The sequence below is a fragment of the Mesorhizobium sp. M2A.F.Ca.ET.046.03.2.1 genome (assembly GCF_003952425.1).
In the GTDB taxonomy this organism is placed as follows: domain Bacteria; phylum Pseudomonadota; class Alphaproteobacteria; order Rhizobiales; family Rhizobiaceae; genus Mesorhizobium.
The window spans coordinates 4,900,130-5,015,472 of record NZ_CP034449.1 but is presented as its reverse complement, the minus strand read 5'-3'; the positions used below and the strand labels follow the sequence as shown (position 1 = coordinate 5,015,472).

The window sequence follows — 115,343 nt, the reverse complement described above, 5'->3', positions numbered from 1 at the left end:
CGATCGGCGGCGACCATGCCGACCAGTCGCTGGCAGTCCTGCGTGACGGCGGCGTTCTGGTTTCGCTGCTCAACGTTCACGATGCCACCAGGGCGAAGGCCAGCGCGCGCGGTATCCACGTCGAGCGCATGTCCGTGGTGCCCGACCGCGATGGTCTGGTCGAGCTTGCCAAGCTGGTGGATGCAGGCAAGCTCTCGCCACATGTGGCGAAGACCTTCCCGCTCGACCAGGCGGGAGCAGCCCATGCATTTTTGACCACCCGACCAATTGGCAAGGTCGTGCTGACGGTCTGAGGTTTTACAAAAGCGAAAAGGGCGCGGAACGTCGCGCCCTTTTCGTTAATGTCTGTCCAGCCTAGTGCCGGTATTGCTGGATCCGCGTGGTGCGCAGCCCGGCAAGGCCGTATTCGTCGATCGATGCCTGCCAGGATAGAAATTCTTCGGTGGTGAGCTTGTAGCGCTGGCAGGCTTCCTCAAGGCTGAGCAGGCCGCCGCGCACCGCTGCGACAACTTCCGCCTTGCGCCGGATAACCCAGCGCCGCGTGTTCGTCGGCGGCAGATCGGCGATGGTAAGAGGGCTGCCGTCGGGCCCAATAACATACTTGACTCTAGGTCTAACCAGATCGGTCATCGTACTCTCTACTAAAAACTCAAAGACCCAATCCCCGCCACAGTACCGCCACAGCTTTAAAAATTGCCTAAGCGAACCCTAATCACTAGGTAAGGATCGTGAACGCCCGGTTAGGATATCGTTTAGAATTTGAAACACCGGCCTCCAGGCCCTGAAATTGCCGGTAATTTCGTCCTGGGCCGCAAGCTGGCGCAGGCGGGGCGCTTGACCTATATTCCGGCCATTGGCATTGAGCGCCGCACAGTGAAAGCACCATGAACAGCCTCAACCTCCCTCGCCGCCCAGAAGAAACCCGCGTCGTCGTCGCGATGTCGGGCGGTGTCGATTCGTCCGTGGTCGCGGGCATCCTGAAGCGTGAAGGCTATGACGTCGTCGGCGTGACGCTGCAGCTCTACGATCACGGCGCCGCCACCCATCGCGCCGGTTCGTGCTGCGCCGGCCAGGACATAGACGACGCCCGCCGCGTTTCCGAAACGCTCGGCATTCCGCATTATGTGCTCGACTATGAGGAGCGTTTCCGCAAGGCGGTCATCGATCCCTTTGCCGAGAGCTACGTCGCCGGCGAGACGCCGATCCCTTGCGTATCGTGCAATCAGACGGTGAAGTTCGCCGACCTTCTGGCCACCGCGCAGGATCTCGGCGCCGACGCCTTGGCCACCGGCCACTACATCCGCTCGCGCGCCAACGGCGCGCATCGCGCCCTCTACCGGCCGGTCGACGCCGACCGCGACCAGAGCTATTTCCTGTTCGCCACCACGCAGGCGCAGATCGATTATCTGCGATTTCCCCTCGGCGGCCTGTCCAAGCCGCAGGTCCGCGCCATTGCCGAGGAGATGGGGCTGACCGTCGCCGCCAAGCAGGACAGCCAGGACATCTGCTTCGTCCCGCAGGGCAGATATTCCGACATCATCGCCAAGCTGAAGCCCGCGGCCGCCAACCCAGGCGACATCGTCCATATCGATGGCCGCGTGCTCGGCCGCCACGAAGGCATCCTGCGCTACACCATCGGCCAGCGCCGCGGCATCGGCATCGCCTCCGGCGAGCCGCTCTATGTCGTCCATCTCGACGCCGACCGGGCGCGCGTCATCGTCGGCCCACGCGAGGCGCTGGAGACGCACAAGATCTATCTGCGCGCCATGAACTGGCTTGGCGACGGGCCGCTGTCGGACGTTCCGGCCGGCGGCATCGAGCTCTTCGCAAAAGTCCGCTCGACCAGGCCGCCGCGCCCGGCCGTGCTGCATCACCGCAACGGCGTGACGTCGGTCGAGCTGGCCGACGGCGAGTCCGGCATCGCGCCCGGACAGGCCTGCGTGCTCTATTCCGACGACGGCAACGAGGCGCGGGTGTTCGGCGGCGGTTTCATCGAGCGTTCCGAGCGTGGCGCCGAGGCCGAGGCCATGCTGTCCAGGCTTGCGGCGAGGCCGGCGCAGATTCCCGCCGAGTGAGTTCTTAGTCTTATCGTCGCTGCTTCAGGACGGCTCAGACCGACGAGCCGGTGTGTATGACCGTGCCGGCGGTCAGGATGCGCAGCACCCGGATCGCTTCCTCGCCATCGGTGCGCGGCTCGGCGCGCGTCTCGATGCATTGCATGAAATGGGCAAGCTCGCGCGTCAGCGGCATGCCCTCGCCGACCGGCACGTAGGAGGGCTCGTTGGCCGTGAACGCCCATTGGCCGCTGTCCTGCCAGACCGCGTGGCGGTAGACAGCAAGCTTGCGCTCCCAGGGCTCGACGTCGTCGAACACGGCCATCGCCTTGGTGCCGACGACCGTCAGCCGCCGCTCCCGATAGGGATTGAGGCGCGAGGCGAAGAGATGGCTGCGCAGGCCGTTCGGGAAGCGCATATGCAGATGCGCGAAGTCGCTGAGATTGTCGAGCAGCGCCGCGCCCTCGCCCCTCACCTCGATCGGCTCGGTGCCGGTGATGGCCAGGATCATCGACAAGTCGTGCGGCGCAAGGTCCCAGAGCGCGTCGTTCTCGGTGTGAAACTTGCCGAGACCGAGCCGGTGCGAATGGATGTAGCGAACCTCGCCGAGCTCGCCATTGTCGATCAGCCCTTTCAGCGTCTCGAAGGCCGGATGGAAGCGCAGCACATGGCCGACCATGAAGACACGGCCATTGTCCTTGGCCGCCTTCACCGCGCGCTCGGCGTCCGCGACGGTCAGCGCGATCGGCTTCTCCACCAGCACGTCCTTGCCGCTTTCGACGGCCCGCACGGCGGTGTCGGCATGGAATTGCGGCGGCAGCGCCATGACGATGGCGTCGATATCGTTTCTCTCGAACAGCCTGTCCGGCTCGATCGCCAGGCAGTCCTGCTCGCTGGCGAAACCTTCGGCGCGGGCGCGGTTGACGTCGGAAACGGCATAGAGCGCGCCAAGCGCCTTGAGGGTGCGGATATGGTTGCTGCCCCAGTATCCGCAACCGAGGACGGCGATGCGCGGCTTCATTCGTTCAAACTCTAGAATTTCATGGCCGAGACATAGCGACGTGCCCCGCCGAACTCAACCCCGGGAGATGTCCTGAGTGTCTGTCCGGCAAAGCTTTTCTGGGATGAGATTGGGCCGGCCGGATTATGCCCACATGTCGGCCTCATCCAAGCTTGACAGGCTCACCCTCCCAACCTTATATCCGCGCGACCTTGGCGAACGCCTCGCGACGCCCGTTCCTTCTGGACGGTTTTCCGGGCCATTTGCCACCCTGGCGGGGTAGCTCAGTTGGTTAGAGCACGGGAATCATAATCCTGGGGTCGGGGGTTCAAGTCCCTCTCCCGCTACCATCTTCCCCCTACTCCTTGGACGCTGTGGGGAAGGCGTTGTTGCCAAGAGTGCCGTCATCCGACCAGCGATTTCGACTTCAACGCGCCGGTTTTCGAGGATCTCGAAACACCGTAACGGTTTCGATCAGGCCACGCATTGCCCCTGCACATCCGGAATCGCCAGGAAGCAATGCCCTTGGCACGCCCCGTCCGAAGTTGGTTCAGTTGCCCCTCGTAGCGGGCGAGCACCGCAGGGTGCAGCACGATCGGTCGCAGCGGGTACCCGATGCAACCCTGCCAAAATGCTCTTGGGCTCTTCGTTCAGCGTTGTTGATTGCGGTCCCAGCACGGTTGGGTCGCCATGGCCCTTCGCAATGGCGTTGACCAGCCGCTCCCATCTCCTGAGACAACTCCCCCTCTACGGCTCGTCCCTCTCATCGCGCAAATTAGACACAACGCGGCGGTTCTGCGACCTGCAGGCGGCGTCAGGGCAGTCGCGGACGAGCCTGTCCTTGCCGTAACCCTTGGCCCACATGCGACTACGGTCTATGCCGCCGGCGGCGAGGTAGTCCATCACTGCATCGGCGCGCTGCTGCGACAGCGCCGTTTCGTTTGCGCCGGGATCGTCGGCGAAACCCTGCAGCTTGAGCAGCCAGCGCGGATACTTTGCTAACCAGGCGATCTGGGTGTCGAGGGTGGTCTTGGCGACAGAATCGAGCGCGGCCGAACCTTTCGTGAAATAGGTGCGGCGGCCGACATTAAGGATAAAATCCTCCTCACTGCCCGGCTGCACGTTCTGGAAGGCGGCAATCTCGGCGTTGGTGACGTCGGGCGTGGAAGGGGCCAGCGTGTTGCTGGTCGAGCAGGATGCGGTCAGCACCAGTAGGCTGGCGGCGAGCAGCCGGCGGGTGTTTTCAATCATGCGGTCCATGAGGCGCCATCATTCGACAGAGGTGGAAGCGGGCGCCTGGTCGGCGATGTGCGGCAGGACTTCCACCGCGGTGCCGATCGGGCACCGCTGGTAAAGGTCGATTATGTCTTCCGGGAACATGCGGATGCAGCCGCTGGAAGCGTCGGTGCCGATGCTCCATGGCTCCAGCGTACCGTGCAGGCGGTAGCCGATGTCGGCGCCGTCGCGGTACAGATAGAGCGCGCGTGGCCCGAGCGGATTGTTGGACGCGCCGCCTGCGATCATGTCCGGCAGTTCCGGCCTGCGCTTACGCATTTCGGGCGGCGGGACCCATTGCGGCCATAGCGCGCGGCGCTCGATCGTCGCGCGACCGTACCATTTGAAGCCTTCCTTGCCGACGCCGACGCCGTAGCGGATGGCGGTCTTGTTTTCCATGATGAGGTAGAGGAAGTGGTGGCGGGTATCGACCACGACGGTGCCGACCGGCTCGCTGCTGAAATACTTGACGATCTGGCGATGCCATCTCTTGTCTATCTTGGCGAAGTTGGTCTTTCGATAGACGAAATTGTTGTCGATGGCGGTGCCGGCGAAAAAGGATTTCGCGGTCGCGGCTTGAACAATATTGCCGGTTGCACCGACCGCGACCAGCGCCAGGCCGCCGATCACGACACCCCTGCGTGATAGAACCATCGGCAATCCCCCATGCCTTAAGCCTAGCAAGACCATAGTTGAGAACTATTTCGCCTCAAAGTGGAAAATGCTGCAGTTTGCCGTGGAGCACGACTGCCTCCAGTGGTGGCAGGCACCAGCTTCTCCAATGCCCGTGGTAATTGGCCTGGTTGTGCTGATGGGCGTGGTAACCAAGACCTCCATTCTCTTGGTGGAATTACGCGCTCCTGCTGCGGCGCCCGGCCTTTCGGGTTTTGAGGCCCTGCTCGACGCAACCCATAAGCGGGCGCGCTCCATCGTCCCAATGCATTTCCGGAGCCCAAGATCGAGCTTAATTGAATTCGCCTTGGCGGCGGCCTATACGTCGGCCGATGGAAACCATAGCCAGCGCCCAGAGAGAAATCACTCCCCTGTCGGTCCGCGGCTCTCCCGCCCGGGAGGCTGCGCCGTTCCTGCCGATGAGCCGCGCCGAGATGGCGGCGCTCGGCTGGGATGAATGCGACATCGTGCTGGTCACGGGCGATGCCTATGTCGATCATCCGAGCTTCGGCATGGCGATCATCGGCCGTCTGCTCGAATCCCAGGGGTTTCGGGTCGGCATCATCTCGCAGCCCGACTGGCAGTCGGCCGAGCCGTTCAAGGCGCTGGGCAGGCCAAGGCTGTTCTTCGGCGTCACCGGCGGCAACCTCGATTCCATGGTCAACCGCTATACGTCGGATCGCAAGCTGCGCCATGATGACGCCTATACGGCGGGCGGCGAGGGCGGCAAGCGGCCGGACCGCTGCACGATCGTCTATACGCAGCGCTGCCGCGAGGCCTTCAAGGACGTGCCTATCGTGCTGGGCGGCATCGAAGCCTCGCTGCGCCGCATCGCCCACTACGACTACTGGTCCGACAAGGTGCGCCGCTCGATCCTGGCCGATGCCAAGGCCGACCTCTTGATCTACGGTAATGCCGAGCGCGCCGTCGTCGAGGTGGCGAACCGGCTCGCCGCCGGCGACACGCCACGCCAGCTCGACGCCATCAGGGGCGTCGCCCTGTTTCGCCGCGTGCCCGAGCATTTTACGGAACTCCATGCCGACGATCTCGATTCCGCCGACGAAGGCGCCAGCCGCAAGCCCGGCGATATCGCGATCCGGCTGCCATCGTTCGAGCAGGTCGAGGGCGATCGCGATGCCTATGCCCGCGCCTCGCGCGTGCTGCACCGCGAGGCCAATCCCGGCAATGCCCGCCCGCTCGTCCAGCGCCATGGCGACCGCGACCTGTGGCTCAATCCGCCGCCCATCCCGCTGACCTCCGAGGAGATGGACGCCGTCTACGACCTGCCCTATGCACGCGCGCCGCACCCGTCCTATGGCGACGCCAAGATCCCCGCCTGGGACATGATCAAGTTCTCGGTGACGGTGATGCGCGGCTGCTTCGGTGGCTGCACGTTCTGCTCGATCACCGAGCATGAAGGCCGCATCATCCAGAACCGCTCCGAGGGCTCGATCCTGCGCGAGATCGAGAAGATCCGCGACAAGACCCCGGGCTTCACCGGCGTGATCTCCGATATCGGCGGGCCGACCGCCAACATGTACCGGATGGCCTGCAAGGACCCCAAGATCGAGGCGGCCTGCCGCCTGCCGTCCTGCGTGTTTCCCGATATCTGCCCCAACCTCAACACCTCGCATGACGACCTGATCCGGCTCTACCGCAAGGTCCGCGAGGTCAAGGGCGTCAAGAAGGTGATGGTCGCCTCCGGCGTGCGTTATGACCTGGCCGTCAAGAGCCCGGAATATGTCAAGGAACTGGTGACCCACCACGTCGGCGGCTACCTCAAGATCGCGCCCGAGCACACCGAGCGCGGGCCGCTCGACAAGATGATGAAGCCGGGCATCGGCACCTATGACCGCTTCAAGGAGATGTTCGACGCAGCCGCCAAGGAAGCCGGCAAGAAATACTACCTCATTCCATATTTCATCGCCGCCCATCCCGGCACGACCGACGAGGACATGCTGCAGCTGGCGCTCTGGCTGAAGAAGAACCGCTACCGCGCCGACCAGGTGCAGACCTTCCTGCCTTCGCCCATGGCGACCGCGACGGCCATGTACCACACCGGCGTCAACACGCTGAAGGGCGTGCGGCGCGGCGCGACCGACAAGGTCGAGACCGTTCGCGGCGGGCGGCAGCGCCGGCTGCACAAAGCATTCCTGCGTTACCACGACCCCGACAATTGGCCACTGCTGCGCGATGCCCTGAAGGAGATGGGCCGCGCCGACCTGATCGGTCCCCGCCCCGACCAGCTCGTGCCTGCCCACCAGCCCCCCGGAACCGGCAAGGCCGCTGCCACCAAGCGCCCCGTGCGCCCGATCGGCAGAGGACAGAGATTCACCACCAAGGGCGTGCCGTTTCCAAAGAGGTGAGCCGTGACGCTCCGTCAGCATAGCTGATCTGCCGGGCGGCGATCCGAGCACAAGCAGATCCGATTTCGCCGGCAGCTTGGCGCCTTATGTCGGACGTTTAAGCTACGTTGAGCAGCTTTCAAAAGCGGACTTCGCCAGCGCCCGCACCGGTACTTCGCAGCTGAGGACCCACTGGACAGTCTCTGCGAGCTTCGGCCACCGCTTAACGGCGGTTGAAGCGGAAGTCATTGGCAGACGACCGGGAAGGCGTGATCGGGTCCATTCTTTTGGGCCGACAAATCACACCCGCTAACACCAGAATGAGATCGGCTCTTGCGAGGCTGGACTATCAAACACGAATACCTGAAAGACATTAAGCCCAAACCCGCCTCTTGAAGGAGGAGAAAAAATGAAACGCATCGAGATGGAGATGAGCGGCGGCTGCCAGTGCGGTGCCGTGCGCTACCACGCAAGCGCTATGCTCGACAACTCGCATCTCTGCCATTGCCGCATGTGCCAGAAAGCCTCGGGCAACATCTTTGCCGCGCTCGTCGCCGCGCCCGATGAGGCGCTCACCTGGACACGCGGCAAGCCGAGCGTCTGGAAGAGCTCGGAGCTTGTCGAGCGCGGCTTCTGCGCCAATTGCGGCACGCCATTGTTCTTCCACCACCTCGAAAACGGTCGCACCAACCTGATGATTGGTTCGCTTGACGATCCGCACGCCTTCCCGCCGCTTGCCAGTACCTGCACCGAGAACATGGTGGCGTGGTTCGATACGATCACGGGCATAGAAAACACCGGTGCTACCGAAAATAACGGAGCCGACTGGGCCGCGGCGATCAAGGAGAGCAACAACCAGCACCCTGATCACGATACCACCTCGTGGGTGGTGAGGAGGCGTGATGGCTGAGTACTATTCCGGCGGTTGCCAGCGCGGCGCTGTCCATTGCCGCTAATTCGTGCCTCGAAGCAGCCGTCAGCTTCCGGCCCATTCGGGTCATTCAAAAAAGTGGTTCGCGAATGGCTATGGTGGCCCGGCCCGTGAGCGCGCCTTCTCGCTGCATGACGGCGGCAAAGAAGCCGTATCGTTGCGCGCGGGCGTCAGCGACAGATAGTCCGGATGAGATGAGTTCGCCAGCTGCGGCGCGGCCTCATTAAGCGGCACAACACGAAAGACTGGACACGCCGCCAGGAAAGCGGCCACCTGGTCCTCATTTTCCTCGGGCAGCATGGAGCATGTAGCGTAGACCACCCGTCCACCGGGCTTCACCAGGCGTGCCGCGCTCGCCAGGATCCGGGCCTGCAACGACACAAGCTTGTCCAGACCCTGTTCCTCCCGTGCGCGCCAGCGCGCGTCGGGATTGCGTCGCCAGGTGACGGTGCCGCTGCATGGCGCGTCGACCAGCACGCGATCGAAACCACCCTTGTGGCGCTTGATTCAGCCGTCTCGCCGGCCAGGAGCCTCGTCTCGATATTGTGCAATCCGGCCTGGGCCGCGCCGACCTGATCGGTCCCCGCCCCGATCAGCTCGTGCCCGCTCACCAGCCGCCCGGCACCGGCAAGGCCGCCGCCACGAAGCGCCCGGTGCGCCCGATCGGCAGAGGACAGAGATTCACCACCAAGGGCGTGCCCTTTCCAAAGAAGTGTCCCAGAACGCTCCATCTGCATAGCTGATCTGCCGAGTGGCGATCCGACCCACAAGCAGATCCGATTTCGCCGGCAGCGTGGCGCCCGCATGTCGGCCATAGAGACGGCTGTTTCTGCTTCCTGAAAGCGGACGACGCGGTGAGGAATGGACAAATCGAAGTTGCGCCATTTGTGGAAATTCGAGGCGAGGTCGGCCAACGTCTGCAATCGAAGGCAGGGCCGGACATCCCCCTCATTCGGGAGGCCCGTCCTGAGCAAGCGTTGGCGAAATGCTCTGCATCGGCCGTGCCCCTAGGCCTCATCCGCGATCCATGCGAGCGAAGCTCCATGCGGGTCGGTCCAGGCGACAGGAGTGCGGTTCACAGAGAGGAGGAAGCGCCCGGGTGGCCAGCTTGTTCCTGCGCGCGTGGCGATGGACGGGAATGCGCGGGGGAACTCGTTCGATACCCAATATGGAGCGTGACGCATCGCCTGCCCGGCGAAAGCCTCCCTGTCTGCGGGCTCGGAGATGTAGTCGAGGACGGCCGTGTGAAAGACGACAAGGGTGGCGTCCTTTGGGGCTTCGCTGCAGAGCCGAGCGAACTCGCTCCCGCGCAAGTCGCCCTTCACGATCCGTGGCTTGACCGTGGCAGCGATCTTCACTGCCGCCTGCAGAATGGCAAGCCGCTCCGTCTGCTCCGGCCAGACCAGTGTCTCAAGCTATGCGACTTGCGCAGGATCTGAAGCATCGATTGGACTGAGGTCCAGCCCCGCTCGCCAGACGACGTGCGGCGCGGCCGTCGGCAATGGGGTCGTCTCGCTGACGGAGCAACGCAAGATAGGCGGCTCCGAGGCCATCGAGGGTGGGCGGATCGCCTTGCGGCCGTAGTCGTAGCCATAGAGGTCGGGCATGAGGCAGAGCCCGGCGGAGGTTCCGACCTCGAGGAGCGCCAGCGGCTGCGGCAATCGCGCTAGGACGGGGAGCAGCGAGGCGCACCTTCCTGGTTCGTTGGTTTGTGTCGAACGCTCGAGCATCAGCGAACGGACAGCGTCGGGGTGGGCCAGGAGCACCTGACGAAACTCGGTCCAGCCCTTCGGTGTGCCGAACAGGTGACGCACCGCCGCAAGCAGAAGGTTCGGTTGCCTTTTCGTGTCCGGGAGGGTCGATAGGAAGCCGAGTGTCTCCCGGTCTCCATCAACCGCAGGAGCCAACGCCTCGTAGAGCGGCGAACGGCCGTGGGCTTCCGTATCGGCGAAGTGAACATACCGGGCTGAGATCTCAGCCAAGCCCTCCTCATCCATGTCCGGTGATCCCTCGACTACGACTTCTGGTCACAGTACACGATCTTCGGGTGTGATGGCAGTCAAACAAGCGATGCCTCGGAGCACCGGCCGACGGAGGGCCAGTGTGATTCCAGGGGCTGCCGCTATGTCGTGTTTTCCTGAGAAGTGTTAATAAGCTTCCGCTGGATTGCCCGGCGTGACGGCGATACGCGCGACCTGAATGGCCATGTTAATGTCCATTCTTGATCAAGGGAGGATGGCGCCATGGAAACCGCAGAACTACGATATAATTGGGCCGATCCCGACGTCTACGAGACATTCATAGGGCGCTGGAGCGAACATCTGGCAAGCCCATTTCTTACCCGTGCCAATGTTGCTCCGGGCAGTCGCGTGCTCGATGTAGCATGTGGGACGGGTGTGTTGTCGAAAGCACTGGCCGAGGCGGGAGCGCATGTGATCGGTGTTGACGCATCGGAGGGATACCTGGACGGAGCCCGCCGTCGACGATCCCACCCCAATATCGCATATGAACACGGCGATGTCCGGCAACTGCGGTTCGACGCCAATTCTTTCGATGCGGCAGTTTCCACCCTGGCCCTGGACGTTATCCCGGAAATTGAACAGGTAGTTGCCGAGATGAAGCGCGTGACCCGTCCAGGCGGCGTGGTCGCGTCCGCCGTTACTCAGTTCTTTGGTGGCATGCCCGCATTCGATCTCGTCATTAACACCGGCGCCGTGCTTGAGGCCGACTTCGCAAGGCTGAGATCCATGCGGGCGGGGCGTCAGCTCTTCTGGCCTGATGGTCAGGCAACGCTGTGGCGGAAGATCGGCCTCGTCGACGTGACCGAGATTCCCATTGTCGTGGATTGCGAGTATGCGTCCTTCGCCGATTATTGGGCCACGTTCACCGACGGCCCAGGCAGCACCACACCCACATTGATGGCTCTTTCTGGCGACGCCCGCGGTTCGATCGAACAGCATGTTCGTGCTGGGTATCTGGTTGGCTTGCCCGATGGACCCCGGTCATTTCCTATGATGTTCCGTATGGTGCGTGGCTTGGTCCCAGCGTAACACTGGAGAGCATGCATTGGGGCCTCCGCCGGCCGCGTGTACGCAGTTCTAAGACCTACCCGAGGGTTGATCATCAGCTATCGTTCCTCGGCAGCCAAAAGTGCCAGGCCGCTTCCGGCCCCATTCAGGTCATTCAAAAAAATGGATCGCGAATGGCTATGGGCCCACCTGGGAGCGCACCTTCTCGCTGCATGACGGCGGCGAAGAAGCCATCGGTATCGTTGCGCGCGGGCGTCAGCGACAGGTAGTCCGGATGAGATGAGTTCGCCAGTTGCGGCGCGGCCTCGTTCAGCGGCACCACACGAAAAGCGGGATGTGCCGCAAGGAACGCTGCCACCTGGTCCTCATTCTCCTCGGACAGCATAGAGCATGTCGCGTAGGCCAGCCGTCCACCGGGTTTCACCAGGCGCGCCGCGCTCGCCAGGATCCGGGCCTGCAACGACACGAGCTTGTCCAGACCCTGTTCCTCCGGCGCGCGCCAGCGCGCATCGGGATTGCGTCGCCATGTGCCGGTGCCGCTGCATGGCGCGTCCACCAGCACGCGATCGAAACCACCTTTGTGGCGCTTGATCCACCGATCCGTTTCGCCGGCCAGGAGCCGCGTCTCGATATTGTGCAATCCGGCCTGGGCCGCGCCGACCTGATCGGTCCCCGCCCCGACCAGCTCGTGCCTGCCCACCAGCCGCCCGGCACCGGCAAGGCCGCCGCCACGAAGCGCCCCGTGCGCTCGATCGGCAGAGGACAGCGATTCACCACCAAGGGCGTGCCCTTTCCAAAGAAGTGAGCCGTAACGCTCATCAGCATAGCTGATTTGCCGGGTGGCGATCCGAGCCACAAGCAGATCCGATTTCGCAGGCAGCTTGGCGCCCCAACGCAGTCGTTTGAGAACGACTCGGCGAATGACCGTTATGGGGGTTCAAGCGTCTAGTCGTAACGGCAGCGACACCAGCCGTCGAGGTTGGGCCGACATTAGTTCGGACAATCGCCAACCTCGCCTTCGACAGGAAGGAAGAAACGTCGCCGTTCGCGCGGTCGCGGCGAATTCGTAACCCTACTCGGCGGGCGTCTCCGATGGCGTCTCTGCCGGCCCCGAAGGCTCGGCTTCGGCACGGGGCTTGCGCCCTGAAAACAGCGACCTGAGCGTGACGTAGAACACCGGCGTCAGGAACAGGCCGACGAAGGTGACGCCGAGCATGCCGGAGAACACCGCGGTGCCGAGCGATTGGCGCATTTCTGCGCCCGGGCCCGTTGCGATCATCAGCGGCACGACGCCGAGGATGAACGCGAAGGCGGTCATCAGGATCGGCCGCAGCCTGAGCCGGCAGGCTTCGACGGCAGCCTCTGCGACCGACAGGCCCCGTTCCTGCGCCTGCCGCGCGAATTCGACGATCAGGATCGCGTTCTTGGCGGCAAGCCCGATCAACACGATGAGGCCGATCTGCACGAGGATGTTGTTGTCCAGCCCTCGGAAAGTCCCGCCGAGCAACGCCGCGAGCACGCCGAGCGGCACCACCAGCACTATGGCAAACGGCAGCACCCAGCTTTCATATTGCGCCGCCAGCGCCAGGAAGACGAACAGCACCGACAGTCCGAAGATATAGACTGCGGCATTGCCGGTGTTGCGTTCCTGATAGGCGAGCTCGGTCCATTCGTAGGAGGTACCGGCCGGCAACGTCTTTGCCGTGATCCCTTCCATCAATGCCAGCGCGTCGCCCGTGGAAACGCCGGGCGCGGCGTTGCCCTGCAGCGGCACCGAGACGTACATGTTGTAGCGCTGGACCAGCGCCGGGCCGGTGACGTCGCGGATCTCGAGCAACGTGCCGAGCGGAACCAGCGCGCCGGACGCCGAGCGAACCTTCAGTTTCAAGATGTCGGCGCGATCGAGGCGGAAGGCCTGGTCGGCCTGCGCCCGCACCTGGTAGACGCGCCCGAAAGCGTTGAAGTCGTTGACATAAGCAGTGCCCAGATTGATCGACAGAGTCTCGAAGATGTTGGGGATCGGCACGTTCAGGATGCGCGCCTTGTCGCGATCGATCGCAAGGAAGAATTGCGGGCTCGACGCGGAGAAGGTGGTGAACACGCCCATCAGCCCCGGCGTCTTGTTGGCCTTGCCGGCGATTTCGTAGGCAAGCGCCAGGATCTGCCGCATGTCGGCGCTGTTGCGCTCCTGGATCTGCAGCTTGAAGCCGCCGGCATTGCCGACGCCGCGAATAGGCGGCGGCGGCAGTGCTATTATGAAGGCTTCCTTGATGCTTTGCAGGCTGCCGAACAGATTGCCGATGACCCTGGTCGCCGACTGGCCGGCTTTCAGCCTCTCATCAAACGGCTTGAACCTGGCGAAGATGACGCCCTGGTTGCTGGCGTTGGTGAAGGTCGCGCCGGAGAAGCCGGCGAACGCGACTGCGTAGTCGACGCCTGGGGTTTTCTGGATGATTTGCGACGCCTGCTGGATGACCGCATCGGTCCTCGACAGCGAGGCGCCGTCGGGCAACTGGACGACGACGATCGCATAGCCCTGGTCGAGCGACGGAATGAAACCGCGCGGCACCGTCTGCACCATGTAGACCGTGGCGTAGATCAGGGCCGCGAAAACGGCCAGCATGGCGGTGATCGCTATCCGCGAGCCGACCAGCACGCGAATGATGCTGGAATACCAATGGGCGACCCTGTCGAAGCCGCGATTGAAGCCGTCGGCGAGCGCCCGTCCGAACCGCGCCAGGAAAAAGCGCGGCGCCGCCGCCGCGGCATGGTGCGGCTTGAACAGCAGTGCGGCCAGAGCTGGCGAAAGCGTCAGCGAATTGAATGCCGATATCGCCGTCGAGACCGCGATGGTAATCGCAAACTGCAGGTAGAACTGCCCGGAAATGCCGGGGATGAAGGCTGTCGGCACGAACACGGCTATCAGCACCAGCGAGATCGCGATGATGGCCGTTCCGACTTCGTTCATTGTCAGGTGCGACGCCGGATTGGGCGCCAGCCCACTGGCAATATTGCGCTCGACGTTCTCGACCACGACGATCGCATCATCGACGACGATGCCGATCGCCAGAACGAGGCCGAACAGCGTCAGCATGTTGAGCGAGAAGCCGGCGGCGTAAAGCACCGCCAGGGTGCCGATCAGCGACACGGGGATCGCCACGATCGGCACGATCGCCATGCGCCACGACTGCAGGAAGACGATGATGACGATGATGACGAGCAGCATCGCCTCGAGGATCGTCTTGTAGACCTCCTGGATCGACTCGGCGACGAACTCGGTCGGATTGTAGACGATGTCGTAGTTCAACCCCTTCGGAAAGTCGCGGGAAAGCTCCTTCATCTTGTCCTGGATCTCCGCGGCCGCGGCGAGCGCATTGGTGCCCGGCCGCTGGAAGATGGCGAGCGCGACCGCCGGTTTGCCGTTGAGATAGGAGTTGGTGACGTAATCCTTGGCTCCGAGTTCGATGCGCGCCACGTCCTGCAGCGCGATCAGGCGCCCGTCGTCGGTCGATTTGACGATCACGTATCGGAAGTCGCGGGCGTCGTTGAAGCGGCCTTGCGTGGTGACCGTGTACTGGAACGCCGTGCCGGTGCCCGTCGGCGGCGCGCCGATCGAGCCACCCGACACTTGGACGTTCTGATCGCGCAGCGCCTGCACCACATCGCCCGAGGTCATTCCCAGGGCGGACAGTTTTTCCGGATCAAGCCAGATGCGCAGCGAATATTCGCGTTCGCCGAAGATGATAAGGTCGCCGACGCCGTCTAACCTGAGCAGTATGTCGCGCACCCGCGAGCGGGCGTAGTTCGAGACGTAGAGCTGGTCGTAGGTATTGTCGGGCGACAGCATGTGCACGACCATCATCAGGTCGGGCGAGCTCTTGGTGGTGGTGATGCCGAGGCGGCGGACCTCTTCGGGCAGGCGCGGCTCGGCGACCGACACGCGGTTCTGCACAAGCACCTGCGCCTTGTCGAGATCGGTGCCCAGCTTGAAGGTGATGGTCAGCGCCATCGACCCGTCGCCCGACGAATAGGATGACATGTAGAGCATGCCCTCGACGCCATTGATCTCCTGCTCGATCGGCGTTGCCACCGTCGCTGCGACCGTCTGGGCGTCGGCGCCCGGATACTGCGCGCGAACGACGATGGTCGGCGGCGCGATCTCGGGATATTGCGCGACCGGCAGCTGGGTATAAGCAATCCCGCCGAGGATCAGCAGGACGATCGAAACGACCGATGCGAAGATTGGACGGTCGACGAAGAAATGCGCGAACCTCATTGCTGCAACCCGGCGGTTTCGACCTTGGGCGGCAACGTCACCATCTCGACCTTCACCTTGGTGCCGGGCCTTGCGTGCATCAGCCCGTTGACGATGATCGTCTCGGCGCCGGTCAGGCCCGAGCGGATCACCCGGTAGCCGTCGAGAAGCGGTCCGGTGCGCACGGGCTTCGCCGACACCATTCCGGCCTCGTCCACCAGCAACACGATGCGACGATCCTGATCGGCGCCGATCGCCTCGTCAGGCACCAGCACGCCGCTATGCGGCAGCGACCCCGGCACGTTGATGCGCCCGAACATGCCTGGCTGGAGAACGCCGTCGGGGTTGGGAAACGTCGCACGAACCCGCATTGTGCCGGTCGCGTTGTCGATCCGGTTCTCGGCAAAATCGAGCTTGCCCTTGACCACCGCCTCCGCGCGGTCGGCGACCTGAACCTGCACATCGAGCCCGCCGGCGCCTTCCTGCATGCTGCCGCCACGCGCCATCGCGTCGCGGGCGTAGCTGAAATACAGACGCTCATCGACGTCGAAATAGAAGTCGATCGGGTCGCGCGTGACGATGGTCGTCAGCAAGGTGGAATCCGGCTGCACGAGGTTGCCGACCGATACCAGCCGGCGGTCGATGCGGCCGGACAACGGCGCCTTGATCTCAGTGAATTCCATGTTCAGGCTGGCCGTCGTCAGCGCAGCCGTCGCGCCCTGCATCTGCGCCTGCGCCGCAAGGTATTCCCGCCGGCGGTCGTCGACCGTGGCGGGCGAGATGTTGCCGGTCTTGGCAAGTTCGTTGGCGCGATCCAGTTGCATCTTGGTGAATTCGAGCAGGCTCTTGGCGACATCCACTTGCGATTTGGCGGCATCATAAGCGGCCTGGTACGGACGCTGGTCGATGGTGAAGAGCAGGTCGCCCTTGTTGACCAGTGCGCCGTCCTGGAAGCTGACCTTGTCCAGATAGCCGCTGACGCGCGAACGGATGGCAACCTGGTCGACGGCTTCGAAACGCCCGACGAACTCGTCGTCCTCGATGATGTCACGCACCACCGGCTTGGCCGCCGTCACCACGGGCAGCTGCTGGTCCTGCGCAAACGCAGTGCTGCTGAAAGCCATGCCGAGCAGGAATGCCGCCGACGCGGTGGCGCAGGCAAGCCAGCCGGCCGATCGACGGGGTCGCTCGCCCACGTCGCAACGCCATTGCCCATTGCCTGTGGTATCCATTTGCGTCCCCCTCGCTGGACCCGGAGGTCGGTTGATCCGCTTCTACGCTCAGGCTTTTTCGTCGAGACCCGAGCACTGCAATATTGTGCACGGCACATGATCATTTTCCATATGGGCTGAAATGTCCATCCTGTGGCTGCCTCCCCACCGGGTAGGCCTAGTCGCAATCTAAAGGAATCAGGATTCCTTTGACACACACCGTCAAGCCAAATTCGCCACGCTCGTCACCCGCCTTCAGCCACACACCCCTGATGACCGATTGGTAGGAGCGTATCACGGCTGAAAGCGTCAAGAGGCAGGTGCTGGCGCAAGGCGGCCGACGCGGCGCCGCGGTTGTTTTTCCGGCAACGGCAAGCGACGTCGTTGCGGCCAAGATGGGGGCACCAGCGGAATGGCATCTTTCTCGCTAGGTCGTCCCAGAACCGGACCGTCCGCTTCCGGCCCCAAAGACGCCATGGCAGCTTTGCGCTCATCTCGGCCGCTGGAGGGAATTTTGCCGCCGCCTGGAAGCAGACATGGAAGCCGAGCCGCGGAGCTTGTCCCAAGGCCACGCCTCGCCGGTCTGTCAATCGGGCGCCTGTCGTGCAACACTACTTACTAATATACGGGTGGGAAGCATTCCGCTGAAGCCGGCGGAAGGCCCTTTGGGGAGAAGCCAATATGCAGGGCTCGGTGGGAAGCGATCTTGCAAGTCGCCTGGCATCCGCAGATCGCCGTATTGCCGAACTGGAAAATAATTATGCTGACGCGGCAATCGAGCTTGATCGACTTTCCGCCGAAAACAAGCGCCTGATTCAACTCGCCGAGGAGCGCGCGAAGGAATTGGCCATCCTCAACAGCGTCGGTGAAGCGATGGCAAAGACGCTGAATGTCAAGACGGTGACCCGCATCGTGGGCGATCAGGTACGTGAAATATTTGGGGCGGATATAACCGAAATTTTGTTGCACGACGAGGCCTCTGATCTCATCACCGTCCCGTATTCATTTTACCGCGAGTACCAGGACGTCGAGCCTTTCACTTTGGGCGCGGGGCTGACCTCCAAGGTCATCCTCTCTGGAAAACCACTGGTTCTCGGGACGTCTGAACAGTCCATTGAGTTCGGTGCGATCTTCCTCAGCGAAGCGGAGCGGTCAGAATCGTATATCGGCGTACCAATCATCGCCGGTGGCAGAACCCTGGGCGTTGTCAGTGTTCAAAGCTACGAAAAGAATGCCTTTGGCGAAGATCATTTGCGCCTGCTGCAAGGCTTGTCATCAAGCATGGGCGTTGCGATTGCCAATGCACGCCTTTTCGACGAAACGCAGCGGCTGCTGAAAGTATCTGAGGACCGCGCAAAGGAACTGGCCATTCTCAACAGCGTCGGCGAAGCAATGGCGAAGACGCTGAACGTCAAGACCGTCACACGCATCGTCGGTGATAAGGTGCGCGAAATATTCGGAACGGACGTCACCGAAATCCTCCTGCGTGATGAGAAGTCTGACCTAATCACCGTACCCTATGCATTTTACAAGGGCTATCAGGACCCCGAACCATTTGCGATGGGCGAAGGGCTGACCTCAAAGGTCATACTGTCAGGCAAACCATTGGTATTGGGTACGACTGAGCAACACGTTGCTCCGGGTGCACTTATACCTACAGAGGAAGACAGGACCGAATCCTACCTAGGTGTGCCAATCATCGCTGGCGACAGGACTTTGGGTGTCGTCAGCGTCCAGAGCTACGAGAAGAATGTCTTCAATGAAGATCATGTGCGTCTGTTGCAGGGGCTTTCATCCAGCATGGGCGTCGCTATCTCTAACGCCCACCTGTTCGACGAGACCCAGCGCCTATTGAAAATGATGGAGGCTCGTAATGCTGAACTGGCCTTCGTGAATGGCGTTCAGGAAGTGCTCGTCTCCAATTTGGAAATGCAGGAGATATATGACCAGATCGGCGACCAGATTCATGAGATTTTCGATGCCCAGGTGGTGGATATCGGACTGTTCGATCCCGACGACAACCTTCTGCATTTTCCTTATACGATTGAGCGGAACGTTCGCTTCCCCGATTTACCGATGCCGCTCATTGGTTTTCGGAAACATGTCATGGATACGGGGCAGCCATTGCTGCTCAATGATGCTATCACTGCGTCCGAGAAATACGGCAACCCCGTGCTGCAGGGTGAGGCAGCTAAGTCGGGGCTGTTCGTACCGTTGATCATCGGAGGACAGGCAAAGGGCGTCATTTCCCTGCAAAACCTCGATCACGAGCACGCCTTCAATGAATCGGACGTGAATCTGCTCACCACGATTGGTAATGCGACGTCTATTGCAGTTGAAAAGGCGAGGCTGTTCACCGAGACCAGGCGCTTGCTGAAGGTAACCGAGGACCGCGCGGCAGAACTCGCTATTCTCAATAGCGTTGGCGAGGCTATGACACAGTCACTAGACCTGGATACAGTAATTCGTCTTGTAGGCGATAAGGTGCGGGAGGCCTTCGGGACCGAGGTCAGTGAAATTCTGCTGCATGACAGGGAATCCGGTCTGATCCATGTGCCTTATGCATACTTCAGGCAATATAGAGTTATTGATCCATTTCCGTTTGGCGTGGGTGTAGCGTCCAAAATCATAGATACAGGGCGCCCGTTAGTCTTCACGACTCTCGAGGGAGGAAAAGAGCTTGGTGCATTCTTTCCAGACGAAAAGGACAGGACCGCATCTTACATAGGTGTTCCCATCAAGTCTGGTGAAAGAACGCTGGGGGTTATCAGTGTACAAAGCTACCGGGAGAATGCGTTTGACGAAAATCACGTACGCCTCCTGCAGACGGTTGCCTCCAACATGGTCGTCGCCATAGCCAATGCCCGCCTGTTTAACGAAACGCAGCGTCTGCTGAGAGTGACAGAAGCTCGCGCTGCCGAGCTCGGCGCCATCAGTATGGTCAGCCAGGCGCTGATAGCGGAATCCGAACTCGAAAGCACGATCCAGCTGATCGGCAATCAGATGCAGGAAATCTTCGATGCCGATATCGTCTACGTCGCTCTGCTCGATCCGGAAACTAAGCTAATCCATTTCCCCTATCAGTTTGGCGAGGCCTTCACCACGCTCACGCTCGGCGAGGGACTGACGAGCAAGATCATACAGACCGGCGAGCCGCTGCTCATCAATCAGGATGTGGCGAAAAGGGGGGCTCAGATCGGGGCCACCCCCGTCGGCAAGAATGCCTTGTCCTACCTCGGCGTTCCGATCAAAACGGCCCAAGGAACGCTTGGCGTTATCAGTGTTCAGAGCACTACGCGGGAGGGCATTTTTACCGATGACTCGCTCCGCTTGCTTTCCACCATTGCCGCCAATGCGGGCTCTGCCCTGCACAACGCGCAACTATTCACTGAGCTCAAACAGTTGTCCCTGGCTCTCCAGCAGGCAAAGGAGGCGGCCGAGGCGGCAAATGAGGCGAAGAGTTCGTTTCTGGCGACGATGAGCCACGAGATTCGTACGCCAATGAACGGCGTGATCGGAATGAGCAACTTGCTCCTGGCGACAAAACTAGATGACGAGCAGCGGGAAATTGGAGAGACAATTAACAACAGCGCCGAGGCCCTGCTCACCATCATCAATGACATACTCGATTTCTCCAAGGTCGAGGCGGGCAAGATCGATCTCGATCCCCGGCAGTTCGAATTGCGCGATTGCCTGGAAAGTGCGATCGATCTAATAGCTCCGAGAACGGCCGAAAAAGGGCTCGATCTGAGCTATTTGATCGAGCCCGGTACGCCGGAGGCGGTAATTGCCGACAGTAGTCGGCTTCGCCAAGTGCTGATCAACCTCCTTAATAACGCGGTCAAATTCACTGAGCGGGGAGAGATCGTCCTTTCGGTGATGACGATCGCGCCCGCAGCCACAAGCCATGGTTCAAACGAGGACGGCGAGGGGAAGATTTGCACGCTCCAATTTTCGGTTCGCGACACCGGCATCGGTATCCCCGGCGACCGGATGGACCGGCTCTTCAAATCCTTCAGCCAGGTCGACGCTTCTACGACCAGGCGCTATGGCGGAACCGGACTTGGCTTGGCCATCAGCAGGCGTCTGGTAGAGTTGATGGGCGGCGAGATCTGGGTCGACAGCGCGGAAGGAAAAGGCACCACTTTCTTCTTCACGATTCGCGCGCCCGTGGCATCGCGCCAATTAGCAAACGCCCCGACGGCTACCGTCGGACTGGCAGGCAAGCGGTTGCTGGTCGTGGACGACAACGCAACCAACCGCCGCATCATGGCCCTGCAGGCGCAGTCATGGAATATGGTCGCGTCGGCGAGCGAACACCCGCGCGACGCACTGCGAAGGCTTGAAGCAGGGGAAGTCTTCGATGTCATCGTTCTCGACATGAACATGCCTGACATGGATGGCATCGAACTCGCTAGAAAAATCCGCGCGCTCGAAAGCATGGAAGGCGTTCCGCTGGTGCTACTTAGTTCCATGGTGCCAATGTCGGAGGACAGGAAAAAGGAAATTGAAAGTCTGCGGTTTGCGGCCGCGCTATCCAAGCCGATCAAGCCTTCTCCATTGCTCAATACGTTGCTGTCGATCTTCGTTGGAACGCCGGCTCGCTCCACCCGAGCCGATCAACCGAAGGCTCCCGCTTTTGACGGTTCGATGGCGAACACGTTTCCACTGCAGATTCTTTTGGTCGACGACAATGCCACCAACCGCAAGCTTGGCTCTAAGGTGCTCGAGCGCTTGGGATATAAGCCGGACCTGGCAATCGACGGCCAGTCGGCGATCGCTGCCTACAGCCAGGGCAGCCATGACGTTATCCTAATGGATATCGAAATGCCTGACATGGATGGGCTCGAAGCGACAAGATTGATCCGCCGTATCAATGCCGAACCCGTGCATCGACCATTCATCATTGCCCTGACCGCCAACGCGATGGCGGGTGATCGCGAGAGATACCTGAATGCTGGAATGGACGATTATCTGAGCAAACCGTTGCGTGTCGAAGATCTTATAGCCTCCCTGAACAAGGCCGTCGTGAATTTGGGTGAAGGTTCGCGGGGTGCAGCGGGTGAATTTGAAGATGCCAGCGCGCCCGGTCGTCCCTAGGTGGAACAGCGGCGTCGGAGTAATCGAGATTAGCGTCGCGGCAGCATCGCCGGGAATAGGGATCTCGCTAATTTAGCATTGGTGCGATAATCTGTCTTTTCAACGCGATGGAACTCTGAAAGAAGGGGAGCAGAGAGTTCGACTTCGCTCGTTTTTGCCAGCGCCGGCAGATGTTTTGTCGCTGGTTTTGGTTCGAAGAAGCATACATCGGGGGATGTTGTGGCGATCGACAGAGGGGCGCTGGACAAGCTGCGTGAGCTTGTCGGTGGCGAGGAAGCCGACCTTCTGGAGCTTGTGGAGTCCTTCTTGGAGGAAGGGCCATCCATCATGCAGGGCATGTGGTCGTCATGTCAGGCCTCCGACCACGCTGCCGTCCGACGGGCTGCCCACTCCCTGAAATCGAATGCGCGGGATATGGGTGCGACTGATCTCAGCCAGATCTGCGCCGGGGTGGAGGCGCGGTGCGCAAGCGGCGAACCCGCAAGTCTTGCCGAGATCGGCGATGCACAGCGTGCCTTCGACGTCGCCAGCAGCGAGCTTCGAGCAATCTTCAACCTGGGGAATTAGCGTGAGCAACCCTGGCCGAATTCTCATCGTCGACGACTCTCGGACCATAAGGATCAAGCTCAAAAAATCGGTGGAGGCTCTCGGCCATGAAGCCGAGGCTGTAGAGAACGGGCGAGCGGCTCTCGATCTGCTCGCAGTTGAAAATTTCGATCTTGTTCTTCTCGATATCATGATGCCGGTGATGGACGGCTTCGAGGTGCTGACGAGCCTCAAGAGCTCGCCCCGGACCCGGGATGTGCCGGTGATTGTGATTTCCGGGCTCGACGATGAGATGAGCAGCGTCGTGAAGGCGATTGAATTGGGCGCCGAGGATTTCTTGCCCAAGGATTTCGAGCTGGCGCTTCTCAAGGCGCGGATTTCCACGTGCATCGAGAAAAAGCGACTGCGCGACGTAGAGAAGGAATATCTGCGTCAGGTAGCCAAGTTGACGAAAGCGGCCGCGACCCTGGAAAGTGGGAGGTTCAACCCTTCGAAGCTGGGCATCCGCGATGTGGCAGCCCGAACCGATGGTCTGGGCAAGCTCGCCAGTGTGTTCGCAACGATGGCCCAAAAGGTTTACGAGCGCGAACGCAAAATGCGGCAAAATATCCGCACATTCCGCGGAGCCTTGCTGCTGTTGGCCTGCGGAGGACTGTGGGGCCTTGTCGTCCCGCTGTCGAAAATGGCTTCGCTCGTTGAAGCTCACCCGATTGGACTAGCGATCCTTATTGACCTCATCGGAGCTGCGTTCTGCCTCGGGATTAGCCTCAAGCGCAGGACCATGCCGAGGCTGTCTGCTCTCACGCGCTCGGATTGGCGGTTCGTTATCATCCTCGCGTTCATCAGCTCGGTGGTCAATCAGGTGCTGGTCTATTGGCTGGCAAGCAAGCTTCCGGCCTTTATCGTCTCCATCGTCATCGTACTTGAAGGGTTCGCCGTATTCCTGTTCGCGGCCTTGATGCGGACCGAAGCGCCGAGCATGAAACGGTTCTTGGGGCTTGGACTGGGTCTCGTCGGCATCGTCATCATCCTTTTCTTTGGCGAGCCGGGGGAAATGAACACGAATTGGTTGTGGCTTGCCATCGCGCTTGTGATCCCGGTCACTTATGCCACTGAGGATATCTATCTTTCGGAGTTCAAACCCGCTGCCGTCGACAGCGTCGCCATGTTCGGCATGGTCCTGGTTGCTTCGCTTTTGATGCTGATTCCGCTCGCGGCCTTTTATGGGGATTTCATACCGGTTGGTTTGTTGACCGGAAGGCTTGGCATCATTGTCATTTTGATGGCAGTTGCCGGCAATCTGGCCATGCTGCTCTTCATTGCGCTGATCTCCAGCACAGGTGCTGTGTTCGCAAGCCAGAACGCCTACGCCGTAACCGCGGCCGGTATAGGGTGGAGCATGTTGCTGCTGGGCGAAGCGATACCGGCGCTCACCTGGGTTTCGTTAGCGCTGATCGTGGTAGGCCTGCTGATGGTCGAACCGAAGCAGGAAGCTGAAGAAGAACCGCCACCGCTTGACGATGCGACAGAGGAAATCGTGCCGAAGCTCGACCTTGTGCCACTGCCAACGGAGTGAACAGAGCCCGAGGCAGGTCTGCCTACCTTAAGCCAAGCAGAGCATGGCTCCGATGCTGACGGCGTGGTGCGCCGAATGGAACGTCGGTTTCCCGGCTCGCCAGTCCGAACGCTGCCGGACTGCTCTCGGCCCCATTCGGGTCATTCAAAAAAATGGATCGCGCGAATGGCTATGGGCGCCCACCTGGGAGCGCACCTTCTCGCTGCATGACTGCGGCAAAGAAGCCGTCGGTATCGTTGCGCGCGGGCGTCAGCGACAGATAGTCCGGATGAGATGAGTTCGTCAGTTGCGGCGCGGCCTCGTGAAGCGGCACCACACGAAAACCGGGATGTGCCGCCAGGAACGCTACCACCTGTTCCTCATTCTCCTCGGACAGCATGGAGCATGTCGCGTAGACCAGCCGTCCACCGGGCTTCACCAGACGCGCCGCGCTCGCCAGAATCCGGGCCTGCAGCGACACGAGATTGTCCAGACCCTGTTCCTCCTGCGCGCGCCAGCGTGCATCGGGGTTGCGTCGCCAGGTACCGGTGCCGCTGCATGGCGCGTCCACCAGCACGCGATCGAAACCGCCCTTGTGGCGCTTGATCCACCGATCCGTTTCGCCGGCCAGGAGCCGTGTCTCGATATTGTGCAATCCTGCCTGCCGGAAGCGCTCGGCGCCGCGCTTCAAACGGCCTTCCAGGACGTCGCAGGCGACAACATGGCCCTTGTTGTTCATCTGCACGGCGACCGCCAGCGTCTTGCCGCCGGCTCCGGCGCAGAAATCGACCACGCGCTCGCCCGGCCGGGCATCGACCAGCATGGCGACAAGCTGCGAGCCCTCATCCTGGATCTCGACCTCACCGGTCCTGAGCATCAGCAGGCTCGCCAGCGAGGGGCGTTCATGCACACGAATGCCGTAAGGAGCGATGGCAGATGGCTGCGCCCGCAAGCCGAGATCCTTCAGCGCGTTGAGCATGGCCTCGCGCGTCGACTTGATCGGGTTGACGCGCAGATCAAGGGGCGGCGGCGCCAGAAGCGCGGACATCTCCTGGCCGAACGCTTCCCCGAAACGGCGCCGCAGGGGATCGGCCGCCCAGGACGGGCATTCAAGGCGCACCTCTTCCGGCATGCCGGGATGGTCGATCGTGCCTCCCCGCAATTTGACCAGCAGCGCGTGCTCGTGATCCGTCAGGATGGCAGGCGCGAATTTCGCCCCGTTGAACAGGCGCTTGATCTGATCGGCCGTCTCGCCTTCCTTCAGCGTGAGCCACGCGAGCAGGCGGTTGCGGGGCCTATCCTCGCGCCCATGCCTGGCCAGCCACCAACCAAGCCGTGCATGGTGTCGCAGAAGCGCATAAAGCAACTCCAAAATCTGGCCACGGTCCCTGTCGCCGATATAGCGCCGAGCCCGAAACCACGCCGAGACGACAGCATCCGCGGGACGCGCGACGCTATCGACTTCATCCATAAGTTCGATTGTGGCTTGCAGGCGGGCGGCAGGGGTCACGGAACGGCGATCAGGCTGAAAAAAGCGCCTATATAGGCGACAGTGCCGCTCCTGACCATCGTTCGCGCATCCCAGCGCTCATCCCTTGCGTTCCTGCAGGATGTTGCCGCCGTCGACGACGAGAACGGCGCCGTTGACATAGCTGGCTCCGTCCGACGCCAGGAACAGCACGGCGGCGGCGACTTCCTCGGGACTGCCCGCGCGCCCGAGCGGCGTGTTGCGGGCAGCGGCGAGTTCCTCCGGCGTCGATGCGCCGGTCGTGATCCAGCCCGGCGCCACGGCGTTGACCGTGACACCGCTGCGGCCAACCTCCAGGGCGAGCGCGTGCGTCAGCCCGACCATGCCGGCCTTCGCCGCCGAATAGGCGGCCTCGCCTTCATTGGAGACGTAAGGTCCGGTCACCGAAGCCATGTTGACCACGCGCCCATGGCAGCGCTGCACCATGCCGGCCAGGAATCCGCGCGTGCTCAGGAACGCGGTTTTGAGGCTGACGTCGATGCCGCGGTCCCAATCGCTTTCGCTGAGGTCGAGAAACCGCCGCTGCAACGCCGGCTGCGCGACCGTGCCCATCCCGGCATTGTTGACGAGGACGTCGATTTCGCCGGCCTGCGAGCACAAGCGCTCGACATCGCCCGAAACCGTCAGGTCGGCCACAACGGCGCTTATATCGAGCCCCTCCGCCCGCAGTTCCCCGGCCCGCTGTTCGACGCGCGCGGACGAAGCGGTGATGACGACCGAAAGGCCGGCCTCGCCCAGCGCACGCGCGACCGCTACGCCGATGCCGTCGGCGGCGCCCGCGCCGGTCACCAGCGCCCTGCGGGATTTGCGGAACACGATCATTTCCTCTCCACGATTGGAATGCCGGCATGTCGACGCGGGCAATCATGCCCGCGATGAAACTGCCCAGGCTTTTTCAATAGCCGGCGCTGACGCCGAAATCGATCGACAGCGCGGCCCCGGTGATCGGCGCCGAGCCCGGCTGGCAGAGGTAGTGGATGAAGGATGCGATCTCTTCCACCTGAATGAACCTTGCTTTGCCCCCTTGCGGATAGTGCCCGAGAAGCCGGCGCTTGTAGCCGTCGGGATCGTCCCCGCCATAGGTCCTGGCCTGATATTCGATCATCGGCGTTGCCGTATCGCCGGGGCAAACGGCGTTGACCCTGATGCCTTGCGGGGCGAGTTCCAGCGCGAGTGCCTTGGTCAGCAGAACCAGCCCGCCCTTCGAGGCGCAATAGACGGCCGCCCCATTGTTGCCGACGAGCCCGGCGTCGGACGCAATGTTGACGATCACGCCTTGCGCCGCCGCCAGATGCGGGACAGCCGCCGAGATCAGGAAGAACGCTCCCTTGAGATTGACGTCCAGCACAAGGTCCCACTGATCTTCCTCGACCCCGCTCGCCGGCCCCTCGAGCCAGACGCCGGCGGCGTTGACCAGGATGTCCATGCCGCCGCCCCAGTTCCTGGCCTTGGCCACCACGTCGCGGCAGGCAGCGACGGAGCGGATGTCGAGCGGCAAACCCACCGCATCCGCCCCGGTCGCGACAATCTTGGCCACGGCTGCGTCGAGCTTGGGACCGGGAAGGTCGGCGAGCGCGATCCGCTCACCGTCGGCCGCGAGGCGCAGTCCGGTCGCAAGCCCCATGCCCCCGGCGCCACCGGCGATCAGAACCGTCCTGCCAGCCATTTGACAACCTCCACGCCACGCAGCGCCCGGCAAGGCACACAATGTCCCTAGATCATGTCATGGGGCCCTGTCGCATGGACAGCGAGGCAAAACAATGACCTCAGCGGCTTCGCCGGCCCCCGATCATCCCAGCTCGAGCGTCGTGATGCCGAAAACTGTAGAGGGGGCGTTACCGGGTTTGCCGCCCTTGTACATGCGTGTCGTCGCAAAGCCCGGGACCAAGCCGGCGGCCTGAAGCATGGCGGTGAATTGAACCTGGCTGGCCGGCACGTCAATATGCAATGTATCGTTGCCGATCCTGCCCACAAGGTCCGCCAGCAATGCCAGGGCAAGGTCCGTCCTGTCGGCAAACAGGGGTCCGACCTTGAAGCCTTCCCGGCATCGGCGGGCCACGCCGTAGCCGGCAATGCCGGCCGATCCGCCACAGAGCAGCGCAATCCGGGGCTGCCGCAGCCACTCCCGGAGGAAGGCTTCCCGCGGCGCCGGGAAACGCTTGCGATCATAGGCGAGTATCCCGGCCATGTCGCCGGCCATCACTGGCCGTATGTCGCTTCCCCCCGGCAATCCGGCGGGGCGACCGCTGTAGCGCACGGTCTCGTAGACGGGCACGAAGCCCATGCGCTGGTAGTTGGCCCGTTGCTCGGCCACCCCGTCGAGACCGATGATGCGGTCGCCGAGGCGTGCCATGCCGGCATCCCAGACCGCCTTGCCATGGCCTTCGCCGCGCCGGTCGGGCCGGCAGATATAGAGGCCGATGAAGCCGAAGCCCGTGCCGTATGCGACGGCCGAAATGCCGGCCACCATCTCTCCATCGACGAAAGCGCCGATGAAACAGTCGGGATCGGCTGTCCGGAACGCCGCGGCGTCGCCGATGCCCGGGTTCCAGCCCTCTCCAGCCGCCCAGTCGACGAGCGTTTCCACTTCGCTGGCGGTCAGTGTCCGGATTGTTCTCGGCATCATTTCACCCGGGCGGCCTCGGCAAATGGCGTCAAGGCATCACGATAGGTAGCCGCTTCCTCGCTGCAAAGTCCACACGAGAACTTCAGTTGCCACCGCGCATCGGGCGCCAGACCCTGTCCTTGTTCATTTTTTCCCGGGAAAGCGCTCCCCGCAGCCCCGATGGCGCGGAACCTATGCCTGCTTGACCGGACTCGCCTATTCAACGCAGGGATGCGGGCCGGACTATTATTGGGACGGGTTTCCCGAACCGATGCAACGAGTTAGCAACAAACGCGCCGCTTGATCGTTCGTTGTTCCAATAGGCAACTGGACACAACCGGTGAACACTGGGAATCTTCATTTGCCGTTCTTCGAAAATCGCCTGGAGTGCCGCAGGAAATGCCGCTGAGTGCCGCAGAGATAGCCCGTCATCCGGCAGCGCTTCGCTGCATCCAGGAGCAGGCGCGCGCGCTCATCCACATATACGAAACAAGCCCGCGGCTGGCTGCCGTGTTCGCCACCCAGCAGCGCTGGCTGCTCGGTCACGCCGGTCTGGCCTTGCATTTCCGGCGCGATCCCAATGACCGCCGCTCCGACATGACGATGGCGCGGTTCATCGAGGTCGTACGCCGCTATTCCCTTGCCAGCCGCAACACGGCCGAGGCCTTCGTCAAGGAGATGCTTCGCTACAACATCGTCGAGTATATTTCGGCCAGCGGTGACGGCCGCGCCCACCCCATGCGGGTCACCGAAGGCACCATCGAAACCTTCACCGGCTGGATCCACGCACATCTGAGGACGCTCGACCGCATAGATGGCGGAAACCGGCTGACAACTTTCCTCGATCGACCCGGGATGCTGTCCAGGCTGCAGCCGCTCATCGCCGATGGATTGCTGGCCAGCCAGGGCGTGCGGGAGCCTGGGCGGACTTTCTCGTTGTTTATCTGGCTAAACAATGGCGGCATCGTCATGGACTGGCTGATGTCCGGTATCGATCCGGAGGACGTTCATCTCGACAGGATACCGACCAGCGTCATCTCGGTCAGCGAATTCGCGCACTGGCTGAAGCTGTCACGCACCCACCTGGCGCGGAAACTCAATGATGCCGAGGCGCTTGGCAGCATCGGCTGGGTCGGCCAGCGCGGTCATTCCGTCATGTGGGTTTCACGCCAGTTCTTCGACGAATACATGGTCATGCAGACGTCCAAGCTCGCCCTAGTCGACCTGGCTTTCGACGACAGTTTGTCCCAGGCGGACGAGAGCTGACTGGCGCAACGGTCGCTTCTCGGACCCAGCCGACAAATACCGCTGGTTGCGCTGGCAGGCGCCGGCCAAAACTGCTATCCGCATCCGCACACTGCGATATTTGGCGGAGTCTGGGGGGATGGCGCTGAACTGCGAAGACATTGTCGGTCATCCGGCGCTGAATGCCGCCGTCCAGGCACAGGCCCGGGCGATGCAGCAGGCCTATGAAGGAAACCCGCGCGCGTCCTCGGTCTTTGCCACCCAGCAGCGCTGGCTGATGGCGCATATCGGTCTTGCCCTGCATTTCCGCAGGGATCCCAGCGACTACCGGAAGGAACTGACGGCGGCGCGTTTTGTCGACGTCACCGTTCAGCATGCAGTTGCAAGCCGAAACACTGCCCATGCCTTCATCAAGGAAATGCAGCACTATAATTTCATCGAAGTCGGTCCAATGGCCGACGACGGCCGCATTCGCCCCTTGCACCTGCCCGCCATAACCCTGGAGCCGTTGATCGGCTGGATTCATATGCATCTGAGCACGCTTGATGCTCTTGACGGCGGGAGCCGGCTGCAAATGTTCCAGGCACGGCCGCAAATGTTGGTGCGGTTGCAGCCGCTGATCGCGGATGGGCTGATCTCCTCGGTGCCGGTGCGGGAGCCGCAACAGACTTTTTCGCTGTTCACATGGCTCAACAATGGCGGCGTCGTCATGGATTGGCTGATCGCCGGCGTCGACCCACAGGATGCCGGCCAGGAGCGCATTCCGACTGGCGTGCTGTCGATCGGCGACTTCTCCAGGTGGCTGAAGCTGTCGCGTACCCACCTTGCGCGCAAGCTGCGCGACGCCGAGGCGCTCGGCAGCGTCGGCTGGCTTGGGCGGCGCGGCCATTCCGTCATGTGGATTTCGAACGAATTCTACAGCGAGTACCTCACCGCGCAGGCGGTCAAGCTCGCCATCATCGACGCGGCTTTCGCCGCCAGCGTGACGACCAGCTGAGCCGCCTTCCGCTTTCTATCCGGCCTTCAGGATGGCGGAAAAGCGCGGATCGAAGGCCCGGCTGATCGGTTCGGCCGCGGCGCCCACCGCGATCGCCCAGGGATCGGTGGTGCCCAGTTGCAGCCGCGGCAGGCGGCGGGCGGGCTGATCCGCGATCGACGGCAGAAGCGGATGCATGGCCTGGTGCAGAAGCCGGGCCAGCGCCTCGGGCGCGGTGCTGGTGAGGATGACGGTTTGCGGATCGAAGATCGTTTCGATCAGATGCACGCTCCAGCGCAGGTCGGACGCGGCTCTTTCGACCCAGCTCATGACCCTTGCGTCCTGCGCGAGCGCCAGCGCGCCGAGCTTCTCGTAAAGCCCCCTTTCGGCGGGATCGAGGCCGAGATGCTGGTAGAGCGAGGCGAGCGAGGCGCGGTGCTCCAACGGCGTCGAGCCTGGACCGGCCGGCGACAGCAGCGCCCTGCCGATCTCGCCGGCATTGCCGCTGCCGCCATTGTAGAGCTCGCCATTGAGGATCAGCCCGGCGGCTATGCCGTAGCCGACATACAGGCAGACCGCGTGATCGACGCCATGCGCGGCGCCGACGATGCGCTCCGCCGTTGCACAGGCCGCCGCATCGTTCTGCAGCCCGACATTCAGTCCGGTGCCGGCGGCAAGCGTCTCGAGCAGCGGGAATTGCTGCCAGGCAGGCATCATCCATGTGTCGTCGGATTCCCTTACGCCGAACGGCCCCGGCATGGCGACGCCAAGGCCGACCAGCCGCCGCTCGGGCTGGGCGAACAAGGAAGCCAGCTCGCGCCTGACGCGGTCGACCAGGCCGAGGATGGTCTTGACGCCGGCTGATGGCTCGTCGAGCGGCAGACCTGCCTCGGCGCGCGCGATGACCTTGCCGACGAGGTCGACCACCACCACGCGCGTCAAATGTCGGTCGATCTGCAGCCCGATGGCGAAGGCGCCCTCGGGCACCAGCCGGTATGGTGTGAAGGGCTGCCCCCTGCCCTTGCGCACCGCTTCCAGCGCGACAACCAGCCCATCGCGCTCGAGATCCTCGATGATGTTGGAAACCGCCTGCTTGGTAAGCTGCGTCGCCCGCGCCAGGTCGGCACGCGACAGCGCGCCGTTGAGCCGCAGCGCCTCGATCATGACACGGCGGTTGTGCGCGCTGGTGCCTTCCTGGTTGGTGCCGCTCTTGGCGCGGATCGGGCTGATATCGTGCACCGTCTTTTCCCCTCTTGACTCGATTAAAGGATTGATCGACTAATTAAGTCAAGCGAATTGACTTAATAGGTGAAACCCGGGCGGCTCCACAAGAAGACGGCAAAGCCTCAAGCTCCCGCCGCGCGCCGTTCAGGACAGATCCGGTCACACGCGATGCAATTCGAGAAAGCGGCGGCATAAGCTTCGCCGCCCACTTGCAGCTGTCGAAATGGGAGAAAGACAAATGCTGAAATCGATCGGTAAGACACTTCTGGGCGCGGTGTTCGTCGGCGGGCTGTTCGTCCCCCACGCCTTCGCCGAGACCACCTTGAACGCCCTCTTCATGGCGCAGGCCGCCTATAGCGAGGCCGACGTGCGCTCGATGACGGAGGCCTTCACCAAGGCCAACCCCGACATCAAGGTGAACCTCGAATTCGTTCCCTATGAAGGCCTGCACGACAAGACCGTGCTCGCCCAAGGCTCGGGCGGTGGCTATGACGTGGTGCTGTTCGACGTGATCTGGCCGGCCGAATACGCGACCAACAAGGTGCTGGTCGACGTATCCTCGAAGATCACCGACGACATGAAGAAGGGCGTGCTGCCCGGCGCCTGGACCACCGTGCAATATGACGGGAAGTACTATGGCATGCCGTGGATCCTCGACACCAAATACCTGTTCTACAACAAGGAAATCCTGGAAAAGGCCGGCATCAAGGCGCCGCCGAAGACCTGGGAAGAACTCGGCCAGCAGGCCAAGATCATCCAGGACAAGGGGCTGCTGAAGACGCCGATCGCCTGGAGCTGGTCACAGGCTGAAGCCGCTGTCTGCGACTACACCACGCTGGTCAGCGCCTATGGCGGCGACTTCCTAAAGGACGGCAAGCCCGACTTCCAGAATGGCGGTGGCTTATCGGCGCTGAAATACATGGTCGACAGCTACAAATCGGGCCTCACCAATCCGAACTCCAAGGAATTCCTTGAAGAGGACGTCCGCAAGGTGTTCGAGAACGGCGACGCGGCCTTCGCGCTGAACTGGACCTACATGTACAACATGGCCAACGATCCGAAGGACTCCAAGGTCGCCGGCAAGGTCGGCGTCGTGCCGGCGCCCGGCGTCGCCGGCACCAGCGAGGTCTCGGCCGTCAACGGCTCGATGGGTCTTGGCATCACGGCGGTGTCGAAGCACCCGGACGAAGCCTGGAAATACATCGAGTTCATGACCTCGCAGGCGACGCAGAACCAGTATGCCAAGCTCTCTCTGCCGATCTGGGCCTCGTCCTATGACGATCCGGCCGTCACCAAGGGCCAGGAAGAGCTGATCGCCGCCGCCAAGCTCGGTCTCGCCGCCATGTATCCGCGCCCGACCACGCCGAAATACCAGCAGCTGTCGACGGCCCTGCAGCAGGCGATCCAGGAATCGCTGCTTGGCCAGACGACGCCGGAAGACGCGCTCAAGACCGCCGCCGAAAACAGCGGCCTCTGATCTGGCGTTCCTCGACGCGGGCGGCCTCATCCACGAGCGCCGCCCGTGCTATTTCTGACCGGATGAAGGAAAAGAGGCGCCTCTGATGTCAGGCACCTGGATGACGACTCGCGCGTGGCTGTTGATGCTGCCGCTGCTGGTGATCATGGTCGCCGTCATCGGCTGGCCATTGGTTGATACGGTCAGGCTTTCCTTCACCGACGCCCAGCTGGTCGGCACGGCAGGCAATTACGTCGGCTTCGACAACTACACCAAAATGCTGACGAGTTCGAACTTCACGCGCACGCTCTCGACCACCACCTGGTTCGCGGTCGTCTCGGTCGCCGCCGAGATGGTGCTTGGCGTGCTGGCGGCCCTTCTGCTCAACCAAGAATTCCGTGGCCGCGCCGTGCTGCGCGGGCTGATGATCCTGCCCTGGGCGCTGCCCACCGTCGTCAACGCCACGCTCTGGCGGCTGATCTACAATCCGGAATATGGCGCGCTGAATGCGGCGCTGACGCAGCTCCACCTGATCGACGACTATCGCTCCTGGCTGGGCGAACCGGGCACGGCGCTTGCGGCGCTGATCGTCGCCGACTGCTGGAAGAATTTTCCGCTTGTGGCGCTGATTGCGCTCGCCGCCCTGCAGGCCGTGCCGCGCGACATCACCGCCGCAGCGCTTGTCGACGGCGCCGGGCCGTTCAACCGCTTCCGCTTCGTCATCCTGCCCTATCTCGCCGGCCCGCTGATGGTGGCGCTGGTGCTGCGCACCATCGAGGCCTTCAAGGTCTTCGACATCATCTGGGTCATGACCCGCGGCGGTCCGGCCAACAGCACGCGCTCGCTATCGATCCTCGTCTATCAGGAGGCCTTCTCCTTCCAGCGCGCCGGCTCCGGCGCATCGCTGGCGCTGATCGTCACCTTGCTCGTCACCGTTCTCGCCGTTGCCTATGCGGCGCTGGTGAGGAAGACCGCGGGGAGCGCTACCTGATGGAACGCAAGAACCCGGTTTTCACCGCCTTCGTCTACGTTTGCGCCCTCCTGCTTGCCGCCGTGATCCTGGCCCCGCTCGCCTGGCTCTTCGTCATGAGCATATCGCCGGCGGCCGACCTCGCCGCCAAGCCGCTACGCTGGTGGCCGCAGGCGGCCGACTTCTCGCGCTACGCGCAACTCCTGTCGACGGCCGAAAACAGCGCCGGCGCGGCCTTCACGTCGTCGTTGCGCAACAGCCTGGAAGTCGCCGGCATGGCGACCCTGGCTGCGATCGTCCTTGCCGTGCCGGCCGGCTGGGCCGTCTCGCGCACGCCTTCGGTCGGCTGGTCGCTGTCGATGGTGATCGCCACCTATATGCTGCCGCCGGTGGCGCTCTCCGTGCCGCTCTATATAGGCCTGTCCTGGCTCGGCCTGCTCAACAACGTCTTCGGCCTGGCGCTGATCTATCTGACCATCCTGGCGCCCTTCACCACCTGGCTGATGAAATCGGGTTTCGATTCCATCCCGCGCGAGATCGAGGCCGCGGCGATGATCGACGGAGCGGGGCTGCTCCAGACCTGGCGCATCATAACCTTGCCGCTGGCGGCGCCTGTGGTCGCGACATCGGCGCTGTTTGCCGTGCTGCTCGCCTGGGACGAGTTCTTCTATGCCCTGCTCTTCACCTCCGATCAGCGGGCAAAGACACTGACCGTCGCCATCGCCGATCTCGCCGGCGGCCGTGTCTCCGATTACGGACTGATCGCCACCGCCGGCGTGCTTGCGGCCTTGCCGCCCGTGCTGATCGGCCTCGTCATGCAGCGCGCGCTGATCTCGGGCCTCACCAGCGGCGGCGTGAAAGGATAATGATGACTGCTCAAAGACCACGTCCATCCGGCCTGCTTGCGATCGACCGCGAGATGGCGCGCCAGCATGAGGATGCGCTCGCCTCGTTCGAGAGCAATCGGGAGGCAGCCGCCAAGGTCGCCGCTTCGATCAGGAACACCGGCCGCCTCGTCCTGCTCGGCATGGGCGCCTCGCATGCCGTCGCTCGCGCCATCGAGCCGCTCTATCGCGCGCATGGCATCGACGCCATCGCGCTGCCGCTGTCGGAGCAGCTCGGGCAGCCATTGCCGCTTGCCGGCAAGTCGGTGATCGTGACCTCGCAGTCCGGCGAAAGCGCCGAGGTGCTGCGCTGGTTCTCCGAAGCGGTTTCGCAGGCCGACACCTTCGGGCTGACGCTGGAGGCCGGCTCGTTCCTTGGCCGCACGGTCCCTTGTCTCGTTGGCGCCGGCGGCACCGAGCTCGCCTTTGCCGCGACCCGCAGCCTGACAGTGACCTTCGCGCTACATCTGGCGATCCTCGCAGCGCTTGGCGAAGACCCCGCCGCCGCGCTCGCAGCGCTCAAGGCGCCTGAAACGGTCGAGATCGATGCAGCCTTGGCGGCGCTGAGCAAGGTCGCGACCATCGTCACCTCCGGCCGCAAGCTGCAAGGCGTGGCTGAAGCGCTTGCGCTCGGCTTCACCGAACTGTCGCGCCTGCCCTGCTTTTCCCTCGAGGGCGGCCAGCTTCGCCACGGGCCGATGGAAATGCTCGGGCCGAAGATCGGTGTCGTCCTTTTCCGAGGCAACGATCCGACCGCCGACCTCGTCACCGCGATGGCCCTGTCCGTCGTCGAGACCGGCGCGCCGCTGATCGTGTTCGAGGCTTCGGGCAAGCCGCCGGTCGCGGGCGCCGTGACCCTGGTCTTCAAACCCGCCTCCGGACTGGCGGCGATCTTCGCCATGCTGCCGGTTGCGCAGCGCCTGATGATCGCCTTCGCCGACAGCCGCGTCGAGAATGCCGGAACGCCGGTGCGCACCACCAAGATCACCCGGAGCGAATGATGCGGCCGCTCGCGGTGATCGGCAACGTCAATGTCGACCTGATCGTCGGCCCGGTCGCGCCGTGGCCGAAGGCCGGCACCGAGACCGTCGTCGATCATGACGATTTGCGCGTCGGCGGCCAGGCCGGCAACACCGCGCTTGCCTGGCAGGCGCTGGGCATCGACTTCGAGATCGCCGCCAATCTCGGCGACGACCAGTTCGGCCGCTGGCTGCGCGAGGCGTTCGGGCACCGCGCGAAGAAATGGCCGGTTCGTCCCGAAGGCACCACATTGTCGGTCGGCATGACCCATCCTGATGGCGAGCGCACCTTCTTCACCACGCGCGGCCACCTGCCCCGTTTCAGCCTGGACGATGTGCTTTCGGTGCTCGACGGCAACCGCCTCGCCGGCGGCTATGCGCTGCTCAGCGGTTCCTTTCTCACCGACGATCTTACGCGCGACTATGGCGCGCTCTTCGACTGGGCCGAAGCGAACCGCATCGCCGTCGCGCTCGACACGGGATGGCCGATCGACGGCTGGACCGAGGCGAATTGCGCGGCGGCGCGCGGCTGGCTGTCGCGCTGCGAACTGGCGCTCTTCAACGAGGTCGAGACGACGACATTGGCCGGCCTGGCAAACCCGGCGGAAGCGGCCCGCAAGATCCGCGACGGCATGAAGGCAGGGGCGACCGTCGTGGTCAAACGCGGACCGGACGGCGCGATCGCCATCGGCCCCGACGGCGAGGTCATCGAAGTGCCGGCACCGCGCGTCGCTGTCGTCGACACGATCGGCGCCGGCGACGTCTTCAACGCCGCCTTCCTGGCCGCCCTGGCACAGGGACGCTCCCTTGAAAAGTGCCTGTCCGCCGCCATCCGGGTGGCTTCGCGCGCCATCTCAACCTTGCCCCGCGACTATGGCGGGCCGACCCAATTCGAGGATGCCGTCCATGAGCGCGCTTGAGATCAGCGACGTCCGCAAGAGTTACGGCAGCGTCGAGACGCTGAAAGGCATCGACATCGCGCTCGAAAACGGCGAGTTCTTGGTGTTGCTCGGGTCGTCCGGCTGCGGCAAGTCCACTTTGCTCAACATCATCGCCGGTCTTGCCGAAGCAACCAGCGGCGACGTGCTGATCGGCGGCCGTTCAGTGCTTGGCGTGCATCCGAAGAACCGCGACATCGCCATGGTCTTCCAGTCCTACGCGCTCTATCCGAACCTGACGGTGAGCCGCAACATCGGCTTCGGCCTGGAGATGCGCAAGGTTCCCGCCACCGAGCGCGACAAGGCGGTGCGCGAAACCGCGAAGCTCCTGCAGATCGAGACCCTGCTCGACCGCAAGCCCGGCCAGTTGTCCGGCGGGCAGCGCCAGCGCGTCGCCATCGGCAGGGCGCTGGTGCGCAAGCCGCAGGTCTTCCTGTTCGACGAGCCGCTCTCCAATCTGGACGCCAAGCTGCGCCTGGAAATGCGCACCGAGCTGAAGCGTCTGCATGAGATGCTCAAGACCACCGTCGTGTACGTCACCCATGACCAGATCGAGGCGATGACGCTGGCGACGCGGATTGCGGTCATGCGCGACGGCCGCATCGAACAGCTGGGCCCCCCGGAAGAAATCTACAACGAGCCGGCGACGGTCTATGTCGCCGGCTTCGTCGGCGCGCCGGCGATGAACATGCTGGAAGCGACGCTCGAGGACGGCAAGCTCGTCATCGTCGGCACGGATGCGCGGCTGGCGCTGCCGGCACGCTATGCGGGAGCGGTCCGCAACGGTGCTTCGGTTGTCGTCGGCATCAGGCCCGAAGCGCTCGGCCTCGGGCCAGGCAGCAGCGCCGACTTGTCGCTTCCGGTCGAGATCGAGGTCGTCGAACTGACCGGGCCTGAGCAAGTCACCACCGCCGGGGTCGGGTCGCAGAAATTGACGGCAACCCTGCCGCCGCAAGCTCGCCTTGCCAAAGGTCAGCCATGCGCTTTTGTGTTCGACCCGGACGCGCTGCGCCTGTTCGACCCGGCGACGGGACAGGCGTTCTGAGGGGCGGCGTTTCCGCGCGGGAGACAACCATCTTGACGCTACGGGCGTGGAGACGTCGTCATGCTGTGCATATTGGGCAATGGGGGATTACATGAAAAAAACCTATGAGAAGCCGACACTGCGCAAGCGTCAGAGACTGTCTGGCGTCACGGCAGCGTGCACGCCTTCTACTTGCGTGGACTGACCGCTTAAAGCGCGTCGCGATCCTTTGGATTCGCTCCATGCGCTTTAGGCCTTTTGGTTTTACGCATGTCTTTATCCCGAAACCGGTTCCCACTTTCGGGAGACATGCTTTAAGCGAAAGGTGCGAGCTGATACGAGCAGTGGAGCGGTTCGCCGTTTTCGTAAAACGGTGAACCGCTGAGCCGCTAAGGACCGCGCCTTCAATCGATGTCGAACGAGACGCCCTGCGCGAGCGGCAGCGCCTTGGAAAAATTCACCGTGTTGGTGGCGCGACGCATATAGGCCTTCCAGGCGTCCGAGCCGCTCTCGCGGCCGCCGCCGGTCTCCTTCTCGCCGCCGAAAGCCCCGCCGATCTCGGCGCCCGAGGTGCCGATATTGACGTTGGCGATGCCGCAGTCCGAGCCGTCGACGCCGAGGAAGCGCTCCGATTCCTGCAGGTCGCGGGTGAAGATCGACGACGACAGGCCGGCGCCCACGGCATTGTGCAATTCGAGCGCTTCGTCGAAATCGGAATATTTCATCACGTAGAGGATCGGGGCGAAGGTCTCTTCCGTCACCGGCGAGACTTGGCTGGGCATCTCGACCAGCGCCGGATGCACGTAATAGGCGTCCGGATGACCGTTTTCGACGCGCGCGCCGCCCGTCACCTTGCCGCCATGCGCCTCGGCCTCCTTGAGCGCCTTCTGCATGTTGTCGAAGGCCGCTTTGTCGATCAGCGGACCGACCAGCGCCTTGCCTTCCAGCGGATTGCCGACCGAGACGCTCTGATAGGCCTTCTTCAGCCGCGGCAGCAGCGCGTCATAGACGCTGTCATGCACGAACAGGCGTCTCAGTGTCGTGCAGCGCTGGCCAGCGGTGCCCATGGCGCCGAAGGCGATCGCGCGCAGCGCCATGTCGAGATCGGCGGTGGGCGTCACGATGCCTGCATTGTTGCCGCCAAGCTCGAGCACCGCGCGGGCAAAGCGCTTGGCGAGCCGAGGACCGACCTCGCGGCCCATGCGGGTCGAGCCGGTGGCCGAAACCAACGGCACCTTCGGATGGTCGACCAGCACCTCGCCGGCGACGCGGTCGCCGATCAGCACCTGCAGCAGGCCTGCCGGCGCATCGGCCCCGAAACGCTTTGCGGCGCGCTTGAAGATCGCCTCGCAGGCAAGCGCGGTGAGCGGCGTCTTTTCCGACGGCTTCCACGCCACCGCATCGCCGCAGACGAAGGCGAGCGCTGCATTCCACGACCACACCGCGACCGGGAAATTGAAGGCCGAGATCACGCCGACCACACCCAGCGGATGCCAGGTCTCCATCATGCGATGTCCGGGGCGTTCGGTGGCGATGGTGAGGCCATAGAGCTGGCGGGAAAGACCGACGGCGAAATCGCAGATGTCGATCATTTCCTGGACTTCGCCGAGACCCTCGGATGGGATCTTGCCGACCTCGATCGACACCAGCCGGCCGAGCTCGTCCTTGTGCGCGCGCAGTTCTTCGCCAAGCAGGCGCACCAGTTCGCCGCGCTTCGGACCCGGCACCAGCCGCCAGGCCTGGAAAGCCTTGTGCGCGGCATCGATGGCCTTGCCGGCGTCCGCCGCCGAAATCTGCTTCAGCGCCGCGATCTGCTCGCCCGTCACCGGGCTGCGCACGACGAGGTCGCCGCCGGAAAGCGCGTCCTTGGTGACGCCGAGTTTCTCAAGAAGTGAAGCCGTTTCCTTCGCCAATGTCATTTTTGTCCCTTTCAGGTTCCACCTCGAAGGGTGGGAATGGAGCCATGCGCCATGTCCTTGACGTGCCGATAGGAACGCCCGGGCGCTTTGATGGCGTGGCATTACTCGTTTCGGTGAAAAACCGCCACCCCGGCATGGTCCAAGGCCCGATCGCGAGATTGGGCCAGAGGGTGAAGCCGGAGGATCAATGCGCTTTTTTGGCGGGAGTCCGCTCGCTGCTTTCCTTGATCAGCCGGTCGATATGCATGCGGATATGCGCCGCCTCTGCCGCCGTGTTGGCCAAGGCGATGGCGCGATCGAAGGCGATGCGCGCCTCTTCGTTGCGGTCAAGCTGCATCAGCAGCCCGCCCCGCAGCCCGAAGAAGTGGAAATAGCCCGACAACCGGTCTTCCAGTGGCTCGATCATGGCAAGCGCGGCTTCCGGGCCGCGTACCTTGCTGACCGCGACGGCGCGGTTCAGCGTCACCACCGGCGACGGCTGCATCTGCTCCAGCAGGCCGTAGAGCAGGTCGATCTCGGTCCAGTCGGTATCCTCGGCCGTCGCCGCCCGCGCATGCAGCGCCGCGATCGCCGCTTGCACTTGGTAGGGGCCGGGCTTGCGATGGCGCAGCGCCTTGTCGACCAGCGCCAGGCCCTCGTCGATCATCTTGCGGCTCCACAGCGAGCGGTCCTGATCCTCGAGCAGGACGATCTCGCCATGCTCATCGAACCGCGCCGGCGCCCTTGCGTGCTGCAGCAAAAGCAGCGCGGTCAGCCCCATGATCTCCGGTTCGGCCTGGAACAGCCTGAGCAGCAGGCGCGCAAGCCGGATCGCCTCTTCGCAGAGCGGCGCGCGGGCCGGCGCCTCGCCGCCATTGCTCGAATAGCCTTCGTTGAAGATCAGATAGACCATCGCCGCGACTGCGGCGAGCCGTTCCGAGCGTTCGACGGCCCCCGGCGTCTCGAACGGCACGCCGGCGTCCGCGATGCGCGCCTTGGCGCGGGTGATGCGCTGTTCCATGGCGCTCTCGCCGACCAGGAAGGCGCGCGCGATCTGCTTGACCGTGAGGCCGGAGACGATGCGCAGCGCCACCGCGATCTGCTGCGTCGCCGGCAGATCCGGATGGCAGCAGATGAACAGAAGCCGCAGGATGTCGTCGCGGTAATGCGCGCCGTCCAGCCGCTCGGCCATGTCGCCCTCGGCGTCCTCCAAATCGGTGATCTGGTCCTCTTCCGGCATCGGCGCCTGCTTGGCGCGCTTGCGCACCGCGTCGATGCCGCTGTTGCGGCCGACGAAGATCAGCCAGGCGGCGGGATCGCGCGGCGGCCCGTTCTTCGGCCAGTTCTTGAGCGCCCTCAGGCAGGCGTCCTGGAAAGCCTCTTCCGCGGCGTCGAGATCGCGGAAGTAGCGCAGCAGCGCGCCCATCGCCTGCGGACGGGCGTTGCTGATCGCCGTGCTTATCCAGGCAAGGTCCGTCATACCGCGACCTTTGTCGGATTGAAGACCGAAACCGGCCGGATCTCGTAGGAGCCTCCGCTCGGATTGACCTCGGAAAGCTCGCGCGCGAATTCGACCGCCTCGTCGAGGTCGCGGCATTCAAGCGTGTAAAAGCCAAGGAACTGTTCCTTGGTCTCGGCAAACGGGCCATCAAGCACGACCGCCTCGCCCTTGACCTTTCTGAGCGTCGTCGCGGCCGTTGTCGGCAAAAGGCGCGCCACGGGCCCGAGCCGGCCGGCCTTGGCGTATTTGTCCTGCACGTCGAGGATCTTCGCCATGACCTCGTCGTCCTGTTCCTTGCTCCAGGAGCAGACGACGTCTTCGGAGGCGTAGCAGAGGATGGCGTATAGCATGGCAGGTCCTTTCCGTATCAAAGGACGCGACACTAGGACCCTTCCCGACACAAGGTCGATAAAAAATTCGGCTGGTAATCACGGACTTGGCTGTCCCTCGCGCCTGACCGTCAGGCGCCATGCGCCTGCAGCCATCTGAGCACCAGCGTTTCTTCCTCGTCGAGGCCTTGTATCAGGCGCTTGCGCTTGTTGGCTTCGGCCATCTCGTCAAGCAGGCGTCCCTCGGTCCATGCCTCGAACACCAGCGGATGGATGTAGCATTTGCGGCAGACGGCACGAGTATTGCCCAATCGCTCGGCGACCTTGTCGACGACGCTGTTGATCACCCGGTTTTGTTGCGTCTTGCTTTCCGGCAGCTCGGTCCCGGCAAACAGCGACGCAGCATGGATGGTGCCGCCCCAGGTGCGAAAATGCTTTGAGCTGAATTCGGCGCCGGAAGCCTCGCGGATGTACCGGTTGACGTCCTCCGAGCGCACCGGCCGCAGGTCGCCATCCTCACCCAGATACTGGAACAGCTTCTGCCCAGGCAGATCCTGGGCGCCGCGCACGACCTTGGCGATGCGGCGATCGACCAGCTTCAGCTTCCATTCCTTGCCCGACTTGCCCTTGAAGGCGAAGCGCAGGCTGGAGCCGTTGATCTCGACATGGCGGTCGCGCAGCGTGGTCAGCCCGAAGCTCTTATTGTCCCGCGCATAGGCCGCGTTGCCGATGCGGATCATGGTGTTGTCGAGCAGCCAGACCACCGAGGCGACGACCCGCTCCAGGGGCAGTCCCCGCCGGCGCAGATCGGCATCGATCTGGCGCCTCAGGGCGGGCAGGCTTTCCGCGAAGGCGACGAGGCTGGAATATTTGACGCCGTCGCGTTCCTCGGTCCATTGCGAATGGTAACGGTACTGCTTGCGACCGCGCTGATCCCTGCCCGTCGCCTGGATATGGCCGTCCGGATCGGGCGAGATCCACACATCCGTCCAGGCCGGCGGAATGACGATCGCCTTGATGCGGGCAAGCGTCGTTTCGTCGACGGCTCTGCCATCGGGTCCTAGATAGGAGAATCCCGCGCCTTTCCTCAATCTGCGGATGCCGGGATCGGCATCGGTTACATAGTTGAGCGACGTGCTCCCGGCCAAGCTGCTGGCGCCGCTTCTCTGGGTTTCCTCGGCCCGCGCCGAACGGTCCGATGACGCTTGTAAATGCTGTACCATGCCGGCTCCGCGAAATGACCCGTAGATAAAGCCGCGCGCCGGTGACTTGTTCCAGAAGGCGTCAGCCCTGCCGGCTGACCGATACGTCCGCTATCCAACAGCCTTCCATCACCAACATGGGTGGGAGCTATTACCGGCCGGCATGGGCTTGAGGATCCATTGCCGGCTGCCAGATAGTCGTGAGGTCCGGCCTCGACGCCATCAGGCGCGTTGCGGTTGGGCGGCCGAAGCCGAGAACCGGCGCCGTAGAGTGACCTTCAATCGATAGCGCATGCAACGCCAGGCGTTCGCGCCCGCCCGTGGCGCGGCCTCGGCCACGTTGAGGAATCTTGCCGCCTTGTCGAAAATCGCCGCGCGCGTAATGAACGCGCGCGATCTTCAAGGCAACGAGGCCTTCCCTGACCTTCAGCGACCGCTCCGCGATGCCGCAGGACCGGAGCCGGCGCAGCGCCAGGCGCCATTCCAAAAAGCGCCCGGCAGATCTGACCGTGAAACGATCGTCGGAGCGCTCCGCAGACACGAAATAGGTGAAGATCGGTTGTCTCACGACGGCAACCGATGCCTTGGCGATGACGCGCGCCCAAAACAGCGTGTCCTCGTCATAGGCAAGCCCAACCGGGAATCTCGTTTCGCCAATGACCCGCCGCGACACCAGCGCGCTGCCGACTGCAATCGACCGTATCCGCCCATCGAGATAGGCGCAGGCATTGGCAAGCCCGCTGGCTGTGTAGACGCCCGGCATCTTGGTCGACCGCTCCTCGCCGTCGGCCCGCCGACGGAAGGCGCCGACCGCCATGTCGGCCGTGGGTTGGGCCTTGGTGGCCGTGGCCAGCAATGTACGCAGGCCGCCTTCCAGATGAGGTCGTCGGCGTCGATCATGTAGACCCAGGGACAACGGGCCTGCTCCAGAGCCAGATTCCTGGAGCCCCCGGCGTCGCGGCAGCTCGATTTGATGACGCGCATCGGCAAGGCAAACCGCAACGCCGTCTCCGTGGCGACGGCAGCGGTGGCGTCGGAGGAACAATCGTCGACCACCAGCACTTCACCGATGACCTCCTTTTCCGAGACCAGCGAAGCGAGCGTCCGAGCAATTGTCTGAGCGGCATTGTGCGCCGCAATGATGACGCTGACCTCTTCCAAACCCTGTCGCCGCACACCACACCCACGCAGGCGCGCCCCCCGTCAATCCCATACCCAGGATACCGACGGCAGGCGCAGTTGAGAAGCGACTATAGGGCAATCGGGATTGCCGTCACACCTTTTCCATGGCAACCGGAATGACGTCGACCGCCTGCTCGCCGACCTGGCCGCCTGTCGTCTTCAGCACGCCGACGATCGGCGCCACATCGGAATAGTCGCGGCCATAGCCGACGGTGATATGGTCGTTGCTCGCCCGCATGCCGTTGGTCGGGTCGAATTCCTGCCAGCCGGCATCGCGGCCGCACCAAACCTTGACCCAGGCATGCATGGCATCGGCGCCCTCGAGCCTCGGCTTTCCCTTGGGCGGGATCGTGCGCAGGAAGCCGCTGACATAGCCGGCGGGGATGCCCAGCCCGCGCAAGCCGGCGATCATGATATGCGAAAAATCCTGGCACACGCCGCGCTTCAGCGCGAAGGCGTCGCCCGCCCGCGTCTGCACCGTCGTCGCCTTGCCGTCATAGGTGAAATCGCGATGGATGCGATTGCACAGATCGGCCGCCGTAGCCACCGTTGAGCCGGCCAGGCTTTCCCGCGCATAGGCCGTGATCGCGGCATCGACGCCGACATGATCGCTGGCGGCGAGGAAATGATGCGGCGCGGATGGCGACAGGGAGCGGACCGAGCCGAGTTCCTCTTTGAGCTGCTGCAGATCCGGCGAGACGTCAAGGCCGGGTTCCGGACGCGACACCGACACACGCGCGCTCATCTTGATGTCGAGGCCGTCATGGACATCGCGAAAGGCTATCGCGGTGACGTTGTTGCCGAAGAAATCGAAAAAATCCGTGCGCTCGGATGGGTTTGGCACGAAAGACAGCGAGGCGACCACGACGCGCTGCACGCCCGCGATCGTAGGCGGCAGCACCCGCACCTGATGCCGGCTGCCACCGGCCGCGGCGTCATAGTCGTAGCTGAGGTGAAGCCTGATATCGTACAGCATGCTAACCAAAATAGGCTTTGGCTAGGCTGTTATAGAGATTGCCGATCTCGGTCGCGAGATCATCAAGCACATCCGCCGTCATGTCCGATGGTTCCCTCACTGCGATTGCAGTGTTGAGCTGCAGGATTTCCTTCGCGGCCGTCGACATATGCCCCTCGCCGCCGACCGAAGGCAGCATGCCGATCTCGGTTTTCAGCCGCTCGAGTTGGAAAAGGACCGAGCGCGGATTGAGCGGGTCGAGCGCCAGCAGGTCGATGACCGTGCGCCGCCCGGCCTGCACCGGATATTGCCGGCGATGGGTCATGACGCTGTCGCCGATCTCCAGCATCATGTCGAGCGCGCCCTCCGGCGCCCCTTTCCTGGTCAGCCGGCTGAGCGTGCGGGCGATCTGGATACCCCGTTCCAGCCTGCGGCCGATCTCCAGGAAACGCCAGCCTGTGAAGCGGTACATGTTCTCATGCAGCAGGCCGGAAAAGCCGGCGAGCTTGCGCAGCATGACCGTCATCGCCCGCGTCGCGTCGTCTCCGGGCGCTACCGTCTCCGCGAACTTGTGAACAGTCTTCGACAGATCCTTAAGCGCCAGCCAGCCATCGGGCGAGAAGCGGTCACGAATCTGGCCAGCACTGTAGACCGCGCTGTCCAAGGTCCCGATCAACCCCGGCGGTATCGCCGTTCCGACGTCGATGCCGTACGGCTCGAGATAGTCCCTGATATCGGCCAGCAGCGGCATGTCCGGATCGGACGTCTCGGCAAGCCGCACGTGATAGGCGCGCAACACGCGCAACGTGTCTTCCGAGCGCTCGATATAGCGTCCTAGCCAGGTCAGGTTCTCCGCCGCGCGGCTGGGGAGGCTGCCCGGCATGCTGCGGGTGAAGCTCTCATGTTCCTGCGGCAGCAGCGTCTCGCGCTCGACCGGCCTGTCGCTGACCACCCAGACATCCGCGGCCTGGCCGCCGCGCTGCATGGCGATCGCCGTCGGGTCGAGCGAGAAGCCGACGCGGGCGAAGCCACCGGGCATCACGGTCCAGCCTTCCGGCGTGCGCGCCAGATAGACGCGCAGGCTGGCGGGTCGTGGTTCCAGCAAACCGCCGACAAACACCGGTGTGGTCGACAGCGTCACCGCTTCCTGGCCGACGAAACCGGCGCCATCCGCTTCGATCCGCGCGACGAGCTCGGCCCGCTCGCCGGCCGACAGGGATGATCCGAGCCGGGTCGCGCCGTCGTCCTCGAAGGCGAGCCGGGTCGACAGCGCCGGGCCGACCACCATGCGGTCGATATTGGCAAGCACATGGGCGCGCTCGCTCTCCTGCCCGCACCACCAGGTGGCGATGTTCGGCAGCTTGAGGTCGTCAGCCTGCAGTTCCCGCGCGATCCTGGGCAGGAAGGACAGCAGCGCCCGCGTCTCCATCAGGCCTGAGCCCAGCGCATTGACGGCCGACACCGTGCCGCGCCGGATCGCCTCGACCAGCCCCGGCGTGCCGATCTGCGAGTCCGGCTTGAGTTCCAGCGGGTCGGCAAAGGCCGCATCGAGCCGCCGCCACAAGACGCCGATCGGCATCAGGCCGGAAACGGTGCGCACCATCAGCCTGCCGCCGGAGACGGTCAGGTCCTCGCCCTCGAGCAGCATGATGCCGAGATAGCGGGCGATATAGGCATGCTCGTAATAGGTTTCGTTGAGCGGCCCCGGCGTCAGGATGGCGACACGACCGCTGGAATCCTTGGCCATACCGTTCAGCGCGTCGCGGAAGCGGCGGAAGAAGCCGGCAAGGCGGTGCACATGCATCTCGCCATAGATGTCCGACAGCGCCCGCGTCGTGGCGACACGGTTCTCCAGCGCGAAACCGGCGCCCGACGGCGCCTGGGTGCGGTCGCCCAGCACCCACCAGCGGCCGTCCGGGCCACGGCCGAGCTCGAAGGCGACCATGTGCAGGAAATGCCCGCTGGCCGGCCTCACGCTGGCGATGGGGCGCAGATATTCCGGGCTCGCCGCGATCAGCCCGGCCGGCAGGATGCCCTTCTCGATCAGCCGGTTCGGCCCATATATGTCGGCCAGGATCGCCTCGAACAGGTCGGCGCGCTGGACCAGTCCGGCGCTGATCTCGGCCCATTCCTGCTCGTCGATCAGCAGCGGAACATAGGCGAGCGGCCATTCCCGCTCATTGGCGCCTGCCTTGTCATAGACGCGGTAATAGACGCCTGCATCGCGCAGATACTGGTCGGCCCGGGCAAAACGCTGCCCAAGCCGCTCCGCCCCCAAAACGTCGAGTGCGTCGATGAAGGAGCGCCAGGCCGGACGCGGGCTGCCCGACGCGTCGACCATCTCGTCGACGACGCCTTCGATCGGCCGGTAGCGTTCCAGCAGGCTCTGCGCCCGCGGCCTGCCGCCCGCCCGTTTCTGATTCCCCTTGGCCATGGTCGATCAGAGTCTCGCCGGCCGCCTTAGGTCAAGGGTCATCGGGAATTCTTCAGAGGCTTCTTCGTCGCGCAGCACATAGCCGCCCGGCGTATGGCCGCGTGGCTCGAAGCGGGCAAGTCGCCGGGCCTCGGCCTCGTTGCCGTTGACCGGGAAGGTGTCGTAGTTGCGGCCGCCCGGATGCGCGACATGGTAGACGCAGCCGCCGACCGAGCGGCCCGACCAGCGGTCGTAGATGTCGAAGACCAGCGGCGTGTTGACCGGCAGGGCTGGATGCAGGCCGGAGGCCGGCTGCCAGGCCTTGAAGCGCACGCCGGCCACCGCGACCTCTCTGGTGTCGGTAACCTTCATCGGCACGATGCGGCCGTTGCAGACGATGGCGTGACGCTCCGGATTGAGGCCTTCCGTCCGCACCTGCAGCCGCTCGACCGAGGAATCGACGAAGCGTACCGTGCCGCCGATCGCACCCTGCTCGCCCATCACATGCCAGGGCTCCAGCGCCTGCCTGAGCTCCAGCTTCACGCCGGCATGCTGAACCTCGCCGCAGAAGGGGAAGCGGAACTCGAGCTGGGCCGCGAACCATTCGGGGCGGAAGTCGAAGCCGTTGAGCTTCAGATCCTCCAACACGTCGAGAAAATCCGCCCAGACGTAATGCGGCAGCATGAAGCGGTCGTGCAGCGACGTGCCCCAGCGCACGAAGCGTCCGTCGAGCGGGTTCTTCCAGGCGCGGGCGATGATCGCACGGACCAGCAACTGCTGGGCGAGGCTCATGCGCGCATTGGGCGGCATCTCGAAACCGCGGAATTCGACCAGTCCCAGCCGGCCGGTCGGGCCGTCCGGCGAGAACAATTTGTCGATGCAGATTTCCGAACGGTGCGTATTGCCGGTCACGTCGGTCAGGAGGTTGCGGAATAGCCGGTCGACCAGCCATGGCAACGGTGCATTGCCCTTGTCCGGATGAGGCACCTGCGCCAGCGCGATCTCCAGCTCGTAAAGTGAATCGTGCCGCGCCTCGTCGAAGCGCGGCGCCTGGCTGGTCGGACCGATGAACAGGCCGGAAAACATATAGGACAGCGACGGATGCCGCTGCCATTGCAGCACCAGGCTCTTCAACAGGTCGGGCCGGCGCAGGAACGGGCTGTCATTCGGCGTCGCGCCGCCGACCACGACATGGTTGCCGCCGCCGGTTCCGGTATGGCGGCCATCGATCATGAACTTGTCGGTGCCGAGCCGCGACTGCCGTGCTTCTTCGTAGATCGCTGTGGTGGTGGCAACGCATTCGGTCCAGTTGGCGGCCGGGTGGATGTTCACCTCGATGACGCCCGGATCCGGCGCCACGCGGATGACGTTGAGGCGCGGATCGTGCGGCGGGGCATAGCCTTCAATATGCACCGGCAGGCCGATGGCCTTCGCCGCGTTCTCCGCCGCCGCCACCAGTTCGAGATAATCCTCCAACGCCTCGACCGGCGGCATGAACACGCAGAGCCGGCCGTCGCGCGGCTCGACGGTGAGCGCGGTGCGCACCGCGCCGCCGATCTCCGTCAGTTGCTGCTCGACGCGGTCCTGCTGCGCGCTCGCAGCGGTGAAAGACACGGTCTGCTGGCGGCGTGCCATTTCGTCCGCGCCTTCCAGTTCAGCTGGCGACGGCTGGGGCAAGATAGCCTCGCGCGACGGCAGCGCGCCGCGCGGCACGGAGGGATCGACCGGCACGATATACGGGAATTGCGCCGGCGGAACATAAGGCAGTGTGCCCAGCGGCAGGCGATAGCCGACCGGGGAGTCGCCCGGCACCAGGAACAGGCGGCCCCGCCTCGTCTTCCATTTCTCCGAGCGCCAGCGCTGGCCAGCGGCCTGGCTGTTCCATCGCTGCACCGGCAGCACATAACCCGACGGCTTGGTCAGCCCGCGCTCGAAAACACGCGCCATGCGGCTGCGCTCTTCCGGGTCTTCCAGCTTCGAATTGGACGGATCGACATTGTCCGGCAGCTTGCCTTCCTTGAGCAGCCATTCGGCCGGATCTTCATAGGCCTCGCTCACCATCGCCTTGTCGATGCCGAGCTCGCCGGCGATCGCCGTGAGCAGGCTTTCGGCCTGTTCGGGACCGATCGCAGCATTGCCATTCTCGCGCGCGATCAGCGACGGGTCGCGCCACACCGGCTCGCCGTCGGTGCGCCAGTAGAGCGAGAAGGTCCAGCGCGGCAGGCTCTCGCCCGGATACCACTTGCCCTGGCCATAATGCAGGAAACCGCCCGGCGCGAAGCGCTCGCGCAGCCGGCGGATGAGCTGGTCCGCCTTGTCACGCTTGGTCGGGCCGACGGCGGCGGTGTTCCATTCGGCGGATTCGAAATCGTCGATCGACACGAAGGTCGGCTCGCCGCCCATGGTGAGCCGCACGTCCTGCTCGCGCAGAACGGCATCGACCTTGTTGCCGAGAGCATCGAGCGCTTCCCAGCTCTCATCCGAGAACGGCTTGGTGATGCGCGGATGCTCGGCGATGCGGTCGACCCGCATGTCAAAGCCAAAATCGACATTGGCGAAGCTCGCCATGCCGGAGATGGGTGCTGCATTGCGATAATGCGGCGTCGCTGCCAGCGGCACATGGCTCTCGCCGGTGAGCAGGCCGGAAGTCGGATCGAAACCGATCCAGCCGGCGCCTGGAATATAGACCTCGCACCAGGCGTGCAGGTCGGTGAAATCGACCGACGTTCCGGACGGCCCATCGAGCGACACCAGATCGGGCTTGAGCTGGATCAGATAGCCGGAGACGAAGCGTGCGGCGATGCCGAGATTGCGCAGGATCTGCACCAGCAGCCAGCTCGAATCCCGGCACGAGCCCTTGGCAGCGGCAAGCGTCTCCTCCGGCGAGAACACGCCTGTCTCCATGCGCACGATATAGGCGATCTCGCGCTGCAGCCTAGCATTGAGATCGACCAGGAAATTGACGGTGTTTGTCGGGCTGCGGTCGATGCTTTCCAGGAATTTCGACAGCAAGGGTCCCGCCGGCTCTGGCGTCCGGTAGATGGCGAGGTCTTCCCTGATTTCTTCCGGATAGTCGAACGGAAAGGTCTCGGCGCTCTCCTCAACGAAGAAATCGAACGGATTGTAGACCGTCATGTCGGCGACTAGGTCGACTTCGATCTTGAGTTCGGTCACCGGCTCAGGGAAGACGAAGCGGGCGAGGAAATTGCCGTAGGGATCCTGCTGCAGGTTGACGAAGTGGTTCTTCGGCTCGACCTTCAGCGAATGGCTGAGCACCTTGGTGCGCGAATGCGGCGCCGGCTGCAGCCTGATCACCTGGGGACCGAGCACCACCGGCCGGTCATATTTGTAGTGGGTCAGGTGATGAACGGCTGCCAGAATTGCCATGGTACCCCGGAGTTCGGCGTTTCAGTCGCCGAACCCTGACATAGATGCTGGCCATTCTCCAAGCAGAGATGTTGCGCTGCACCTAATTTAAGCAGCCTTGCCGGCTTAGAAAAACGCCTGGATGCCCGTTTGCGCCCTTCCGAGGATCAGCGCATGCACGTCATGCGTGCCTTCATAGGTGTTCACCGTCTCCAGGTTCTGCGCGTGGCGCATGACGTGGTAGCCGATCTGGATGCCGTTGCCGCCATGCATGTCGCGGGCCTGGCGGGCGATGTCGAGCGCCTTGCCGCAATTGTTGCGCTTGACGATCGAGATCATCTCCGGCGCCATCTTGCCCTCGTCCATCAGCCGGCCGACGCGCAATGAGCCCTGCAGTCCAAGCGCGATCTCCGTCTGCATGTCGGCGAGCTTCTTCTGGAAGAGCTGCGTGCCGGCGAGCGGCTTGCCGAACTGCTTGCGGTCGAGGCCGTATTGCCGCGCCCGTTGCCAGCAATCTTCCGCCGCGCCCATTGCGCCCCAGGAAATACCGTAGCGCGCCCGGTTAAGGCAGCCGAACGGGCCGCCAAGACCCCTGGCGTTGGGCAGCAGCGCTTCCTCGCCGACCTCGACACCTTCCAGCACCACCTCGCCGGTGATCGACGCGCGCAGCGACAGCTTGCCGCCGATCTTCGGCGCCGAAAGCCCCTTCATGCCCTTTTCCAGCACGAAGCCGCGGATTTCGTCCTTGCCGTTCTCACCCTTCAGCTTCGCCCAGACGACGAACACATCGGCGATCGGCGCGTTGGAGATCCACATCTTGGACCCGGAAAGTCTGTAGCCATTGGCCGTCTTCTCGGCGCGCGTCTTCATGCCGCCCGGGTCGGAGCCGGCATCCGGCTCGGTCAGGCCGAAGCAGCCGATCCATTCGCCTGAGGCGAGCTTCGGCAGGTATTTCTTGCGCTGCGCTTCCGAGCCATAGGCATGGATCGGATACATGACCAGTGACGACTGCACGCTCATCATCGAGCGGTAGCCGGAATCGATGCGCTCGACCTCGCGCGCCACCAGCCCGTAGGTCACGTATCCGGCGCCGAGCCCGCCATATTCTTCGGGAATGGTGATGCCGAGCAGGCCCGCCTCGCCCATCTCGCGGAAGATCGAGGGGTCGGTCTTCTCGTCGGCATAGGCTTCCTCGATACGGGGCGCCAGCTTGTCGGCGGCGAAGGCCGCCGCGCCGTCGCGCACCATGCGCTCATCCTCGGAAAGCTGGTCCTCGATCAGGAAAGGATCATTCCACACGAAAGCGTTCTTATCGGCGGCCATGGCCTCGGGCTCCCAGTACTTTTGACGTGCCCGGCTTATCCGCCTGCGCACGCGAAAAATCAAACGAAATTGCATCACGGATCAATGAGCGTTAGTAATGGATCATGAACGTTCAGCGCCGCCTCTTGCCGAACACCGCCGCGCTTGCCGCCTTCGAGGCGGTGGCGCGGCTTGGCTCCTTCACCGCCGCCGCGCGCGAGCTCGATTTGACTCAGGGCGCCGTCAGCCGCCAGATCAACCTGTTGGAAGAACAGTTCGGTCGCCGGCTGTTCGAGCGCGACAGCCGCAATGTCCGGCTGTCGGCGGCCGGCGAGACCTACGCCGAGGCGGTGCGCTCCGCACTTGGCCAGTTGCGCGACGCAACACTCGGATTGATGAGCAATCGGCATAGCGGAGCCTTGAACCTTGCCATCCTGCCGACCTTCGGCACGCGCTGGCTGATGCCCCTGATCCCGGATTTCGTAACGCGCCATCCCGATATCACCATCAACTTCGCCACCCGCATCGGACGGTTCGACTTCGCCCGCGAACGGCTCGACGCCGCCATTCATCACGGCATGCCCGATTGGCCGGACGCCGACTGCACGCTTCTGATGCGTGAGACCGTGATGCCGGTGGTTTCGCCGGAATTCCTGGCCAGCCGTGAGATCGCCACGCCGGCCGACATCAGCCGCCTGCCGCTGCTGCATATGGCGACCCGCCCCGGCGCGTGGAGCGAATGGTTCGAACACCAGGGGCTCGAGGCGCCGACCGGGCCCGGCATGCAATTCGAGCAGTTCGGAACGGTCGCCCAGGCCTGCATGGCGGGGCTCGGCGTGGCGCTCCTGCCGGAAATCCTGATCTCAGGAGAATTGCAGCGCGGCCAGTTGGTGCCGACGCCCGGCCGGCCGATGCAGAGCCGCAGCGCCTATTATCTCGTCGTGCCGAATGACAAGCGAGGCCATCCCCCGGTCGCCAGCTTTCGCGACTGGCTGCTGGGCCAGATCGGCAAGGAGCCGGCTGTCCTCGCCTGGTAGCTACTTCCGCTTCATCGCCTCGGCGAGCGCCGCGCCGAACGCGCCCTGCGAAGGCTTTTCCGACTGGCGCTGCGGCGCCGGCGAGCGCGGGGCGGGCTTGCCGCCGCCGTGATCGCGCTGGCTGCCACGCGGCGCGCCACCTTCGCCGCCGTCCTTGCGCATCGACAGGCCGATGCGCTTGCGCTTGATGTCGACATCGACGACCCGCACCTTCACCACGTCGCCGGCCTTCACCACCTCATGCGCATCCTTGATGAAGCGGTCGGCGAGTTGCGAGACATGCACCAGCCCGTCCTGGTGCACGCCGATGTCGACGAAGGCGCCGAAGGCCGCGACATTGGTGACGGTGCCTTCGAGCAGCATGCCTGGCTTCAAATCCTTGATGTCGTCGACGCCCTCGGCAAAAGTCGCGGTCTTGAAACCGGGGCGCGGATCGCGGCCGGGCTTTTCCAATTCGGCGATGATGTCGCGCACCGTCGGCAGGCCGAAGCGCTCATCGACGAAGACGCGTGGATCCAGCGCCTTGAGCGCGGCGCTGTCACCCAGCAAAGCGCGCACGTCGCGGCCGCAAGCGGCGACGATCTTCTTCGCCACGCCATAGGCTTCCGGGTGCACCGAGGACGCATCGAGCGGCTCCGCGCCATTCGGGATGCGGAGGAAGCCGGCGCTTTGCTCGAAGGCGCGCGGCCCGAGCCGCGCCACCTTGAGCAGGTCCTTGCGGCTGGCAAACGGCCCCGCCGCATCGCGATGCGCAACGATCGCTTCGGCGAGCGAGGGCCCAAGTCCCGACACGCGCGCCAAGAGCGGCGCCGAGGCCGTGTTGAGGTCGACGCCGACGGCGTTCACCGCATCCTCGACCACCGCTTCGAGCGAGCGGCCGAGCCGGTACTGGTCGACATCGTGCTGGTACTGGCCGACGCCGATCGACTTCGGCTCGATCTTGACCAGCTCGGCCAGCGGGTCCTGCAGGCGCCTGGCGATCGACACCGCGCCTCGCAGCGAGACATCGAGGCCCGGGAACTCCGCTGCTGCCGTGGCCGACGCGGAATAGACGGAAGCACCCGCTTCGCTGACGATAACCTTGAGCGGCTTCGGCCCGGCGCCAGCCGGCAGGTCCGACAGCATGTCGGCAACAAGCTTCTCTGTCTCACGGCTGCCAGTGCCGTTGCCGATCGAGATCAGCTCGACCTTGTGCTGGCGGATGAGCGCCGCAAGCTCGGCCTGCGTGCCGCGAATGTCGTTCCTCGGCGGGAAGGGATAGACCGTCGTGGTCGCCACAAGCTTGCCGGTGCCGTCGACCACCGCCACCTTGACGCCGGTGCGGATGCCGGGGTCGAGACCCATCGTAGGCCGCGAGCCGGCGGGAGCGGCGAGCAGCAGGTCCTTGAGATTGCGGGCGAAGACGTGGATCGCCTCTTCCTCGGCCCGTTCACGCAAGTCGCGCATCAGGTCGAGCGTCAGATGCAGCGACAGTTTTATCCGCCACGTCCAGCCGGCGACCTCCATCAGCCATTTGTCACCGGGCAGCGTGCCGCCGATGGCATAGGCATTGGCGATCATGCGCTCGACCGGTTTCACCGGCGAGGCGTCGTCGGCATCGACCTCGATGTCGAGCGACAGCACCTCGTCGTTGCGGCCACGCAGCATGGCGAGCGCACGGTGGCTGGGCACGCCCGACCAGCGCTCGACATGGTCGAAATAGTCGGAAAATTTCGCGCCGGCCTCCTGCTTTCCGTCGACGACTTTTGCGCGCAGGAAGGCGCGTTCCTTCATATAGGCGCGCAGCTTGCCGACCAGATCGGCATTCTCGGCGAACTGCTCGGACAGGATGTCGCGCGCGCCTTCAAGCGCCGCCTTGGCGTCGGCCACCTCTTCCGTGACATAGGCGAGCGCAAGCTCGGCCGGAATTTTGGAGCGGTCGGCGAGGATGGCTTCGGCGAGCGGCCCGAGCCCGCGTTCCCTGGCGATCTCGGCCTTGGTGCGCCGCTTCGGCTTGTAGGGCAGGTAGATATCCTCAAGCTCGGCCTTGGTGGCGGCCGCTGCGATCTTGGCCTCCAACTCCTCGGTCAGCTTGCCCTGCTCGCGGATGGAGCTGACGATCGTCTCGCGCCGCGCGTCGAGCTCGCGCAGATAGGCGAGCCGCTCGGAAAGATCGCGCAACTGCGTGTCGTCGAGCCCGCCGGTGACTTCCTTGCGGTAACGCGCCACGAAAGGCACCGTGGCGCCCTCGTCGAGCAGCCCGATCGCCGCCGCGGCCTGTTCCGGCCGTGCGCCGATCTCGGCCGCGATGATTGCTGCGATGCGCTTGATGTCCGATGCCATGCTCGTTCCTGTCGAAAAGAGCGGCGACCATAGGCCGGGATGCCGGCCGCGCCAACCACGCCGTTTTCAACTACCCCTGGAGGTCCACAGGAAACAGCTATGAATGCGACCCGCCGAACGGTTCAGACCATCGTGCTCAGCGCCTCGAAGAAGCTGACGAGGTCGAGGTCGAGCCGATCATCGACAGGTTCCGGCTGCGACGACATCTTGGCGATGACCACTTCCGTCTTCGGATTGACGTAAAGCCACTGGCCGTGGATACCGATGCCGCAGAAGGCGCCGCTGTCATGGCCGGTCTGGTACCATTTGTTGCGGTAGCGCCCCTTTGGGAACAGGAACGCCATCGTGCCGCGCTGCCAGGCCTCAAAGCTGCCGCCGGTGGCGACCGTGTCGCGCACCCAGGCTTCCGGGACGATGCGGCGGCCGTTGGCCGTGCCGCCCTGCCGCATCATCTCGCCGATACGGGCAAGATCGCGTGGCGTCATCGACATGCCGCCGGCGGTGCGCGCCGTGCCTTCCATGTCGACCGTCACCGAAATTTCGCTTGCGGCGCCCAGCGGCAGCCAAAGCTTTTCGCTGAGCAATTGGCTGACACGCTTGCCCGATGCCCGCTCCACCAGGATGCCCAGCATGTCCGAATTGGGCGAGCGGTAGCGATAAGTCTGCCCGTGCGGCTCGGCGAGACGCTGCAGCGTCAGCAGGAATGCCGCGAGGCTTTCCGACCCGCCGCCCGGATTCCACAAGGTCGAACGGCGATAACGGGCAAACGCGCTTTGCGGATCGAGATAGGCTTCCTCGAAATCGAGGCTGACCGTCATGTCGAGCACGTTGCGCACGCTCGCATCGCTATAGGCCGAGCTCTTGGCCTCCGGGATGTAGTGCGTCACGGGTGCATTGGGATCGAACAGCCCCTCGCCTTGTAATATGCCGGCAAGAATGGCGGTCACCGACTTGCTGATCGAAAAGATGATGTGGCGCGCTCCGAACGGCATATGCGGCGCCGACCAGTCGCCGACCAGCTTGCCGCCCTTCAGGATCGTCAGCCCGTCCGTATCGGAGCGCTTCAGGAAGCTCCCGACGGTTTCGCTGCCGCCGGCGAACGAAACCTTCTCTTCGAGCAACGTGCCGACCGATTTTGCCTGCCCCTCGCCGCCGGGCGCCGCCGCGACATGCACACTCGGCACCAGTTCGCCGACATTCTGGAACGACCATCGGTTGAACGGCGAAAGCCGCCAGGTCTCAAGCCGCACATCCTTGCGGGCAAAGCCATACTGGGTCTCGAACGCGGTTTTGCCGGTCATGATGCTCTCGCGGTTGCTATGTTTGGGGGTGTTCAGGCCAGCGCCGCGGCTATGGCATGGACGGCCTTCAGCGTCGCCACGGAATAGGCTTTGTTGGTGAAATCCGGATAAGTCGAAAGCTTCACCACGACCATTCTGTTGTCCCATTCGATATGGATCAGCTGGCCGAACACGCCCCGGCACATCAGCGCGCGCGAGTGTGAATCCTCGATCCAGAACTGGTTTCGGTAGCTGCCGTCCGGAAGGCTCGGGCTGAAATTCGGCCCATGCCTGCCGCCGCGCGTCGCCTCGATCCAGTCGGCCGGGATCACGCCGCCGCCATTGTCGAGGATCAATTGCCCGAATCGGCCATAGTCGCGCAGCGTCGCGTTGAAGCCGCCATCGGCCAGCGCATAGCCGGCGCTGTCGACGGTGAAGCAGGCGCTCTCGTCGGCGCCGAGCTTTTGCCAGAGCTCCTCCGAGACGAGCTGCGCCAGGCGCTTGCCGCTCACCCGCTCCATGATGAAGGCGAGCACGTCGGTCTCGATCGAGCGGTACTCGAACGCCTCGCCATGCGGGCGCACTCGGTCCTTCAGCCGCAGGATCAGCTCGTACATGTGCGAGGGCCACGAAAAGTCCGGATCGCTGCCCGGTGGGATCGGCTTCCAGCCGGTTGCGACATCGACCTGGCCGATCTCGGAATAGCGATCGGTATATTCCTCGGAAAAGCGTACGCCCGTCGTCATGTCGAGCACATGCTGCACGGTGGCGCCGGCCCAGCCGGTCTCACCGAGTTCCGGAAGATAGTCGGTGACGAGCTTTGCCGGATCGATCAAACCGCGCCCGACGAGGATACCGCACACCGACCCGGTGACCGACTTCGCCATCGACTGCGACAGGTGCAGCGTGCGCTCGTCCATGCCGTTGAAATAGCGCTCATAGGCGACCTTGCCGTCCTTCAGCACCAGGAAGCCGTCGGCATAGGTCTCGTCGAGCAGGCCGGCGAGCGTCGTCGGCGCTCCGTTGCTATCGACCACCGGCAATTCGTCGAGGTCCACCTCCGCGCGCTCCAGGCGACGGCGGTGGCCGCTGCCGCGCCACACCTCGACCGTCGGCAGAAATTCGCGGATGTGCTGGAAGGCCCAGCGGTTCCATGGCGGCCTGTCCCAGTCGAGCTTCGGCGGCACCAGCCTGGGCGGCGAGCCCTGCATGATCGGCGGCCGCGGATCGGAGTTGCGGTAAGACGACAAGATTTCCTCCTCGATGCATGTCACCCAAAGTGCGTGCGCCGGTTTGGGCGAACGACATGCACAGTCACAAGAAAGGGAGGCCGGAGCCTCCCCTCCTTTCATGCCCACCTGCAAAATTACTTGCGCAGGTTGGTCCAGATCTTGTTGTAGATCTCCACCACTTCCGGCGGGCATGGCGGCACGAATTCCGGCGTCGGGGCGCCGGCCGGCGGATTAAGTTCCGGTGAGTTGGCGAACTCCGGCGGCAGGAATTTGTGGCTGCCGGCAATGCCGTTGTCGTAGCCGGCGAAGTCCGAGATCAGCGCCGCGTTCTCAGGCGCCATGACGAAGTCCTGGAATAGCTTGGCGTTCTCCAGGTTCTTGGCGCCCTTCAGCACCGCGACATTGTCCATCCAGCCTTCGATGCCTTCCTTCGGATAGGCATATTTGATTGCCGGGATCTTCTGGCGCGAACGATAGGCCGCGCCATTCCATTGCTCGGTGACGATCACGTCGCCCGAGGTGATCTTGGTGATGGTGTCGTAGCTGAACGTCTTCCACGACGGCTTGGCAGCCACCAGGATGTCGTTGACCTTCTTCAGATTGGCCTTGTCGGCGCCGCAGCGGGGCACGCCGGCATAACGCTCCGCCGCATGCATGACGGTGTTGACGTCGTCGAGGACGTTGATCTGGCCCTTGAGCTCATCCGGCGGGTTGAACAGGATGGCCAACGTGTCGATGTCGCCCTTGAACTTGTCGGTATTGACCGAGAACGTTGTCGTGCCGAACTGCCACGGCGCGGTGTAGTGGCGCCCCTTGTCCCAGTAGATGTCGACAAAGCGCGGGTCGAGGTTCTTGCCGTTCGGCATCGCGTTGGGCTCGGTCTTTTCGAGCAGGCCCTCTTCGATCATGATCTTCACGGTGTAGTCCGATGGCACCACGATGTCGTAGCCGGAATTGCCGGCGCGCACCTTGGACAGCATGGTTTCGTTGGAGTCGTAATCGTCCAGCGTCACCTTGATGTTGTACTGCTTCTCGAACTTCTCGATCAGCTTCGGATTGGTGTAGTCACCCCAATTGTAGATGTGCAGTTCGCCGTCGGCGAGCGCCGGCACTGCCCATAAAAGCACTGCCGCGGAAACGGCCGCCATCAGTTTTCCAGACATTTTATGTTCACCTTGCCTTCCCATTGTTGTGTGTTGGAGCTCATTTGGCGCGTCGGCGCGCAATCAGGAAAGAGACCGAGACGAACAGGATCGACACCATAAGCAGGATGGTGGAGATGGCGTTGATCTCGGGCGTCATCGGCCGCCGGATCTGGTTCCAGATATAGAGGGGCAGTGTCGTCTGGCCGGGACCTGCGACGAGCTGCGTGATGGTAAAATCGTCGAAGGAGACGATGAAGGCGAGCGCAGCGCCCGACATAACGCCGGGAACCAAGAGCGGCAGCGTAATGCGCCTGAAGGCGTTCCAAGGCGTCGCGTAAAGATCGGCTGCGGCATATTCCAGCGTCAGGTCCATGTCCTCCAGCCGCGCCCGGATCGGCATATAGGCGAAGGGGATGCAGAACACGGTGTGGGCGAGGATCAGATTGCCGATGCCGAAATTCAGCCCGAACGCACCGGCGATCAGCGCGAAGAAGGAGAGCGTCGCAACCGCCGTGATGATCTCGGGCACCATCAGCGGCAGGTTGATAACCATGAATGCCGCCGCCAGCCCACGCCACGGCTTCACCCGGGTCATTCCGATCGCCGCCAGCGTCGCGCAGATCGTCGAGACGATCGTCGCGGTCACCGAGATGATCAGCGTGTTCTTGGCCGCGGCATGGAATTCCTCGTTGAGGAGGGCGCTGCCGTACCAGCCGAGCGTGACGCCTTCCCAATGCGTGACCAGTGAGCCGCTGTTCAGCGAGAAGATCATCAGGATAAGCACCGGCACATAGAGCACCAGCAGGCAGATGATGGCGATCGATCGGAACCCCGGCTGGTCCTTGATATCCATGACGCGGGGCTCAGCCATGCTGCACCTTGCCCGACGTGTTGCGGACATAGAAGTAAAGCGCAACCAGCACGGCGGCCATCAGGATCAGCGCCTGCGCGCAGCCGAGCGGCCAGTTGCGCCCCGAGCCGAATTGCTGGGCGATCAGGTCGCCGATCATCAGGTGGATGCCGCCGCCGAGGATGAGTGGCGTCACATAGGCGCCGAGGGCCGGGATGAAGACGAGCAGGCATCCGGCGATGATGCCGGGCTTGGACAGCGGAATGATCACCCGCCACAGCACTTGCCGGCGCGTCGCATAAAGATCGTAGGCCGCTTCGATAAGTCGGAAGTCGAGCTTCTCGAGGCTCGAATAGAGCGGCAGCACCATGAACGGCAGGAACGCGTAGAGCAGGCCGAGCTGGATGGCGAAGTTGGTGTAGAGCATGGTGATCGGCTTATCGATCACCCCCAGCCCGATCAGCGCGTTGTTGATCAGGCCCTCGTCACGGATGATGAACATGATCGCCAGCGTGCGGACCAGAAGGTTCGACCAGAATGGGATGGTGATCAGAAGCACCCACCAATTGCGCTGCGCCGGCGGCCGCGTCGCCATGAAATAGGCGGTCGGAAAACCGAGCAGCAGGCAGATGACAGTCGTCACCGCCGCGAACAGGAACGAACGCAGATAGATGATCAGGAAGTCCGGCGTGAATTGCAGCGTGTCGTCGAAAATGTCGCGCTGGAACAGGAAGTTCAGATAGGCGTCGGTCGAGAACTGCCACTGCACGCCGCCATAAGGCGCGGCGACGAGGAACGAATAGACGCAGATGATGATCAGCGGCAGCACGCCGAAAATGCCGATGATGATCAGCGCCGGCAGCGACAGGAGTCGGTTGCGTCGCGCGCTGGTCTTCACCGCCTTGGCTTCGAACAACGCGGCCTTGGAGGGCGGGGCTGAGGAGAGAGCAGCTGTCGTCATCAGTCTTTCAGGACGCGGGCGGCGTCCTCCTCGAACTGGATGCCGACCTTGACGCCGGTCTCGTAGGTCACCGCGCTCGAACGGCTGTTCTGGTGGCGCACGATGAAATTCTCGCCGCCGCCATCGAGCTTGACGTGGTAGTGCGTGTCGGTGCCGAAATAGACGATGTTGGAGAGCGTGCCGGCGATCGTGCCCTTGGCCGGATCGGGGACCAGATCGGCATGCTCGGGACGAACCACCAGCGTCACCTCGCCGGTCGGATTGAAGCCTTCCGGATAGCCGGCGCTGATCGTCGCGTTGCTGGCGAACTTGACTGTCGCCACGCCGGCCTGCTTCGATACCACCGTGCCCGGCAGGAAATTGGTCTCGCCGATGAAGTCGGCGACGAAACGTTCGGCCGGCCGGTCATAGATGTCGCGCGGCGCGCCGACCTGCAGGATCTTGCCGGCCGACATCACCGCGATGCGGTCGGACATGGTCAGCGCTTCTTCCTGGTCATGGGTCACGAAGATGAAGGTGATGCCGGTCTCGTGCTGCAGCCGCTTCAGCTCGATTTGCATTTCCTTGCGCAGCTTGTAGTCCAGCGCCGACAAAGGCTCGTCGAGCAGCAGCACCTTCGGCTGCGGCGCCAGCGCCCGGGCCAGCGCCACGCGCTGCTGCTGGCCGCCGGAGATCTGGCTGGTGCGGCGCGCCTTCAGCGCCTCCATCTTGACCAGCTTCAGCATCTGGGCGACGCGGGCCTCGATCTCCGCTTTCGGCTTGCCGAGCATCTCCAGCCCGAAGCCGATATTCTGCGCCACCGTCATGTGCGGGAACAGCGCATAGCTTTGGAAGACGGTGTTGACCGGACGTTTGAACGGTGGCAGCGGCGCGATGTCCTGGCCGTGCAGCAGGATCTCGCCGGCGCTCGGGAAATCGAAGCCGGCAATCAATCTCAGCAGCGTCGTCTTTCCGCATCCAGACGGACCGAGCAGCGTGAAAAACTCATTTTCGCGGATCGACACCGAAACCGTGTCGAGGGCGGCTACCTGGTTTTCGCCGGTTCCGAAAACCTTGCGAACACCGCGAACTTCGATCGCGTTCTTACCCGGTTGTTCCGGCACGATTACCCCATTGAGAGAGCCTGCTCTTTCCGGCAGGTGTGTTCCTGTTTGATTGTGACCATAAGCCGTGGGGCTTGGCAACTGCGGAGCTGCTACCTGATTTTCAAATGCAATTCCCATGCCGCACCTCAGGCCTGATAGGTGACCCTGCCGCCACAGATGGTGGTGACCGGGCGCACCGTGTGCAGCGCTTCCGGCGCGGTCGCCTCGATATCGGCCGACAAGACGACGATGTCGGCGAGATAGCCGGTCTTCAGGCGACCTTTGCGATCTTCCATGAACTCCGCATAGGCGCCCTCGACGGTGTAACCCTGGATCGCTTCTCGCAACGAGAAGCTCTGGTCGGGCATGCCTTCCGCCCAAGGCTTGCGCATGACTGCCGCCTGGATGGACAGGATCGGATCGACCGGAGAAACTGGCCAGTCGGACGCGAACACCACGCGCGCGCCGGCGTTTTTCAGCGTGCGCCAGGCATAGCTCAACGGCCACTTGTCGCGGCCGATGCGCGAGATCGTCGGCTCCAGCGGGAAGTTCATCGCCCCCGGCGGATGCGCCGGCTGCATCGAAGCCAGAACGCCAAGTTCGGCGAAGCGCGGCACGTCGGGCGCCGTGATCACCTCGATATGCTCGACGCGGTGGCGGCTGTCGCGCCTGCCGTTCTTCTTCGCCGCCGCCTGATAGCCGTCGAGCACCGCGCGAACCGCGCCATCGCCGATCGAATGCACGGCGATCTGCAACCCGCGCCTATCGGCCTCGACCGCGACCTCGGCGAAATGCTGCGGCGAAAACAGCGGCTCGCCGCGCCAACCGGGACGGTCGGCATAGTCGTCGACCATCACCGCGGTCCAGGAATCCAGCACGCCGTCATAGAAGACCTTGACCATGCCGGAGGACAGCCACTCGGACTTGTAGGTTGCGGCCATCCGCGAGGCTTTTTCCAGCATGTCCAGCTTCATGAAGTTCTTGAAGTGGAACGGGATTTTGGTGCGGCAAAGCAACCGTCCCTCTTTTTCCAGATCGGCCAGCAGCTCGAGCTGGTAGAAGTTGCCGTCCATGTTCTGGATCGATGTGATGCCTTGCTTGGCGCACCATTCAAGCCCGCGATGCATCAGATCGCGATCGGCCGCCAGCTCGCTTGGCGAAGGATGAGGATCCGGCTCGACTCCCTCCAGGCCAAGCCGCGCGCGATTTGCCCCGTAGTGGTCGAGGACCGGCCCGAACGCCTCGCTCTCGCGCAGCTCGCCTGCGGCAAGCCCGTCCGCGCCCATGACGATCTCGTTGCCTTGGCCGACCTCCTTGCCATGCAGCAGGCCGGCCTCTTCCAGCGCCTTGGTGTTCGCCCACATCGTATGGTGGTCGGATGCCGACATGACGAAGGGCCGGTCAGGAATGATGCGGTCGAGATCGTGGCGCGTCACCGGCTCGGGCAGAATCGCGTAGTCGACGCCGGCGCCGATCAGCAGCTTGGCGTCCGGGCGCTTCGCGGCGAAATCCTGGATCGCGTCGCGCAGCGCGTCGAAGCCATGCACGCCCGCCAGATGCAGATTGTCGAGCTCGGCCGCGCCGCCGAACAGATGCATATGCGCCTCGATGAAACCCGGCAGCACCGAGCCGCCCTGGGCGTCGACAATTTTTGTCGCCGGTCCTTTGAGTTCTTCGATGGAAGCGCGGCTGCCGATGGCGATGATGACGCCGTCCTTGACGGCGATAGCCTCGGCGGCAGGATTGTCATCGTCCATGGTCAGCACTCGACCGTTGACGACCACCAGATCCGCACCACCAACCGACATCGCGACTCCACATTTGCTGAGGGACCGACAGCGCGAAGTCCTGCGAGCCGCCGCTCCACCGGGGCGGCGCCGTGGGACAAAGTCGATGCCGATGCGCCGTCTTCGAAATTCCCCTTGTTATCGTTGAAGACAGCGTGGATAAAGAATGCGACTGTTTATTCGCGTTTGTCAACAGCCGGAATTTGGCATGTATAGTGGACTGCACCGCGTGAGGCCGAGCGGGGAATGGGGGCAACGAGCAGTGAAGCGCAGTCTCGACCGCAAGACCAAAATAGCGCTCGAGCCGCGCAAGCAGCCACGGCAGCAACGGTCGAGCAAGGTGGTCGACAGGATTCTCGACGCAGCGCTGATCCTGACCCGCGAGCAAGGAACCAAGACCCCGACGACGCTCGCCATCGCGCAGCGCGCCGGCCTATCAGTCGGTTCGGTCTACCAATATTTCCCCAACAAGGAAGCCATCCTTCTCGAACTCGGCAGGCGCTGGCTGTCTTCCTTTCCCGAGGTGATTGCCAAGCGTATCAAAGTTGCCCAGCCCACCAACCGCGACGAGTTTCAGCGCGAAGTGCGCAAGCTCTTCATCGACACATCCAGGCTCTATCTCGACAACGTCACGCTGATGCCGGTGATCGAGGCGATATCCGGCAATGCCGACCTGAGGCCGATCCAGGATGGATACGACAAGGAGATCATCGCCCTCTACGCAGCCTGGCTGCAGCATGTGAACCCGGCGCTCGAGGAAAAGACCGCCAAGCGGCTGGGCCTGGTGATGATGGAGGTCGGGCACGCCTGCAGGCTTGTCGGACTGAAGCGGGATCGCAAGACATTCGACCTCATAGAGGACGATGTGGAAGCCATGTGGCTGGCTCTCGTGACCCCCTATCTCAACCTCGACTGATTTCGCACCTCCAACTGTTTTCGTACTTCCAGGGGAATTCCATGAAGACTGTCTTTTCGCCGCTTCACGCCGGTCATTCAGGCCAGATGGAACTGGTCACATCGGCCATCGTGCCCGGCTTCGAGAAACCGTCGCGAGCCGAATTCATCAAGGCGCGGGTGGAGAGCGAGAAGCTCGGGCCGATCATCGGACCGGTCGAGCACGACCTCGCCGCCGCCAAGCGCGTGCATGATGCCCACTACATCGATTTCCTGCCGACGGTCTGGCCGGAATGGGTCGCCGCCGGTTTCACGGGCTCGGCCATGGGCTTCACCTGGCCGACGCGCGGCCTGCGCGGCGACGTTCCGCCGAAGCGCGTCGACGCCCTGCTCGGCTATTATTCCTTCGATGCCGGCGCCACCTTCGTCGAAGGCACCTGGGCGGCGATCAAGTCATCCTATGATGTCGCGCTGACCGCCGCCGCCCTCGTCAAGGGCGGCGAGCGCACCGCCTTCGCGCTTTGCCGCCCGCCCGGCCATCATGCGGGTGCCGCCTTCATGGGGGCTATTGCTTCATCAACAACGCCGCCGTCGTCGCGCAATGGTTCCGCGACCAGGGCGCCAGGCGCGTGTCGATCCTCGATGTCGACTACCACCACGGCAACGGCACGCAGGAGATCTTCTATCGCCGCGGCGATATCCAGGTACTCAACCTGCATGGCGACCCGATGGTCGAGTATCCCTTCTTTCTCGGCCACGCCGATGAGCGCGGCGAAGGCGAAGGCGAAGGTTTCAACGTCAACTACCCGATGCCCTTCGGCACCGACTGGGACGGCTGGAGCGCATCGCTGGAGGATGCCTGCGGCAAGCTCACCGCCTACGCCCCCGATGTCGTCATCGTCTCGCTCGGCGTCGACACCTTCGAGAAGGACCCGATCAGCCAGTTCAAGCTGAAGAGCGTCGACTACCCCAAGATCGGCCGCCGCATCGCCAGGCTCGGCCTGCCGACGCTGTTCGTCATGGAAGGCGGCTACGCCGTGGAAGAGATCGGCATCAATGCCGTCGGCGTGCTGACCGGCTTCGAGGATCGCTGATCCCCACCCGAATGGGCCTACGCCCCCGGATGCAACCGGGGGCGTATTTGTTGCAGCCGCGCGGCGAAAGGCTCAATTCAGCTTTGAAATCACCGCCAAGCAACGCGAAAACCGGCCGCTGAGTCGCAACGCGAGTCCACCGGATTCGATTTTGTCAAATCGCATTTGATGTCGGATTCATCTGCGGGTAGATTAGACCCGAATCAGCCGGTCCACGGGGGGCGCGGCGACCACCCAAAGTCTCAAGTTCCGGCGCCAGGCCGGCACCAGACGCGGACGGTTTCGCGTTCCCTGGAGGGATTCGGCGCGGTTGGGGCGCCGTTCGCGTCCGTGAGTGTGTCTTCGTAAACGTGATGTGTTTCGGGTCCGGCCGCCGGCTTCGCCAGCACCGGGCACAAGGATCGATTCCGGCAAGAATCCAAGAATTGGAAATGAGCAGTCCCGCCGCGCTTCTCCAACCCGATGCTTCAGGCCCGCACCTGACGTCCCGCGGCGATCTCACCGGTTTTTTCATGCAGCTTGCAGCCGACATCGGCGCAGACAGCTACATGCTGGTCGCCATTGTGCATGACCAGGACCGCAACGACGCGCGCATCGTCTCCTCGAACTGGATCTTCGATGCCATCGAGCTGATCGGCAAAAGGCTGATCGCCAACCTGGCGCTCGGACCTCTGACCGTGGCGCCGGGGGTGCGTCCGAAGCCGTTGGTGGCGGCGCACGCGCCCGACGCCGGCGCATTGCTGACCGGCGAAGAGGCCCGCCTGCTCGACGTGCTCGGCCATGCCGAAATCTACTCGTTGCGGCTCAATGTCGGCCGCCAGCGCCTGTTCGTGCTGTTCTCGGCCGCCGAGGCAGGCAAGATCGACCTGACGGCCCTGATGAAGGCGCAGCTCAAATGCTGCTATGCGCTTTCCAGCATTCCGCAGTTGATCGCGGCGGCATCCATGCAGGACCCGTTGTCGGACCGCGAGCGCGAATGCCTGTTCTGGGTTTCGGAAGGCAAGACCACCGACGAGGTGGCCGTCATCCTCGGCGTCTCGTCCAACACCGTCAACAGCTACATCACGCACGCCATCCAGAAGTTCGCGGCCTCGAACCGCGCGATGGCGATCGCGACGGCGATCAGGAGCGGCATCATTTGAAGCACGCACAGGTCAAAGAGGCGGCCGCCGCCCTTTTCAACGATCAGCGCAATCCCTTCGGCGCCTTCTCGCTGGGCTCGGAGACGCATCATGCGGCCACCATTCCGGATGCCGTGCGCCGCTGCCGCTGGATCGCGGTCGACATCAACGCCTCAGCCTTCGGCCTCTATTTCGTCAGCCCCTCGCCTGAGCGCGCGCGTCTCGTAGCGTGCTTCGATTCCGACTATCCGAGCACCGCGGTCGCGACCAAATTCATCTCCGGCGCCAATGGCGAGGATGTGGTGCGCCACAGCCGCATCTCGACCACGCCGCGCTGGTGGGCCGACGACGGCATCGCCGGATCGCGGCAGATCTTCCAGTCGCTCGCCTGGGCCGAGCCGACCGCGCCGCTGGCGCCCGGCACCAATGGTATCGCGCTTCCCGTGCATGCCGAGCGCGGTCAATGCGGTCTGGTCGTCTTCCTGGGCTCTGAGATGGCGTTATCCGACGACATGCTGTGCGAGATCCACGCTCGCTCCTTCGCGCTTTTCGCGGCCGTCGCCCGCATCCGCCCCAGCGACAGCGGCCGGATGCGTTCGATCTCCAAGCGCGAGCTCGAATGCCTGAAGCTGACCGCCAACGGCAACACCAGCGAAGAGATCGCCAAGCTTCTCAAGCTCTCGGTGCACACCGCCAACCAGTACCTCACCCAGTCGACGCAGAAGCTCAACGCGGTCAACCGCAACCAGGCGGTCGCCAAGGCGCTGCGGCTCGGCCTGATCGAGTAGCAACACCGAGCCTGCGGCGTTGTAAACGTGCCGCAGCGAAATTGGCTCGGCTGCAATCAGATCGTTACGGAAAAGCCAGCGGCTCGGTCCTGCGGATGCGCGCCTCCTCCACGGCATCCTCGAGCAAGGCAGTGTTGTGCTCAGGCGTCTCGCCGGGCTTCTCGAACGACACGTAGTTGACCACCACGGAAGGCCCGCGCTCGGTCAGCGTCAATTGGAAATAGACCGTCACGCCGCGCGGCCGCAGCTCGAGATCAAGCACGATGCGCGGACTGCCGCTCCAGTCGACATGCGCCTCGCCGCCATGGCCGAGCCGCAATGTGCCCGGCCGGAAGTAAAGCTCGGCCGCCGAATCCACCAGGTCCGACAGGCAGGCGAAATGCTCGAGCCGGATGAAGGCGATATAGTCGGCAACGTCGATCAGCCTCAACTCGCCCACAACAGGCTCGATGGCGCTGGCGACGATCAGCTCGCGGGAATTGGCGTGTGGTTGCCGGTCCATGGATTAGCGGCGTCCGTTCATTGGGTTGCTTTGCGCGAGGCCTTCTTCGAGTAGACGATCCGCACCAATTCGGCGACCGCCTGGTAGAATTGCGACGGGATCACGCTATCAACCGAAACTTGCTTGTACATGGAGCGCGCAAGCGTCACGTCCTCGAAGATCGGGATGTTGTTCTCCCTGGCGATCTCGCGGATCTTGAGCGCCACCAGATCCTGCCCCTTGGCGAGCACGATGGGAGCGGAATCCTCCCCGCGCACATATTTCAGCGCGATCGAATAGTGCGTCGGGTTGGCGATCACCAGCGTCGCGCGCGGGACCGCCGTCATCATGCGCTTGCGCGCCCGGTCGCGCGCCAGCGAGCGCAACCGCGACTTGACGATCGGATCGCCTTCCGACTGCTTCAGCTCGTCCTTCACTTCCTGCTTGGTCATGCGCAGGTCGCGCCGCCAGTGGAAACGCGACCATACGATGTCGACCACCGCGATCAGGCCCATGACGAAAACGATCGCCACCAAAATGTCGACGAAGATGCCGCGTATCACCAGGCCGAACGAGACCGGGTTGGTGATCATGCCGGCGAGCAGCTTGCGATGATCTTGCGAGAGCGTGAAGCTCAGCACCGCGATCGCGAAGCCAAGCTTTGCCAGCGATTTCAGGAATTCGACCCAGCCCTGCACGCCGAACATCCGGCTCCAGCCCTTGGCGATCGAGATGCGCGACAGCTGCGGCCTGATCCGTTCACCGACGATCTGCGGCAGGTTCTGGAAAACCGAAGCGCCGATGCCGGCAACCGTCAGGAGCACGAGCAGGCTGACGACGGCGCGGCCGATCTCGCTCATCACCTGCCTGTAGAGCGAGATGACGTCGGTCTCGGTGTCCATCGGCCAAGCTTCCGGCTTTTCCAGGAAGGTCGACAGGAACATGCCGAGGTCGACGATCGCATCCTTGGCGTAGAAGACCGCGAAAACCAGGATGGCGAGGAAGGACGCAAAGATCGCGGTCTCGCGCGAATGGGGCAGCTTGCCCTGTTCGATCGTGTCGCGGATCTTCTTTTCTGTGGCTTCCTCGGTTTTGGAATCCTTGTCGACCGCTTCCGCCATGACGCTCTGACCGTGTGGCTGTCGTCAGGCGGCTTCGGCGGTGGCTGCCTGCATCGAAGGCAGCTCGAAGGCGCCTTCGCGCGACAGCCGGATGGCGGCGCTCGATATGCTCTTGCGGGCCGCCATGATGTCGGCAAGCGCAATGCCTTCCGATCCCTGTCCAAGCTCGGATTCGATCATGCGGCGAGAGCGCGCGCCGATCGCCGACAGTGCCGATTCGGCCAGCTCCGGCGACGCGCCGCGAAGCGCCAGCGTGACGAGTTCGGTCGACAGCCCGTCGAAGAGCAGAACCCGGGCTTTCTGCGGCAGCAGCGGCAGATCGTCGAAGGCGAACAGCCGCGACTTGACGCCAGCGAGATCGGGCGTGCCGGCTTCCTCCAGGTCCTGCATCAGGTCGTCCAGTTCCGGCTTCGCCATCTCGTTGAGCATGCTGGCGACGCGTTCCTGCCCGGCCGTGGTGTCCCTGCTGGCCTTCTGCGACAGCACGCTCACGCGCAGCTGGTTCTCGACGATCCTGGATGCCGCGTCCGGGATGTTGGCCATCGTCACCATGCGCTTGATGATCTGGCTGCGCATCGGCTTTTCCATGGTGAGCAGAACATTGGCGGCGGCCTGCGGCGCCAGCTTCGAAAGCACCATCGCGGACGTCTGCGGATGCTCGCCCGCAAGGAAGGCGCCGAGCCTTGCCGGTTCGAGCTTCTCGACGTCCGGCCAGATCGGCGCGGGCCCTTCCGCGACCGGCTCGAACTTCTTCTCGCCCATGATGGCGCTCATCTCTTCGGGCGACAGCGATTCGTTGAGGATCGTGTCCATCCGGTCGGCCGAATCGAGCAGGCCCGCACCCTCGGTGAACTCGGCCTCGAACTCGGCGACGATGCGCTCCAGATCGGCCTGCGGGATGGTGCGCAAGAGACGCGCGCCCTCGATCAGCGCCTTCAGCTCATCCTGCTTGAAGAATTTGAGCAGCCGGCTGGCCGCAGGCTTGCCCATGGCCACCAGTATGGCTGCCGCTTTTTGCGGACGTGTCAGCGCCAATGCCGTCGTCATGCGTGTTGCCCTCGCTGCCGATTGGTCCGCCCGCCGACCATTCTCAGGCGCTCTTCGTCGCGGCGATGATCTCGGTGAGCCTGATGCCGAAGCGCGTCGGATCGCTTTCCAGCACCGTGATCTCGCCGCGCGCTATTCTGCGGCCGTTGACGACCACGTCGACCGGCTCGCCGATACGGCGGTTGAGCGCGACCGTGGAGCCCTTCTGCAGCGCCATCAGCTCCGAGACCGGCATTTCCGTGCTGCCGAGGATGATCTGCACGTCGACCGGAATGGTCATGATGATCGAGGAATTGGCGCCCGACTGAAAGGCGTCGTCCGGGCGCTTTTCCTCCTCCCGCAGCACGCCGCGCAGTTCCTCGATGGCGCGGTCGAGCTGTTCGTCGGGCTGGTCGGGTTCGGCTTCCACCTTGGTTTGTGCCATCTGTCGTCTCCATAAAAACCGGGCCTGGCGTCAGCCCGGCATCAGTCCGTCGATGAAATCCTGCCCGGCATCGTGCGGATGGCTGATGCGGACGGTGTAGTTCTGTCCGAGCTTGCCGAACTCGCAGACAAACAATGTCTTGTCGCGGGCGCTGAGTCTGGCGTTGAGCTGCGCATTCTCCTCGAATTCTATCACCTGGCCGGGCTCGAACGCGGCGAGGTCGCCGAGCGTCAGCCGGGCGAGCGGCATCGTCGCTTCGAGCCGGACGGTCGAGCGCATCACCTCTTCCGAGAAACGGGCACGCCAGTCGAATTCGCTGCTCTCGCCTTCCTCGACTTTGGCGTTTGCGCCACGCGTCGAGAGAAGGATGCGCTGTGGGATCATGACCGTGATCATGCCGGTATCGGTCTGCGTGGAGATGCCAAACACGATGCGGACTGCGGCGCCGTCGCGCAGGATGCGCCGCCTCGCTTCGCCGCCAGACGTTGCGCGAGGCACCGGCAGACGCAAATCCAATGAGCGCCGGCCCGATCCGTTGAGCGCCGTCGCGACCTCCTGGAACACGGTGGTCGCGACATCGGCCTCGATCTGCGACAGGTCGCGCTCGATCGGCGCCACCGGCTGGTCGGGATCGCCGCCGAACAGCGCGCTCACCATGACGGCGACCGCATGCGCATCCATCACCAGCGTCATGGCGTCGGCCGAGGTCGGCGACGAAACGATGGTCAGCGCAAAGGCATCGCCGGCGCGCGAACGCGCCTCGGGAACGCGGCCGACCTCCACCGCCTGCAGGTCGACGGTCACCGGCGCGCCGAGCTCGCTTGCAAGCGCCTTTTGCAGCACCGGGACCGCCCGTTCGGCCATGCCGCGGCCGACGCCGATCACCTGCGCCGCCTCGCCACTGTCGCCGACGAGACGCTCGATGATCAAGGCCCGCGTTTCTGACGGACTGGCCGGACTGGTCATGGCGGCAGGCGGCCCTGTCTCGGATCGAGCATGCTCAGGCCGCCTTCTTCTCGGCGGAGCCGGCGTTCATGGTGCTCTGCTCGACGGCATCGATCGTCGGACGCTCATAGGAGGAGATGGTCTTGCGACCGAATTCGATCGCCACCTGCGGCAAGGCGCCGTTCATATACGCAAGCAGCGTCTGCTTGACGATGATGTAGAGGCGGTTCTTCTTCTCGCGCACCGTCTTGATCTTGGTGGCGACCGGACCGACCACCGCATAGGACAGGAAGATGCCGAGGAAGGTTCCGACGAGCGCGGCGCCGATCAGGCCGCCGAGGATCTCGGGCGACTGGTCCAGCGCTCCCATCGCCTTCACCACGCCGAGCACGGCAGCCACGATGCCCAGCGCCGGCAGGCCGTCGCCGACCGCCACCATCGCGTGATAGGCCTTCAGCTTGTCGCTGCGGATCGTCTGGATCTCTTCATCCATCAGCGCCTCGATCTCGTGCGAGCGGGCATTGCCGATGATGATGATGCGGCAATAGTCGCAGATGAAATTCGTCAGGTCATGGTTCTTGAGCACGGTCGGGAAAGCCTGGAAGATGGCCGACTCCTCCGGATTGTCGATATGCGCCTCGACCTCGCTGCGCGATTTCGAGCGCAGTTCGCGCATCAGGCTGTGCAGGACGCCCAGCGTCTCGAGGTAGTCGCGCTCCTTCGGCACCGCCTGCTTGAAGGCCTCGAGAATGCCCTTGCCGGTGTCCTTGACCGTCTTCATCGGATTGGCGACCAGGAAGGTGCCGAGGGCCGCGCCACAGATGACCACCGCTTCCCAGGGCTGCAGCAGCACGTGCAGATGGCCGCCCATGGCCATGAAGCCGCCGAGAACGCAGCCGAGCGTCACCACAAGTCCGATCAGAATGCCCACGGCAGGTCCTTCCGCATGTCACGTCGTGGATCAGGGATAGTCCCCGTGCCTTGTGTGAGGCTTGAATCGAGGGCACCGGACACGATTCAGCTTCGCGCAAGGAAGTGACGTTATTGTTCCGGGATAGCTTCGGCCGGAGGCATGCCCTTGCTCAGTACCTATATCAGCTACCAGTTGATCGCCAAAGACATCCCCAAGTCTATCGCCCGCATCGAGCAGCAGCCGACGGTCGATCGCGACACCCAATACTATCTGGCCAACATCACCAAGGTGAAATCGATCGACGATTTCGTCAACAATGATCGCTTGTTCAAATACGCCATGAAGGCCTACGGGCTGGAGAACATGGACTACGCCAAGGCCTTCATGGTCAAGGCGCTGAAGGAAGGCGTTTCCGATCCCGACAGCTTCGCCAACAAGCTGACCGACAAGCGCTATGCCCAGTTCGTCAAAGCTTTCAATTTCGCGGCGGACGGCGCCAATGCGACCGCCTACAACCCGGCGCAGCAGCTGGTGACGAAAAACTACGCCATCCAGGCCCAGATCGCCGGCCTTGACCCGAATTCGGACTATGTGAAGGGCGAGACGACCTACTATCTCGCCAACATCACCAAGGTGAAATCTGTCGACGATCTGATGTCGAACAACCGGCTCTATACTTATGCACTGGCGGCCTACGGCCTGGATTCAGCAACCGAGGACAAGGACCTGATCAAGTCGGTCCTGCAAGGCGGCGTGCGTGATCCCGACAGCGTCGCCAACCAGCAGACCAACAAGGCCTATGCCGGGCTGGCCTCTGCCTTCAACTTCGAGCAATACGGCGCAAACACCACCACCTATGTTCAGGCGCAGCAGCCGACCGTCGACATTTACATGCGCCAGACGCTGGAGGAGGATGCCGGCAAGACCAACGAGGGCGTGCGGCTGGCGCTTTATTTCCAGCGCAAGGCGCCCGACATCACCAGCTGGTACGACGTGCTGGCAGACACCGCTTTGGCCAGCGTGGTGCGCACCGCGCTCGGCCTGCCTGATTCCTTCGCCACCGCCGACATCGACAAGCAGGCGCAGCTCTTCGGGCAGAAGCTCGACATCAAGGACTTCACCGACCCCGAGAAGCTCAGCAAGTTCCTGACCCGCTTCACCAGCATGTACGAGGTCGCCCACCCGACCTCGACGGCGGTGACGTCGGTCAGCGTGCTCTTCGCGCAGCCCACCAGTGTCGGCATCTCCACGGATCTGATGCTGGCCATGCAGCAATTGAAGTTCTGAGATCATGCAGGACAGTCTTTACGTCGCCCTTTCCTCTCAGATCGCGCTCGAGCGCCGTCTAGACACCATCGCCGACAACGTCGCCAATGCCTCGACCATCGGCTTTCGCGCCACCGGCGTGAAGTTCGAGGACGTGGTCTCGGGCACCGGGCCGAAGTCGGTCTCCTTCGCCTCCTCCGGCAATACCTATCTTTCCGGCGCGCATGGCGCACTGACCGAAACCGGCAACCCCTTCGACTTCGCCATCCAGGGCGACGCCTGGTTCGCCATCGATACGCCCGCCGGCACGGTGATGACGCGCGACGGCCGCTTCTCCATGAACGAGAACGGCGAGCTGATGTCGATCGAAGGCTATCCGGTGCTGGACAGCGGCGGCGCTCCCATCCAGCTCGATCCGCGCAACGGGCCGCCCAAGGCAGGCGCCGACGGCTCGCTCAGGCAGAACGACCAGCTGGTCGGAGCGATCGGTCTCTACAATTTCGACCCCGGCGAGAATTTCGTCCGCTACGGCAATTCGGGCATCGTTCCGGCGCGCACGCCCGAACCGGTCACCGATCGTTCGGACCTCGGTGTCGCACAAGGGTTTCTGGAAGAGTCGAACGTAAACCCGGTGCTGGAAATGACCCGGCTGATCCAAGTGCAGCGCGCTTTCGAGAACACGGCGGCGCTGATGCGGCAGACCGATTCCTCCACCGACGACGCCATCAAGACGCTCGGCTCGAAGTGACGGCATGACGACCGGCTCGTCCCTGTTGCGCGCTTCCGAGAGCCCGGCCAATTCCGGAAGGACGGACCGGCTGGCCGCGCTCGAACGCATCTGGCGCCGGTTCGACGATCCGCAGGCGTTGCTTGCGCGCGGCGGCCGCATCGCCGAGATATCGCCGACGCATTACAAGGTCCGCGGCCTGTCCGGGATTGCCAGGCTCGGCGACATCGTCGAGCAGCGCGGCAAGGCCGGCGCGCGACGCGGCGAGATCGTCAAGATCGGCAGCGACGAGGTGGTGATAGCTCCCTTCGAGCGCAGCGCCGATGCCGGTATCGGCGGCGCCGTCTTTCGTCGCGGCCCGCTCACCGTTACGCCGCATGTCTCCTGGCGCGGGCGTGCCATCGACGCCTTGACCCGCCCCATTGACGGCGGTCCCGCGCTGATCCGGCCGAATGCCGCCGATGTCACGCATGGCGCGACTCCGGGCGCCTTGTCGCGCCAGCGCGTCGGCACCGGCTTCCTCACCGGGGTGCGGGTGATCGACATCTTCACCCCGCTCTGCTTCGGCCAGCGGCTTGGCATCTTCGCCGGTTCCGGCGTCGGCAAGTCGACGCTGCTTGCCATGCTCGCCGGCGCCGAGGCCTTCGATACCGTGGTCGTGGCCCTGATCGGCGAGCGCGGCCGCGAGGTGCGCGAGTTCCTCGAGGATACGATCGGCGCCGAGAGCATGGCCAAGACCGTCGCCGTGGTCGCCACCAGCGACGAAAGCGCCATGATGCGCCGGCGTGCGCCCGACACCGCCATGTGCGTGGCCGAGCATTTCCGCGACCAGGGCCATCGCGTGCTCCTGGTGCTGGATTCCATCACCCGCTTCGCGCATGCGCTACGCGAGGTGGCGACCGGAACGGGCGAGCCGCCGGTCGCACGCGGCTATCCGGCCTCGGTCTTCACCGACCTGCCGAAGCTGCTCGAACGCGCCGGCCCGGGCGCCGAGGGAAAAGGCTCGATCACCGCCATTATTTCCGTGCTGGTCGACGGCGACGACCACAACGACCCGGTCGCCGATTCGGTGCGCGGCATCCTCGACGGCCATGTCGTGCTCGACCGCGCCCTTGCCGAGCAGGGCCGCTATCCGCCGGTCAATCCGCTGTCGTCCATCTCGCGCCTTGCCGACAAGGCCTGGAGCCCGGAACAGCGCGTGCTGGTGACCAGGCTGAAATCGATGATCGCGCGCTTCGAGGATACGCGCGACATCCGTCTTTTGGGTGCCTACCAAAGCGGCGCCGATGCCGAGCTCGACAACGCCGTGCGCCAGGTGCCGCTGATCTATGAGGCGCTTACGCAATCGCCGAGGGACCGCGCGTCGGCGGATCCGTTCGCCGACCTCGCCCGCCATCTCAAGGGGAAGCTGAATGGCGATCAAGGAGACTGAGCTCCAATATACCGAGCGCATGTTGCGCGACATGCTTGCCGAGGCCGAGGCGGCGGAAAGGGCCGAGGCCGACGCGGCAAGATCCGCCAATGACAAGGTCGCGAATGCCAAGACACAGAAGACAGCGGCTCTGCTGAACAGAGCCGACAGGCAGCATCCGCCGCGGAAATCCGCCGCCGGGAGCGCCGATGTCGCGCAGGCCAGCCGCGATTCCGTGCTCGACGGGCTTTTTCCCCGCACCGAGTGGCCGGAGCCACCGAAAGCCCAGTTCCCGCGCCTGGCCGACAGGAGCGCCGACCGCCGCAGCGATTTCGTCATCGCCGCGCTCGGCATCACGCTCGGCCTCATCTGTGCGTTGTTCCCCTGGTACATCTTCTTCAACCAGGAGCAGTTCGGCGTCCAGACCATCAAGTTCGGCGGCAGCGGCAGCAATTCCGGACGTGAGGGCGGTGGCGTTGTGGCTCAACGCAGCGGACCGCTGACGGCCAAGGACGTTCCCAATCCCGATATCGACCTGTTTGCGACCGGCACGGTGCAGGATGATCCCGCCCCGCCGCCCGCCGACCAGCCCTTCCCGGCCGCCGCTTCCGAATTCAAGATGGTGCATGTCGCCAACGGCCGCGCCATGATCGAGGACGATACGGGTCTGTGGGTCGTTCAGCGCGGCTCCGTCCTGCCGGATTCGAGCCGCGTCGCCTCGATCGAGCAGCGCGGCGGCAAGTGGGTGATCGTCACCAGCACAGACAAGGTGATCCAGCTCTCGAAGTAACGGAGCCGGGCCGTACAGCCCCGCCCGCGCAAGGTCCGCGCAAGACTGGCCGCCTAGTCTTGTGCGTACTTGTCCGGGAGATTCCCATGGAACCCGTAAATCTTTTCGACCTTGCCACGCGGCAGTCGCAATGGCTGACCGTGCGCCAGTCGGCGATTGCCTCCAACATCGCCAATGCCAACACGCCGGGCTATACGGCCAATGATGTCGAGCCGTTCGAAAAGGTCCTCGACCGCACCGCGGTGACGCTGGCTGCCACGCAGACGGGCCATCTCGGCGCCGAAACCACCAATGCCGGCTTCAACGTCAAGCCGGAGGATCCAGACGGCGCGATCATGCCGTCGAAGAACACCGTCGTTCTCGAGCAGGAGCTGATGAAAGCCGGCGAGGTTCGCCGCTCCTTCGAGCTCAACACGGCGATCGTCAAGGCCTTCCATTCGATGATGACGATGGTGGTGAAGAGCTGACCATGGACGCCCTCACCGCAGCCCTCAAAGTCGCGGCCTCCGGCCTTGGTGCCCAGTCTGAGCGCCTGCGCGTGGTCTCGGAAAACCTCGCCAACGCCCAGTCGACCGGCAGCACGCCCGGCGCCGATCCCTATCGCCGCAAGACGATCACCTTTCAATCCGAGGTCGACCGCGCAACCGGCGGCTCGCTGGTGGAAGTGAGCGGCATCAATCGCGATCCTTCGGATTTCCCGATCGAATTCCAGCCCGGCAACGAAGCCGCCGACGCCAAAGGGTACGTCAAGATGCCCAACGTCAACACATTGGTCGAAATGGCCGACATGAGCGAGGCGAACCGCTCTTATGAAGCCAACCTGCAAGTCATCAAGCAGGCTCGCGATCTGATTTCCATGACCATCGACCTGATGAGGAACCAGTAATGATTGGCGGTATTGGGGCACTACAGTTCAAACCGGCAATCGACGGCACCGACTCGGCCGCGCCGGGCCTGCTTCAAGGCGGTGTCGGGACGCAGGCCAGCGAAAGCATCGGCAGCAGCTTCGCCGACGTCCTCAGCCAGGCCGCGACGAAGACCGTCAACACGCTGCAGGGTGCCGAGCAGATGTCGATACAGGCGCTCAAGGGCGACGCCGACACCCGTCAGGTTGTCGATGCGGTGTTGAGCGCCCAGCAGGCGCTGCAGACGACCATCGCCATCCGCGACAAGGTCGTCTCGGCTTACCTCGAGATCAGTCGCATGAGTATCTAGGAACCGCGTCATGAAAGCACTCGCCATCGCCGCCACCGGCATGAACGCCCAGCAGACCAACCTGGAAGTCATCGCCAACAACATCGCCAACATCAACACCACCGGCTACAAGCGGGCGCGGGCCGAATTCTCCGACCTGCTCTACCAGGTCGACCGCACGCAAGGCGTGCCCAACCGTTCCAACACCTCGCTGGTGCCGGAAGGCGTTTCGATCGGTCTTGGCGTCAAGACGACCGCCGTGCGCAACGTCCACACGCAGGGCGAACTGGCCAGCACCGGCAACAGCTTCGACCTGGCGTTGACCGGCAGGGGCTGGTTCCAGATCGAGGGCGCCGACGGCGGCACGCTCTACAGCCGCGCCGGCGCCTTCAACACCAACGCCACCGGCCAGCTCGTGACGGTGGACGGCGCCAACGTCATCCCGGCCATCACCGTGCCGACCGACGCCATCGAGGTTATCGTCAACAAGACCGGCCAGGTCTTTGCCCGCCTGGACGGTCAGACTGACCTCCAGCTTCTCGGACAGCTCCAGATCGCCAATTTCGCCAACGAGGCGGGCCTGGCCCCGCTCGGCGACAACCTCTTCCAGGAAACGGCTGCCTCGGGCCCGGCCAATGTCGGCGTCCCTGGAGACCCCGGCTTCGCCACGATCCAGCAGGGTTATCTGGAATCATCCAACGTCGACCCGGTCAAGGAAATCACCGAGCTGATCTCGGCGCAGCGCGCCTATGAAATGAACTCCAAGGTCATCCAGGCCGCCGACGACATGGCCTCGGTTGTCTCCAAGAACATCAGGTAACGGATGATGGCCGGGCCGATCTCCTCCGCACTCCGCCGCGCCGTGCTGGCCACCGTCCTGGTGGCCGCCGGCACGCCGGCTATCGCGCAGGACACCACCGGCCAGTCGGCGAACCAGATCGTCGCTGGCCAGGCGGTCGGCGAGGCCGTGCTGATCCCCAACCGGGTCATCTATCCCGGTGAGACAATCGAATCCGCCTCGCTCAAGCAGGTGACGCTCATACCCGGCAAGCATAAGCCGGACGGCATGGCGACGCGCTCCGAGGAGCTTCAGGGCAAGGTCGCCAAGCGCACGCTACTGCCCGGCCGCTACATCCCGGTCACCGCTATCCGCGACGCCTGGCTGGTCGAACAGGGCGCTTCCGTGCAGGTCTATTTCACCGCCGGCGCGCTCACCATTTCGGCGGCCTGCGTCACGCTGCAGCCAGGCGCTGCCGGCGACCAGATCAAGATCCGCAACATCGACAGCGGCAAGATCATCTCCGGCACGGTGATGGCCGACGGCACCATCAAGGTCGGCGCTTCGTGATGCGCGCCCTTGTCCTTCTGCTCGCGGCGGCCATCGGCATTCAGCCGGCTTTGGCGGATGGGCTGACGCCCAAGGCCAAACGCGAGCTCGCGCAGAAGAACGGCGGCGTCTACGACGATCCGGAATATGATCCGGCGACGACCCAGCGCATGTTCCGCGTTTCCACCGGACCAAGCACGCTGCCGCCCGGCCAGGTGGCCGCGCGCATCAAGGACATTGCTCAGTTGCAGAGCGCGCGCGACAACCAGCTCGTCGGCTACGGCCTGGTCATCGGCCTTGCCGGCACCGGCGACAGCCTGCGCAACTCGCCCTTCACCGAGCAGTCGATCCGCGCCATGCTGGAGAATCTCGGCATCGCCACCGAAGGCGGCAGCGCGCGCGCCAAGAACGTGGCCGCCGTCATCGTCACCGCCAACATGCCGCCCTTCGTCCAGTCCGGCGCCCGCATCGACATCGACGTCTCGTCGATGGGCGACGCCACCTCGCTCGCCGGTGGCACGCTGGTGATGACGCCGCTGAAGGCGGCCGATGGCGAGATCTATGCCGTCGGGCAAGGCTCGGTGATTGTCGGCGGCTTCACCGCCAAGGGTCAGGCCGAGGAACTCACGCAAGGCGTGCCGACCGCCGGCCGCGTGCCCAACGGCGCGATCGTAGAGCGCGCCGTTCCGGCCGAGTTCGACGACCAGGGCGTGTTGACATTGCAATTGCGCAATCCCGATTTCTCGACCGCCATCCGCATCGCCGACGCCGTCAACGACTACACCTCGCAGCGCTTCGGCATGCGGGTCGCCGCCGAGCGCGATGCCCGCACCGTGCAGATCAGGCGGCCGAAGAATGTCTCCGCCGCGCGCTTCTATGCCGAGATCGAAAACCTCGTCGTCGAGTCGGATTCCCCTGCCCGCGTCGTCATCGACGAGCGCACCGGAACCATCGTCATCGGCAACAATGTCAGGATCTCGCGCGTGGCGATCAGCCACGGCACGCTTACCGTACGCATCACCGAAGCGCCTCGGATCGTTCAGCCTGAACCCTTCTCCAGAGGTGAGACCGCGGTGGAACCGTCCACGGCCATCGATGCGAGCCGGCCCAACGCCCGCGTCGCCGTGCTCGATGGCCCCGATCTCGAAACGCTTGTCTCCGGCCTCAATCGCCTCGGCGTGAAGCCGGACGGCATCATCGCCATCCTGCAAGGCATCAAATCTGCCGGCGCCCTGCAGGCCGACCTGGTCCTCCAATAGGCACGCCGATGATCGCGCTCCTCTCCTCGACACTGCATCGCCGCCCAAGACTTCACCCCGTGACCGGACTCCTCGCCATTAGCGCGATCGTCGCGTTGGCGGGCGGCGCGGTCCGTGCGGATGAAGTGCGCCAGGTATTGCCCGGCGGTCAGGCGCCGGCTCAGCCGGCCCAACTCACGCGCGAGACGGCATCGGCCCAGCCGGTTGGACTTGCGGTCGGGAAAGCGCCTGACGAAAGCGAGGTCCAGCGCTTCTGCTCAAACATCGCGGATGCCGCGCGCGACCGCCGCTACGCCCTGCAGGCGGAAGAGCTGAAGCAGCTGCAGGCCGGCATCGACGAGCGCATGAAAGCGCTGGAGGCGAAGAAAGCCGAATATGAAGAGTGGCTGAAGCGCCGCGAAGTGTTCCTGGCGCGCGCCGAGGACGGCGTCGTCAAGATCTATGCCGGCATGAAGCCGGACGCCGCCGCCGAGCGGCTGGCGATGGTCAATGCCGAGCTCGCGGCGGCCATCCTGATGAAGCTCGATTCGCGCAAGGCCGGCGTCATCCTGAATGAAATGGACCAGAAGGCGGCGGCGACGCTCACCGGCATCATGGCCAGCGCGGCGCGAAGGGTTGATCCGTCATGAAGTTGAAGTTCTTTGTCCTCGTCGCGGTTGCGGGGTTGTCCGGCTGCGGCACCAATTTCAAGGAGATCGGCCGGGAGCCTGCTATGTCACCCGTCGGTTCCGGCATCGGTGCCTCCGGCCCTTACACCTATCCCGAGCCGCCTGCCTCGCGGCCGAAGAAATTTTCACTGTGGGACGACCGCCAGAGCCGGCTCTTCACCGATCCGCGCGCCTTGCGCGCCGGCGACATCCTGACCGTCAACATCAAGCTCAACGACAGGGCTAATTTCAAGAACCAGAACGATCGCAGCCGCACCGCCGCGCGCAAGCTCGGCTATGACGTCACGCTCGGATGGGACGGCAAGAGCACCAGCGGCAAGGGCGACGCTGGCTTGAGCTCCAGCACGGAGACCAATGCCGACGGCGAGATCAAGCGCTCGGAAGACATCGAGCTCAACGTCGCCGCCGTCGTGACGGAGGTGCTGCCCAACGGCAATCTGATGATCAGGGGCTCACAGGAGGTCCGCGTCAACTACGAACTGCGGGTCCTCACCATCGCCGGCATGGTTCGTCCATCCGACATCGGCGCGGAGAACACCATCCCCTACGAGCGCATCGCGGAAGCGCGCATCTCCTATGGCGGCCGCGGCCGTGCAAGCGAGGTCCAGCAGCCGGCCTATGGCCAGCAGGTCCTCGACCAGGTTCTTCCTTTCTAGGGCCGGGAGAACGCTGCGATGGCCAATGTTGAGCAGGTCCAGCCCAAGAAGGGACCTTCCCTGGTGATCCAGCTCGCCATCCTGCTGGTCATGACGGGCGCGGCCATCGGCATGGGCTGGGTTTCCGGCGGCTATCTCAAGCAGGGCGAGACGCCGGCGCCAGTGCCCGCGGCGCCGGAGAATACCGGCAAGGCGGAGAAGACCGGCGAAGCCGGCAAGGCCGCTGCCGGGCCGACGCTGGCTCAGTTGGCGCCGATCACCACCAATCTCGCCTCGCCGTCGGACGTCTGGATCCGGCTGGAGGCATCGGTTCTCTATGACGCACCGCAGCCGCCGGAAGTGACCGAGCAGATCCACCAGGATCTGCTCGCCTTCGTGCGCACGATCAAGCTGCATCAGATCGAAGGCGCCAGCGGCTACCAGCATCTCAAGGCCGATCTCGATGAGCGCGCGGCGCTGCGCAGCGGCGGCCACGTCAAACAGGTTCTCGTCAGGACGATGCTGCTCGAATGAGAAAGTTCCTCATAGCCACGGCGCTCATCGTCGTCACCACCTCCGTCGCCGCGGCCCAGCAGCTCGATCTCGGCGGCATCGGCAAGGCCGACGGCACGACCGTCGGCTACCTGATCCAGATGTTCGGCCTGCTGACCGTGCTTTCGGTGGCGCCGGGCCTGCTCATCATGGTGACGAGCTTCACCCGCTTCGTCATCGCCTTCTCGATCCTGCGCGCCGGCATCGGCCTACAGTCGACGCCGGCAAACCTGATTCTGATCTCGCTGTCGCTGTTTATGACCTTCTATGTCATGGCGCCGACCTTCGACCAGGCCTGGAACACCGGCGTGAAGCCGCTGATGGACAACCAGATCACGCAAGGCGAGGCGTTCGAGAAGATTTCCGGTCCGTTCCGCGACTTCATGCTGCACAATGTGCGCGACAAGGACTTCGACCTTTTCGCCGACCTCGCCCGCGAGCGTGGCCAGACTGTCTCGCGCGAGACCGTCGATCTGCGCATCCTGGTGCCGGCCTTCATGATCTCGGAAATCCGCCGCGGCTTCGAGATCGGCTTTCTCATTGTTCTGCCCTTCCTCGTCATCGACCTCATCGTCGCCACCGTGACCATGGCCATGGGCATGATGATGCTGCCGCCGACGGTGGTGTCGCTGCCGTTCAAGATCCTGTTCTTCGTGCTGATCGACGGCTGGAACCTTCTCGTCGGCAGCCTGGTGCGATCCTTCACTTGAAGCCGCAGAGGCCGGCGCCGGATACGCGCTCGATTTTTGCGCAATATATTTTCGATTAACCCTGCGATTTAGCGCTTTGGTAGGGACTGGCCCGCATATTGCTCGCAGATGGCGGGTGATCGGGTTTTACAGATCATTGGCATGATGCCGCACCGTCATACCGGACATGCCGGTATGTCAAAAAATCCGTGTAAAAATAGGGTACGAGTACCATGGCCAGTATCATGACCAACGCCTCGGCGTTGACCGCTCTGCAGAGCTTGAACGCCACCCAGAAGAACCTCGACACCACCCAGGCCCGCATCTCGACGGGCTATCGCGTTTCTCAGGCTTCCGACAACGCCGCCTACTGGTCGATCGCCACCACGATGCGCTCCGACAACCAGGCCATGTCCACCGTTTCGGACGCTCTCGGCCTCGGCGCCTCGAAGGTCGACACGGCCTACACCGGCATGAGCAGTGCGATCGACACGATCAACAAGATCCAGCAGAAGCTGACTGCTTCGTTCGGCCAGACAGACGCTTCGAAAGAGAAGACCCAGACCGAAATCAAAGCGCTTCAGGACCAGTTGAAGGCCTATGCCGATGGCGCCACCTTCTCCGGCACCAACATGCTGTCCGTGAACAGCGGCACCGCCACCGCCGCTGCCGACGTCAAGATCGTCTCGGCTTTCAACCGCAGCGCCACCGGTTCGGTTTCGATCTCGACCATCGACGTCAACGTGGAAAGCATCAAGCTTTATGAAGCCGGCACCACGGCGGGAACGCAGAAGGGTATCCTCGACGCCAACTACGTCGGCGCGACCGGCGCCATCGTCGGCACGGCACAGAACCCGACCTTGGGTGCGGCTGCGGCGGCCGGCGACACCTACTCGGTAGCCGGCCTGAAGATCTTCGACTCGGCAACGGGCAAGGGCGCCAGCGACAGCCAGATTCAGGAGATGATGAACGTCGTCGATATCGCGCTCAAGGCCATGACGACCGCCGCTACCAAGCTCGGCGCCGCCAAGAGCTCGATCGACCTGCAGAAGACCTTCACCTCGAGCCTGATGGACTCCATCGATCGCGGCGTCGGCCAGCTCGTAGATGCCGACATGAACAAGGAATCGACCCGCCTCCAGGCGCTGCAGGTTCAGCAGCAGCTCGGCGTCCAGGCGCTGTCGATCGCCAACGGCTCGTCGCAGTCGATCCTGTCGCTCTTCCGCGGCTGATCGTTCTATACTGACCACGTCAAAGCATCGGGCCGCGCCAAAAGCGTGGCCCGATTTGCGTTTGCTCAAGGCCCGCGCAACCTTCGCTTCTTAACGTCTCCAAAGCCTACTTTTAACAGGCCATTAACCATATCGCGCTAGGTATGGTTAACCAATTGATACAGGTTGTCGACTCGGCCAGACCGGCACGATCGCAACCGATGGGCAGGTCGAGGCCTGCGTGGCATGCCGGCTTTTGAGAAGGAGCGAGTTTCTTGGCGAGCATCATGACGAACGCCGCGGCGTTGACTGCACTTCAAAGCCTCAACGCCACCAACAAGTCGCTCGAGCAGACGCAGGCGCGGATCTCGACGGGCTACCGGGTCTCCGAGGCCTCCGACAACGCCGCCTACTGGTCGATCGCCACCACGATGCGCTCCGACAATTCGGCGCTGTCGACCGTGCAGGACGCGCTCGGCCTCGGCGCCTCGAAGGTCGACACCGCCTATACCGGCATGAACAACGTGCTGGATACCATCGGCAAGATCAAGACGAAGCTTCTGTCGGCTGTCGGCCAGTCGGATGCCAACAAGGCCAAGACGCAGACCGAAATCACCGCGCTGCAGGCGCAAATGAAATCCTTCGCCGACGCCGCCACTTTCTCCGGCTCAAATTATCTTTCGGTGACGTCCACGCAGGTGGCGGCTCCCAATGACGGCGTCCAGCCGGATGCCAAGATCGTCTCTTCCTTCAACCGCTCGTCGTCCGGCGCGATCTCGCTCGGCACCATCGACATCGACGTCGAGAGCACCAAGCTGTTCGATTCCGGCCTCTCCACCGCCGTCAAGAACCAGGGCATCCTCGATCGCAAGACCTCGATCTATTCCACGGCCGCGGACCAGTCGGCGTATGACGCCGCCTATGCCACCGCGATCGCCGGCGGCGCTACCGACATCGCCGCCAACACCACCGCCCAAGCCGCGGTGACGGGCACGCCCGTCAAGATCGACAACGTCTCCGCCTTCAATCTCGACATCACGGCAACGGGCGTGACCGACGACATCATCACGCAGATGGTCACCAAGATCGACAACGTCATGAGTCAGCTTACTGACGCCGCCACCGTGCTCGGCGCCGCCAAGAGCTCGATCGACCTGCAGAAAACCTTCACGCAGAGCCTGATGGATTCCATCGATCGCGGCGTCGGCCAGCTCGTCGATGCCGACATGAACAAGGAATCGACCCGCCTCCAGGCGCTCCAGGTCCAGCAGCAGCTCGGCATCCAGTCGCTGTCGATCGCCAACAGCTCCTCGCAGTCGATCCTGCAGCTGTTCAAGAACGGCTAAGTCGCCTGCTCACCTTCGACCGACGAAAAGGCCGTGTCTGAAACGCGGCCTTTTTCGTTTCTCGAAGGAAGTTGCGCGTTCGGCATCTTGCTGGCTCTTTGCCGGCGCGCCCTATCATCCTCGCACAAGCTTCGCGGTCTAGTCTTGCGGCGGACAGTCGTGCTGGGAGCCGTTGAATCGTGCCGGAACAGATCCAGAGCATCATCGCGAATTTCAAGAGCTTCGGCGTGCGGCGTCTGGCGCTCATGGGCGGCATCGCGGCCCTGGTCATGGCCGTCATCGGCATCGCTTCCGTCTATCTCAATCGCCCGGCCTATGAGACGCTCTATGTCGGCCTCGAGCGTTCCGACGTGAACCAGATCGGCCTTGTGCTGGCCGATGCCGGCATCGGCTTTGATGTCGGCTCCGACGGCACTTCCGTGCTGGTGCCTGCCGGCACCACCGCGCAGGCGCGCATGCTGCTCGCCGAGAAAGGCCTGCCGACCAGCGCCAATGCCGGCTACGAGCTGTTCGACAATGTCGGCTCGCTCGGCCTCACCTCCTTCATGCAGCAGATCACCCGTGTGCGCGCGCTGGAAGGCGAGATCGCGCGCACGATCCAGTCGATCTCCGGCGTCAAGGCGGCGCGCGTCCATATCGTCATGTCCGAGCGCGCCAATTTCCGCCGCGACGAGCAACAGCCCTCCGCCTCGGTGGTCATCCGCTATACCGGCAACGATGCCGAGAAAAGCGCCATGTCGATCCGTCATCTGGTTGCGGCGGCGGTTCCCGGCCTCTCGGCCGACAAGGTCACCGTGCTCGATTCCAACGGCAATCTGCTGGCCGCCGGCGACGATCCTTCCAACACGAGCGCCGCGCGCACGCTGGGCGTCGAGCAGACGGTCGAGGCGCAGATCGGCGACAACATCCGCCGCGCGCTCACCCCCTATCTCGGCCCCGACAATTTCCGCGCCAGCGTCAAGGCTGACGTCAACACCGACAGCCGCCAGACCGAGGAGACGATCTTCGATCCGAACTCGCGCGTCGAGCGTTCGGTGCAATCGGTCAAGACCAACGAGGCCAGCAACCAGAAGCAGGCCTCGACCCCAACCAGCGTCGAGCAGAACCTGCCCGAGACGCAAACGACCAGCACCGAGGGGCCTCAGTCCTCCTCGCAGAACGACCGCAAGGAAGAGATCACCAACTACGAGATCAACTCCAAGAAGATCGCGACCGTTTCGAACGGCTACACGGTCAACAAGATGTCGATCGCGGTCGTCGTCAACCAGGATCGGCTGAAGACCATCCTCGGCAAGGATGCCACGCCGGAGCAGATCGCCAAGCGCGTCGCCGATATCCAGAAGATGGTGGCCTCGGCGACCGGCTTCGACGACAAGCGCGGCGACGTCATCGACGTGTCGGCGGTCGAGTTCATCAACGGCCTCGACGGTGAGCCGATCGAACAGCCGGGCATCCTCGCCTCGATCGGTACCTATACCGGCACGCTCATCAATGCCGGCGCCTTCATTGTCGTTGTTTTCCTGGTTGCCTTCTTCGGCCTGAAGCCGATGGCCACCGCGCTGACGGCGTCGGCAAAGCCCGCGGCCATTGCCGGCCCAAGCTTCGATGATGTGCAACGCTCGCTGCCGACGCCCGACGCGCCGGTCGCCGCGATCACCGCCGAGACACCGCCGCTACCCGGCGCGCGCGCCGGCGCAACCCCGCTCGATGATCTGCGCCAGAAGATCCGGCCGGCGCCGCAGGAGCGGCTTGCCCGCATGGTCGACCTCAATGAGGAGCGCACCGCCCAGATTCTGCGCAAATGGGCTGCCGCGCCGGAAGCCGTGGGTTAGGCCATGGTCTCGGCGGCCCTCTTCGATCTCCTGCCCGATTTCGGCTCGCGGACCCCGCACGCCAGCCAGGCGGCGACCCCGCGCGAAGCCGCGCATATGCCGGCCGCGCCGGCGCCGCACGCGCCACAGGCCGACATCGGCGCGCTGATCGCCGAGGCGGTGGCCGATGCGGAGGCCACGCTCGAGGCACGGCTTGCGCTCGCCCATCAGGCCGCGCTCGACGCCGAGCGCCAGGCCAGCGACGATGCCGCGAGAGCCTTTCTTGAAAGCTTCGGCGGCGACCTCGGCGCCGCTGTCGCCACGCGCATCGACGCCATGGAGCAGCGCGTTGCCGAGCTTGCCGGCGCGACTGTTGCCCGCATCATCGGCGGCCTTCTCAGCGACGACCTGCAGGAACGTTCGCTGCAGGCTCTTTCACGCGCCATCGCCGCCGCGGTCGCCGACAACGAGGCCGTCCGCATCGGTATTCGGGGACCCCTCTCGCTGTTCGAGCCCCTGAAGGCGGCGCTTGGGTCCCGCGCGGCCAATCTCGACTTCACCGAGGCGCCGGGCTTCGACCTGACCGTCAGCATCGACGAAACGGTGTTCGAGACGCGTATCGCCGAGTGGTCCGCGTCCTTGTCCGAGGTTCTGTCATGAGCGCCATCGACCATGCCGAGCCCCGGCACGAGATCATCATCGTCAAGCGCAATCACGACGGTCATGACGATGATCACCATGGTGGCGTGTGGAAGATCGCCTTCGCCGACTTCATGACGGCGATGATGTGCTTCTTCCTCGTCATGTGGCTGATCAACGCCGCCAACGAGCAGACCAAGGCAGCCGTCGCCAGCTATTTCAATCCGGTCGAGCTGATCGACCGCAATTCCAGCCGCAAGGGCCTCGAGGATCTCGGCGACGGCCCGAGCAAGGTCGGTTTGACCGCGGACAATCCGCAGCAGGGCGCGACCAAGGCGGGCGAGGACGGCAAAGGCGGCGCCGGCTCGTCCGAACGCCGGCAGACCAAGGACGGCGCGCAGGATGCCCAGCTGTCCGATGAAAAGCTGTTTGCCGATCCCTATGCGGTGCTGGCGGAGATCGCCGCTGATACGGGGGTGCTACAGAATGTCAGCGCCAAGGGCGAAGGCGGCGCCCAGACGGCCGGCCCGGCGACCGGCGCTTCCGGCGGCGAATCCTATCGCGACCCCTTCGCGCCTGATTTCTGGTCGCAGCAGGTGGCGGCGCCTGGCGCCGAGGCCACCGCCGAACGCGCCAAGATCGATGGCGATCCCGCCAAGCCTGGCGAGAAGGTCGCAACGGTCGCGGTGCCGAAGGCAAAGGCCGCTCCGGCGGCTCCCCCGATGACGGCCGCGCCGCTGGAGCCGCTGGCAACTTCGGAAAAGACCGAGGCCAAGAGCGGTCAGAAGGCCGCGCAGGGCGAGGCCGAAAAGCCGTCGGGTGAAGGTAACAAGACTGACAAGGCACAGGGCGGGAAACTCGAAGCCGACAAGCGCGAGGCCGCGGCCGGCGACACCAAAGCCGAAGCGGCGAAGGCGGAAAAGGCCGAACAAGAGCAAGGCGCCGACAAGGGCGACAAGGCGCCGAGCAAAGCCGCCCTCCAGCAGGCCGCGGACATCAAGAAGGAACTCGCCAAGGCATTCCTGCCGGGCGAAAAGCTCGCCGACGGCGTCTCGGTCGAGGCCACCGACAAGGGGGTGGTCATTTCGATCACCGATCAGCTCGATTTCGGCATGTTTGAGATCGGCTCGGCCATGCCGCGCCGCGAGCTGGTGCTGGCGATGGAAAAGATCGGCCACATCATCAACGAGAAGAAGGGCACCATCACCATCAGCGGCCACACGGACGCGCGGCCGTTCCGCAGCGACACCTACGACAACTGGCGGCTGTCCACCGCGCGTGCCCATGCGGCCTACTACATGCTGGTGCGCGGCGGCGTAGACGAAAGCCGCATCACCGAGGTCTCGGGCTTCGCCGACCGGCAGCCCAAGATCGCGTCCGATCCGATGGCGGCCACGAACCGGCGAATCGAAATCCTGATGACGGCCGGCGGATGAAGGCCAGAAGCATCATCGGCGGCGCGATCGCGCTGCTATTGCTTGCGGCGGGGTCGCCATCGGCGGCCTTCGCGCAGGACGTGCTACAGCCTTATCAGCTGGTGCGTTCGCTGCAGCTGATCCAGGACCGCATTGCCGGCGGTGATCATGCCGCGCTGCCGATGCAGGCGAAGCTCCTCGAAATGATCGACGCCCGGATGCGCGATGCCAATGCCGAGGACTTCAAGGAGCCGAAGAATTTCCGCGCCTTGCTGGTCTACGGCATGAGCGGCGGCAATCCGGTGACGGTCGCGGCGGCGGCTTCGCGCGCGATGACCGACCCGCAAAGCCTCGCCATCGCCAAAGGCGTCGTCGCCTATCTGAATGGGCGGCCGGCCAATGCGATCGAAATGCTGAAGCCGATCGATCCGATGAGCGTGCCTCCGGACATCGGCGCCTTTCTGGCGCTGGTCAAGGGTTCGCTGCTTGCGGCCGATGACCCTGCCCAGGCGCTCGCCCTGCTGGACGAGGCGCGCCTGCTCAGCCCCGGCACGCTGGTCGAGGAAGCGGCGCTTCGCCGCTCCGTGGGCATCGCGGCCGCGCAAGGCGACGCCGCCCGTTTCGCGCTGGCGTCGACGCAATATGTCGCGTCCTATCTCTACTCGCCCTACGCCAGCCAGTTCGCCGATGCCTTCGTTTCCGGCGTCATCACGCTGCATATGGCGATCAGCCAGGACAAGATCGCCGACATCACCTCGATGATGGATCCCGAGCGCGAGAAGGTGATCTACCTGCGCATCGCGCGCCACGCCGCCATCGACGGGATGACGGAGCTCTCGGCTTTTGCCGCGGCCAAGGCGGAACTGGGCCGCAACGGCGGCGGCAGCCAGGACGACCCGCGCAGCCAACTCTATTCGAGCCTTTCCACCATGACATCGGCCAGCGTCGATGAAGTGCGTGCCAAGCTCGGCAAGATCGACCGCGGCAAGCTTTCGCAAAACGACCGGGACCTGCTTGATGCCGCGCAGGCCGTGGCGGGCGAAGTGGTGGCGCCGGTAAAGACCCCCGCCAAGGTGGAAGCCGCGCCGGCCGCAGCAAAGGGAGACGAGGCGAAGGCGGCGGCCGAGGCCTCGACCAATCCGGCCAATGCGGACCTGCCGCCGGTGGAAGGAGCGATGCCCGACCAGCCAGCGGTCGCGTCAAGCGATCCGCCGGTCGCGTCGGGCGATCCGGCGAAGGACACTCGGCCCGCGGCTTCGCCGCCGTCTGCCGAGCCACTGGCGCGAACAGCGGATGAAACGCCGGCCGCCGCTCCCATGCAAGCTGACGCCGCGCCAGTGGTCCAGGCCTCCGCACCGACGGCCTCGAAGGCGGAAGACCCCATCGACGCCGCGGTGGCCAGCACGCGCCGGCAGCTCGACCAGATCGACCAACTCCTCGGAGCAGCCCCCAAATGACCAGCGTCAACCAGACCCTGCCGGGCTTCGCTTCGGCCCAGCCCCGGCAGCACGCCGCCGGCGACAAGGACAAGGATCAGAGTTTCGGCGAGATGGTGCGCGAGACGGAAAAGCCCGATCGGCCGCAGGACAAGCACGCGACCGTATTGCCGGGCGCTCATCTGGCAAAGCGCTCGGCGGCCGACAACGGCAAGCAGGAGCCTGACCAGGATCCGCAAGGGAAAACCGGCTCGCAGAAAGCCGCGGGAAAGTCCACGAGGGCCGCGGCCGCCCGGGCCGATGAGGCGAAGCCGACGACCGACAAGGATGCCACGGCCCAAGCCAACGATTCCGTGCCGCTGCAGGACCGCTTGCCGTTGCTGATGGCGTTGAGCGACATGAAGCACTTCGCGCAATCGTCGGGCGCGGGCGGGAACGGTTCGGCTGCCGATGGAGAGGGCGCCGGCGAGCACGAGGCACTGAAGCTGCAACTGCGCATTGGCAAGCGCGCGCCGGTCGGCAGTTCCGCCGAGCCGCAGTCGCGATCCGCCCGTTCGACGGCCGCTGAAGCATCCGGGCCCGACTTCGGGCAGAAGCCGGTGACGGCGGATATGGCTCTCGACATGCCCGGCCGCAGCGAAACCGGAATCTTGCCGACGCAAGGGAGTGAGCCGCAGGCCGACAGCCCTGTGCCGCCGCAGGGCTGGCGACCGGCTTCCGCCTCCAAGGCATCACAACAATCGCAGCCGGCCGCGCCGCAGACACCGATCAAGCCGCCTTCTTCCGCCACACGCATGGAAGTCGTCAGCCAGCAGAGCTTCCCGGCGCCGGCGCAAAACCCGATCGGCCAGACGGCGTCGGCGCTGGTTGAGGTGCTTGCCTCGGACAACGGCGTTCAGCAGGCTTTCGCAAGCGCCTCGGCAGGCTCCCAGACGACCAATTCTGTTGCCGTTCCGACACACGTGCTCAAGATCGAGCTCCACCCTGCGGAGCTCGGGGTGGTCACCGCCAGCCTGCGGCTATCGGGCGAGCAACTTTCGATTGAGATGAAGCCGGAGACGCACGAGGCATATCGCCGTCTCACCACCGACAGCGATGCCATCGTCAAGTCGATGCGCAGCCTCGGCTTCGACGTCGACAAGGTCACCATCCTGCAACCTTCGATAGCAGCGCATGCGGCGAGCCGCACGGACGCCAACAGCGCCATGCCGATGTCGACAGGTCGCGACCAGCCTTCGTTCCAGCCCGGGAACTCGGGTGGCAACGGCGCGGGCGGCGGCCGGCAACCGGGAAGGAACGACAGCAATGGCGCACAGGAATTTGCTCGCCCGGCTTCGCCTCTTCGCGAGGGCGCTGGCGACGATATGTATATCTAGCCTGGCGGCCGGTGGCGCGAGCGCCGCCACAAATCCCTGCGAGCCGGAGATCCTGCGCGCCGCGGATCGCTATGGCGTGCCGGCCGGCATTCTCTATGCGGTCGGCCTGACAGAGACCGGAAAGAAAGGCAGCCTTCAACCTAATGCCTTGAATATAGAGGGAAAAGCTGTGTTCCCGCGCAGCCGTGATGAAGCTCTCGTCACCTTCGAGAATGCCCGCCGCGAAGGCAAGACATTGATCGACCTCGGCTGCATGCAGATCAACCAGCACTATCACGGCGACCATTTCCGCAGCGTCGAGGACATGCTCGACCCGCATCAGAACGTCGACTATGCCGCACGCTTCCTGGCCGCCCTGCACGCACGGCACATGACCTGGTCGCTGGCCGTCGCCCGCTACCATGCCGGCCCCGACAACGACCCGGCTCAGAAGGTCTATGTCTGCCGCGTCATCGCCAACATGGTCGCCACCGGCTTCGGCAAATGGACGCCGAATGCCAGCACATTTTGCAATCAATAGTTGCATATCCCTGAATGCCGGTCGGCCGTCGCCAGCATGTCCGCCAGCGCCAATATTCATCCCGCAACAGCCGGCGCGAATACACTTGCACAATCGCTTTTATTACGGCTCCCAAAAAAACTCCCAAGAAAATAGCTACAAGAAATGATGGTTTTTCAGGATTCGCCGACCCGGCTACCCCTTTCCCCACGGGGCAAATGAATTGATTCGGAGGGCGGGCCGATGATCGTGATCGTTGACGAGCGGGAGCTCGTGACAGAGGGCTACTCTTCACTTTTCGATCGCGAGGGCGTGGCCACGGCCGGTTTCGCGCCAGGCGAATTCGGCGAATGGGTGAACTCCGCCGCCGACACCGATCTCAGATCCGTCAGGGCCTTTCTCATCGGCGACTGCCGCGAGGGCGCAATATCGGCGCGCCAGATCCGCGACCGGACCGGCGCACCGGTGATCGCGCTCAGCGAACATCACTCGCTCGAACATACGCTGCGCCTGTTCGAGAGCGGCGTCGACGATGTCGTCCGCAAGCCTGTCCATATCCGCGAGATTCTCGCCCGCATCACCGCCATTCGCCGCCGCGGCTCCGAAGAGGCCGCCTACACCGAAGTCGGCTCGATGCGCATCTTCATGGACGGCCGCGATCCGGAGATCGACGGCGAGCCGCTGCCGCTGCCGCGGCGCGAGCGGCGCATCCTGGAATATCTGGCCAGCAACCGCGGCCGGCGCGTGACCAAGACGCAGGTCTTCAACGCCATCTACGGCATCTTCGACGAAGAGGTCGAGGAGAATGTGGTGGAGAGCCACATCTCGAAGCTACGCAAGAAGCTGCGTGAGAAGCTCGGCCACGACCCGATCGATTCCAAGCGGTTCCTCGGCTACCGGCTGGTGTTTTGATGGCCGTCCTAGAGCATGATCCCGAACCGAAGGTCAGCGAAAGCAAAAAGTGGGAAGCGGTTTTCGGACCAAGATCATGCTCCAACAAAGAGTTTGGGCGTGATGGCGATTCAACGAAACGCCATCACGTCCAAGGCACATCCCGCGCCAGCCTCGCGCAAGACACGAGGCATAGTTTTGTGGCCTCCTACCCAGGCACTGCGGAGATCCATCGATGAGCCTCTACGGAATGATGCGGACCGGCGTTTCCGGTATGAACGCGCAGGCCAACCGCTTGTCCACGGTGGCCGACAACATCGCCAACTCCGACACCACCGGCTACAAGCGCTCTTCGGCCGAATTCTCGTCCCTGATCATGCCCGGCACCGGCGGCGCCTATAATTCCGGCGGCGTGACGACGACGATCCGCTCCGCCGTCAGCACCCAGGGCGTCATGACCTACACCACTTCGGTGTCGGATCTTGCCGTCAACGGCGACGGCTTCTTCGTCGTGCAGGACGCCGGCGGCACGCCCTACCTCACCCGCGCCGGCTCCTTCGTTCCGGATGCGCAAGGCCGGCTGGTCAATGCCGCGGGCTACCAGCTCATGGCCTACGATTACGCCAATGGCGATCCGGCGGCGACCGCCAACGGTTTCGAGGGCCTGGTGCCGGTGCAGATCTCCGACCAGGAAATGACGGCGACGCCGAGCACGAGCGGAATATTCAGCGGCAATCTGCCGGCAGGCGCCACTCCGGTCGCGGCCGGCAGTCTGCCCTCCACCAACAGCGCGACCGCCCAGTACACGTCGAAAACCTCGCTGGTCGCCTACGACAATCTCGGCAACAAGAAGCTGCTCGACGTCTATTTCACCAACACCGGCGCCGGCACCTGGCAGGTCGCGGTCTTCGACCAGTCGAAGGCGACCCCGGGCACCTCGTTCCCCTATACGGGGGGCATGCTGGGATCGGCCAACCTCACCTTCGACACCACCACCGGCAAGCTCACCGGCGCGACCACGGGCGTCTCCTTCACCGTTCCGGGCGGCCAGACCCTCAACCTCGATCTCTCCAAGCTGACCCAGCTCGGCACCGGCTTCACCGTCGCCGACGCCAAGGTCAACGGCAACGCGCCGAGCTCTATCCAGAAGGTGCAGATCGGCCAGGACGGCGTCATCTACGCGCAGTTCGCGGACGGCTCGACCAAGGCGCTTTACAAGATCCCGCTTGCCGATGTTCAGAGTCCCGACAACCTCACCGCCATGCCCGGCAACGTCTATGTGCAGAGCACCGATTCCGGCGCGGTCCATATCGGCTTTGCCAATGAGGGCAAGCTCGGCTCCATCGTCTCCGGAGCGCTTGAAAATTCCAACGTCGATATCGCCGAGGAATTGACCAACATGATCGCGGCGCAGCGCAGCTACACCGCCAATTCCAAGGTCTTCCAGACCGGTTCGGACCTGATGGACGTCCTCGTCAACCTGAAGAGATAACCGACGGGCGCCGCCCGTGAAAGATCAGCATGTCGCTTTCCTCCGCACTAAGCATTGCCCAGTCGGCGCTTCTGGCCACCTCCAAGCAGACCAGCGTCGTATCGCGCAATGTGGCCGATGCCTCGAACCCGGACTATACCCGCCGCATCGCCGTGGTGACCAGCACGGCGCCCGGCGCCAGAATGGTGGAAATCCAGCGTACCGCCAATGATCTGCTGTTTCGGCAGAACCTCCAGGCGCTGTCGGCATGGAGCGGCCAAAGCGCGCTTTACGACGGCATGGATCAGCTCGATCTGTCGGTCAACGGGGTCGACAACGCGTCATCGCCCTCGACGGCGATCGCCAACCTGCAGAAAGCCCTGCAGCTCTACGCCACAACGCCGTCGAACCAGAACCTTGGCACCAGCGTCGTCGACGCCGCCAAGCAGGTGGTGAATTCGCTGAACAGCGGCACCAAGGCGATCCAGGATTTTCGCACCCAGGCGGACAGCCAGATCGCCACCGCCGTTAACGATCTCAACTCGCTGCTCAGCCAGTTCCAGGACGCCAACAGGGCCGTCATCTCGGGCACACGCTCGGGCACGGACGTATCCGACGCGCTCGACCAGCGCGACGCGCTTTTGAAGAAGATATCGGAATATGTCCCGGTCTCGACCTTCACGCGCGGCGACAACGACATGGTCATCACCACCAAGGACGGCACGACGCTGTTCGAGACCGTGCCGCGCTCGGTGACCTTCACGCCGTCGTCCGGCTATTCGGCCGGCACGCCCGGCAACACGATCTATATCGACAACGTGCCGGTTTCCGCGGGCACCGGCGACAACACCACCGCCGATGGCAAGCTTGCGGGCCTGTTGAAGCTGCGCGACGGCGTCGCCTCGACCATGCAGAGCCAGCTCGACGAAATCGCGCGCGGCCTGATCACGGCATTTGCCGAGACCGCGCCGTCGCAGCCCAACGCGACCGGCCTGTTCACATGGCCCGGCGCGCCGGCAATTCCGCCCGCCGGCACCCTGGTCGACGGCCTCGCCGGGTCGATCAGCGTCAACGCCGCCTTTGATCCGAGCGCCGGCGGCAATCCCGCGCTGCTGCGCGACGGCGGCGCCAACGGCGTGGCCTATGTCGCCAACACCGGCGGCGGCGCATCCTATGCGGACCTGCTGATCGGTTACGGCAACAAGCTGGATCAGCCGATGGCCTTCGATACGTCCACCGGCATTGCCGTCAGCTCCGGCGTCTCCGACTATGCGGCCAACGCCATCGGCTGGTTCGAAGGCGTGCGCCAGCAGGCTTCGACCAATGCCGACAACAAGCAGGCGCTGGCCGCACGCACGGCCGAGGCGCTGTCCAACGACACCGGGGTCAATATCGATCAGGAGATGTCCCTGCTTCTCGACCTCGAGCACACCTATCAGGCATCGGCGCATATGATGAAGACGGTAGGCGACATGCTGGATTCCCTGTTGGCGGCGGTGGGATAATTCATGAAAGCGACAGGCGTTTCCTCGGCTGCCATATCCAACGCGCTGCGCTACCAGCAGGCGAAGATGCAGGCGGAGCTCATCAAGGCGACCAAGGAATCACAGACCGGCACGGTCGCCGATATCGGCCTGGCGCTCGGCAGCCGCACCACCCAGGCCGTCACCTTCCAGCGCGACCTCGACCGATTGAACGGCATTGTCGATTCCAACGCGCTCGTCACCGCGCGCCTGAAATCGACCCAGGATTCGCTCGGCCAGATCGCCAACAGCGCGCAGAGCTTTCTGTCCGCGCTGACCAGCGGCGTGTCGGGTGACTCCTCGACCAGCATCCTGCGGACCGCGGGCGCCTCGGCGCTGCAGCAGATGACGGGCATCCTCAACACCAGCGTCAACGGCGAATATCTGTTTGCCGGCACCAACACCGACGTCAAGCCGATCGACGATTTCAACGCCGCCGGCTCGCCGGCCAAGGCGGCGTTCGACGCCGCTTTCACCAGCTATTTCGGCTTTGCCCAGACCGACCCGGCTGCGGCCAACATCACTGCCGCGCAGATGGATAACTTCATCACTACGCAGGTCGAGCCGCAATTCCTGGGCTCCGGCTGGCAGGCCAACTGGTCGAGCGCCACCGACGAGCAGATCACCAGCCGCATTTCGCTCAACGAGACCACCCAGACCTCGGTCAGCGCCAACGACCAAGGCATCCGCAAGCTCGCCATGGCGGCCGCCATGGTCAGCGGCCTGATGACGGGCAGCATCAGCGAGGCCGCGCAGAACGCGGTCGTCAGCCGCGCCCAGGCACTGGTCGGTGAAGCCATCGGCGGCATCACCCAGATACGAGCCGAGACAGGTATTGCCCAGCAGCGGGTGTCCGACGCCAGCGACCGCATGAAGACCCAGGTCGACCTCTTCGAGAAGCACATTGTCGACCTCGAAGGCGTCGATCCGGCGGAAGCAGCAACCCGCGTCGCCGACCTGACACAGCATATCGAGACATCCTTTGCCTTGACCGCGCGTTTGCAGCAGCTCAGCCTGCTCAACTATCTGACTTGAACACGTAAACCGGAACGCCAGAGCGCCGACGATGTATCAATTCTCCTACGCCGACATCCAGACCGACTCCGTCGCCGACGCCAAGGACCGGGAGCGGCAGCTGCTCACCCGCTCGATCGACATGCTGGCGGCGGCGGCCGCGGTCGGCACCGACTCCATGGAGGCGGTCGAGGCGCTGCATTTCACCAACCGCATCTGGACCACTTTCGTCGAGGATCTCGGTTCCAGCGACAACGCGCTCCCCAAGGAGCTGCGCGCCAACCTGATCTCCATCGGCCTGTGGCTGCTGCGCGAGACCGAGGACATCCGCCAGGGCCGCACCAACAATTTCGAAGGATTGATCGAGGTCTCTCAGATCATCCGAGACGGCATCCAATGACCAACACGCTGAAGATCTCGCTGAAGCCTAACGAGAAGATCTACATCAACGGCGCTGTCATCCGCGTCGACCGCAAGGTCACTATCGAGCTGATGAACGATGTGCAGTTCCTGCTCGAAAGCCATGTGATCCAGGCCGACCAGGCCTCGACGCCGCTCAGGCAGCTCTATTTCATCGTGCAGATCATGCTGATCAACCCGGCGGGCGCCGCGGAGGCGCGCGACATGTTCCGCCGCTCGCTGCCGATGCTGATCGCGAGCTTCGAAAACCAGGACATCTGCAACCGCCTGAAGCAGATCGACCGCATGGTCGGCGAGAACGAGATCTACGAGGCGCTGAAGGCGATCCGCGCGCTCTATCCGCTCGAGCGCAAGGCGCTCGAAGGCACTGACGAGATTCCCGAAGCGCCCCGCGCACTGGCTGTAGGAGCATAAGATGGCTGTCGACATGACGACAACGATCCCGGTTGGCGCCAACCAGGCCAGCCAGCAGACCTCGAAGACGGCGGTGGACTACCAGTCGTTCCTGAAGCTCTTGATCGCCGAGATGAAGAACCAGGATCCGACCAAGCCGATGGATTCGACGCAATATGTCGCGCAGCTCGCCACCTTCTCCCAGGTCGAGCAGTCGGTGCAGACCAACACCAAGCTCGACCAGATCATGCAGTCATCGGCGCTCTCGCAGGCCGACGCGCTGATCGGCCGCTCGATCACCTCGGCCGACGGCAAGACCACCGGCACGGTGGCTTCGGTGACGCTCTCCAGCAACGGTCTGATCGCCGTGCTGCAGGATGGCACCAAGGTCCCGGTCGGCGCCGGCGTCTCGATCAAGCCGGCCAGCTAAAGCATGTCTCCCTAAAGTGGGAACCGGTTTCGGGATAAAGACGTGCGTAAAACCAAAGACCTAAAGCGCATGGAGCGAATCCGAAGGATCGCGGCGCGCTTTAGTCTGACCGCTGGGGATGTACCCGCATGAATGAGGCCGATGCCCTCGATATCGTCCAGTACGCGGTGTGGACGGTTCTCACCGCTTCCGCCCCCGTGGTGCTGGTGGCGATGGTGGTCGGCATCGGCATCGCCCTCATCCAGGCGCTGACCCAGATCCAGGAAATCACGCTGACCTTCGTGCCGAAGATCGTCGCCATCATGCTCGTGGTGGCGCTGACCGGCCCATTCATCGGCAGCCAGATATCGGCCTTCACCAACGTTATCTTCGAGCGCATCGAACACGGGTTCTGACGCAAAGCCGCGACAGGCGTATAGTGGCCTGTTCGCAAGGCGCGAGATCGCTTGCGGCGACGTTTGTTGCGGCTAGATTGTAGCCGTGCCGGCATCGGCCGGCCTCTTTGTCGCAAACGGCGATTCAAGAAGCGATGCATCAGGCAAGAACGGCCGGCGGGCCATGTGCGGAATAGCCGGCGTCTGGCGAAAGCGCGATCCGATCGGGAGCGGCGATCTTTCCGATGTCGCGCGCATGATGCGGGCATTGGCGCATCGCGGTCCCGACGACCACGGCAACTGGAACAACGCCCGCTTGGCGCTCGGGCATCGCCGGCTGACCATCATCGACCCCTCACCCGCCGCGCGCGAGCCGATGCTGACCGCATCCGGCAACGGCGTGCTGTGCTACAATGGCGAGGTCTATAATTTTCGCGCGCTACGCAAGACGCTGGAGGCGGAAGGCCTGACCTTCCGCACGGTGTCCGACACCGAAGTGGTGCTTCAGGCCCTGCATCACTGGGGCCCGCAGAAAGCGGTGCCGCTGTTCGACGGCATGTTCTCCTTCGCCTATTTCGATGCCCGCGACGGGGCCTTGTGGCTTGCCCGCGACAGGCTCGGCATCAAGCCATTGTCGGTCGCCGACACCGGCGAGTGCTTGCTGTTTGCCTCCGAGGACAAGGCGATTCTCGCCTGCCATGACTTTGCGCGCCGGATCGACACGCGCGAGCTGACATTGCGGCTGGCCTGGCAGAGCCGTGATTCCAGCTACAGCGTCTTCGACGGCATAGAGCGGCTGCCGCCCGCCGGTCTCTGGAAGATTACCGGCGATGGCATCGAGAAGCGCCGCTTCTGGCATGTCCTCGATGTGATCGAGACGGCGCGCATCGCCAAAGACAAGGTGTCCGACGCCGAGCACATGGCGACGCTCGAGAGGCTGCTGGAGGAGAGTGTCGAGCTGCATTGCATCGCCGATGCCAGCCTGGCCACCGCCTGCAGCGGCGGCGTCGATTCCGGCCTGATCACCGCGCTCGCCAAGCGCTTCAGGCCGGAGCTGCACGGCTATGTCATCGACCAGAAGCTCGGCCGCAGCGAGGCGTCCGATGCCGAGCGAACCGGCCGCCATGTCGGTGTCGGCCTGCGCCGGGTGCCTTTCGACAGGAACCGATTCCTTGAGCTCTGGCCGCGTGCGGTCTGGCATCTCGAGACCGACGGCTGGCATGCCAGCCACGCGGCGCTGCTGGCGCTTGCCGAGCAGTGCCGCGCCGACGGCGTCAAAGTGCTGCTCACCGGCGAGGGCTCCGACGAGCTTTTCGGCGGCTACAAATGGCAGGCATCGACAATGCGGCTCTGGCGCCGCTCCTGGCTGCAGCGCCTGTTCCGCTCGAAGGCCAGACGCGACCGCAAATTCGCCGAACTACGCCGCGCGCCGTTCCGCAACTCGATCGGCCGCGGCTCGCCCTCCGAGCGCAGCATGGCGCTCAGAGCCCTGTCGCCCGAGCTGAATTTCCTGCAGATGAAGCTGTTCGACAGGCTGGACGGGGTCACGCCGCTCGACGACCGCGCCTTCCTGGCAAGCTGCTTCTACGACCTCTACTCGCATCTGCAGGACCTGCTGCACAGGCATGACCGGCTGAGCATGGCGGCGTCCGTCGAGCTCAGGGTGCCGTTCATCGAGAACCGGCTGATCGACTTCGCCCTCCATCTGCCGCGCAGGCAAAAATACCGCGACGGCACCGGCAAATGGCTGCTCAAGAAGGTCGCCGAACGCCATCTGCCGCATGAAAACATTCGTGCGGCAAAGATCGGTTTCGACATGGCCGATGCATTTTCGGCCGGTACGCAAGGGCTGCTGCGCGGCGGTCTGCTGCGCGACGCGATGAAATGGTCGTCCTCCGAGTTGGACGACCTGATCGACATGGCAAGGGGCCAGGAAACGTCACGCCTGCGGCTCGTCGGCATGGAAATGCTGCTCAGGCTCTACATGCGCGGCGACACCACAGGCGACCTGACCGAGGCCTTGCACGCCGAGACGAGTGGCGAAAAATAGCCCGGGGTTGGTCCAGACCAGCGAGATGCTTGGTTTAAAGCTTCGCCGACGCATTTTCGCCTTTGCCATCCTGTTGTTGGGTCTCACTCTTTGGCGAGTCGCCGGCCTCTTCGGCGTGGCGTGCCTCAATAGTGGACGAAGGCCCAACGATGATCGACCACGAGCCGGAAAGCGAACGCGTCTCCGCGCTGGCGCCGTTCCGGCACGGCATATTCCGAGCCGTATGGGCGGCCAGCCTCGTGTCGAATTTCGGCGGCCTGATCCAGGGCGTCGGCGCCGCCTGGCTGATGACCACGATCGCCACCTCGTCCTACCAGGTGGCGCTGGTCCAGGCCTCGACCACCTTGCCGATCATGCTGTTCGCGCTGGTCGCCGGCGCCATCGCCGACAGCTTCAACCGCCGCAAAGTGATGCTGGTGGCACAGGCCTTCATGCTGGTCGTCTCGGCGCTGCTGACCTTGTCCACTTGGCAAGGCTGGATGACGCCGTGGACGCTGCTGGCCTTCACCTTCCTGATCGACAGCGGCACGGCGCTGAACAGCCCGTCATGGCAGGCTTCGGTCGGCGACATGGTGCCGCGCGCCAAGGTGCCGGCGGCGGTCGCGCTCAACTCGCTGGGCTTCAACATCACCCGAAGCGTTGGCCCGGCCATCGGCGGCGTCATCGTCGCCGCCGCGGGTGCCGCGGCCGCCTTCGCCGCCAACGCCATCAGCTATATCGGCCTGATCGTCGTGCTCGCCCGCTGGAAGCCGGCGCTGCCCGAGCAGACCCTGCCGCGCGAGTCACTGGGCGCGGCGATGGGAGCGGGCCTGCGCTATGTCGCCATGTCGCCCAACATCGCCAAGGTGCTGGTCCGAGGTTCGGCTTTCGGGTTCAGCGCCGGCGCGGTGCTGGCGCTGCTGCCGCTGGTGGCGCGCGACGTCCTCAAGGGCGATGCGCTGACCTACGGCATCATGCTCGGCGCCTTCGGCATCGGCGCGGTCGGCGGCGCGCTGATCAGTGTGCGATTGCGGCAGCTGCTTTCCAGCGAGGGGATGGTGCGCATGGCCTTTGCCGGCTTCGCGCTCTGCGCCCTCAACGCCGCGGTCAGCCACAATGGCTGGCAGACATCAGCGGGCCTGCTCATCGGCGGCGCCTGCTGGGTGATCGCGCTCTCGCATTTCAACGTCACCGTGCAGATGTCGACGCCGCGCTGGGTGGTCGGCCGCGTGCTGTCGATCTACCAGACGGCGACCTTCGGCGGCATCGCGCTGGGCAGCTGGATCTGGGGCGTCGTCGCCGACGCGCATGGGGCGGAGACCGCGCTGATCGCGGCGGCGATCGCCATGCTTGCCGGCGGTGCCATCGGCTTCGTCCTGCCGTTGCCGAAGCAGACGGTTCTCAACCTCGATCCGCTCAACCGCTTCAAGGAGCCGACGCTGTCGCTCGATCTCAAGCCGCGCAGCGGCCCGATCGCCGTCATGATCGAGTACATCATCCGCGAGGACGACGTGCCGGAATTCCTAACGACCATGGCAGAGCGCGGCCGCATCCGCCGCCGCGACGGCGCCCGCAACTGGACGCTCGCGCGGGATCTCGAAGATCCGTCGGTCTGGATCGAGCACTACCACACGCCGACCTGGGTCGAGTACATCCGCCACAACCGCCGCGCCACCCATGCCGACGCTGTGGTCGGCGAACGCATCCGCGCGCTGCACAGCGGCGAGAACCCGCCGCGCGTACGCCGCATGATCGAGCGCCCGACCACCGCTGGCACAGCGCTTGTCTCGCCTAAGGGGCCGATCGATCACTGATCTTCTGGCCGATCAATGGCCTGTGATGCTGTCGGCGAGGGCGGCCAGCCTTGACGTGTGGCCGAGCCCCGCCGCCTCGCGCTGGTCGGCGATGCGGTAGAGCTGATACATCGAATGCACGCCCAGCCAGCGGAACGGCTCCGGCTCCCAGGGCCGCACCTTGCGGTTGACCCAGGGCAGCCGCGTGAGTTCGGTATCCTGGCCAAGCACCAGATCGGTCAGCGTGCGCCCGGAGAGGTTTGAGCTCGACACGCCGAGCCCGACATAGCCGCCGGCCCAGCCGATGCGCGTCGCCGGGTCGAGCCCCACCGTCGTGCACCAGTCACGCGGCACGCCGAGCACGCCGCACCAGGCGTGATCGATGCGGCACCCCGCGGTCTGCGGCAACAGCGTGGTCAAGATCGTGTGCAGCTGGTCAATCGTTACCTGCTGTGTCTGGCCGTTGATGTCGGTGCGCGAGCCGTAGCGATAAGGCACGCCGCGCCCGCCCATGGTGATACGTCCTTCGCGTGTGCGCTGGGCATAGCAATAGGCATGCGCGGCATTGCCGAGCAGCTCGTGCCCCTGCCAACCGATCTTGTGCCAGAGCTCTTCCGGCAGCGGCTCGGTGACGATCTGCGCGCTGTTGAGCGCCAGCCAGGTCCGTTCTTCCCCTGGGATGCCGGCCGTGAACCCTTCGGTGGCGCGGATGATGATTTCGGCCCGCACCGTGCCGCGGTCCGTGGCCACGATGCCCTTGGCAATGGCGGTGACCGTTGTCTTCTCATAGATGGAAACGCCGAGACGCTCGACCGCCGCCGCGAGCCCGCGCACCAGCTTGGCCGGCTGCACGCGCGCCTGGCCGCGGATGACGAAGCCACCCATGACATTGCGGATGTTGATGCGCGCCCGTGTCGCCTCGGCGTCAAGCAGCTCGATCCGTTCGGGATCGGCATCCCAGGAGCGGGTCGTCTCGCATTCCTCGCGCACGCGCTCCAGCTGCGCCGGATTGGTGGCGACCGTCAGATTGTCGACGCGGCGGATATCGGCATCGATGCCCTCTTCCGTCGCCACCCGGATGACCTCGTCGACGCAGCCGGCCATCGCCTGCTGCATGGCGGTGACGCCCGGGCGTGTCGAGGTCTTCAGATATTTCTCGCGCGACCAGCCGAAACCGCCCGACAGCCAGCCGCCATTGCGCCCCGAGGCGCCGAAGCCGGCGAACTCCCGTTCGACGAGCACGATGCGCAGCGATGGCTTCGCCTTCTTCAGATAGTAGGCCGTCCAAAGCCCGGTATAGCCCGCGCCGACGATCGCGACATCCGCCTCGATGTCGCCTGGCAAAGGCGGACGCGGCGCGGGGATGGCGCCCAGATCCGCGTACCAGAACGAGATGTCGCCGTTGCGCTTGACTTGCATGATGGCTTCCAGGAGTGACGTCTTAGAGACCGTTTCGAAATTCGCTCCGGCGAGTCATATGGTGGTGGTTTCGAGAACCGGAGCGGAGCGGACATTCAGGTCCGTGAGCACCGGAAGCGCAGAAAACGCCATCAGATGGCCGGCGGAGTGGATTTTCCAAATGGCCTCTTATTGGCCGGGCTGTCGTTCGGGTCAACCTTCGCCCGACAGGTCGCGCCGCGCCTTGTCGAGTTCCTCGGCGTAGCGGCGCATCAGATGGCTTTCGGTGAGCAGGCCGAGAACGATGCGCTCGTCGAAATCCTCGACCACCGCCAGCTCTTCGGCGCCGGTGCGTTGGAAGGTCTCGGCCGCGGTCTGGACATTCATCGAGGGCACCAGCACCGCGTCCTTGAACTGGGCCAGCGCGCTCACCGGCGTCTCGCCGTCGGAGCGGTCGCTGTGCAGTTCCGGCACCAGCAGCATGCCGACATACTGGTCGGCATGCTCGACGGCGATGACGCGCTGCGCCGAGCCGAGCGGGACCTCCTTGCGGAATTCCGAGAGCGTGGTCGAGGCGGGAATGGTGCGGACGTCCTTGCGCATCATGGAGCCGACCGTGAGGCTGCGCATCCAGCCGACGTCATGGGCGCTGCGGATCGTCTCGCCGCGCAGATGGAAGCGCCAGGTCGAGAAGGAGTAGCCGAAGGTCTCGCGCACCAGGATCGCCGACATGATCGAGGCCGCCAGCACCACGCCGGTGAGCGTCAGGTCGCGGGTCGATTCCAGCGCCAGGAACGTCATGGTCAGCGGACCGCCGACGACGCCGACCGCCAGCGAGGTCATGCCGACGACGGCGGCTACCGCCGGGTCGATGCCCACCGACGGCGCGGTCATCGCCATGACGCCCGCGAAGACCTTGCCGAGCAGCGCGCCCAGGAACAGCGAGGCGAAGAACAGGCCGCCGCGGAAGCCCGAGCCGAGCGAGATGGCCGAAGCCGCCAGCTTCATCACGAAGACGCTCGCCACGACCGGAAGCGCGTAATTCATGGCGAACTCGCGGTGCAACGCGCCATGGCCGCTCGAAAGCACCTGCGGCGTGACCAGCCCGAGCAGACCGACGAAGATGCCGCCGATGAACGGCCTGACCGACGCGTCGATCGACAACCGCACGAAGACGCGCTCGACGATGCTGACCAGATGCATGATGGCGATCGAAGCCGCGCCGCCAAGCAGGCCCAGCAACAGGAACGGCACATACTCGCTGGCGGTCAAATTCGGCAAACCCGACAGTTCCAGCGGAAACGGCACGCCGCCGAACATTTCCGCCGTCAGCGAGGCGCAGATCGCCGCCGCCATCACCGGCGCCACATTGGCGACGGAGTAGATGCCGATGACCAGCTCGAAACCGTAGAAGGCACCGGTCAGCGGTGCGTCGAAAGCGGCGGCGATCGCACCGGCGGCGCCACAGCCGACCAGGATGCGCACGTCGTTGCGGCGCAGCCGGAAGGCGCGGGCAAGCCGGGAAGCGATGCCGGAACCGATCTGCGTGTAGCCGGCTTCCAATCCGACCGAAGCCCCGAAGCCGGAGGAAATCATCGTCTGCGCCACGATGATGAACGTGTCGGTGAGCGACATGCGCCCGCCATAGAGCGCGTTGGCTTCGATAGGGTCGACCGGGGTACGGAATTTGAACCGCCTGAGCCAGATCACCGAAAGCCCGAGCAGCAGGCCGCCGATGGCGGGGAACATCGCCTGCACCGGATCGGCGAGCGAGAACATTGCCGAAAGCCGGCCGCCCGGCTGCACGTCGAACAGCAAATAGTGCATGCCTTGCACCAGCGCGCTCATGCCGGTGACCAGCGCGCCCGCGATCGCGCCGACCATGCCGGCCATCAGCACGATGACGATGCCGCGCGCCTCGAGCACGGGGATCGAGCTGATCAGCACCGCGCGAAGCCGGCGGGCGTAGACTCGTGGATCGTTTCTGGCAGGCAAGTGAACGGCTCGCCGGTATGCGGAAAGAAAACAGCTGCCATGGGTGATACGCGCGGTAACTATGCCGTGGCAACCGCAATGCCGACCGCTTGTGGCGCCAATTTGACGGTGCGTGAACCACGCGCCGGGCGCCTCGAACCAGGTCTGGCCCTGGCTGTAGGTAAGCGGGCGGGCAGGGTTCCTACCCACCTCCAGCCTGAAAGCCGCCCGCTTTCAGGTCGGCGCGCCGCCATCCGTCTCGAAAAGCGTAAGCTTGCGATCGCCGATGCCGAGCTCAGCCCAGCTCGCGCGCCACTCGGCGATATGCGCCGATTTGAAATGCGCTTCGAGCGCGGCGCGATCGCTCCAGGCTTCCGAAACATGGATGAGCCCGGCGTCCAGCACATCCTGCGCGTAGGAATAGTGAAGGCAGCCCGGCTCGGCGCGGCTTGCCAGGATCATGCGTCGCATTGCTGGCCTTGCCTGCTCAAGCCTGTCTGGTGGCAGCCGAACCGTGCCGATGATCAGCAGCATGCGATTTTCCTTCCGCCGACGGGATCGAGGCGGCGTAGCCGCTCTCCCACCTTCGCGCAAGCTTGGAGGATTACGGTCAAGGGCCTGACCTGTGCGTGGCGGGTCTTGATTTGGGGACGACATGGCAATCAGCGAAACACTACCGTCCGGCGTGGTGGCGAAGAACGGCCGCGATGTGTTCTTCGCGCTGGGCATCGTCGTCATCCTGGCCGTGTTGTTCCTGCCGATCCCCGCCTTCCTCATCGATATCGGGCTCGCCTTCTCGATCGCGCTCTCGGTGCTGATCCTGATGGTGGCGCTGTGGATCCAGCGGCCGCTCGACTTCTCGTCCTTCCCGACCGTGCTGCTGATCGCCACGATGCTGCGCCTGTCGCTCAACATTGCCACCACCCGCATGATCCTGTCGCACGGCAATGAGGGCACGCATGCCGCCGGCTATGTCATCTCGGGCTTCTCCAAGCTGGTGATGTCGAGCGATTTCGTCATCGGCCTCATCGTCTTCATGATCCTGATCGTGGTGAACTTCATCGTCATCACCAAGGGCGCCACCCGTATCGCCGAAGTCGGTGCGCGCTTCACCCTCGACGCCATCCCCGGCAAGCAGATGTCGATCGACGCCGATCTCTCCGCCGGCATGATCGACGAGAAGACGGCGCAGCTGCGCCGCCGCGAGCTGGAGGAAGAATCCTCCTTCTTCGGCTCGATGGACGGTGCCTCGAAATTCGTGCGCGGCGACGCCATCGCCGGCCTGATCATCACCGCCATCAACATCGTCGGCGGCATCGCCATTGGCTATCTGCGCCACGGCATGGGCCTCGGCCAGGCCGCCGATGTCTTCATCAAGCTGTCGGTCGGCGACGGCCTCGTCACCCAGATCCCGGCGCTCATCGTCTCGCTCGCCGCCGGCATGCTCGTCTCCAAGGGCGGCACGCGCGGCTCGGCCAACCAGGCGGTGTTCGGCCAGCTCGGCGCGCATCCGCGCGCGCTCTATGTCGCGGCCTCGCTGCTGGTCATCCTTGGCCTGATGCCCGGCCTGCCGCTGTTCCCCTTCTTCGCGCTCGCCGGCGGCATGGCCGGCCTCGGCTATATCATCCCGCTGCGCCACAACCGCGCGCTTGCCGCCGCCGAAGCCTTGAAGACGCAGGAGAAGGCGAACAAGGTCGAGGAGGAGAAGAACTCGGTGAAGGCTTCGCTGGTCACCGCCGAGATCGAGCTGCTGATCGGCAAGCAGCTGTCGACCCGGCTGATGGTGGCGCACCAGGAACTGGTCTTCCGCATGTCGAAGATGCGCAAGAAATTCGCCCAGCAATATGGCTTCGTCGTGCCGGAAGTGCGCGTCGCCGACGACTTCGCCATTCCGCCGAAGAGCTACCAGATCAAGGTGCATGGCACGGTGGTCGCCGAATACCAGATGCGCGTCGGCGAGATCATGGTGCTGCTTGGCACGCGCGGCGTGCCGGACATCCCCGGCGAGGAAATCCGCGAGCCGGCCTTCGGCATGCGCGCCTATTCGGTGCTCGAAACCTTCGCCGAGGATCTGAAGCGCGAGAACTTCACCTTCGCCGACAACATGTCGGTGCTGCTCACGCATCTCTCCGAGGTGATCCGCAACAACCTGCCCCAGCTTCTCTCCTACAAGGACATGAAGGCGCTGCTGGAGCGGCTCGACCCCGAATACCGCAAGCTCGCCGACGAGATCTGCACCTCGCACATCTCCTACCCCGGCCTGCAGGCGGTGCTGAAGCTGCTGCTCGCCGAGCGCGTCTCGATCCGCAACCTGCACCTGATCATCGAGGCGATCGCCGAGATCGCGCCGCATGTGCGCCGCACCGAGCAGATCGTCGAGCATGTGCGCATCCGCATGGCGCAGCAGATCTGCGGCGACCTCTCCGAAGGCGGCACGCTCAAGGTGCTGCGCCTCGGCAACCGCTGGGACCTCGCCTTCCATCAAAGCCTCAAGCGTGACGCCAAGGGCGAGGTACGCGAGTTCGACATCGATCCGCGCCAGCTCGAGGAGTTCGGCCAGGACGCGACCAAGGCGATCCGCAAGCATCTCGAGGCCGGCGAGCGCTTCGTGCTGGTCACCGCGCCCGACGCGCGGCCCTATGTGCGCATGATCATCGAGCGGCTGTTCACCACGCTTCCCGTTCTCAGCCATGTCGAGATCGCCAAGGGCGTCGAGATCAAGGTGCTCGGAACGATCTCGTGAACGCGCTCTCGCAAGGCGTCGTCATCGCCGCGTTCCTCGCCTTCTGCCGCATCGGCGCCTGCTTCATGCTGATGCCCGGCCTGTCCAGCGCGCGCGTGCCGCTGCAGATCAGACTGTTCGTCTCGGTTGCCGCGACCGGCGGCCTGCTCGCCTTCCTGTGGGACCGCATCTACCCGTTCGTCGATCCGCGCCCGCAGGTGCTCGCGCCGATGATCGTCTCCGAGTTGCTGGTCGGCGGGCTGATCGGCGCCATGACCAGGCTTCATATGGAAGCGCTGCGTTTCATGGGCTCGGCCATCGCCACGCTGATCGGCTATGGCGGCTCGGGCGGGCCGGCGATCGAGGAGCCGGAGCCGCAGGCAGCCCTTGCCGCCATCATCTCGTTCTCGGCCCTGCTTCTGCTCTTTGTCTTTGACTTCGACCACGAGATCGTCAAGGCGCTGGTCGCCTCCTACCAGGTCGCGCCGGTCAACGTGTTCTTCAATCCGCAGGCGGCGCTGGTCGACGTCACCGACACCGTGTCGGACGCCTTCTTCCTGGTCATCCGGCTCGGCAGCCCCTTCGTCGCCTATGCCATCCTGGTCAATCTGACGATCGGCTTCGTCAACAAGCTGACGCCGCAGATCCCGGTCTATTTCATCTCCCTGCCCTTCGTCATCGCCGGCGGTATGATCATCTTCTATTTCGCCGTCGGCACGCTGCTGTCACTCTTCGTCGACGGCTTCGTCGACCTCACGCTGGCGAGATAGCCATGACCACGCGCAAGGATCGTCTGAAGAAATTGGTCAAGGTGCAGGAGCAATTGAAGGCGCTGCACGAGACCCGCCATGCCGGCTTCCTCGCCGCCGCCGTCAAGGCGGAAGCGGAGGTCAAGGAACTGATCGAGCATTTCGACACCGACAAATCGCTCGCCGGCCTCTTTCCCGCGCTCTACCACAAGCGCATTACCGACGCGCTCGGCCGCCAGAAACAGAACCTGGAAGATGCCAAGCACGAAGCCGCGCTGATCGCCACCGCGACGGCGCGCACCAACATGGTCGAGCGCGCCTACAAGGATGTGCGCCGCCGCGACGAACGCGAACGCTCCGACCGCGAGCGGCTCGATCTCATCACGCAGAAGCGGGCCGAGGAGTAGCTCGGTAACAACCCGAAGGTGATTTACGGGCGATACCACAACCGCTTTGCGCCTATCTCGGCCATAGAGGTCGGCTTCGCAGCTTCCTCAAAGTGGACGTTGCCGAGCGACTAGGAGGTGGTGGTAGCGACGAAAACGGACGATCAGCCGTTGTCTTGCGAAGCAGCCGTTGCCTACGTCCTAAGGATCGCCGACTGGCTCGATTTCGAGCAGGTGGCGCCCCAATCGCCGGCACAGGCGACGAGTTGGGATCAGGACCTCTCACCCCTCACATGACGCGGATCGCTTTGTACGGCGTCCTGCGGCGACTTGTGCCGGGCCAACGCAACCCACGGGGCTGTCTTTCGCGATCCCGGTGCGTTCCCCACTCGCTGTCATGCGCCAGCCCGACAGCGCTATTCCGGCAGGCCCGCCTTTCGCAAGCCTTCTACAAGCAGAGCCAAATCGGCCGGACGGCAGGTCGGCATGACATCAGCCAGATTGGAAATTCGCTGGCCGGGATCGAGCCCGAGAATTCGGCTCACGACCTTTTGCGCCTCCTCTGTTCGGCCGGCGTGAGCATAGCTTGCAGCCGCAAAGCGCAACGAGGGCAAAAAGTCCGGTTTTTCCCGCAACGATCTTTCAGCCCAAGTTGATGCCTCCTCAAATCGACCAGCGAAGAGATGAGCCACTGCAACCGCATTCTGCATGTCGAACATCAGCGGGTCGACTGGGCTCATGCGCATCGCCGTCGCGAGGTGCCGAAGTGAGGTTTCCGTATCGCCGAGGTCGGCTCTGACCCAGCCGCTGAATAGCCACGCAGTAGCCAGGTTCGGATTGAGCGCAAGCGCGCGGTCAATGAACGCTGCCCCGCTATTGTTGTCGCCCACGACGTAGGCGAGCGCGATCCCGCCGCGGGAAAGAGCGATCGCGTCATCCCTGCCCAAATCCATGGCCTTCAAAGCTAGGCGCTCGGTTTCGGCGGTTTCCAGCTTGCGATCCGTCATCCAACCGTTCGCCTTGCGTATGACGGCACACCACGCGGCCATGCCGTATGCGGAGGCAAATTCAGGGTCGAGTTCGATGGCTCTGTAAAACAACTGAAGAGCGTTCGCGGTGGATTCCCTGGTCAACTGGTGGAGGCTTGCTATCCCGCGCAGATAGTAGTCGTAAGCGTCAAGGTGTTCGGTCGGCTTGCGCTTGGCCCGCTCGATCTCTGCCTGTTCCAGCTTCGGAGCGATCGCTCCGACGACGCTCCGGGTCACTTCCTCCTGCAGATCAAAAACATCCTCCAGCCCGCCGTCGAAACGGTCGGCCCATAGATGTGCTCCCGTTGTCGCGTCGATAAGCTGACCGGTGATGCGAACCCTGCTCGCCGCCTTGCGGACGCTCCCTTCAAGCACGTAGCGCACACCAAGCTCGCGTCCGACCTGCTTGATGTCCACGGCCCGGCCCTTGTAGGTAAAGCTCGAGTTGCGCGCGATGACGAACAGCCAGCGCGTGCGGGAAAGCGCGGTGATGATCTCCTCGACCATGCCATCAGCGAAGTAGCCCTGCTCGGGGTCGCCACTCATGTTGTCGAATGGCAAGACCGCGATGGACGGTTTTTCGGGAAGCGCTAGCATATCCTTTGTGGAGAATACCGAAGTGGGTTTCGCTCGACTGACCCGATAGGCGCGCACCGCTTCCACGATGTTGTGGACCTGATGGCTACCGAGATCGGTGTAGCTGTAGTCTAGTTTGCCTTTGACCTGCTCGTAGACGTTGCGCGCGACGCAGATGCCGCCCGGTTCTGCAAGCTTCTCGAGCCGCGCGGCGATGTTCACGCCATCACCGTAGATCGTATCGTCCTGCGCGATCACGTCGCCCAAATTCACACCCATGCGGAAAGCCATGCGCTTGTCTTCGGGCAAACTTGCATTGTGAGCGGCCAATCCCTCCTGGGCTTCGACCGCACACTGCACCGCGTGGACCGCGCTGGCGAATTCGACAAGAAGGCTGTCACCAGCCGAACCGACGATGCGTCCGCGCGACTCTTTGATCTTGGGCTCGATAACTTCGGCGCGAAGCCTCTTCAGATGCGCAAGCGTGCCAGCCTCGTCGGCTCCCATGAGACGGCTGTAGCCGACGACGTCGGCTGCAAGGATTGCGGCAAGGCGTCGCTCCATGCTTGTGTCCCGGCTCTCCCATAGATCGCTCCGACTGGCGAGCGTAGTCTAGTCCTACCTCCAATGCGAGCGTGCAGTGCCGGCGCCAATAACCGGCGACCTCGCTAGAGGTCGCGTTTAGCCAGAGAGCCGCCGTTACGTATAGACGATCGGCATACTTGTCACTCAGGCAGCCCGGCCTTGCCCTCCTGGAAGGACACATCGCCGTTTGTGTCGCAGTTCAGACCCGAAGCGGCCCCAGGCGGAACGGATCTAAATGCAGCGGCCCTCCTGAGTCTGTGCTATGTCGGATAGGGAAGGAGGGGCAAATGAGCGAGACCCGCAAGCTTGCGGCAATCCTGGCCGCCGATGTCGTGGGATACAGCCGACTGGCTGGCGTGGACGAAGATCGGACTCTCGCGCGCCTGCGGGCGCTCCGCAGCGATCTGGTTGATCCTACCATCGCGGTACACATCGGACGCGTGGTGAAACGCACCGGTGACGGAGCCCTTGTCGAGTTCCGTAGCGTGGTCGATGCCGTCCGATGCGCTATCGAAGTGCAGAATGCCATGCTTGAACGAAATGCCGGAGTGCCGCCTGATCGACGTATCGAGTTCCGGATCGGCATCCATATCGGCGACATAGTCGAGGAGAGCGACGGTGACCTAATGGGCGACGGTGTTAACATTGCTGCTCGCCTGGAAAGCATTGCGGAACCAAGTGAGATTTACCTGTCAGGTGCGGCATATGAGCAGGTGCGCGACAAGCTGAAGGAAGAATTCGAGGATCTCGGCGACAAAGAACTCAAAAACATTGCACGGCCGGTGCGAGTCTATCGCGTGGCCTTCGACCGTCACATCGCAAGCGTGTCGACAGTGCCCGATCTGTCCGGCGGAAGACTGGCGCCGCCCGACAAGCCGTCGATCGCCGTCCTGCCCTTCCAGAACATGAGCGGCGACCCCGAACAGGAATACTTCGGCGACGGGATCGCGGAGGACATCATTACCGCCTTATCCAAGCTGCGGGGCTTCTTCGTTATCGCGCGCAATTCGTCCTTCGCGTACAAAGGCAAGGCGCCAGATATCCGTCAGGTCACGCGCGAGCTTGGTGTTCGCTATGTACTGGAAGGCAGCGTTCGCAAGGCGGGTGAGCGACTGCGGGTAACTGGCCAGCTTATTGACGCGGCCAGCGGCAATCACATCTGGGCAGAGCGCTACGACCGCCCCGCCTCTGATATTTTCGCAGTGCAGGATGAGATCACTCACAGCGTTGTCGCAGCGATAGAGCCGCAGATTTACGCAGCTGAACGCCTTCGCCTTCAAAGTAAGGCGCCTGAGAGTCTCGATGCGTGGGGCTGCGTCGTACGAGCAATGCCTTATATCTGGACATGGGTTATTCAAGACGAGGACACTGGCATCAACCTCCTGAAGCGAGCTATTGAGCTTGATCCCCACTACGCTCGCGCCCGCAGCCTGCTCGCGTGGGCCTTCGCCACCCGTGTAATTTCCGGCAATTTGGAGTTTGAGCAAGGCATATCAAGTGCCCTCGCGCTTGCCCAGGGTGCGATAGACCTCGATCCCGACGACGCATGGGCCCATTTCGCGGCAGGTTACATATCAGCGTTTTCGAGACGATTTGGGCCGGCGGTGGAGGAACTGAACGAGGCACTGCAGCGTAACCCGAACTTTGCATTCGTCCACATAATCTTGGGGGTAGCCTACGGCTATGCGGGGCTTGCTGAAGATGGCCTCCGCCAGCTCGAAATCGCACGACGACTGAGTCCCCTTGATCAAACCCAAGCAGCGAATCTTTCGGTGGAGGGTCTTTGCCATCTGGTCGCCGGCCGTTACGCCGAAGCGGTAAGAGCTGAACGTCGGGCTGTACTGATGAGACCAAACTTTGGAACCGCTTGGCGCACACTCACAGCAGCCGCAGGACTGGCCGGTGATCTGGAAATCGCACGTCAAGGACTCGTCGAATGCAAACGGCTACAGCCGAATCTCAGCATCGATTGGGTCGAAAAATACCACCCACTGATACGGTCACAGGACCGTGCCAGATATATCGAAGGCCTACGACGCGCAGGCCTGGAATAATGACCTGTGAACTGGTTCGTCACTGAAGAAGCTGCTAATATTCGTTCGGCTCACCAATTGGTCCGCAACGCTTGGCGGGTTGATGGCGACAGCTGACGTCGAGGGGACGGCATGCGGATCGCAATGATGGGAGCGGGCGGCATTGGCGGATATATCGGCGCCAGGCTAGCCCAGGCAGGGGGCGACGTGAGCTTCATTGCTCGCGGAGCGCACCTTGCGGCAATGCTCCAGACTGGTCTGAGTATCCAGAGCGACCTCGGCAGCTTTGTTCATGCGCCTGTATCCGCGAGCGGAGCGGCGGTTGATATCGCGCCTGTGGATCTGGTGATTTTCGCTGTCAAGCTCTACGACAGCGAGGGGGCGGCTGCATCTATCGCACCCCTCGTGGGGGTCAACACGCGCGTCGTTACGCTGCAAAACGGCATCGACAGCGTCGAAATCCTTGGTCGTCATCTGCAGCGTGACCGCGTGATAGGCGGCGCCACCTATCTTTCCGGCTTCATCAGCAAGCCGGGCGAGGTCGTTCATTCCGGCGGGCTGCCTCATATCCTGGTCGGCGGCCAACATGATCCTGTCATCGAGCAACTGAAGGGGCTGTGTGATCGCGCCATCGGGCTTGAGCTCAAACCAGTCGCAGACATCGACGAAGTGCTTTGGGAGAAGTTTGTAACGCTTTGCGCCTTCTCGGGAGGAACATCGCTGATGCGCTCTGGCATCGGCCCGATCCTGGCCGATCCGGAAGCACGCATCTTCATTGAACAGTTG

The 115,343-nt window shown here is 63.9% G+C and carries 98 protein-coding genes, 1 tRNA gene and 2 pseudogenes (2 of these 101 running past the window's edge); 59 read left to right on the top strand and 42 right to left on the bottom strand.

From position 1 onward, the window contains the following. Positions 1-293 carry the 3' portion of an NADP-dependent oxidoreductase gene (locus EJ072_RS23870; RefSeq protein WP_126081577.1) on the top strand. The gene continues 634 nt to the left of window position 1, outside the view, so only the last 293 of its 927 coding nucleotides appear in the window; the start codon falls outside the window, past its left edge; the stop codon is at positions 291-293. Between the two features lie 61 nt (positions 294-354). On the opposite strand, the gene EJ072_RS23865 is transcribed toward EJ072_RS23870, so the two are convergent. Continuing rightward, on the bottom strand, positions 355-630 hold the full coding sequence (locus tag EJ072_RS23865) for a DUF1153 domain-containing protein (RefSeq protein ID WP_006203587.1): 276 nt from the start codon (positions 628-630) through the stop codon (positions 355-357). A gap of 254 nt (positions 631-884) precedes the next feature. Between EJ072_RS23865 and mnmA the strand changes: the two genes are divergently transcribed. Further along, a complete protein-coding gene (mnmA, locus tag EJ072_RS23860; RefSeq protein ID WP_126081576.1) occupies positions 885-2,075 on the top strand; it encodes a tRNA 2-thiouridine(34) synthase MnmA in 1,191 nt (396 codons plus the stop codon). Between the two features lie 34 nt (positions 2,076-2,109). On the opposite strand, the gene EJ072_RS23855 is transcribed toward mnmA, so the two are convergent. Continuing rightward, on the bottom strand, positions 2,110-3,075 hold the full coding sequence (locus EJ072_RS23855; protein WP_126081575.1) for a Gfo/Idh/MocA family oxidoreductase: 966 nt from the start codon (positions 3,073-3,075) through the stop codon (positions 2,110-2,112). Positions 3,076-3,327: 252 nt separating this feature from the next. On the opposite strand from EJ072_RS23855, the gene EJ072_RS23850 reads away from it, so the two are divergent. Beyond that, positions 3,328-3,404, top strand: a tRNA-Met gene (locus tag EJ072_RS23850). A gap of 397 nt (positions 3,405-3,801) precedes the next feature. Here the strand turns inward: EJ072_RS23850 and EJ072_RS23845 are convergent. Together EJ072_RS23845 and EJ072_RS23840 are read right to left on the bottom strand one after the other, a co-directional pair. Then, positions 3,802-4,314, bottom strand: a complete 513-nt coding sequence (locus EJ072_RS23845) for an OmpA family protein (protein ID WP_126081574.1) — start codon at positions 4,312-4,314, stop codon at positions 3,802-3,804. A gap of 9 nt (positions 4,315-4,323) precedes the next feature. After that, positions 4,324-4,983 (bottom strand): L,D-transpeptidase, encoded by a 660-nt coding sequence (locus EJ072_RS23840; RefSeq protein WP_126081573.1) that lies wholly within the window; start codon positions 4,981-4,983, stop codon positions 4,324-4,326. 350 nt (positions 4,984-5,333) lie between these two features. Here EJ072_RS23840 and EJ072_RS23835 point away from each other — a divergent pair, with 350 nt between their 5' ends. Next, complete coding sequence (locus tag EJ072_RS23835; RefSeq protein ID WP_126081572.1) at positions 5,334-7,367, top strand: YgiQ family radical SAM protein; 2,034 nt, start codon at positions 5,334-5,336, stop codon at positions 7,365-7,367. Positions 7,368-7,755: 388 nt separating this feature from the next. Then, positions 7,756-8,256 carry a GFA family protein gene (locus EJ072_RS23830; RefSeq protein ID WP_126081571.1) on the top strand — a complete coding sequence of 167 codons (501 nt, stop codon included), beginning with the start codon at positions 7,756-7,758 and terminating at the stop codon, positions 8,254-8,256. A 114-nt stretch (positions 8,257-8,370) separates the two neighbouring features. Here EJ072_RS23830 and EJ072_RS36410 read toward each other — a convergent pair whose 3' ends face one another. Together EJ072_RS36410 and EJ072_RS23820 are read right to left on the bottom strand one after the other, a co-directional pair. Beyond that, the gene (locus tag EJ072_RS36410) at positions 8,371-8,754 is read right to left on the bottom strand and encodes a hypothetical protein (protein WP_245466966.1); all 384 of its coding nucleotides are present in this window, start codon (positions 8,752-8,754) and stop codon (positions 8,371-8,373) included. Between the two features lie 530 nt (positions 8,755-9,284). After that, positions 9,285-10,274 (bottom strand): annotated as a pseudogene (locus tag EJ072_RS23820) (DUF2332 domain-containing protein). A 246-nt stretch (positions 10,275-10,520) separates the two neighbouring features. Here EJ072_RS23820 and EJ072_RS23815 point away from each other — a divergent pair. After that, positions 10,521-11,327: a class I SAM-dependent methyltransferase gene (locus EJ072_RS23815; protein ID WP_126081570.1), complete on the top strand. Its 807-nt coding sequence runs from the start codon at positions 10,521-10,523 to the stop codon at positions 11,325-11,327. Between the two features lie 133 nt (positions 11,328-11,460). Here the strand turns inward: EJ072_RS23815 and EJ072_RS23810 are convergent, their stop codons facing one another. The 3 genes from EJ072_RS23810 to EJ072_RS23800 all read right to left on the bottom strand — a co-directional run bounded on the left by EJ072_RS23810 (position 11,461) and on the right by EJ072_RS23800 (position 16,685). Continuing rightward, complete coding sequence (locus EJ072_RS23810; RefSeq protein ID WP_245466965.1) at positions 11,461-12,162, bottom strand: RsmB/NOP family class I SAM-dependent RNA methyltransferase; 702 nt, start codon at positions 12,160-12,162, stop codon at positions 11,461-11,463. A 216-nt stretch (positions 12,163-12,378) separates the two neighbouring features. Next, the gene (locus tag EJ072_RS23805) at positions 12,379-15,582 is read right to left on the bottom strand and encodes a multidrug efflux RND transporter permease subunit (RefSeq protein WP_126081569.1); all 3,204 of its coding nucleotides are present in this window, start codon (positions 15,580-15,582) and stop codon (positions 12,379-12,381) included. Then, complete coding sequence (locus EJ072_RS23800) at positions 15,579-16,685, bottom strand: efflux RND transporter periplasmic adaptor subunit (RefSeq protein WP_189343370.1); 1,107 nt, start codon at positions 16,683-16,685, stop codon at positions 15,579-15,581. Before EJ072_RS23800 ends, EJ072_RS23805 begins: the two co-directional genes overlap by 4 nt. Positions 16,686-17,453: 768 nt before the next feature. On the opposite strand from EJ072_RS23800, the gene EJ072_RS23795 reads away from it, so the two are divergent. The 3 genes from EJ072_RS23795 (at position 17,454) to EJ072_RS23785 (ending at position 23,994) form a co-directional block, all read left to right on the top strand. Next, positions 17,454-21,872, top strand: a complete 4,419-nt coding sequence (locus EJ072_RS23795) for a GAF domain-containing protein (RefSeq protein ID WP_126081567.1) — start codon at positions 17,454-17,456, stop codon at positions 21,870-21,872. 219 nt (positions 21,873-22,091) lie between these two features. Next, positions 22,092-22,439, top strand: coding sequence for an Hpt domain-containing protein (locus EJ072_RS23790; RefSeq protein ID WP_126081566.1), 348 nt, complete (start codon positions 22,092-22,094; stop codon positions 22,437-22,439). 1 nt (position 22,440) lies between these two features. Further along, positions 22,441-23,994 (top strand): response regulator, encoded by a 1,554-nt coding sequence (locus tag EJ072_RS23785; RefSeq protein ID WP_210211608.1) that lies wholly within the window; start codon positions 22,441-22,443, stop codon positions 23,992-23,994. A 169-nt stretch (positions 23,995-24,163) separates the two neighbouring features. Here EJ072_RS23785 and EJ072_RS23780 read toward each other — a convergent pair whose 3' ends face one another. The 4 genes from EJ072_RS23780 to EJ072_RS23765 all read right to left on the bottom strand — a co-directional run bounded on the left by EJ072_RS23780 (position 24,164) and on the right by EJ072_RS23765 (position 28,124). After that, entirely contained in the window at positions 24,164-25,444 is a 1,281-nt protein-coding gene (locus EJ072_RS23780; protein WP_210211607.1) for an RsmB/NOP family class I SAM-dependent RNA methyltransferase, read from the bottom strand. A gap of 117 nt (positions 25,445-25,561) precedes the next feature. After that, positions 25,562-26,317 carry an SDR family NAD(P)-dependent oxidoreductase gene (locus EJ072_RS23775; RefSeq protein WP_245466964.1) on the bottom strand — a complete coding sequence of 252 codons (756 nt, stop codon included), beginning with the start codon at positions 26,315-26,317 and terminating at the stop codon, positions 25,562-25,564. 79 nt (positions 26,318-26,396) lie between these two features. Further along, entirely contained in the window at positions 26,397-27,167 is a 771-nt protein-coding gene (locus tag EJ072_RS23770) for an SDR family oxidoreductase (RefSeq protein ID WP_126081562.1), read from the bottom strand. Positions 27,168-27,290: 123 nt separating this feature from the next. Continuing rightward, on the bottom strand, positions 27,291-28,124 hold the full coding sequence (locus EJ072_RS23765) for a GNAT family N-acetyltransferase (RefSeq protein ID WP_126083732.1): 834 nt from the start codon (positions 28,122-28,124) through the stop codon (positions 27,291-27,293). Between the two features lie 381 nt (positions 28,125-28,505). Here EJ072_RS23765 and EJ072_RS23760 point away from each other — a divergent pair, with 381 nt between their 5' ends. Both EJ072_RS23760 and EJ072_RS23755 read left to right on the top strand, forming a co-directional pair. Further along, positions 28,506-29,372, top strand: a complete 867-nt coding sequence (locus tag EJ072_RS23760) for a hypothetical protein (protein ID WP_126081561.1) — start codon at positions 28,506-28,508, stop codon at positions 29,370-29,372. Positions 29,373-29,490: 118 nt separating this feature from the next. After that, positions 29,491-30,348, top strand: a complete 858-nt coding sequence (locus tag EJ072_RS23755; RefSeq protein ID WP_126081560.1) for a hypothetical protein — start codon at positions 29,491-29,493, stop codon at positions 30,346-30,348. A gap of 15 nt (positions 30,349-30,363) precedes the next feature. Here the strand turns inward: EJ072_RS23755 and EJ072_RS23750 are convergent, their stop codons facing one another. Beyond that, positions 30,364-31,566 (bottom strand): ROK family transcriptional regulator, encoded by a 1,203-nt coding sequence (locus EJ072_RS23750; protein ID WP_126081559.1) that lies wholly within the window; start codon positions 31,564-31,566, stop codon positions 30,364-30,366. Positions 31,567-31,789: 223 nt separating this feature from the next. Between EJ072_RS23750 and EJ072_RS23745 the strand changes: the two genes are divergently transcribed. The 6 genes from EJ072_RS23745 to EJ072_RS23720 all read left to right on the top strand — a co-directional run bounded on the left by EJ072_RS23745 (position 31,790) and on the right by EJ072_RS23720 (position 37,863). Next, complete coding sequence (locus tag EJ072_RS23745; RefSeq protein ID WP_126081558.1) at positions 31,790-33,028, top strand: extracellular solute-binding protein; 1,239 nt, start codon at positions 31,790-31,792, stop codon at positions 33,026-33,028. Between the two features lie 85 nt (positions 33,029-33,113). Continuing rightward, positions 33,114-33,998 (top strand): sugar ABC transporter permease, encoded by an 885-nt coding sequence (locus EJ072_RS23740; protein ID WP_126081557.1) that lies wholly within the window; start codon positions 33,114-33,116, stop codon positions 33,996-33,998. Beyond that, positions 33,998-34,843 carry a carbohydrate ABC transporter permease gene (locus EJ072_RS23735; protein WP_126081556.1) on the top strand — a complete coding sequence of 282 codons (846 nt, stop codon included), beginning with the start codon at positions 33,998-34,000 and terminating at the stop codon, positions 34,841-34,843. Before EJ072_RS23740 ends, EJ072_RS23735 begins: the two co-directional genes overlap by 1 nt. 2 nt (positions 34,844-34,845) lie before the next feature. Further along, on the top strand, positions 34,846-35,862 hold the full coding sequence (locus EJ072_RS23730) for an SIS domain-containing protein (protein ID WP_126083731.1): 1,017 nt from the start codon (positions 34,846-34,848) through the stop codon (positions 35,860-35,862). Continuing rightward, positions 35,862-36,800 (top strand): PfkB family carbohydrate kinase, encoded by a 939-nt coding sequence (locus EJ072_RS23725; RefSeq protein ID WP_126083730.1) that lies wholly within the window; start codon positions 35,862-35,864, stop codon positions 36,798-36,800. Before EJ072_RS23730 ends, EJ072_RS23725 begins: the two co-directional genes overlap by 1 nt. Beyond that, positions 36,787-37,863 (top strand): ABC transporter ATP-binding protein, encoded by a 1,077-nt coding sequence (locus EJ072_RS23720; RefSeq protein ID WP_126081555.1) that lies wholly within the window; start codon positions 36,787-36,789, stop codon positions 37,861-37,863. The genes EJ072_RS23725 and EJ072_RS23720 overlap by 14 nt, the downstream gene beginning before the upstream one ends. A 383-nt stretch (positions 37,864-38,246) precedes the next feature. Here EJ072_RS23720 and EJ072_RS23715 read toward each other — a convergent pair whose 3' ends face one another. The 10 genes from EJ072_RS23715 to EJ072_RS23675 all read right to left on the bottom strand — a co-directional run bounded on the left by EJ072_RS23715 (position 38,247) and on the right by EJ072_RS23675 (position 52,011). Further along, entirely contained in the window at positions 38,247-39,761 is a 1,515-nt protein-coding gene (locus EJ072_RS23715) for an aldehyde dehydrogenase family protein (RefSeq protein ID WP_126081554.1), read from the bottom strand. Positions 39,762-39,945: 184 nt separating this feature from the next. Next, positions 39,946-41,220 (bottom strand): RNA polymerase sigma factor, encoded by a 1,275-nt coding sequence (locus EJ072_RS23710; RefSeq protein ID WP_126081553.1) that lies wholly within the window; start codon positions 41,218-41,220, stop codon positions 39,946-39,948. Continuing rightward, positions 41,217-41,591: a YciI family protein gene (locus EJ072_RS23705; RefSeq protein ID WP_042640414.1), complete on the bottom strand. Its 375-nt coding sequence runs from the start codon at positions 41,589-41,591 to the stop codon at positions 41,217-41,219. The genes EJ072_RS23710 and EJ072_RS23705 overlap by 4 nt, the downstream gene beginning before the upstream one ends. Before the next feature lie 110 nt (positions 41,592-41,701). After that, complete coding sequence (locus tag EJ072_RS23700; RefSeq protein ID WP_126081552.1) at positions 41,702-42,793, bottom strand: DNA topoisomerase IB; 1,092 nt, start codon at positions 42,791-42,793, stop codon at positions 41,702-41,704. A gap of 130 nt (positions 42,794-42,923) precedes the next feature. Then, positions 42,924-43,340 carry a hypothetical protein gene (locus EJ072_RS36995; protein WP_245466963.1) on the bottom strand — a complete coding sequence of 139 codons (417 nt, stop codon included), beginning with the start codon at positions 43,338-43,340 and terminating at the stop codon, positions 42,924-42,926. After that, the gene (locus EJ072_RS36990; protein WP_245466961.1) at positions 43,337-43,948 is read right to left on the bottom strand and encodes a glycosyltransferase family A protein; all 612 of its coding nucleotides are present in this window, start codon (positions 43,946-43,948) and stop codon (positions 43,337-43,339) included. The genes EJ072_RS36995 and EJ072_RS36990 overlap by 4 nt, the downstream gene beginning before the upstream one ends. 97 nt (positions 43,949-44,045) lie before the next feature. Then, complete coding sequence (locus tag EJ072_RS23690; protein ID WP_126081551.1) at positions 44,046-44,930, bottom strand: transglutaminase family protein; 885 nt, start codon at positions 44,928-44,930, stop codon at positions 44,046-44,048. 1 nt (position 44,931) lies between these two features. Continuing rightward, positions 44,932-47,343, bottom strand: coding sequence for a circularly permuted type 2 ATP-grasp protein (locus EJ072_RS23685; RefSeq protein ID WP_126081550.1), 2,412 nt, complete (start codon positions 47,341-47,343; stop codon positions 44,932-44,934). A gap of 6 nt (positions 47,344-47,349) precedes the next feature. After that, on the bottom strand, positions 47,350-50,709 hold the full coding sequence (locus tag EJ072_RS23680; RefSeq protein ID WP_126081549.1) for a transglutaminase family protein: 3,360 nt from the start codon (positions 50,707-50,709) through the stop codon (positions 47,350-47,352). Positions 50,710-50,814: 105 nt separating this feature from the next. Further along, a complete protein-coding gene (locus tag EJ072_RS23675) occupies positions 50,815-52,011 on the bottom strand; it encodes an acyl-CoA dehydrogenase (protein WP_126081548.1) in 1,197 nt (398 codons plus the stop codon). 104 nt (positions 52,012-52,115) lie between these two features. Here EJ072_RS23675 and EJ072_RS23670 point away from each other — a divergent pair, with 104 nt between their 5' ends. After that, complete coding sequence (locus EJ072_RS23670) at positions 52,116-53,027, top strand: LysR family transcriptional regulator (RefSeq protein ID WP_126081547.1); 912 nt, start codon at positions 52,116-52,118, stop codon at positions 53,025-53,027. Here the strand turns inward: EJ072_RS23670 and EJ072_RS23665 are convergent, their stop codons facing one another. From EJ072_RS23665 to EJ072_RS23630, 8 genes are all read right to left on the bottom strand, one after another. Beyond that, complete coding sequence (locus EJ072_RS23665; protein WP_126081546.1) at positions 53,028-55,349, bottom strand: Tex family protein; 2,322 nt, start codon at positions 55,347-55,349, stop codon at positions 53,028-53,030. It lies immediately after the preceding gene. 122 nt (positions 55,350-55,471) lie between these two features. Next, entirely contained in the window at positions 55,472-56,650 is a 1,179-nt protein-coding gene (locus EJ072_RS23660) for a serine hydrolase (protein WP_126081545.1), read from the bottom strand. A 32-nt stretch (positions 56,651-56,682) separates the two neighbouring features. Beyond that, positions 56,683-57,879, bottom strand: a complete 1,197-nt coding sequence (locus EJ072_RS23655) for a serine hydrolase (RefSeq protein ID WP_126081544.1) — start codon at positions 57,877-57,879, stop codon at positions 56,683-56,685. Between the two features lie 116 nt (positions 57,880-57,995). Continuing rightward, entirely contained in the window at positions 57,996-59,024 is a 1,029-nt protein-coding gene (locus tag EJ072_RS23650) for an extracellular solute-binding protein (RefSeq protein ID WP_189341978.1), read from the bottom strand. 40 nt (positions 59,025-59,064) lie between these two features. Further along, positions 59,065-59,877: an ABC transporter permease gene (locus tag EJ072_RS23645; protein WP_126081542.1), complete on the bottom strand. Its 813-nt coding sequence runs from the start codon at positions 59,875-59,877 to the stop codon at positions 59,065-59,067. After that, positions 59,870-60,817 carry an ABC transporter permease gene (locus tag EJ072_RS23640; RefSeq protein ID WP_126081541.1) on the bottom strand — a complete coding sequence of 316 codons (948 nt, stop codon included), beginning with the start codon at positions 60,815-60,817 and terminating at the stop codon, positions 59,870-59,872. Before EJ072_RS23640 ends, EJ072_RS23645 begins: the two co-directional genes overlap by 8 nt. Beyond that, a complete protein-coding gene (locus EJ072_RS23635) occupies positions 60,817-61,920 on the bottom strand; it encodes an ABC transporter ATP-binding protein (protein ID WP_126081540.1) in 1,104 nt (367 codons plus the stop codon). The genes EJ072_RS23640 and EJ072_RS23635 overlap by 1 nt, the downstream gene beginning before the upstream one ends. Before the next feature lie 128 nt (positions 61,921-62,048). Next, the gene (locus EJ072_RS23630) at positions 62,049-63,710 is read right to left on the bottom strand and encodes an amidohydrolase (protein WP_126081539.1); all 1,662 of its coding nucleotides are present in this window, start codon (positions 63,708-63,710) and stop codon (positions 62,049-62,051) included. 241 nt (positions 63,711-63,951) lie between these two features. Here EJ072_RS23630 and EJ072_RS23625 point away from each other — a divergent pair, with 241 nt between their 5' ends. The 4 genes and pseudogenes from EJ072_RS23625 (at position 63,952) to EJ072_RS23610 (ending at position 67,586) form a co-directional block, all read left to right on the top strand. Beyond that, on the top strand, positions 63,952-64,605 hold the full coding sequence (locus tag EJ072_RS23625; protein WP_126081538.1) for a TetR/AcrR family transcriptional regulator: 654 nt from the start codon (positions 63,952-63,954) through the stop codon (positions 64,603-64,605). A gap of 41 nt (positions 64,606-64,646) precedes the next feature. Continuing rightward, a pseudogene (locus tag EJ072_RS23620) lies at positions 64,647-65,677 on the top strand (histone deacetylase family protein). 431 nt (positions 65,678-66,108) lie between these two features. Next, positions 66,109-66,819 (top strand): helix-turn-helix transcriptional regulator, encoded by a 711-nt coding sequence (locus EJ072_RS23615; protein ID WP_126059636.1) that lies wholly within the window; start codon positions 66,109-66,111, stop codon positions 66,817-66,819. Continuing rightward, positions 66,816-67,586: a helix-turn-helix transcriptional regulator gene (locus EJ072_RS23610; RefSeq protein ID WP_126081537.1), complete on the top strand. Its 771-nt coding sequence runs from the start codon at positions 66,816-66,818 to the stop codon at positions 67,584-67,586. Before EJ072_RS23615 ends, EJ072_RS23610 begins: the two co-directional genes overlap by 4 nt. A gap of 64 nt (positions 67,587-67,650) precedes the next feature. Here the strand turns inward: EJ072_RS23610 and EJ072_RS23605 are convergent, their stop codons facing one another. From EJ072_RS23605 to motA, 6 genes are read right to left on the bottom strand one after another with little or no spacing between them, the layout of a single operon-like run. After that, positions 67,651-68,088 carry a hypothetical protein gene (locus EJ072_RS23605; protein WP_042640450.1) on the bottom strand — a complete coding sequence of 146 codons (438 nt, stop codon included), beginning with the start codon at positions 68,086-68,088 and terminating at the stop codon, positions 67,651-67,653. 17 nt (positions 68,089-68,105) lie between these two features. Continuing rightward, the gene (flhB, locus tag EJ072_RS23600) at positions 68,106-69,188 is read right to left on the bottom strand and encodes a flagellar biosynthesis protein FlhB (RefSeq protein ID WP_126081536.1); all 1,083 of its coding nucleotides are present in this window, start codon (positions 69,186-69,188) and stop codon (positions 68,106-68,108) included. A 24-nt stretch (positions 69,189-69,212) separates the two neighbouring features. Beyond that, complete coding sequence (locus EJ072_RS23595; protein ID WP_126081535.1) at positions 69,213-70,235, bottom strand: flagellar motor switch protein FliG; 1,023 nt, start codon at positions 70,233-70,235, stop codon at positions 69,213-69,215. Positions 70,236-70,278: 43 nt separating this feature from the next. Beyond that, positions 70,279-70,659, bottom strand: coding sequence for a flagellar motor switch protein FliN (gene fliN / locus EJ072_RS23590; protein WP_126081534.1), 381 nt, complete (start codon positions 70,657-70,659; stop codon positions 70,279-70,281). Between the two features lie 30 nt (positions 70,660-70,689). Further along, complete coding sequence (locus tag EJ072_RS23585) at positions 70,690-71,625, bottom strand: FliM/FliN family flagellar motor switch protein (protein ID WP_126081533.1); 936 nt, start codon at positions 71,623-71,625, stop codon at positions 70,690-70,692. Between the two features lie 34 nt (positions 71,626-71,659). After that, the gene (motA, locus tag EJ072_RS23580; protein WP_042640459.1) at positions 71,660-72,535 is read right to left on the bottom strand and encodes a flagellar motor stator protein MotA; all 876 of its coding nucleotides are present in this window, start codon (positions 72,533-72,535) and stop codon (positions 71,660-71,662) included. 147 nt (positions 72,536-72,682) lie between these two features. Between motA and EJ072_RS23575 the strand changes: the two genes are divergently transcribed. The 32 genes from EJ072_RS23575 (at position 72,683) to EJ072_RS23420 (ending at position 103,127) form a co-directional block, all read left to right on the top strand. After that, a complete protein-coding gene (locus tag EJ072_RS23575; protein ID WP_126081532.1) occupies positions 72,683-73,804 on the top strand; it encodes a DUF1217 domain-containing protein in 1,122 nt (373 codons plus the stop codon). Positions 73,805-73,808: 4 nt separating this feature from the next. Next, positions 73,809-74,531 (top strand): flagellar basal-body rod protein FlgF, encoded by a 723-nt coding sequence (gene flgF, locus EJ072_RS23570; protein WP_126081531.1) that lies wholly within the window; start codon positions 73,809-73,811, stop codon positions 74,529-74,531. Positions 74,532-74,535: 4 nt separating this feature from the next. Continuing rightward, positions 74,536-75,942, top strand: coding sequence for a flagellar protein export ATPase FliI (fliI, locus tag EJ072_RS23565; protein ID WP_126081530.1), 1,407 nt, complete (start codon positions 74,536-74,538; stop codon positions 75,940-75,942). Continuing rightward, on the top strand, positions 75,923-76,711 hold the full coding sequence (locus tag EJ072_RS23560) for a hypothetical protein (RefSeq protein ID WP_126081529.1): 789 nt from the start codon (positions 75,923-75,925) through the stop codon (positions 76,709-76,711). Before fliI ends, EJ072_RS23560 begins: the two co-directional genes overlap by 20 nt. An 86-nt stretch (positions 76,712-76,797) precedes the next feature. Then, positions 76,798-77,178, top strand: coding sequence for a flagellar basal body rod protein FlgB (flgB, locus tag EJ072_RS23555; RefSeq protein WP_126081528.1), 381 nt, complete (start codon positions 76,798-76,800; stop codon positions 77,176-77,178). A 2-nt stretch (positions 77,179-77,180) separates the two neighbouring features. Continuing rightward, complete coding sequence (flgC, locus tag EJ072_RS23550) at positions 77,181-77,597, top strand: flagellar basal body rod protein FlgC (protein WP_042640471.1); 417 nt, start codon at positions 77,181-77,183, stop codon at positions 77,595-77,597. Then, positions 77,597-77,926 (top strand): flagellar hook-basal body complex protein FliE, encoded by a 330-nt coding sequence (locus EJ072_RS23545; protein WP_126081527.1) that lies wholly within the window; start codon positions 77,597-77,599, stop codon positions 77,924-77,926. Before flgC ends, EJ072_RS23545 begins: the two co-directional genes overlap by 1 nt. 10 nt (positions 77,927-77,936) lie before the next feature. Further along, the gene (gene flgG, locus EJ072_RS23540; protein ID WP_126081526.1) at positions 77,937-78,725 is read left to right on the top strand and encodes a flagellar basal-body rod protein FlgG; all 789 of its coding nucleotides are present in this window, start codon (positions 77,937-77,939) and stop codon (positions 78,723-78,725) included. A gap of 6 nt (positions 78,726-78,731) precedes the next feature. Further along, a complete protein-coding gene (gene flgA, locus EJ072_RS23535) occupies positions 78,732-79,253 on the top strand; it encodes a flagellar basal body P-ring formation chaperone FlgA (RefSeq protein WP_189343086.1) in 522 nt (173 codons plus the stop codon). A gap of 149 nt (positions 79,254-79,402) precedes the next feature. Continuing rightward, positions 79,403-80,491: a flagellar basal body P-ring protein FlgI gene (locus EJ072_RS23530; RefSeq protein WP_245467379.1), complete on the top strand. Its 1,089-nt coding sequence runs from the start codon at positions 79,403-79,405 to the stop codon at positions 80,489-80,491. A gap of 59 nt (positions 80,492-80,550) precedes the next feature. Continuing rightward, entirely contained in the window at positions 80,551-81,120 is a 570-nt protein-coding gene (locus EJ072_RS23525; RefSeq protein ID WP_245466960.1) for a MotE family protein, read from the top strand. Next, a complete protein-coding gene (gene flgH / locus EJ072_RS23520; protein WP_126081522.1) occupies positions 81,117-81,815 on the top strand; it encodes a flagellar basal body L-ring protein FlgH in 699 nt (232 codons plus the stop codon). Before EJ072_RS23525 ends, flgH begins: the two co-directional genes overlap by 4 nt. A gap of 18 nt (positions 81,816-81,833) precedes the next feature. Then, positions 81,834-82,328: a flagellar basal body-associated FliL family protein gene (locus tag EJ072_RS23515; protein ID WP_126081521.1), complete on the top strand. Its 495-nt coding sequence runs from the start codon at positions 81,834-81,836 to the stop codon at positions 82,326-82,328. Then, positions 82,325-83,056, top strand: a complete 732-nt coding sequence (gene fliP, locus EJ072_RS23510; protein ID WP_095766375.1) for a flagellar type III secretion system pore protein FliP — start codon at positions 82,325-82,327, stop codon at positions 83,054-83,056. The genes EJ072_RS23515 and fliP overlap by 4 nt, the downstream gene beginning before the upstream one ends. Positions 83,057-83,268: 212 nt before the next feature. Next, a complete protein-coding gene (locus tag EJ072_RS23505) occupies positions 83,269-84,267 on the top strand; it encodes a flagellin (protein WP_126081520.1) in 999 nt (332 codons plus the stop codon). 254 nt (positions 84,268-84,521) lie between these two features. Continuing rightward, on the top strand, positions 84,522-85,592 hold the full coding sequence (locus EJ072_RS23500; protein ID WP_126081519.1) for a flagellin: 1,071 nt from the start codon (positions 84,522-84,524) through the stop codon (positions 85,590-85,592). Between the two features lie 179 nt (positions 85,593-85,771). Further along, on the top strand, positions 85,772-87,424 hold the full coding sequence (gene fliF / locus EJ072_RS23495) for a flagellar basal-body MS-ring/collar protein FliF (protein WP_126059616.1): 1,653 nt from the start codon (positions 85,772-85,774) through the stop codon (positions 87,422-87,424). 3 nt (positions 87,425-87,427) lie between these two features. After that, positions 87,428-88,063: a hypothetical protein gene (locus EJ072_RS23490; RefSeq protein ID WP_126081518.1), complete on the top strand. Its 636-nt coding sequence runs from the start codon at positions 87,428-87,430 to the stop codon at positions 88,061-88,063. Then, complete coding sequence (locus tag EJ072_RS23485) at positions 88,060-89,478, top strand: MotB family protein (RefSeq protein ID WP_126081517.1); 1,419 nt, start codon at positions 88,060-88,062, stop codon at positions 89,476-89,478. Before EJ072_RS23490 ends, EJ072_RS23485 begins: the two co-directional genes overlap by 4 nt. Beyond that, positions 89,475-90,914, top strand: a complete 1,440-nt coding sequence (locus EJ072_RS23480) for a chemotaxis protein MotC (RefSeq protein ID WP_126081516.1) — start codon at positions 89,475-89,477, stop codon at positions 90,912-90,914. The genes EJ072_RS23485 and EJ072_RS23480 overlap by 4 nt, the downstream gene beginning before the upstream one ends. Then, complete coding sequence (locus EJ072_RS23475) at positions 90,911-92,269, top strand: flagellar hook-length control protein FliK (protein WP_126081515.1); 1,359 nt, start codon at positions 90,911-90,913, stop codon at positions 92,267-92,269. The genes EJ072_RS23480 and EJ072_RS23475 overlap by 4 nt, the downstream gene beginning before the upstream one ends. After that, the gene (locus tag EJ072_RS23470; RefSeq protein ID WP_126081514.1) at positions 92,199-92,789 is read left to right on the top strand and encodes a transglycosylase SLT domain-containing protein; all 591 of its coding nucleotides are present in this window, start codon (positions 92,199-92,201) and stop codon (positions 92,787-92,789) included. Before EJ072_RS23475 ends, EJ072_RS23470 begins: the two co-directional genes overlap by 71 nt. Before the next feature lie 222 nt (positions 92,790-93,011). Then, positions 93,012-93,680, top strand: a complete 669-nt coding sequence (locus tag EJ072_RS23465; protein WP_126081513.1) for a response regulator transcription factor — start codon at positions 93,012-93,014, stop codon at positions 93,678-93,680. A 214-nt stretch (positions 93,681-93,894) separates the two neighbouring features. Further along, positions 93,895-95,151, top strand: coding sequence for a flagellar hook protein FlgE (locus EJ072_RS23460; protein ID WP_126059611.1), 1,257 nt, complete (start codon positions 93,895-93,897; stop codon positions 95,149-95,151). A 29-nt stretch (positions 95,152-95,180) separates the two neighbouring features. After that, on the top strand, positions 95,181-96,635 hold the full coding sequence (flgK, locus tag EJ072_RS23455) for a flagellar hook-associated protein FlgK (RefSeq protein WP_126081512.1): 1,455 nt from the start codon (positions 95,181-95,183) through the stop codon (positions 96,633-96,635). 3 nt (positions 96,636-96,638) lie between these two features. Next, positions 96,639-97,688 carry a flagellar hook-associated family protein gene (locus EJ072_RS23450; RefSeq protein WP_126081511.1) on the top strand — a complete coding sequence of 350 codons (1,050 nt, stop codon included), beginning with the start codon at positions 96,639-96,641 and terminating at the stop codon, positions 97,686-97,688. A 31-nt stretch (positions 97,689-97,719) separates the two neighbouring features. Beyond that, the gene (gene flaF, locus EJ072_RS23445; RefSeq protein WP_042640513.1) at positions 97,720-98,067 is read left to right on the top strand and encodes a flagellar biosynthesis regulator FlaF; all 348 of its coding nucleotides are present in this window, start codon (positions 97,720-97,722) and stop codon (positions 98,065-98,067) included. Continuing rightward, a complete protein-coding gene (gene flbT / locus EJ072_RS23440) occupies positions 98,064-98,501 on the top strand; it encodes a flagellar biosynthesis repressor FlbT (RefSeq protein WP_126081510.1) in 438 nt (145 codons plus the stop codon). The genes flaF and flbT overlap by 4 nt, the downstream gene beginning before the upstream one ends. A gap of 1 nt (position 98,502) precedes the next feature. Continuing rightward, positions 98,503-98,910: a flagellar hook assembly protein FlgD gene (gene flgD / locus EJ072_RS23435; protein ID WP_126059607.1), complete on the top strand. Its 408-nt coding sequence runs from the start codon at positions 98,503-98,505 to the stop codon at positions 98,908-98,910. Between the two features lie 128 nt (positions 98,911-99,038). Beyond that, positions 99,039-99,305, top strand: coding sequence for a flagellar biosynthesis protein FliQ (gene fliQ / locus EJ072_RS23430; protein WP_040989996.1), 267 nt, complete (start codon positions 99,039-99,041; stop codon positions 99,303-99,305). 163 nt (positions 99,306-99,468) lie between these two features. Beyond that, on the top strand, positions 99,469-101,334 hold the full coding sequence (gene asnB / locus EJ072_RS23425) for an asparagine synthase (glutamine-hydrolyzing) (RefSeq protein ID WP_126081509.1): 1,866 nt from the start codon (positions 99,469-99,471) through the stop codon (positions 101,332-101,334). A gap of 149 nt (positions 101,335-101,483) precedes the next feature. Beyond that, on the top strand, positions 101,484-103,127 hold the full coding sequence (locus tag EJ072_RS23420) for an MFS transporter (protein WP_126081508.1): 1,644 nt from the start codon (positions 101,484-101,486) through the stop codon (positions 103,125-103,127). 12 nt (positions 103,128-103,139) lie between these two features. On the opposite strand, the gene EJ072_RS23415 is transcribed toward EJ072_RS23420, so the two are convergent. From EJ072_RS23415 to EJ072_RS23405, 3 genes are all read right to left on the bottom strand, one after another. Then, positions 103,140-104,525, bottom strand: coding sequence for an FAD-binding oxidoreductase (locus EJ072_RS23415; protein ID WP_126081507.1), 1,386 nt, complete (start codon positions 104,523-104,525; stop codon positions 103,140-103,142). A gap of 192 nt (positions 104,526-104,717) precedes the next feature. Continuing rightward, positions 104,718-106,499 (bottom strand): chloride channel protein, encoded by a 1,782-nt coding sequence (locus EJ072_RS23410; RefSeq protein ID WP_126081506.1) that lies wholly within the window; start codon positions 106,497-106,499, stop codon positions 104,718-104,720. Positions 106,500-106,712: 213 nt separating this feature from the next. After that, positions 106,713-107,012 (bottom strand): putative quinol monooxygenase, encoded by a 300-nt coding sequence (locus EJ072_RS23405; RefSeq protein WP_126081505.1) that lies wholly within the window; start codon positions 107,010-107,012, stop codon positions 106,713-106,715. A 121-nt stretch (positions 107,013-107,133) separates the two neighbouring features. On the opposite strand from EJ072_RS23405, the gene flhA reads away from it, so the two are divergent. The 3 genes from flhA to EJ072_RS23390 are packed head-to-tail and all read left to right on the top strand — an operon-like array spanning position 107,134 to position 110,356. Then, positions 107,134-109,221 carry a flagellar biosynthesis protein FlhA gene (flhA, locus tag EJ072_RS23400; RefSeq protein WP_126081504.1) on the top strand — a complete coding sequence of 696 codons (2,088 nt, stop codon included), beginning with the start codon at positions 107,134-107,136 and terminating at the stop codon, positions 109,219-109,221. Then, on the top strand, positions 109,218-109,970 hold the full coding sequence (fliR, locus tag EJ072_RS23395) for a flagellar biosynthetic protein FliR (protein WP_126081503.1): 753 nt from the start codon (positions 109,218-109,220) through the stop codon (positions 109,968-109,970). The genes flhA and fliR overlap by 4 nt, the downstream gene beginning before the upstream one ends. 2 nt (positions 109,971-109,972) lie before the next feature. After that, positions 109,973-110,356: a hypothetical protein gene (locus tag EJ072_RS23390; protein WP_126081502.1), complete on the top strand. Its 384-nt coding sequence runs from the start codon at positions 109,973-109,975 to the stop codon at positions 110,354-110,356. A gap of 395 nt (positions 110,357-110,751) precedes the next feature. Here EJ072_RS23390 and EJ072_RS23385 read toward each other — a convergent pair whose 3' ends face one another. Then, the gene (locus EJ072_RS23385) at positions 110,752-112,503 is read right to left on the bottom strand and encodes an adenylate/guanylate cyclase domain-containing protein (protein ID WP_126081501.1); all 1,752 of its coding nucleotides are present in this window, start codon (positions 112,501-112,503) and stop codon (positions 110,752-110,754) included. Between the two features lie 308 nt (positions 112,504-112,811). Here EJ072_RS23385 and EJ072_RS23380 point away from each other — a divergent pair, with 308 nt between their 5' ends. Next, positions 112,812-114,578: an adenylate/guanylate cyclase domain-containing protein gene (locus EJ072_RS23380; protein WP_126081500.1), complete on the top strand. Its 1,767-nt coding sequence runs from the start codon at positions 112,812-112,814 to the stop codon at positions 114,576-114,578. 111 nt (positions 114,579-114,689) lie between these two features. Further along, on the top strand, positions 114,690-115,343 hold the 5' portion of the coding sequence (locus EJ072_RS23375; RefSeq protein WP_245466959.1) for a 2-dehydropantoate 2-reductase. Its footprint extends 279 nt past the window's final position; only the first 654 of its 933 coding nucleotides appear in the window; the start codon lies at positions 114,690-114,692; its stop codon lies beyond the right edge, outside the window.

Coding starts and splice junctions, on each gene's coding strand:
- EJ072_RS23865 (WP_006203587.1), bottom strand. CDS start 630: ATGACCGATCTGGTTAGACCTAGAGTCAAGTATGTTATTGGGCCCGAC.
- mnmA (WP_126081576.1), top strand. CDS start 885: ATGAACAGCCTCAACCTCCCTCGCCGCCCAGAAGAAACCCGCGTCGTC.
- EJ072_RS23855 (WP_126081575.1), bottom strand. CDS start 3,075: ATGAAGCCGCGCATCGCCGTCCTCGGTTGCGGATACTGGGGCAGCAAC.
- EJ072_RS23845 (WP_126081574.1), bottom strand. CDS start 4,314: ATGGACCGCATGATTGAAAACACCCGCCGGCTGCTCGCCGCCAGCCTA.
- EJ072_RS23840 (WP_126081573.1), bottom strand. CDS start 4,983: ATGGTTCTATCACGCAGGGGTGTCGTGATCGGCGGCCTGGCGCTGGTC.
- EJ072_RS23835 (WP_126081572.1), top strand. CDS start 5,334: ATGGAAACCATAGCCAGCGCCCAGAGAGAAATCACTCCCCTGTCGGTC.
- EJ072_RS23830 (WP_126081571.1), top strand. CDS start 7,756: ATGAAACGCATCGAGATGGAGATGAGCGGCGGCTGCCAGTGCGGTGCC.
- EJ072_RS23815 (WP_126081570.1), top strand. CDS start 10,521: ATGGAAACCGCAGAACTACGATATAATTGGGCCGATCCCGACGTCTAC.
- EJ072_RS23805 (WP_126081569.1), bottom strand. CDS start 15,582: ATGAGGTTCGCGCATTTCTTCGTCGACCGTCCAATCTTCGCATCGGTC.
- EJ072_RS23800 (WP_189343370.1), bottom strand. CDS start 16,685: ATGGCTTTCAGCAGCACTGCGTTTGCGCAGGACCAGCAGCTGCCCGTG.
- EJ072_RS23795 (WP_126081567.1), top strand. CDS start 17,454: ATGCAGGGCTCGGTGGGAAGCGATCTTGCAAGTCGCCTGGCATCCGCA.
- EJ072_RS23780 (WP_210211607.1), bottom strand. CDS start 25,444: ATGGATGAAGTCGATAGCGTCGCGCGTCCCGCGGATGCTGTCGTCTCG.
- EJ072_RS23770 (WP_126081562.1), bottom strand. CDS start 27,167: ATGGCTGGCAGGACGGTTCTGATCGCCGGTGGCGCCGGGGGCATGGGG.
- EJ072_RS23765 (WP_126083732.1), bottom strand. CDS start 28,124: ATGCCGAGAACAATCCGGACACTGACCGCCAGCGAAGTGGAAACGCTC.
- EJ072_RS23760 (WP_126081561.1), top strand. CDS start 28,506: ATGCCGCTGAGTGCCGCAGAGATAGCCCGTCATCCGGCAGCGCTTCGC.
- EJ072_RS23755 (WP_126081560.1), top strand. CDS start 29,491: ATGGCGCTGAACTGCGAAGACATTGTCGGTCATCCGGCGCTGAATGCC.
- EJ072_RS23745 (WP_126081558.1), top strand. CDS start 31,790: ATGCTGAAATCGATCGGTAAGACACTTCTGGGCGCGGTGTTCGTCGGC.
- EJ072_RS23740 (WP_126081557.1), top strand. CDS start 33,114: ATGTCAGGCACCTGGATGACGACTCGCGCGTGGCTGTTGATGCTGCCG.
- EJ072_RS23735 (WP_126081556.1), top strand. CDS start 33,998: ATGGAACGCAAGAACCCGGTTTTCACCGCCTTCGTCTACGTTTGCGCC.
- EJ072_RS23730 (WP_126083731.1), top strand. CDS start 34,846: ATGACTGCTCAAAGACCACGTCCATCCGGCCTGCTTGCGATCGACCGC.
- EJ072_RS23725 (WP_126083730.1), top strand. CDS start 35,862: ATGCGGCCGCTCGCGGTGATCGGCAACGTCAATGTCGACCTGATCGTC.
- EJ072_RS23720 (WP_126081555.1), top strand. CDS start 36,787: ATGAGCGCGCTTGAGATCAGCGACGTCCGCAAGAGTTACGGCAGCGTC.
- EJ072_RS23715 (WP_126081554.1), bottom strand. CDS start 39,761: ATGACATTGGCGAAGGAAACGGCTTCACTTCTTGAGAAACTCGGCGTC.
- EJ072_RS23710 (WP_126081553.1), bottom strand. CDS start 41,220: ATGACGGACCTTGCCTGGATAAGCACGGCGATCAGCAACGCCCGTCCG.
- EJ072_RS23705 (WP_042640414.1), bottom strand. CDS start 41,591: ATGCTATACGCCATCCTCTGCTACGCCTCCGAAGACGTCGTCTGCTCC.
- EJ072_RS23700 (WP_126081552.1), bottom strand. CDS start 42,793: ATGGTACAGCATTTACAAGCGTCATCGGACCGTTCGGCGCGGGCCGAG.
- EJ072_RS23690 (WP_126081551.1), bottom strand. CDS start 44,930: ATGCTGTACGATATCAGGCTTCACCTCAGCTACGACTATGACGCCGCG.
- EJ072_RS23685 (WP_126081550.1), bottom strand. CDS start 47,343: ATGGCCAAGGGGAATCAGAAACGGGCGGGCGGCAGGCCGCGGGCGCAG.
- EJ072_RS23680 (WP_126081549.1), bottom strand. CDS start 50,709: ATGGCAATTCTGGCAGCCGTTCATCACCTGACCCACTACAAATATGAC.
- EJ072_RS23675 (WP_126081548.1), bottom strand. CDS start 52,011: ATGGCCGCCGATAAGAACGCTTTCGTGTGGAATGATCCTTTCCTGATC.
- EJ072_RS23670 (WP_126081547.1), top strand. CDS start 52,116: ATGAACGTTCAGCGCCGCCTCTTGCCGAACACCGCCGCGCTTGCCGCC.
- EJ072_RS23665 (WP_126081546.1), bottom strand. CDS start 55,349: ATGGCATCGGACATCAAGCGCATCGCAGCAATCATCGCGGCCGAGATC.
- EJ072_RS23660 (WP_126081545.1), bottom strand. CDS start 56,650: ATGACCGGCAAAACCGCGTTCGAGACCCAGTATGGCTTTGCCCGCAAG.
- EJ072_RS23650 (WP_189341978.1), bottom strand. CDS start 59,024: ATGTCTGGAAAACTGATGGCGGCCGTTTCCGCGGCAGTGCTTTTATGG.
- EJ072_RS23645 (WP_126081542.1), bottom strand. CDS start 59,877: ATGGCTGAGCCCCGCGTCATGGATATCAAGGACCAGCCGGGGTTCCGA.
- EJ072_RS23640 (WP_126081541.1), bottom strand. CDS start 60,817: ATGACGACAGCTGCTCTCTCCTCAGCCCCGCCCTCCAAGGCCGCGTTG.
- EJ072_RS23630 (WP_126081539.1), bottom strand. CDS start 63,710: ATGTCGGTTGGTGGTGCGGATCTGGTGGTCGTCAACGGTCGAGTGCTG.
- EJ072_RS23615 (WP_126059636.1), top strand. CDS start 66,109: ATGAGCAGTCCCGCCGCGCTTCTCCAACCCGATGCTTCAGGCCCGCAC.
- EJ072_RS23605 (WP_042640450.1), bottom strand. CDS start 68,088: ATGGACCGGCAACCACACGCCAATTCCCGCGAGCTGATCGTCGCCAGC.
- flhB (WP_126081536.1), bottom strand. CDS start 69,188: ATGGCGGAAGCGGTCGACAAGGATTCCAAAACCGAGGAAGCCACAGAA.
- EJ072_RS23595 (WP_126081535.1), bottom strand. CDS start 70,235: ATGACGACGGCATTGGCGCTGACACGTCCGCAAAAAGCGGCAGCCATA.
- fliN (WP_126081534.1), bottom strand. CDS start 70,659: ATGGCACAAACCAAGGTGGAAGCCGAACCCGACCAGCCCGACGAACAG.
- EJ072_RS23585 (WP_126081533.1), bottom strand. CDS start 71,625: ATGACCAGTCCGGCCAGTCCGTCAGAAACGCGGGCCTTGATCATCGAG.
- flgF (WP_126081531.1), top strand. CDS start 73,809: ATGCAGGACAGTCTTTACGTCGCCCTTTCCTCTCAGATCGCGCTCGAG.
- fliI (WP_126081530.1), top strand. CDS start 74,536: ATGACGACCGGCTCGTCCCTGTTGCGCGCTTCCGAGAGCCCGGCCAAT.
- EJ072_RS23560 (WP_126081529.1), top strand. CDS start 75,923: ATGGCGATCAAGGAGACTGAGCTCCAATATACCGAGCGCATGTTGCGC.
- flgB (WP_126081528.1), top strand. CDS start 76,798: ATGGAACCCGTAAATCTTTTCGACCTTGCCACGCGGCAGTCGCAATGG.
- flgC (WP_042640471.1), top strand. CDS start 77,181: ATGGACGCCCTCACCGCAGCCCTCAAAGTCGCGGCCTCCGGCCTTGGT.
- EJ072_RS23545 (WP_126081527.1), top strand. CDS start 77,597: ATGATTGGCGGTATTGGGGCACTACAGTTCAAACCGGCAATCGACGGC.
- flgG (WP_126081526.1), top strand. CDS start 77,937: ATGAAAGCACTCGCCATCGCCGCCACCGGCATGAACGCCCAGCAGACC.
- flgA (WP_189343086.1), top strand. CDS start 78,732: ATGGCCGGGCCGATCTCCTCCGCACTCCGCCGCGCCGTGCTGGCCACC.
- EJ072_RS23530 (WP_245467379.1), top strand. CDS start 79,403: ATGTTCCGCGTTTCCACCGGACCAAGCACGCTGCCGCCCGGCCAGGTG.
- flgH (WP_126081522.1), top strand. CDS start 81,117: ATGAAGTTGAAGTTCTTTGTCCTCGTCGCGGTTGCGGGGTTGTCCGGC.
- EJ072_RS23515 (WP_126081521.1), top strand. CDS start 81,834: ATGGCCAATGTTGAGCAGGTCCAGCCCAAGAAGGGACCTTCCCTGGTG.
- fliP (WP_095766375.1), top strand. CDS start 82,325: ATGAGAAAGTTCCTCATAGCCACGGCGCTCATCGTCGTCACCACCTCC.
- EJ072_RS23505 (WP_126081520.1), top strand. CDS start 83,269: ATGGCCAGTATCATGACCAACGCCTCGGCGTTGACCGCTCTGCAGAGC.
- EJ072_RS23490 (WP_126081518.1), top strand. CDS start 87,428: ATGGTCTCGGCGGCCCTCTTCGATCTCCTGCCCGATTTCGGCTCGCGG.
- EJ072_RS23485 (WP_126081517.1), top strand. CDS start 88,060: ATGAGCGCCATCGACCATGCCGAGCCCCGGCACGAGATCATCATCGTC.
- EJ072_RS23480 (WP_126081516.1), top strand. CDS start 89,475: ATGAAGGCCAGAAGCATCATCGGCGGCGCGATCGCGCTGCTATTGCTT.
- EJ072_RS23475 (WP_126081515.1), top strand. CDS start 90,911: ATGACCAGCGTCAACCAGACCCTGCCGGGCTTCGCTTCGGCCCAGCCC.
- EJ072_RS23470 (WP_126081514.1), top strand. CDS start 92,199: ATGGCGCACAGGAATTTGCTCGCCCGGCTTCGCCTCTTCGCGAGGGCG.
- EJ072_RS23465 (WP_126081513.1), top strand. CDS start 93,012: ATGATCGTGATCGTTGACGAGCGGGAGCTCGTGACAGAGGGCTACTCT.
- EJ072_RS23460 (WP_126059611.1), top strand. CDS start 93,895: ATGAGCCTCTACGGAATGATGCGGACCGGCGTTTCCGGTATGAACGCG.
- flgK (WP_126081512.1), top strand. CDS start 95,181: ATGTCGCTTTCCTCCGCACTAAGCATTGCCCAGTCGGCGCTTCTGGCC.
- EJ072_RS23450 (WP_126081511.1), top strand. CDS start 96,639: ATGAAAGCGACAGGCGTTTCCTCGGCTGCCATATCCAACGCGCTGCGC.
- flaF (WP_042640513.1), top strand. CDS start 97,720: ATGTATCAATTCTCCTACGCCGACATCCAGACCGACTCCGTCGCCGAC.
- flbT (WP_126081510.1), top strand. CDS start 98,064: ATGACCAACACGCTGAAGATCTCGCTGAAGCCTAACGAGAAGATCTAC.
- flgD (WP_126059607.1), top strand. CDS start 98,503: ATGGCTGTCGACATGACGACAACGATCCCGGTTGGCGCCAACCAGGCC.
- fliQ (WP_040989996.1), top strand. CDS start 99,039: ATGAATGAGGCCGATGCCCTCGATATCGTCCAGTACGCGGTGTGGACG.
- asnB (WP_126081509.1), top strand. CDS start 99,469: ATGTGCGGAATAGCCGGCGTCTGGCGAAAGCGCGATCCGATCGGGAGC.
- EJ072_RS23420 (WP_126081508.1), top strand. CDS start 101,484: ATGATCGACCACGAGCCGGAAAGCGAACGCGTCTCCGCGCTGGCGCCG.
- EJ072_RS23415 (WP_126081507.1), bottom strand. CDS start 104,525: ATGCAAGTCAAGCGCAACGGCGACATCTCGTTCTGGTACGCGGATCTG.
- EJ072_RS23405 (WP_126081505.1), bottom strand. CDS start 107,012: ATGCTGCTGATCATCGGCACGGTTCGGCTGCCACCAGACAGGCTTGAG.
- flhA (WP_126081504.1), top strand. CDS start 107,134: ATGGCAATCAGCGAAACACTACCGTCCGGCGTGGTGGCGAAGAACGGC.
- EJ072_RS23390 (WP_126081502.1), top strand. CDS start 109,973: ATGACCACGCGCAAGGATCGTCTGAAGAAATTGGTCAAGGTGCAGGAG.
- EJ072_RS23385 (WP_126081501.1), bottom strand. CDS start 112,503: ATGGAGCGACGCCTTGCCGCAATCCTTGCAGCCGACGTCGTCGGCTAC.
- EJ072_RS23380 (WP_126081500.1), top strand. CDS start 112,812: ATGAGCGAGACCCGCAAGCTTGCGGCAATCCTGGCCGCCGATGTCGTG.